The organism is Myxococcales bacterium (assembly GCA_016706225.1).
GTDB lineage: Bacteria > Myxococcota_A > Polyangia > Polyangiales > Polyangiaceae > JADJKB01.
The window spans coordinates 1,265,144-1,355,419 of the sequence record JADJKB010000003.1; the positions used below are offsets into that span (position 1 = coordinate 1,265,144).

Here is a 90,276-nt window from a genome sequence, read left to right on the forward strand (position 1 = left end):
ACATCGAGTTCATGTCGCGGATCTGGCGCAGGTTGATGCGATCGCTTTCGGCCGGGTCACTCACCGGCTCTCGGAGCCCGCCGTCGACGCCCGCCTCGGAGGCCGCAAAACCGACGTGCGTGTCGGACGCGACGATGAACGTGAGATCGAGCCCGCCAAGGCGCTGGCGTCGGGTCGGTGGAGTGCGTTCCGCGGTGCCTGAGGCCGCGACGGAGGTCGCATGGGGGGGCAGCAACCGTGGGCGCATCACGGTCGTCACGCCGACGACGGCGAGAAGAACACCGGCTACCCCGGCCACGAACGGCATGCGGCGGCTCACTCCAGGGACAGGATGCGGCGAGCCCGGAGTCGCGGCAAGCGAGGCCCGGCGGGCGGCCGATCGCCTCAGTTCAGCTTGAACTTGGCGACGACGCGCCCTTCGATTTCACTGCAGCGCGTCGCCTGCTGCTTGCCGGCGGCGACGTCACGCTCGGCTTCGAGCAAGAGCTCCCCGGCGCGTTCGGCCGCTTTGCTGCCGGCGTCCGAGCTCAGGGATTTTTTCACCGCGCGCACCGCGTCGAGACCCTTGGTGTAAAGCTCGTAGGCGGATACACAGGTGCGCTTGAGCTCGGATGAGTCCACACCCGTGCTCTCGATGGCACGGAGCGCCGCCAGGCGGGCGAGCTTGTCTTCGTTGTCGGCCTCGCGCAGCGCTCGCACGGCCACCACCACACGCTCCGCGTCCGCGCGCTCGTTCGCGTTGGGACCGCCCTGACACTCGAGCGCCAAGAGCCCCAACACGAACGCGAGTGTGCGACCGCCGAGCACCCGTCGCAGCGACGTCAGTCGGCCGTCCTGGGCGCGGGTCCCATCTGCACTCGCTCGCCAACATACGAGCCGATCAACGTGAAGAAGACACCCAGTGCGCTCATGAGCACGTACATCCACCACGGCATCGTCTTGACGGTTTGGCTACGGAGCAAGAGGAACGCCGTCGGAATGGCGACCAAGAACGCCGCCACGACCGGCTCGACGAAGGTGCGGCCGGGCGAGATCAACCCGATCAGGAGCCCGCCGATGAACCAAACGGGGATCGCGATCAGCATGCCTGCCGAACCTTCGAAGTCGAAGGCAGGCACCACCATGGGCAGTCCCATCACGATGGCAGCCGTCAGCACACCCTGGATCACCAGCGCGATGGCGAACCACATCAGGCTGAAGCCCTCTTGCTGATAACGGCGCTCGAGCTCCTCTTGCCGCGACATGACGCGCTTGAGGTCCTCGACCTTCGCGCCGCACGACACACACCGGCTGTTGGGCAGCGGCGAGTTGTTCTTGAAGCCACACGAGGGGCAGATGATCTTCTTCGGAACGGCCATGGCGTCGGTGCGGCCCCATACCCTGGGGCTCGGGCGACCAGCCTAGCCGCAAATCCCAGGGGCGGAAAACAGCTGCGGCAGCGCCTCTGTGCGGCCGGCCGCGCGCCTGGGGCAAATCCGCGGTATATCGAAGGGGTCGGCCCGAGCTGGGGCCGACCCTGGAACCAAAGCCCGAACCGGGCTGTCCCACCCCCCAATGGCCAACCGTCCCGCCGCCGAGCTGGCGCAGATCGCGCTCCCGGTCGAGCCCGATCCCGAGCTCGAAGCGTTGCCGGCCCCGCGACGCCCGGGTCGCACGCTGACCTTGGTCACGATGGCAGTCACGGCGGCGCTGGCGCTCGTCATGACGTACGAGCTGCGCGGAGAAGCCAGTTATTCGCTGCGCGAGGGGACCCCGACGGCCCTCGGGAATCTCACCGAGCTCACACCGCGACCCGAGCTCGCCAACACGTGGGTTCAGGGCGAAGGGCTCATGGGCTCGACCCACGCCGTCCGCTACAGCCGCCCGCTCGAGTCCGGTTCGTACCGGCTTGCTCCCATCGCCGGGAACGATCGCCTCTGGGTGCAGGTTCGAGTGCCCGAAAACATGGAAGGCCCGCACTTCGTGCCGCCGACCTCGTTCGTGGGTCGGATGGTGCCGCTGTCAGCCGCTGGCATCCGTCACTCGGGGCTCAAAGACGCCGCAGAGCGTGCGGTCCAGGGGGGCAAGTTGCCGGCGGACGCGTGGCTCCTGATCGAAGGAGAGGCGCCATCGACCACGCGCTGGGCACTGGGCCTCGTGCTGCTGTTCGTGGCGTTCGCGGCGTTCAACGTGTGGGGGCTCACGCGGTTGCTGCGACCTGTCGAAGACGGATAGGGCGTCGAATCCGTGGAATCGGCGGGCGCGGGCCCGCGCCCACGGGCGCGGCACGGGCACGGGGAAGGCACACCAAGACCCCCGGAAAGATCCCGTGTATGAGCCGTTCATGGCCGTCACCTACCGCGACGCCGGCGTGGACATCGACGCGGGCGACGAGCTCGTCGAGCGCATCAAACCCCTGGCGCGGAGCACCCGCATCTCCGAGGTCGTGGACGGCGTCGGCGGTTTTGCCGGCCTGTGTGCCCTGCCTGCCGACATCGAAGATCCGTTGCTCGTCAGCGGGACCGACGGCGTCGGCACGAAGCTGAAGGTGGCGTTCGCCACGGGGAAACACGACACCATCGGCATCGACCTGGTGGCGATGTGCGCCAACGACGTGCTGACGACCGGCGCGCGCCCGCTGTTCTTCCTGGACTACTTCGCCTGCGGCAAGCTCGACGTGGACGTCGCCGAGCGGGTCATCTCGGGCATCGCCGAGGGATGTCGCCAGGCCGGCTGCGCGCTGATCGGCGGTGAGACGGCGGAGCTGCCCGGCATGTACGCCGCAGGTGAGTACGACCTCGCAGGCTTCTGCGTCGGGGTCGTGTCGCGCAAGGCGCTGCTCGGACCGGCGCGGGTTCGGGTCGGCGACGCGGTGATCGCCGTGGCTGCGACCGGCTTGCACTCGAACGGTTATTCACTCGCGCGACGCGTGCTCGAGGTCGAAATGAAACTCGGGCTCGACGCTCAGCTCCCGGGCCTCGAGCAGAGTGTCGGCGATGCGCTGCTCACACCCACCAAGATCTACGCGAAGGCTTGCCTGGGATTGGCGAAGGCGGTGGGCGCGGGGCTGCACGCGCTCTGCCACGTGACCGGCGGCGGCATCGAAGGGAATCTGCCGCGCGTGCTGCCCGACGGCACTGGGGCACGGATCAAGCTCGACCACGTGCGGCCGGCGCTGTTCGACGTGATCGCACGGGGTGGGCCGGTGAGCGAGACCGAGATGCGGAAGACCTTCAACCTCGGCGTCGGGCTGATCGCCGTGGTCGAGCGCGAGTGCCTCGATGCAAGCCTCGCCGCGCTGACCGCCGCCGGAGATACCGCCTGGTGCATGGGGAAAATCGTGGCAACCCAGGCCGGCGCCGAGGCCAGCGTGGAGATCGTCACGGAGGTCTGAGGTGCTCGAGCTGGGTGTGCTGGTCTCGGGCAGCGGGACGAACCTGCAGGCCATCCTGGATGCCATCGGGCATGGGCGGCTGGACGCGCGCGTGCGGCTAGTCCTGTCCAACAAACCCGGTGTCGCTGCCCTCGAGCGCGCGGAGCGAGCCGGTGTTCCCACGAGGCTGCTCTCACACACCGAGTTCGCGACGCGGCAGGACTACGATCAGGCGATGGTCGAGGCACTGCGAACGGCTGGCGTCGAACTGGTGGTGCTCGCCGGATTCATGCGCCTGCTCACGCCGGAGTTCCTGCGCGCGTTCCCGAATCGAGTCATCAACGTTCACCCGGCCTTGCTGCCGGCGTTCCCGGGCATGCACGCCCAGGCGGCGGCGCTGGCCTACGGCGTGAGAGTGAGCGGCTGCAGCGTGCACTTCGTCGACGAAGGCGTGGACACGGGTCCAATCATCGCGCAGCGTGCCGTGTTGGTGCTCGACGACGACGACGAAGCCAGCTTGAGCGCGCGGATCCTGGAGCAGGAACATGCCTTGCTGGTCGAGACGCTCGCTTGGTTCGCCGCGGGCCGCGTCGAGGTCCTGCCGGCCAGCGCCCAGAGCCGCGCCCGGGTGCGCGTGAGGTCGGCATGACCGGGCGCCACTTCGACGTCGTGGTGCTCGGGCGCTCGCTGGGTGCACTCGCCTCCGCTGCGCTGCTCGCGCGGCGTGACTTCCGCGTGCTGCTGCTGGGACAGGGTCAGCGCCCCCCGAGCTACGACTACGAGCGCTTTCGCCTCAAGCGCCGCGCGTTCACGCTGCTCGTCGGGGCTTCGCCGGTGTGGTCTCGCTTTTTGCACGAGCTGGCCCAGAGCCAGCGCTTCAAGCGCATGGTGAAACCCCTCGACCCGATGTTCGTCGTGTCGAGTGAGGGACGCCACATTGAGGTTGCGCCGGACATGGAGCTCTACGCGCGGGAGATTGATCGCGAATTTCCCGAGGTCCGGCAGCTCGTGGACGAGCTGTACGCGACGTTTGCTCAGGTCAACGCCGCGGTGGACGCCGTGTTCGAGCGCGACGCCGTCTGGCCTCCCGGCACACTCTGGGAGCGCATCGAGACGCGACGGACCGCAGCACAGCTGCCCCTCGTGCGCGGCGCCGAGACCGACCTCCTGGGGAAGTTTCCAGTCGGCCACGCGTACCGCGACATCGTCACGTTGCCATCGCTGTTCGCCACCAACTTGTTCTCCGCGGGCGACTACCTTCCCCCGCTCGCACTCGCGCGCCTGCATGGCTCGTGGACCCGCGGCGTCCAGTCGCTCGAGCGTGACGAAGACGAGCTCGAGGAGTTCCTGCTCGAACGTATCGAGGCACACGGCGGCGAGTGTCGTCTGGGGCAACGAGCAACCTCACTGGTGGTGCGCTCCGGCAAGCTCGTCGGCGTCGTGGAGGACGGCGAAGAGGAGATGACCGGAGCTGACTTCGTGATCACGGACCTGTCCGGCGAGGCGGTAGCCGAGCTGTCGGGCGGTGATGGGGTCAGCGCCGGAGCGCGCCGCGACTGGCCGCGCCTCACCGCCAGTGCCGGGCGCTTCGTCGTGAGCCTGGTCGTGCACCGAGACCTTCTGCCCGAACCCCTCGGCGCGGAGGCCTTCCTCGTCCCGCGCTCCGGGGCCCGCCCAGACCCGCGACGCCCGGCGGTCCACTTGCAGCGCTTGGACGGGCCCGAGCGAGAGTCGACCCTCGTCGCCGAGACCATCTTGCCAGTTCGCGGCCCGCTCACCCTGCTCGAAGCGCGCGAGGCAGTTCTTTCCACGCTGCGGGCACACCTGCCTTTTCTGGACCGACATCTGCTGGTCATCGACTCGCCGCACGACGGCCTGCCACTCATCGACCACAGCCAGGGCAGCCCGCGTGAGATGGATCGCATCCACCTGACGAGCGGAACTCCGGGCTCCGAGCCCATGCAGTGGCTGTGGAGTGTCGAGCCAAGCGGATACCTGGACTTGGGCGGGGAGCCGATTCGTGGCCCCATCCCGGGCACTTATTTGGTCGGGACCACCGTGCTGCCGGCGCTTGGGCAAGAGGGCCAGCTGCTTGCTGCCTGGGGAGCCTGTCGGATCATCACCCGCCGGGACAAGGGCCGCCAGAAGATGCGCCGCCAGATGTGGACCAAGATAGAAACGTAGTATCCTCTCACTCGATGCGACGATCGGTCTCCGTTTTGCTGCTCGCCCTCGGGCTCTGTCTCATGGCTCGCCCGGCGGCGGCGCAGGGCAAGTCGACCGTCCAGGTGCTGGCGATTGGCAGCGAGGACGCCTTCGAACAAGCCCAGGCGCTGACGATCGCGCTCAAGCGCGGGATCACGCGCACCGAGGGCTGGGCACTCCACAAGGGGGACTACTCCCTCGAGGTGATGACGGCCGCCCTCGGCTGCCCCCTCCCGCCCGACGCCAACTGCCAGAAGAAGATCTCCGACAAGGTCGGCGCCACCCGCTACATCTGGGGCACGCTGGCCAAGAGTGGCAAGAAGCAAGTCGTGGCCGTGCTGCGGCTCTGGGAGAACGGCTCCCAGAAGAAGGACGTTGAGATCAAGTACGCCTCCAATCTCACGGATCCTTCCGATGACACACTGATGAGCATCGCGACGGACGCCTTCGCAAAGCTCACCGGTGAAGCCACCGGCATCGTCGTCGTCACCGCGGGCGGTGTGAACGGCAAGGTGTTCGTCGACGGCGAAGAGGTCGGCACCGTCACGGACGGGCGGACGGAGCTCACCCTTCCGAGCGGCGAGCACAAGATCATGGTCAAGGCCGACGGCTTCAACGACGCGCTCGGCACGGTGACCGTACGCGCGGGGTCCAGCGCCGAGGTCACCCTGAACCCCACGCCCGTTGGCAGCGGCCAACCGGCGAATGGGGATCCGACCGGCGACCACGGCAAAAGCGGCGGAAACAACAAGCTGCTGGGCTACATCGGCGTCGGTGTCGGGGGCGCGCTGGTGCTCACGGGCACGTACTTCGGCATCAAGACGCTCAGCCAGAAGAACGACGCGGCGTACGAGGACTTCCGCAAGGGCTCCGTGCCGGACGGCGAGGATGCGTGCAAATACGCCGAGTCGAAGGGGCGCGACGACATCGTCGAGTTCTGCGACAAGAACAAGCGCGACAAGACGCTGTTCTGGGTGCTCACTCCGGTGGGCGCGGTCATCACTGGCGTCGGCGTCTATTTCCTGGCGACGAGCGGCGACAAGAGCGAGGGCTCCAAGGCCAAGCTGCGTCATCCCCGGGTCCAGCCCCTGGTGGGTCTCGGTCCCGGCGGCGGTGAGCTGCGCGTGAACGTCGCGTTCTGAGTCTCGATGCGGGTGACCGGCGGGCGGCTCGGCGGGCGTACCCTCCGCGCGCCGAAGGGTGACCGCACGCGTCCAACGACCGACCGGGTACGGGAGAGCCTGTTCCAGATCTTGGGCGACCTGTCGGGGCTGGCCGTGCTGGACCTCTACGCCGGAACGGGCGCCCTCGGCATCGAGGCGCTATCGCGTGGGGCAGCACGCGCAACCTTCGTCGAGGTCGACCGCTCGGCACTCAAGGCGCTGCGCCAGAACCTGGAGGCGTTGGGGCTCGAGGAGGCGAGCCGAGTGCTCGGCTCACCCATCGAGCGCGCGCTGTCATCGCTGCGCAGCTCGGGACCCTACGATCTCGTCCTGGCGGACCCTCCGTGGGCGGACCTCGATGTGCTCGTCCGAGCGCTGCCAACGCTCCTCGCGACGCTGAATTTACCGACCTCCGCGCAGCTGATCATTGAGCACTCGGCGCGCGATTCCGTACATCTGCCCACTGGTGCGCCACTGGTCCTTTTGGACCGCAGAGACTGGGGCGACACGGCGGTTTCCATGTTCAGTCCCTCAAAGCCGGGAAAAGGCTGAGATTTTTTGTCGCCCGGGGGGAGCTGGCTGGACTATATTCCGCTGACCGCTCGAAGGATCGCTGGATGGCCCAATCGGTTGCGCCCCCGCCCAAAGGGGGAAGTGCTGGCTTCATCGCCGCGGCAGTAGTGATGCTGCTGTTGATGGGCGGGCTCATCTTCTGGAAGACGCGCGGTGGCGACGAAAAGCCTGCGCCGACCCCGCCGCCGCCGCCGCCGACGGCCACCGAGCAAGTCTTCGAAGCCCCTCCGCCTCCCCCTCCACCTCCCCCTCCACCGGAAGAAGACGCCGGCAAAAAGCCCGTGGGTAAGCTCGTTGGGGTTGGCGGTGGCGGCTGTAGCGGCGAGTGCAAGGGCACCGCGTCGGCCGCCCTTCGGTCCGCTCTGGCTTCAAAAGCCGGCGCGGCTCGAGGCTGTTACGAGCGCGGATTGCGGCAGAACGCCACGATGCAGGGGCGGCTCGTCATCAGTGTGCGGGTGGGACCCAACGGCCAGGTCTGCAGCGCCGGTGTGGCCAGCAACGCCCTCGGCGACCCCGGCGTTGCGTCGTGTGTGGTCGGCCTGTTCCGCTCGGCGGCCTTCCCCAAGCCCGAGGGGGGTTGCGTCGACACCCAAGTTCCGATGAACTTCGTGCCGAAGGGCGGAGGCAAGTGATGCGCGCTCGGAGTTACCACGGTCCAATGGCACTCGCGGCAAGCGTCGTGGTGGGTTTGTGTGTGGCGTGGGGTTGCGGCGACGACGACAACAAGACGCCGAAGGGCTGCGGCGACCTCCCTCTCTACGACGTGCACGATGCGTCGCCGAACGACATCGCGGCGCGCGAGCAGGCAGCAGCCGCAGGCTGTGTCACCAAAGCAGGAACCGCTACCACCTCGGACAATCCTCCGGCAGGAGGAGCAGGCGGCGGCGGCGGTGCGGCGGGTAGCGCCGGCGCGGGCGGCACGACGGATTCCGGCGCGGACTGATCCGGTCGCCGGTGACCTCTCGAGAGCCCTGTTTCGGCGTGCTCCTCAGCGTGGCCTACGAAGGTGGGCCGTTCTCTGGTTTTGCGCGCCAGCCTGAAGCACGCACGATCGCCGGCGAGCTCGACGGTGCAGTGCGCGCGATCGATCCGAGCGCGTCGCTCGTGCGCGGAGTGAGCAGGACGGACGCGGGCGTACACGCGCGCGCGCAGTGCGTCGCGTTCGATAGCGAGAGAGACATCCCAGCGCGGGGCTGGGCGCTCGCGTTGGCGCAGCATCTGCCTGACGAGATCTCCGTCGTGCGCGCGGCGCGCGTGCCCGCCGGCTACGATCCGCGCTCACACGCGCTCCGCAAGACGTACCGTTATTCGCTGCTCGAGAGTGTGGTTCGAGATCCGTTCCTCGCGCGACACGCCTGGCGCGTCGCCGAGAGGTTGAACCAGCCAGCCATGGAGAACGAAGCCCGGGCGCTCCTGGGTGAGCACGACTTCCGTGGATTTCGCGCGGCGGGCGACGCCCGCGATGACACCGTTCGGCACATCTTGCGCGCCGAGGTCGAGCGCTCCTCCGTGGACCCTCGCCGTCTCGACATCGTGGTGACCGGAAATCGCTTCCTGTACAAGATGATGCGCATCATCAGCGGGGCGCTGGTGGACGTCGGGCGGGGCCGGCTCGCGCCCGGCGCGGTCGACCGCGCACTGAAGAGCCTGTCCCGAGACGACCTCGGCATCACGGCTCCCCCCGAGGGTCTGTGCCTGGAGTCTGTGGTGCTCGATGCCGCGGGGACGGACGCGTGGCCTGACCAATTTCCGCGTGATTGACGAATCGAGGGTCGTAACGTAGTCACATGCCGCCCCTGGCGACCCGGTTTGGGCGGGCCGTACGGGTGAGGAGCATCCTGGATGGGACTGAAAGACAAGATCTCGGAACGCGGCAAGCGCATCCTCCTGAGCCCGACGGTCATGCGTTGGGTCTCGGACGACCGCGTGATGCGGGCCGCCGAAGGCCTGATGGATGCTCCCTCCCGCGTGAAGGCGGCGTGGAGCGTGTTGAAGAGTGGCCACGAGCTCCCCGCCATCGACCCAGCGGTCGATGACTCGATGGGTGAGGTGGACGCGCGTTCGACGCCGACGAAAGCGCGGACCAACGGTGCTTCGCATGCGACCGCCGCCACCGCCCGCTCCCTCGGCTCCGAGGACATGAAGGAGTCGCTCAAGGAGCGCAGCTCCCTGTCCGGCATCGGCGGCCGCGATGTGTTCGAGAAGTGTTTCCAGTTCAGCGCTGCGGACAACGCGCGCAAGATGGGGATCTACCCATACTTCCGGCCGCTGGATCTGAACGACGGACCCGAAGCCGTGATCGACGGCAAGCGCGTCGTGATGTTCGGTTCGAACAACTACCTCGGCTTGACCACTCACCCCAAGGTGCGCGAAGCCTCCAAGGCGGCCATCGACCGCTTCGGTACGAGCATGACCGGCTCTCGCCTCGTCAACGGCTCGATGAAGCTGCACGAGGAGTTCGAAGAGAAGCTGGCCGCCTGGTTCGGCAAAGAGAGCGCCCTCGTCTTCACGACCGGCTACCAGGTGAACATCGCCACCTGCTCCGCCCTGCTCAGCAACAAGAAGAGCGTCGGGGTCATCGACCGCAACGTACACGCTTCGCTCTACGACGGCGTGCGGCTGGGGCAGGCGGCGGGCGCGCGGCTGGTGCGTTACCGCCACAACGACGCCGAATCCCTGGACAAGGCCCTGGAGAAGATCGACGCCGGCGAGGGCGCCCTGGTCGTCACCGACGGGGTGTTCAGCGCAGAGGGCGAGATCGCAAAACTCGACGAGCTCGTGCCCGTGGTGAAAAAGCACGGCGCCCGGGTGTTTGTCGACGATGCCCACGCCCTCGGCGTGATCGGCCCGGGCGGACGGGGAACCGCTCACCTATTCGGCCTCGAGAACCAGGTCGACCTGATGGGCGGCACCTTCAGCAAATCGCTGGCCAGCATCGGCGGCTGGCTCGTCGGGGAGCGCAAGGTGCTGGACTACATCCGCCACTTTGCACCGAGCTTCCTGTTCGCCGCCGCCGCCGCCCCGCCCAACGTCGCGGCCGCCATGGCCGCCTTCGAGCTCTTGCAGGAAGAGGGTTGGCGGATCACGAAGCTGCGCGAGAACTTCTCCTACATGCGCGACGGTCTGAAGAACCTCGGCTTCGATCTTGGCCACACCCAGACCGCCGTGATCCCGATCTACATTCGGGAAGACCTGCGCACGATCATGATGTGGCGCGACCTCTTGGAAGAGTACGGCATCTACACCAACCCGTTCATCTCGCCCGGAGTCCCGCCGAAACACGCCATGCTGCGCACCAGCTACATGGCAACCCACGAGCGCGAGCACCTGGATCGCGGACTGGAAGCCTTCGAGAAGGTCGGCAAGAAGTACGGTGTAATCTAGGCGCTCATGCGTTCCGCACCCGCTGCCCTGGTCCTCGGCCTGCTGCTCTCCGCCGCGCCTGGGGCGCATGCAGCCTGCCCTGTGGGGCTGAAGCTCAGCGTCGACAACGACACGGCAGGCTCGGGTTATTCGGAGGTCAAACCCCAGAACTGGGTCAGTCACAACGTCGACGCCTGCAAGGGCACTTATCGTTACCTGAGCGCCTACGTCGGGGACGGCACCCGCAAGGGCAAGGCGATCTGGCAGCCCAAGATCACGACGGCGGGCATGTACGAGGTCACCGCGGGGTATCGGGCGTCGACGAACCGCACGAACGACGCCGACTACACCCTGTTCGATGACCTGGGCGGCAGCCAGAAAATGAGCGTCGATCAGACCAAAGGCAGCGGCTGCACCAAGGCGGTGATCGGGACGGCTTACTGCAGCGTCGGAGGCTCGTGCCGACTCGTTCTGGACGGCGACGACGGCAAGAGCGACGCCGCCGACGAGACAACCTTCGTGCTGAAGAGCTGCGACGCGAGTGATGCCGGCTCGGGCGGTCCTTGTGACGGGATCAAGGCCATCGCGAGCTACGAGCTCTGCACCGAGACGCCGACGACCTGCGCGGGGCTCTTCAACGACGCGTCGGGTTGCACCGCCTACTGCGCGGCGGCGGGCATGATCTGCACGGCTCGCTTCGGCGCCGCCCCGGGTTGTGTGAAGGAGGCCAACGCGCCCATCCCGTGTGGGGCCAACAACGCACATGGCTCCGACTGGTGTGAGTGCACCCTCCCGGCCGGCAGCGGCGGCGCGACCGGCAGCGGCGGCACCAGCACCGGCGGCACGACCGCAGCCGGCGGCGAAGCGGGTTTCCCGGCGACCGCGGGCAGCGGTGGCGCGAGCGCAGGTGCGGGTGGCAGCGGCGGCGGCTGGACGGGAACCGGAAGCACCGTCGCCAAGGTCGACGCGGGACCCAACACCAAGGGCGGCACGACTGCGGACGATGGCGGAGGTTGCGGCTGTCGCATGCGGCCTAGCTCGCCGGAGCGCTGGGGGATCGCGCTTCTGGCGCTGATCGCCGGGCTCACGCGGACACGCCGCCGATGTCCCCGCCCCTCACATTGACGCGCCAGCCGCAAGGGCATTAGCTCTCGCGCGACATGTCGGTAGAAGTTCGTGAGACCCCAATTGGTGGCGACCTCGGCGATTTCCTCAACGTCGTCGACTACGTGTACCGCGATGATCCCAAGTACGTTCGGCCGCTCGACTTCGACCTGAAACAGCGGCTGAGCAAGAAGAACCCGTTCTTCGAGCACGCCGAGGGCACCACCTTCACGGCCCACAAGAACGGTTGGTGCGTCGGCCGCGCCACGGCGCAGATCGATCGAGGTCACCTCGAACGTTACAAGGACGACGCCGGATTCTTCGGATTCCTCGACACCATCGACGATCCGGAGGTCGTGAAGGCGCTGCTCGACGCCGCGGCCAAATGGCTCTCGCGCCGGGGCATGAAGAGCATGCGCGGGCCTTTCTCCCTCAGCATCAACGAGGAAATGGGCTGCCTGATCGAAGGCTTCGACACACCGCCGATGATCTTGATGCCGCACCACCAAGCCTATCAGGGCGGGTTGATCGAGGCGGCGGGGCTCGAAAAGCTCAAGGACGTGTTCGCCTGGCGCTACACCGTGGGCAACGTACCCAAGCGCGCCGAAAAGGCCATGAAGGACGTCGAGGCGATGCCCGAGGTCACGCTCCGCCACGTGGACAAGTCCAACGTCGAGCGCGACGTGCGCATCATCATGGACGTCTTCAACGACGCCTGGAGCGATAACTGGGGCTTCGTCGCGCTGACCGAGGCCGAGCTCGCCAAGATGGCCAGCGAGCTCAAGCCGATCTTGATGCCGGAGCTCACCTACATCGCGGACATCGACGGCGAACCCGCGGCGGTGGCGCTGGCCCTCCCGAACATCAACGAGCTGATCCCAGATCTGAACGGCAAGCTGTTCCCGCTCGGCGCGCTCAAGCTCCTGTATCGCTTGAAGGTGAAGGGACCGACGTCGGCGCGCCTGATCATCCTCGGTATTCGCAGGAAGTATCGCGGCGTGAAGAAGTACGGCGGGCTGAGCGCCTGCCTCTACGCGAAAATGCACCGCTCCGCCGAGTCGATCGGCGTCAAGTGGGGTGAGCTGTCGTGGACGCTCGAGGACAACCACCCAGTGAACGTCGGCATCAAGTTCATGGGTGGCGAGATTTACAAGAAGTACCGGGTTTACCAGCGCGACCTCGAGTGAGGGAAACCTCGGCGACTTCCGAGTGCAATTGGGCTTCGGCGGGCAAGGCGCGCTATCCTCTCGAGCCGTGCGCCCCTGGTTACGCCCCGCTTCGGTCGTCGCGACCGCGCTCTCGTTCGTAGCCTGTAACGGCGGGGACGAAGATGGCGGGCCGAAGGTCCCCGGCGACGGTGGTGGCACCGGCAGCAAACCCGGCAGCGGTGGCACGACCCAGAGCGGCGGCAGCGGCGGTCTGATCGCGACGGGCGGCCAGGCCGGCAGCACGAGCGGCGGCGCGGCAGGCAGCGCCGGCTCAGGTGGCGCGGGCGGCACTCTCCCCGCGGGTCCGACGCGTTACCCGGCAACCGCGGTGACCTCGCCGATCACCGAGTACGTCGCGACGCGACTGCGGGCGATTGCAGACCAGAACACCACCCGCAAGGGTGACGTGTTCATGAAGGTGGGCGACTCCCATACCGTCAGCAAGAACCTGATGTACTGCTTCGCCGGCCCCGCCCAGGCGAGTTATCAGCTGAACCTCGCGGGCCACGACGCACTCTTGCCAAGCATCCAGCATTTTCGAGGAGGAATGGCCGCCGGCACCACTCCCTTCGATCGTGCGTCGCTCGCGGCCGTCATCGGTAAGTCCGCCAGCTGGGCAACGAACGGCAGCCCTTCGCCCATTGCCCAGGAGCTCGGCGCGCTCAACGCGCGGTTTGCGCTGGTCAGCTACGGCACCAACGACATGCAGATGGGCGTCTCGTTCTCCAGCGCCCTCTGGCCGTTTCACGAGAACATGTCGAAGCTGCTCGAGCAGCTCGAGGGCGACGGCGTCATCCCGATCGTCGCGGGCCTCTTGCCGCGTGGCGATGGCGCGCTGGCCGCGATCTGGGCCAACGTCTACGACATCGTGACGCGCGGTCTCGCCGAGGGTCGGCAGCTTCCGTACCTGAGCGTCTACCTGGCAACCAAGGACCTGCCCAAACAGGGCCTGGCCGGTGACGGTCTGCACGGCAACGCTTACGTCGCGGGCACTACCCAGCCGTGTGTGTTCACGGGCGCAGGGCTCGCGTACAACTACAACGTTCGCAACCTGCACAGCATGGAGCAGCTCGACGTGGTGAAACGCGTCGTGCTCGACTCCGCCGCCGCACCCGACCCCACGCTGCCGGCCACGCAAGGTGATGGCAGCCCGACGACCCCATTCGTGATCGACGCGCTGCCGTTCACCCACCACGCCAGCACCACGGACTCCCCCAACAGCGCCATCGGCGTGTATTCGGGCTGCGGCTCCAGCGCAGACGAATCGGGCCCCGAGCTCTACTACACGCTGGTCGTGACGCAGCCGACGCCGATCCGAGCGATGCTCTTCGACCGGAGCGGAGTCGACGTGGATCTCCACCTGCTGTCGGGTGGCATGACCGGGGCCGCGTGCAAGGCGCGGCACGACCGGCTGATTGAACGCACACTCCAGCCCGGCACCCACACCTTCGTGGTCGACAGCTTCGTCTCCGCGGGCAAGCCGCTGTCGGGGCAGTTCATGCTCGCGATCATGCGCTGCGACCCGAGCGATACCGCGTGCCAGTGAGGGCCTTCTGCCCCGGGACGTTCTGCCGTAGAGTCGTGGTCATGCTGCGCTCGCTCCTTCGAGGCGTCACGTTCGGCACCCTCGCCGTGTGGTTCTTTTCGGCCTGTTCCAGCGACGGCAACAACGGACCACCCACGACGCCCTGCAATGACCAGACGAAGGGCGCCGCCCCCATTTGTGGCAAGACCTGCGCGAACAAATGCGGGTGTGGGACCTGCCAACCGGGCGCGCAGACCTTCATCGGGAGCGTGGCCTACGTCTGCACGGGAAATTGTTTCAGCCTCGCGAGCGGCACTGGCGGAACGAGCGCCGGGGGAGGCGGCACCACCAGCACCGGCGGCAGCGGCGGCAGCGGCGGGCTCGACTGCAAGACCGTGGACTGCAACGCCGATCCACCGGTGTGCGGCGCATGCACCACCTGCCCGTGCTGCAGCTGCAACGAAAACGCCACGAAAGACATCGGCGGCGTGACCCACCTGTGCACGAGCGGCTGTTTCCAACCGTTGAGCGCCGACGGCGGCTGACCGTTCAGGCCCCGACGCGGAAGTAGGTCGCGCCCGCAACGGCCAGCGGAGTCGGCGCGTTCTTGAGACTGCGCCCCAGGGCCTCGATGGCCTCGGTGTCGACGTAGAGTCCCGCGCCCCAGCCGTCGGGTGCGTCCGCCTCGTCGCGGTGCGCCGCGGTGTCCGCATACAAAGCTCGGCGCAAGGGTTCACTCGGGCACGAAGCCACGGCGACGAACACGCCGTTTTGCTCCGGCAGCTCCGTCCCGGCTTCGTCACTCAACCAGCGCCCGCCGTGGGTGACCACACCCACGGTGGCAAAACCCTGCTCGGTCAGGCGCGCGCGCACCAGCTTGATCCAGGCGATTGGATCCTCGGTTTGATCACCCTCGGCGACCTCCAGGTAGAGCGCGTGCCCCAGGTCGAGCGCTCGGACGTCGCTACCCAGCGCGAAGATCCCGAGCGCCTCGCGCCAGGTCGCCCGGAACTTCTGCCAGCGCTCCACGAACTCCGCGCGCTCCAGCGCGTACTCCTCGGTCTCGAGGTCGACCCACGAAATCAACAGCCCAAACGCGTTCTCGTCATCCATGCTGCGCCCGAGCCGGAAAATCAGTCGGCCCGGACGAGCTTGTCAATCACGAGCGCGTCAATCGACCACCAGGGGCTCGCGCTTGGCCCGTCGCCTGAGGGCGTTCAGCGCGCCGAGCACGCGAGGCTTGCGAACCACGCGCCGCACGAGCCGATGTTTTCCGGGGAACTCCAGCAGAACGAGGGCCATCAGCATCGTCAGGACGCCTTGGCCCGGCAGAAACAGCATCGCGACTCCGGCCAAGAGCAGCGTGAGCCCCGCCAGGTTCTTGAGCACACGCGCCACCAGACCGAGCACCGGCCCCTGAACGATGCGGGGTTCGGGCGAGTCGGCGTGGGGCGCGAAATAATCGACGGGCAACCGCGCCACCAGATAGGGCAGCGCCAGCAGGCTGCCGACGAACATCACGATCGAGAGCAGCGTGAGCGCGACCTCGACCCGCGGGTCGAGCAACAGCTCGAGCACGGGTTGTGCCCAGGGCGGCAGGGTCGAGCGAAGCCAGGGTGACACGCGCGGAACCTAAGTCTCCGCACGAGCCCGTCGAGCAGCCTCCACCGCGGCCAGCCCGGCTCGCGCCTTGTTGCGGGTCTCTTTCGCCTCCAGCGCGGGCACACTGTCGGCCACGATGCCAGCGCCCGCGCTCACTTCGAAGCGCCCGTCCCGGAGCACCACCGTGCGAATCGCGATCGCAAAGTCGAGATCCAGACCCGCGCTCACGTACCCGACGGCGCCCCCGTAGACACCGCGCGGGCGTGACTCCAGCTCCCGCACGATTTGCATGGCGCGGACCTTGGGTGCCCCCGTCAGTGTCCCGGCGGGGAAGGTCGCCCTGAGCACGTCCCACGGACCCACCTCGGGGCCGAGCTCCCCCGCGACCTCACTGACGATGTGCATCACGTGACTGAAGCGCTCGACGAGCATGCGTTGGTCGAGCCGCACGCTGCCGGCGCGGCTGACGCGCCCGACGTCGTTCCGCGCGAGGTCGATCAACATCACGTGCTCCGCGACCTCTTTTGGATCCGCCAGCATCTCCGCCGCGAGCTCGGCATCTTCGTCCGGTGTGCGGCCGCGTCGCCGTGTGCCGGCGATGGGCCGAACGGTGACGGTGGAGCCTTCGACGCGGACGAGCGTCTCCGGACTGGCGCCGGCCAGAGCCAGCGCCGGCGCATCCGCTCGCGCGGGCATCTCGAACAGGTACATGTACGGCGCGGGCGACAGCACTCGCAGCGCGCGGTACACGTCGAAGGCATCCGCGCGCCCTGCCGGGACGGAGAACGTGCGCGCGACCACGACCTGGAACGCATCCCCGCTGACGATCAGCTCCTTGACCCGCTCGACCCGCCGACCGTATTCCTCGTCGCTCGTGTCGACCTCCACGTCCGCCGGAAGCTGCGCCGTGTCCGGCGCCGGGAACGGAGACAGGGCCGGCACGCGAGCGAGCAGCGCTTCGACCCGATCGACCTCACTCGAATCGGTCCCCGCCACGGTCGCGGTGTGAGTCAGATTGTCGAAGACGATCAGCGTCGGCTCGCCGAGCAGCCGCACGATGGGTGTCGGCGGTCCGGGCCAGTCGTCGACCTTGAAGGCCGAGTGGACCGCGTCGTAGGTGACGACGCCGAAGTGGGCCGTGGCGAGCCGCCGGGCAATGTCGGGCTCAGCGCCCGCTCGGGTCGGCAAGCGCGACTGCAAGGTCGCAAACGGATCGACCCCGGACTGCGCGGGCAGAACAATCTCGCTCCGCGGTCGCACGCCCAAGATCGAATATCTGCCCCAGCGCTCGCCGGGCACCACGCTCTCGAGCAAGAAGCTCCCGCGCCCGGCGTCGGTCCGGAGCGCGGCGTAGGCGCCGACCGGGGTGATCCCGTCGACGATCAGCTTCTTTTCGAACACCTGCATGTGGCTCCCATTCTTACCAGGTTGCCCGGCAGACCGCGCCTCGGGTGTATGATCTCCGGTGCCATGTGGCCAAGGTTCGCCGTCGTGATCGTCATACTCGTCTTCGGGCCAACCGCCTGCCGACGGGTGAGCACGCGGACACTCGAAGACACGGAGGCACGTCGCGTCGAGGCCGCCTGCGACCGCGAGGGAGAGTGTGCGTTGAAGCTCGTCCGCGGTGAGCACGCGCCGGACAAGACGGGCCTGGCGATCCACACGACCGGCAACCTCATCGCGCTCTGCGACGTGGGACCGAGCAAGAAACCCGATGCAACCACCGACTGCCGCGCGCTCATCTGCGAGGGCGACGATGATTGCCCGCCCATGCACGGGCTGAAACACGGTACCTGCATCAACCACCTGTGTCGCGAACCGACGGCCCGCATCGGGGTCGACGACGCGGTGGTCCTGTGTCTCGCCGGGACTGGCCTCGGGACCACCGTGCCGGACCGCCTCGCGATGGCCTTGAGCTGCGGAAGCCCGTGCCGGGTCCCTACCGTTTGCCGGCAACCGTGAGCGTCAGCAGGAAGTTTCACGCTGTCGGGCTGGTCGGCGAGCGGACCTTCGGCTAGCTTTCCGCCCCCATGCTGGAGTCCCGCACCGTCCGCGCGAGCGTCGCTCTCGCGGCCTACGCCGAGCCCGTGCTCGAAGGTCGCCGAGTTCTCGTTTTCGGTGACTCGTCCTCGGGGCTGGCCGAGCAGCTGGTCGAGCGCGGCGCACGCCTCGTACACGTCTACGACCCGGACGCCGCGCGTGTGGCGGAGAGCGCGGTGCGCAACACCTCACGCAACATCGCCATCGCGGCTCTCTCGGACATGGGCCTGGCGCTGCGCGATGGGGCCTTCGATGTCGGCCTGGTCGAGGACCTCACCTTGACGGGCCCGGCCCACTCCGTGCTGAAGCGCCTCAAGCGCGCGTTGTCCCCGCGCGGTGTCGGGCTCGTGGCAGCACCCAACCCCGAGGTGCGCACGCGCCTGCTTCCAGGCGGCCCCAGCTTCGACTCTGCCCTCGATTATTATCAACTCTACGACGCCGTCTCCTCGGAGTTCGAGCACGTGCGCATGCTCGGGCAGACACCGTTCGTGGGTTTTGCGGTGGTCGACTTCGCAACCCAAGGTGCGCCGGAGCCGTCGTTGGATACCGCCTTCGTGCCGGGTGGCGCCGAGGAGCCGGAGTGGTTCATCGCGTTTGCGAGCTCCATCCCGCTTCGGCTCGACGAGTTTCAGATCGTTCAGCTGCCGATGAGCATTCTCGGCTCCACTCCCCGCAGCACCGCGGGCGACCTCGAGCTCGGTTCGGCCCGCGAGGCCGAGCGGCGAATGCGCGAGCGCATGGCCGATCTCGAAGCGCAGACGAGTGAGCTTCAAGGGCAGCTGCGTACTGCGCAGACGCGGGACGCCAGCGCCGACGAGGTCATCACCCTGCGAGCCGAGCTGGCCAAGCGCGAGCGCTGGGTCGCCGAGGTGGAGGCGCGCGCATCGGTGGCCGACGCCCGAGCCGATGAGGCCGAGAGCGAGCTGGAATCCATGCGCGACGCCATCGCCAAGGAGCGCGAGGCGGCCGGCGAGCCACTGCGGGCGCTCGAGGCTCAGGTGGCCGCGCTCAGAGAAGAGCTGGGCCGAGCAAGCAGCGAGAGCCACGAGCTTCGGGAGCGCATCGCCCAGCAGGACCAACGCATCTCGGTCTTGACGGCCGTGGACACCGAGAACGAGGGGGACGAGCTCGGCGCTCTCGAGACCCAGCTCGAGGCGCGGGGCGCCGAGGTGCGGCGCCTGGAGCGGGAGCTACGTCAGGTCGAGCGCCTGGGCCGCGAGCTGCTCGAGAGCCTGACCCGGCTGGCGGAGCGCAATGCCGCCAGCGAGGCAGATCTGGAGGCCGCTCGCTGGAGCTTGATGGCCGCGGCGGGCAGCGGCGGCGCCGAGGTGGAGCGCCAGCTGGAGCGTGCCCGCACGGCCCTGCAAGAGCGCCTGGTCCTCGAGGCCCAGGCCCGGAAGGCGGGCCTCTCGTGAGCGAAGGGCAAGATCAACCCGGCCGACCTGGACGCCGCGCGTTGACAGGAAGTTTCGGAACCTTACCTTCTTGCGTCATCCTCGTCCTGGCCTGGGGCCCGGTCCAATGAGCGAGAAGCGCGACTTTTACGAGGTCCTCGAGGTCCCGAAGGACGCCGCGGCGGACGACATCCGCAAGGCGTACCGGAAAGCTGCGCTCAAATACCACCCGGACCGAAACCCCGGCGACGCCGCTGCCGAGGAGAAATTCAAGGAGGCCACCGAGGCCTACAGCGTGCTCTCGGACGAGCAGAAGAAGGAGCAGTACGACCGCTTCGGCCACGCCGGATTGGGCCAGGGAGGCTTCGACTTCCAGCACGCCGGGGTCGGCGACATCCTCAGCCAGTTCCAGGATCTGTTCTCGGACTTCTTCGGAGGCTTCGGCGGTTTTTCAGGGGGTGGTCAGCGCCGGCGCCGCGGACCCGAGCGCGGTCAAGACGTGCGGGTCGAGGCCGCCATCAGCCTCAAGGACGCCTTTGCCGGCACCAAACACGAGGTCGGAATTCGGGGCAGCGCGCCTTGTGACACGTGCGGCGGAAGCGGCGCGCAGGCCGGCACTCGACCCGAGCGTTGTTCGCAGTGCAACGGCAACGGCCAGGTGACGACCCAGCGTGGGTTCATCATGTTCAGCACCACGTGCCCGCGCTGCCGCGGCACCGGCGAGCACATCGCAAAACCCTGCGAGTCTTGCTCGGGCACACGCTACGTCGAGAAGAAGCGGAAGGTGCTGGTCACCTTCCCAGCTGGCATCGATACCGGGCAGACGTTGCGTGTTCCAGGACAAGGCATGCCCGGTCCCGCCAACGGTGTGCCCGGCGACTTGTACGTCGACGTCGTGCTCGAAGAGGACGCGACGTTTCAGCGCGACGGACAGGACCTGGTAGCACGCCGACAGATCTCGTTCCCGGAAGCGGCGCTCGGCGGCGACGTCACACTGGAGCTACCCGACGGAGTCAGCGTCAGCGCCGACGTCCCGGCGGGCACTCAACCCGGTACCGTGATCAGCATTCGGGGCAAAGGCATGCCACGGCTCGACGGGCGGGGCCGGGGTGACTTGCACATCGTGGTCGAGGTTGCAGTCCCGAAGAAGCTCAGCCGGCGCGCGAAGAAGCTCTTGCAAGAGCTCGAAGAAGAGCTGGGCGAGAGCGACGACAAAGAAGCCTGCGTGGGCTGAACCGCACCTGCGGCAAGACGCTGTCAGCCGAAGCGCGCGCCCAGCTTGCCGAGCGAGTCGAGGGTGTCGCCCCAGCTGGACGGCTGGGAGTCTTGGCACAAAAAGCGCTCGATTTCCGGCAGCGCCGCGATGGCTCGATCCACACGCGGGTCACTGCCCTTGGCGTAGGCGCCCAGCGTGATCAGGTCGCGTTTGTCCTCGTAGACCCCCACCAGCGCTCGCACCTTCCTCGCAGCCTCGAGGTGCTCCCGCTCGACCACCGCGTCCATCACCCGCGATAACGACTGCACTGCATCGATCGCTGGGTAGTGGCCGCGAGCCGCGATGCGCCGATCCATGACGATGTGACCATCGAGGATGCCGCGCACTTCGTCGGCGATGGGTTCGTCCATGTCGCCCCCTTCGACGAGCACCGTGTAGATGGCTGTGATGGCACCCTTGTCACTTTGTCCGCTGCGCTCCAGCAAGCGCGGCAAGAGCGCAAACACACTCGGCGGGTACCCGCGTCGAGCCGGCGGCTCCCCCGCCGCCAAGCCCACCTCGCGCTGGGCGCGCGCGACTCGCGTCACCGAGTCGACCAGCAGCATCACACTCTTGCCTGCGTCGCGGAAACTCTCGGCCACGGCCGTTGCAACCTGCACCGCTCGCAGACGCTCGAGCGCCGGTGCGTCACTGGTCGCCACGACCACCACGGAGCGACGCCGGCCGGCTTCGCCCAAGGAGTGCTCCAGAAAATCTCCGACCTCTCGACCTCGCTCACCGACGAGGGCGACGACCACGACGTCCGCCGTGGTGCCGCGGGCGATCGCACCGAGCAACGTGCTCTTGCCGACACCCGACCCAGCAAACAAACCGACACGCTGGCCGACCCCCAGGGTCATGAGCCCGTCGATGGCGCGTACTCCCGTCGCCATCGGCTCAGTCACCGGGCGCCGCCCCAGGGCAGGCGGCGGCGCGCGGTCCACCGGAACCGAAACGAGTCCGGGCGGCAGCGGCTGACCATCCGCGGCACGACCGAGGCCGTCGAGCACACGACCGAGCAACCCGGGTCCGGTCCCGACCGAGAGCGGTGCGCCCGTCGACTCGACGGGATCGTCCACCCCGACACCGGTGAGCTCTCCGAGCGGGATGGCGACTGCCTCGCCGGCGTCGAAACCCACGATCTCGGCCGACAGCGGCGAACCCCGGCGCTTCAGCACCACCACGTCGCCAACCCGCGCACCCGGCAGCGCCAACCGCACCGAGAGCCCGGTTACCGCCCGGACTCGCCCCTCGACCAGGAGCGCCGGGGACTCCGCCAGGCGGGCCTTGAGGGCGTCGAAATCCATGCGCCGTCGAGGGTACGGCTCCCGCCCGGCCGAGCCAACACCCAAGAGTTGCCCCCACTCGGGCAGAGGTGCCACGCTTTTGCCGTGCGGACCCTGCTTTTTCTAATCGCGGCCGTCGCGCTCGGCCAGGCCGGTTGCCGGGTGTCGGCGAGCGCCAACCTCAACGCCGGTAACAAGAAGGGTGAGGAGTTCGACGACGAGCCCCCTGTTCAGGGACAGGGCCAGACGGACCCAATGCCGTCGGAGTACGCACTGCTCGGCGCGCGCCACGACGTCACCCTCGCGCCGGACAAGAAGACTCCCGTCTGTAGCTGCCTCGCCGCTGCGCTCGGCGGGCCAGGCGATCCCGCGTTCAAGTGGGCGGGACCGGTTCCTGCAATCGACGCCGAGTCGCAACTGGTGATCGCCGTCAGCTCCGAGGGCATCGCCTGCCCGGACGCGAAGGAAGACAACCTGGGCGCCTCGTACTGGGGTTACAGGCTCTCTGGTGACGACGTGATCGTCACCGTCGAAAACTCCCGCAACGGCCGGCCCATCATGGGAGGCGCGATCATTCCGAAACCCCTGGGTGATGGCCAGGTGTACGTGAAGCCTGCGAGCAAGGCCGTGCCGTACGGCAAGCCGCTCGCGACGGCCGACAAAGTCTGCAAGCTCGGCAATCCAGGTCCGGTCCGCAAGTCGGGGAAGAGGCCCGCCGGCAGCGCCGAAGAAGAAGACGACAACTGGTGACGCTTCAGCCGGTCTGAACGCCGAGCGCCTTGGCCAGCGCCGCGCGCCGCTCGTGGATCACCGTCCCGAGATTCGAAACCACGAACGCGGCAAACTGGTCCTTGGGAACGGGCGAGCAGACCTCGGCGTAGGCGTACTGGATCGCGCGCCGCATGTCCGCGGCTGAATCGAAGCGATCTTGCGGCTCACGCGACATGGCGCGATGCACGATCTCCGCCACCGCGCGCGGTGTCCCCGGGGGAAGCGGCGGCAAAGGCTCGCCGAACTTGATCTGGCGAACCACCGTCGCAATGTCACCTTCGTAGGGCAATCGGCTGGAAATCAGGCGGTAGAGCACCACCCCCGCCGCCCACACGTCGGTGCGCCGGTCAGGTGACAAGCGCAGCACCTGCTCCGGTGCCATGTAACTCACCTTGCCCTTGAGCACGCCGGTTCGGGTCACCTCGGCCAAACGCTCGGATGCCTTCGCCACGCCGAAGTCGATCAGCTTCACGTCGCCGGACGAGCTCAACATGATGTTGGCCGGCGAGACGTCGCGATGCACCAGGTTGACGAGCTCACCGTTCTTGTCGCGCAGCTCGTGGGCGTTGTGCAGTCCCAAGCACGCCTCGCCGACGATGCGCAGGGCAATCGACAGCGGGACCTCTTTGCCCTTGGCGCTCATGGTCCTGAGCAACGCGCTCAGCGAATCCCCCTCGACCCACTCGAGCGCGACGAACGGAATGTCGCCGTGCATACCCACGTCGCGGATCGAGACCACGTTCGGGTGGCGGATCTCCGACAGCAGGCGCGCCTCGTCCAGGAACATGTGAACGAAGGACAGGTCCGCCGACAGGTTCGGTAACAGAGTCTTCAGCGCGACCACCTCGCGCTCGCCGCTGCGGCGTTGCCGGGATGCCAGCCACACCACAGCCATGCCGCCCTTTGCGATCTGCGTGACCAGCTGGTAGCGGCCCACGTATCCACCCGCCGCGAGAGGTGTTGGGATCGCAGGCACCAGCGGCGGCTCCGACGCCATGCTCACGACCCGCGCCCACCGGCTTGCGAGTGGGCTCGTCTCAGTGAAAGTGTCCTCCCCCCAGTCGCTCTCAGGCGGTTTGTCGGGAGGCCCCTCTGGCGGATCGCGTTGATTCATCCGGAGTCCAGACCGTCTCAGAATACAGAGCCAGGGGCCCTGAGCAAAAAGGGCACTCGCGGCGGGCTTATCCCGCGGTGAAACCGCGGGCGGCGCTGGGGAAGACAACGGACCCGAGGCTCGGTGTCGCCAAGCCCGGTCGAACAAAGTCCGACCTCGGCCGCGGAAAAGACGACTGCACACTCGCCCAGTGATATGGATTTCCGAGCGCATGTCCGACCGTGGCTTCGAAGCTGCACCGCCGTTTCGGCTGATCTCCCCCGGAGCGCCCGCTGCGCGCCCGATGTCAGCGTCGCCCACGTTCCACGTCGCACGACAAGACGCGGTCGCTTGGCTCCAGACCCTGCCGACCGCGAGCGCGGATCTGATCATCACCGACCCTGCCTACGAGTCGCTGGAGAAACACCGCGCTGTCGGCACGACGACTCGGCTCAAGCGCAGCAAGGCCAGCAGCAACGACTGGTTTCACATCTTCCCCAACGCGCGCTTCCCGGCGCTCTTCAGCGAGCTGTACCGCGTGCTCGCGAACCATCGCCACCTCTACATGTTCTCGGATCAAGAGACGATGTTCGTGGTGAAGCCCATCGCGGAGCAGGTTGGCTTCAAGTTCTGGAAGGCCTTGATCTGGGACAAAGAGAGCTTGGGCATGGGGTACCACTACCGCTCACGCCATGAGCTCATCTTGTTCTTCGAGAAGGGCAAGCGCCGGCTCGCCGATCTGTCAATCGCCGACGTGCTCCGCTGCCCGCGCATCCGCGGCGGTTACCCCGCCGAGAAACCAACCGCGCTTTCGGAGATCCTGATCCGCCAGAGCACCGACCCGGGAGCTCTGGTGCTGGATCCGTTCACGGGCTCGGGATCGGTCGGCGTCGCCGCCGCCGCCCTGGGCCGGAATTTTCGCGGCACCGACGTGTGTGAAGAGGCGGTTCGGACGGCTGAAGCACGCCTCGCCGAAGCGGGTGCCCAGCGAGACGACAGCATGTAGAGTCTTCGCGTGGGGATGACCGGCAACCAGTATAGAAGGCTCGTCGCTCGCTACATTCTGTCTGCGTACGCGGGGCGTGGAATTCAACTCTACGAAGAGGTGAGCCTCGGCACGAGCATCATCGGCAAACAGCGGCGGGTCGATCTGCTCTTGGTGTTGCCAACGAGCGGGGACGCGCTGGCTCTCGAGTGCAAGTACCAGGACTCGTCCGGCACGACCGACGAGAAGATCCCCTACGCACTGGAAGATCTGAAGGCCCTGCGGATCCCGGCGGTCATTGCCTACGCCGGGGCGGGCTGGTCCCACGGCGTCATGCACCTGCTTCAGAGCTCGTCGCTGGCTGCCTTCTGTCTGCCCGACGACACCTTCAAACCCACGCCGCGCAAACAGGGCGACTCGATCGACAGCGGCACCTGGCAACTCGACCACGTGCTCGCCCAGACCTTTCGCTGGTGGGACGTCGTGCTCTCGGGGCGGACGCCGCTGCTGGTATGAGTGACGAGCCGGGCACGGTGATCTGGGCGCGGCGAGCGCCCGGCCTGCGCGTCGTGCTGTTCTTGATCTTCGCTGCCAGCTTGCCCTTCACCTGGACGGAAGAGACCGAGAAGGGGTGCAGCGGCGGCGCCGCTGGCGCACCCGTGCTGCGCACCGGCTGGGAACATCTGAGTCACAGCTTCGAGGCGTTTGCCTGGGTGCTCTTGTTCGCGCTCAGCCCGATTGCGCTCATCTTCCTGATTCGCCAGAGCCGCACCTGGGTTCGCCTACTCGCGCACGTCATCGCCGCGTTCTCGAGCGCGCTGCTATTCGGGCTCGCGCACTTCGCCGCGACCTTCACCCTCTTCAGCCACATTCGGCTGTTTCCGCCGGCGCTGATCGGGCTCGGGGCCGCCGCGGCGGCCGCCCTCGAGGCGGCAGCGCGTGCGCTCGGGGAGCTCGGGCAGCTGATCCGCGAACGCCGCGCGCGCAAGGCCCTCGAAAACCCGCCGGCACCCGAGTAGCGCGCGTGCGATACTGCCCGCAATGCGAAGCCTGGGCTGGGTGGTGGGCGGGGCGCTGAGTGCGACGTTGCTCGTTGCGGCGTGCGGCGGTGACGACGCCGGCGGCGGGGGTGGTTCCGGCGGCGGAACGGGAGGACTTGGCGGCGTCAGCGGCTCCGGCGGCTCCGGCCTCACGGGCGGCAGCGGCGGGGCGGGCGGCAGCGGTGCGGGTGGCAGCGGCGCCGCGGGCGGGACCGGCGGCAGTGGCGGCGTGAGCGGAGGAGGCACCGGCGGCGCTGCGGGCAGCGGCGGAACCGGGGGACCGAGCCCACTGCCCTACGACCTGCACATGCTCGACCGCCTGCAGTGCAAGTACGACAAGGGTGCGCTCACGACCGAGACGGTCGGCCCCAGCGTACCGCACGGCGACACGCTGCCGTTCGAGCACATCGTGGTGTTGATGATGGAGAACCGCAGCTTCGACCACTACTTCTCGAAGCTGCCGGCCTACGGCGTGAAGGACGTCGACGTCGCGACGGATCAGGACTTCAACATCGACCCGACGAACGGCGAGAAGATCTACCGGTTCCACGAGACCCGCTTCTGCATTCAGGACGTGGACCACGACTGGGAGCCGGTTCACGAGCAGTGGAACCAGGGCAAGATGGACGGCTTCGTGAAGACGAACAACCCGGGCGGCGCGCGGGCCATGGGTTATCACGATCAGAACGATTTCCCGTTTTATTACTGGATGGCCAAGACGTTCTCGATCAGCGATCGGTTCTTCTCGTCCACGCTCGGTCCGACCTGGCCCAACCGTTTCTTCTTCTACGCGGGGACGGCTTGGGGAAACACCAAGACCGAGACGGTCGATCCGATCGCCGACCCCATCTACAAGACGGCGCCGCGGATCACGGATCTGATGAAGGCCGCCGGCAAGTCCTTCAAGGTCTATCGCGACGGCATCACGTCGTTCGCCACGGTGTTCGGCCTCACCAGCGAGAATCTGGGTGGAAAGATGTCCGACTTCAACTCGGACGTGGCCAACGACACTCTGCCGGGCCTGGTGCTGCTCGATCCGGCGTTCAGCGGCCCGTATCAGAACGACGAACATCCGCCGAGCAACCCGCAGCTCGGGCAGAAGCTCGTGGCGGACGTGTACGCCACGCTCACCTCGAACCCGGCGGTCTGGAAGAAGACGGTGTTCTTCCTGATCTACGACGAACACGGCGGCTACTACGACCACGTGCCGCCACCACAGGCCTGTGAGCCCGACTTGATCCTGCCCTACTCCCACAGCTACAGCAGGCTCGGCGTTCGCGTCCCGATCATCGTGGCGTCGCCGTACGTGAAGGCCGGCTACGTCAGCCATTTCCAGGCGGACCTGACCAGCGTGACGCGCTTCATCGAGAACCGCTTCGATCTCCCGGCGCTCACCGCACGCGATGCGAACGCCTGGCCGATGCTGGACCTGTTCGACTTCGCGAGCCCGCCGTTCCTGACGCCACCCACCGGAGCGCCCAGCGCCATGCCCGACGCAGCGCACATCAAGTGGTGCGAGACGAATCCGCCCGGAACCGGCAAACCTTGAGCCAGTTGCGCGCCCCGCGGCCCCGCAGCTAGGCTCCACCCCGACTGGCACGAGTGGCGGAATTGGCAGACGCGCCGGATTTAGGTTCCGGTTTCCGAGAGGAAGTGAAGGTTCAAGTCCTTTCTCGTGCACTGGATTCAGTTTGGTTTTCTCGTGTTCCTGCGCGATGCGCCTCGCGACTGATCCGACCGAAAAGCGCGATGGTGGCCCACTGTTTCCCTCCGGAGGCTAGAGTTGGATCGTCACTCAACGCGGAGTTCGCGGCACGTTTGGTGGGCGCCAATCCTCTTGGTGTCCTGCGGCGGCGTGTCGTCCAAGAACAACGGTCCAGACGGATCGGCCGGAGCAGGGGGAAGCGCTGGAAGCGGTGGAGGCGGAGGGAACCTGGGATCGGAATGGGCTTGCCTGAACGAACCCATCGAACCTTCCTCAGGGCTCGTCGCCAAGGTCTCCGTACGAGTTACTCCTTTTGCGTCGTCCGGCGCTGTTGATTCAGCGCTAGTTCGAACCTGTGATCCGACGGACCAGCTGTGTGCATCTCCTCTTGCCAAGGCGACCACGGACTCTGCTGGCAAGGCCAGCTTGGAATGGCCCGTCGCTCCGGCAGGCTGGAGCGGGTACTTCCGGGTAGAACGCTCCGGCTTCGTGACCACGGATGCGTTCGTGTTCCCACCCGTGACCCAGGCAACGGACGCGGTCATGATCGAGGTTCTTAGTGAGCAAGCCGCAGATCAACTTTTCGCGTTTCTGGCAATCTCGCCCAAGAGTGACAGCGTCCAGTTGTTCAGCCGACTGTGGGATTGCACAGACACACCGGCGGAAGGGGCCGAATTCACGGCTTCCCCCGTTGGGGCCAACTCCCTTCGATGGTTTCAGTCCGGAACTGTGCCGGACACGGAGGCAAGCGCCACGGACGAGACCGGCGGCGCAGGGTACTTCAACCTCCCGGCTGGCCAGATCCATGTGAACTGGCGGGTCTCTGGAGTGCCCATTGTTGAAGCAGACGTAGGATTTCCCGCAGGACGCTTTGCGTACTTCTCTGCGATGCCGAGCAGGCTGATTCACTGACAGCGCTATGGAAACCCGCTCGCTATGCGCACTCGTTTCAGCACTCATGCTGTCGTGCGGCGGACACGATGAGGGTGAGGTGCCGCACCATGTGTACAGCCGGCTCAGCGCAGGGGGATTCACCTCGTGTGAAATCGAAGACGACCGAACCGTGAGGTGTTGGGGGGCCGGCGATCCAACACGACCTGCAGAAAATACGGCGGCCAAGTTCCTTCACTCGGTGGGTTGTGGAGCTCGCTGATGTGCTCGCGAAGATCCAGACCCGGGCGAAGGCGGCGCAGTCCCCGGCATGGGGGCGACCGGCAACCGTCAAGCTCTAGATGACCGGTGGCCCGTCCCGGTCCGGACCCAGTCCTCGGTGCGTCCATGGCCAGGCGAGCGTGACGAACGTGGCCCTGAGATCATGCGCAGTCAGGCTAGTGAAGCCGTTGCCAGGCGTAACTTGTGTGTTACACTCGGACAGGAGACGCTGCCATGCCGAGGCGACCGAAAACCGGGTTCGACAAGTTCTTCGACGCCCAGATGAAGGACGCGGGGTTTGCCGCTGAACACCAGAAAGCCAAGCGCGAGATCGACGCCGTGGACACGATCGTCCGAAGGCTCGACGCGGCACGGCTGGAACTCGGCATGAGCAAGGCCGAGCTTGCACGGCGCATCTCGGCCAAGCCGGAGATCGTCCGCCGGCTCTTCACGGACGAGGAGGCAAACCCCACGATGGCCACCGTCGTCAAGTTGGCGGCGGCGCTGCACCTGAAGGTCGAGCTTGTCCCTGCAACTCCGAAAGCATCGACGAAGGACAAGCGGACGGGCGCTGCCGGCACCGCTGCGTAGGCTACATTTCGACGCTTCTTGGTGTCCGCGAGCGGCACTCGTCTCCGAGTGCTCGGACCTCGGCGTAGTCGGCCGACGAGAGCTTCGTCTTGAATGGCTTGTCCCTGCCCACGATGATCACGATGCTCGGGCCGCCGAGCCCGAGCGTCGCGCCATTTCGTTCGAGCAAGCAGAACAGCCGGTAGTGATGCCGGTCTGGCCCATCGACGCGAACCTCGTACCAACCCTTCATCTCGTCGTGCATGGCTTCCCAGTAACCACCGCCGCTGAACGATGGTGGGGGTGCCGCAGCCACCGCTTGGAGCACGGCCACCATCTTTGCCCGCACGGCCTCGGGGCACGCCTCCAGAAAAGCTCGGCCAGGAACCGAGCGGTCGAACCGCCGGAAGAAGTGGACGAGCCACGGGCCTCTCCACGGCGCCGCTACCGTTGGTTGTGCCTTGCGCTTCGTGGCCACGACCTGAGCCTACGACGTGACCCTCGGCCTACCGAACGACATTCAATTCTGCTCGGCTGAATCGTCGGCGAATCGTCGGCACCGCCGCGAACGAGCCCCAACGACGCTGATCGCCCTCTCGCAACATCGCGGATCACCTCGGTTCGCATCCGTTCGCGACACAAGCTCCCGATTTAGGTTCCGGTTTCCGAGAGGAAGTGAAGGTTCAAGTCCTTTCTCGTGCACTAGTGAGATCGTTCAGCTAGTGGATGATCCGTTCCGGCGGCGGATCGTCGTCACCTTCGAGCGTACGACGTACCCTCCGGTCAGACACGGTAGGTTCACGTTTTCACCTACTACTCGCTGATGCAGATGAGCTGACAAATGCGCGCTGTTCCGAGCTTCATCTGCGCAGGGGTGGTTTGGTTCTCAGCGGCCGTCCATGGGTGTTCCGAAGAAGGCTCATTGCGCCCCGCGACGGGTGGCGTGGGTGCCGCAGAGGGAGGCGGCGGTAGCGCTGCCTCGGGAGTGGGCGGTTCAGGGGGAGGCGTCGTAGACGGTAGCGACGGCGCGACCGACGTGACGGGCGACGCGAGCGACGCGGAAACTGGCGTAGGCGACGGCGCGACCGACGCGACGGGCGAAACGAGTGACGCAGCGGGCGAGGCGGACGCTGCTGACGCTGGTTCGATGTGTCAGGGTCTCGACGAGTCACAGTGCGTGGCGACGGGCGTGCCCTGCGTTGCGCTAAAGGGCAAGCAAGTCCAGGATGGTGGGACTGGCTACGCCGGCTGTTGGACGGGCTATTGGCTAACCGCCGACGGTGGCTGGTACCCGAAGGACTTCGCGGCAATTCAGTCCTGTGGCATCGACGCTTCCGGTTGGTGCTGGGTCTTCAGCGGTGCATTCGTCCCCGACGGCTGGCAGCTCCTGGTCTCCTGCAACAACGTTCCAGCGTGCGCAGGCGTTTTCGGGGACGGGTAGCGCCCCGGGCACTGGGGACACAGCTGCGTAGCCTATGTCTCGACGCTTCTTGGTGCCCGCGAGCGGCACTCGTCTCCGAGTGCTCGGACCTCGGCGCAGTCGGCCGACGAAGAGCTTCGTCCTGAACCGCTACTCGGCTCGCGTCGCTCGGCGACCGTTCGTGCCGCGCCCGAGCTCCTTCACCCGCCCGAGAACATCGCGAACACCTCTGCCTCGGTGACCTTCTTGCGATCACCAGCGAGCGTGTAGGCGTCCGGCTTCTTGTCGATGAACCACTCTTTGGTGAGCGTGATGCCACTCGGGTCGTCCAGGCTGCCGAGGGAGACGGAGGTCATGCCTTGGTACTTGCCGTCGGCCGTCAAGCGGTAGAACAAACCCGAGCCGCACTTGCTGCAGAATCCGCGCTCGGCCCACTTCGAGGACTGGAGCGTGGTGAGGCTGTCGTTCTTCTGCCAGTCGATGGAATCGACGCTCACGCCCATCCACGGTCCGCCGGCCCACCTGCGACACATGCCACAGTGACAAACACTGCCCTCGGCGCTGACCCCCTTGGCCGTAAACGTGACGGCGCCACACATGCAACTCCCCGTTCGCTCCATGGCCTCGCCCTTACACGGGGGCCGGAGCGAAGCAAAGGCGGAGCGGGCTGCTTGACAAGTAACGTAACGCTGTTATGTTCCGACGTAACAACGTTATGTCCGAGGCCGAAGTCGCTGTTTCCCGGGTCTGCCGGGCCCTGGCCCGGGGGCGCCTGAGCCCCGATGCGCTCACGGCGCGGGACCTGAGCAAGTTCGTCGGCAAGACGACGTCGCTGCTCTATCACCACTGGGGTTCGCTCGACGGGTTCCTGTACGCGGTGTCCCAGGCGGGCTTCGTCGATCTGGTCGAACGACTCGGCACCGTGCTCACGACCGGCGGCGACCTGCCGCAGCTGTCGGAGGCCTTCGTGGGCTTCGGGCTGGATAGCCCAGCCCTGTACGCACTGATGTTCGAGCGCCGCTACGACTGGACCGCTCTCAGGAAGCGTGGAGCCTTCAACAACCCGAGCCCCGCCGCAGCCATGTGGCAGACGCTCGTTACCAAGCTCGATGAGGCAGGCTCCGACGATCCGGACGCCGACGCGCGGCTGCTCTACGCCGGACTGCACGGCCTGGTGTCTTTGGCTGCGAGTGGCCGCGCGAACTTCGGCGTGCTCGCCAAGACCGATCGCGAGGTCGCGCTGGCCAGCGCCCGCCGCCTGGCAACTCGACTGCTTCAGCCCAGAAAGTGAGACCCCCTACGTCATGACCACCAGCCTGAGTCACTCCCTTCGTTTGCCCAACGGCGCGGTGCTGCAAAATCGCCTGGCCAAGTCCGCCATGAGCGAACGCCTGGCAGCCGCGGACGGCGCTCCCAACGAGGCGCTCGTCCGGCTGTACCGTCGCTGGTCTGCGGGCGGCGCCGGGCTCTTGATCACGGGCAACGTGATGGTGGACAAGACCGCCATCGCCGAGACCGGCAACGTCGTCGTGGAAGACGAATCCCATTCCGCCGAGCTCCGCGCGTGGGCACACGCCGCCACGAGCGCCGGCAACCACGCCTTCGTGCAGCTCAACCATCCGGGGCGGCAGTCCCCGCGCCTGGCCAGCGCCGAGCCCGTCGCACCGTCCGCGCTGGCCATGAAGGGCATGTTCGGCGCCTTCGCTCGGCCGCGCGCCCTCGAAGACGCTGAGGTGGAAGACATCATCGACCGCTTTGCAAACACCGCCGCCATCGTTCAGTCGGCGGGCTTCAGCGGTGTGCAGATCCACGCGGCTCACGGCTACCTGGTGAATCAGTTCCTGTCCCCGCTCACCAATCTGCGCGAGGACCGCTGGGGTGGCACTCCGGACAATCGACGGCGCTTCTTGCTCGAGATCGTGCGCCGCATCCGCGCCAGCGTCGGTCGCGATTTCCCCGTGACCGTCAAGCTGAACTCGGCCGACTTTCAGCGCGGGGGCTTCGACGAAGCGGAGTCCATGCGGGTGGTCGAGGCACTCGAGGCCGAGGGCATCGACCTCCTGGAAATCTCCGGTGGCACCTACGAGTCCGCCGTGATGTTCGATGAAGCCAAGACGAAAGCCGCGTCCAGCCACGCGCGAGAAGCGTTCTTCCTCGAGTACGCGGAGAAGGTCCGCACGCGCACCCGTGTTCCGCTGATGGTGACCGGCGGCTTTCGCACCGCACGCGGCATGAGTGAGGCCCTCGCGGGCGGCGCCGTGGATGTGGTCGGGCTGGCGCGCCCGCTGGCCATCGAGCCCGATCTGCCCGCACGCCTGCTCAGTGGCTCGGCGGACTCGGCCACGCCGATCCGCATTGCGACGGGCATCAAGCGCCTCGACTCGCTGATCCAGGGCGCGTTTTATCAGGGGCAGATCCGCCGGCTCGCGCGCGGGCTGGAGCCCAAGCCGGATCTGAATCGACTCGCGGTCGTGCTGGCGTATTTGCGCGGACCGCGCCCTATTCCGGCGGCCGCTCCCGAGCTCACCAGCTCGCCTCCGTCGAGGCTGGAATTCACTCTCGCCGGCGCAAGTCGTCACCCGGTTCCAGCGGTTCGTCGGGGTCGCCGAGCCAGCCACGCACGCGGAAGTAGATGAGCATCAGCGCACCCATGCCGGCCATCGCTCCCAGCGTGATGAAATAACCGTTCTTGAAGCGGAGCTCGGGCATGTTGTCGAAGTTCATGCCGTAGACGCCGACGATGAACGTGAGCGGAATGAAGATCGTCGTCACCACCGTCAAGAGGCGCATGACGTCGTTGGTGCGGTTCGAAATCACGGACATGTACGTGTTGGTCAGCTCACTCACCAGCTCGCGGTAGCTCTCCGCCATCTCGGAGATCTGGAGGCAGTGGTCGTAGGTGTCGCGCAGGTACATCCGCGCCGAGTCCGTCACCATCGGCACCGGATCACGAATCAAACCCGAGAGCGCGTCGCGCAGCGGCCAGACCGCCCGGCGCACCAGCAAGAGGGTGCGTTTGACCTCGTGCACGCGCACGAGCAGCGCCGGCCGCGGGCGCTGCATGACCCGCTCCTCGAGCGCCTCGAGCTCATCCGCGAACGCCTCGAGCACCGGGTAATAACCATCGACGACCCGATCGATGATGGCGTAGGCCAGATGGTCCGCTCCCGACGCACGCAGAAGCCCGATGTTGTCCCGCAGGCGCGTGCGCAGTGAATCAAAGACGTCCCCGGCCCGCTCCTGAAATGTGAGCAGGTATCCCTTGCCGATGAACAGGCTCACTTGCTCAGTGGACAGATCACCGTGCTCGTCCAAGTGGAGCATGCCGCAGATGAACAGCTGCTGCCCCTCGTAGCTGTCCGTCTTCGGTCGCTGGGGCACGTTCACCACGTCCGCCAGCGCCAGCGGGTGCAGCGCGAACAGGTCACCCAGCTCGCGCAGCCGTCGCTCGTCACCAAGACCCTGCACGTCGACCCAGGTCACCGCATGCTGCTTCATCAGCTCGCGGATTTCGGAGATCTCGTCGATCTCGACCTCGTTCAGGCGCTGCTCATCGAACGCCATCACCCGGATCCGGGTCTTCGGCGAATCTTTGTGGATCGCGAGCGCGCCAGGACGCGCGCCGACGGGCGGGTTGCGCTTGAGAAACAGCGCAGCCGTTGGCGCGACCTTGCGTAGCGAAGGGGGCGCCTCGTCCGGCATGGGCGCCGAGCTTAGCGGAGGGTCCTGGTCGGCGTCACCTGCCACACGCGGCGTCCACTAGCGCCGCGATCGGTGCCAGTTCGAGGTTCCTGACACACTCGGACAGACGCGCGGCACCCTCGGGCGAGAGTCGGGGCTGAGCTTCGTGCACGAGTTTGTCGTGGGCCACCGCCGCGCGCCCTTCCAGGCCCGGCGCGCCGAGGGGCACGTCCTTGCGGGCACGATGAGAGCGCCCGTCGTTCGTCTCGAGCGTCACCTCAGCCGGGAACACCATGCGGAACCCCGTGAAGTCCCGGCTGCCCGCCACGCCCGACGACGCGCGCCGGCGAGCCGCTCGGAGCATCCTCGAGATCGCGCTCCACTCCCCCATCAGCGCCGCGGGGCGTACCCCGGTTCGTTTCGCTCCCCCGAGCTGCCGCTGGTAGCCCGCCAAGATCGCCAGCGCCTGACTCGGCCGAAGCTCGGCCATCACCCCACCACCGCCGAGCACCCCATCGAACGCACGCACGACCGCCAGGGACATGCCCCAGTCGTGCCGAAGCTCGGTCTTGGCAGCAAGCTCACGGATCAGTACAGCCCGCGCGTCGAGCTCCGTCTGCGCGAGCGCCGCGCCGTCGTGTTTCCCTGCGGCAATGGCAATGCCGACGTTGAACGGGATCGAGAAATTGATGTTCACCGGCGACAGCGGCTCATCCGCGTGCACGTGCTCACTCGATAGATTGTCCATCTCGACCGTGAGCAGGCTCGCATCGACGACAATGCGCCGCACCTCCTCCGGGGCGAGGGCACGACCCCGCTCGTGCCGGAACTCGGCGAGCGCCGCGAACAACGCATCGAGCGTCGTGTCGATGTACGCACAGCCCGGGTAACGCTTGAAGGCCAGCGTGTCGCTGACCCACGCTTCCCCGAGGCCACCCAGCATCTTGGGTAGCGGGGCATAGGTGAACGAAGCCCAGAATCCCTTGCGCCGATGCTCGAAGATCTCCCGCGCCCCGGTCATGCCCGCCCGCGCGAAGGCCGCTGCTTCGACCCCGACCACACTCGGGTGCGCCGACGTCAGGACCTTGCTCCCCGGCCCCATGAACCCGGGCCACAGGGTGAACGTCGGTTGATAGAGCGCGATGGCGAGCGCGTGGGCGGTCTCGGCGCGGCTGAGCTTCCAGAGCTTCGACGCCACGACCGCCCCGATGATCGCGTGGATGAAGCTCCAGGCCTGCCCGTTCTGGGGCCCGAGCACGGCGCTCGCGCCGACCCGCCCGCCGATCTCGTTGCCGGCCACCTGCGCGGTGAGCACGTCTCTGGCCGAATGACCTTCGGCCTCCCCCAGTGCCAGCGCCACCAGCACGGCGGAGTGGCCGGTGTGACCCATGTACAGGTAGTCGTCGTAGTCGAGCGCCATCGAGTAGGCGTTGTTGATCAAGATCGCGTCGCGCACGCCGACACGCTCACCGGTCGGGATCACCCGGGCCTCACCCGATGGTCGAAAGGTCAGTGCAGCGCTCTTCACTGCGGCCGCGTCCACGCTGTGCTGACCGGCGAAGATGGCGGCGAGCACACTCGCGGTCTGCGCTTTCGTCAGCTCCCGGACCCGCGCTGGAACATCGTCGTAACCGAGGCCGCAGACGAACTCCGCCAGCTCCTCGACGACCGACATGGGGGCGCGGCTCGTCAGTTCTTGGCGTGACCCTTGGGAGAGTCCCAGCGCCGCTTCACGTGGACCTTCAGCACGTCGCGCAAGAGTCCGATGTGCGCGCAGTGGTCCATCTTGTCGTTGCCGTTGTAGCCACGCACGTGGAAATTCCCCTTCGAAAAGCGGGAATTCAGGTCGAGACCCATGGGATCGGCGCCGCGCGGTTTGGTCTTGCGCGGTCGGCCGCCGACCTTCTCGATCAGAAACTTCGCGGTCTCCGTCGTGGATGCGTAGCCCGGCGGAATGATCGACGAATGGCTCACGAACATGAAGCCGTGTTTGCCTGCGGCTTGTTTGGCGAAGTCGACGAAGGGCTGGAGCTGGAGCTCGTTCAGCGAGTCGCCGGAGTAGCCGCTGTGGAGGCCGTCGAGCAGGATCACGGTGTCGACGAGCTTCTTTGCGTAGGGCTGGCCGAGGATCTCACCGACCGCGCCATAACCCGCACTCCACGCGGACAGGCCGACGTGTCGCACGTGAGCGTTCTTCTTGCCGGTCTTGTCCGCCATCGCCTTCTCGACGCTGTCAACCAGCTTCTTGAAGGCTTCGGGCGAGGAGAATGTCGAGGCATACGGTCCAGAGCCGATCCCGAGATCGATTCCAACCAGGACCGCGCCGTCCATCACCTGCGTCCACTCCTTGCGGACCGGTTCGTGACCGTGGAAGTGGAACACCACGTCGAACCCACCGTTCGAGGCGATGCCGCCCTTGCCCGGCGAGATCATCTGGCCCATCGACGGCGCGCGGCTCCACTTGTCGTAGACGCCCCAGCCCTTGTCGGGGGTGTTGCACGGGTTGATGCCGCGCTCCTCTGCCGACTTCTGAGTCTGGGTCGCCGCCGTCGGCTTCTGAACTACCCAGTTGGCCTCGTGGTTGTCCTTCTTGTCTGCCTTCGAGCCGTCAGCCCCGGCACCCTCGGCGGGTTTGGCCTTGGCCAGCGGCTTGTCGGCGGCGGGTTTGGCCTTGGCAGCCACCTTGGCGTCGCTGGCCGACTTCTTCTTGTCGGCTCTTGCGATGGCCTCGGCGCGTTTGTCTCTTGCCCGCTTCTTCTCGGCCTTGGGCGCCTGCTTGGCGTGTTTGCCGCGGTGCTTGGACTTGGACTTGTGTTTGCCGGCCTTGGCCGTCTTGGGTGACTCGCTCGGGGCGGCGAAGGCGGGCAGCGTGAGGCCGAGCCCCAACGCCAGGGCCAAGAAGCCGGTCGCCCGTCGCAGCATGTGAGAGGCACTTTGCATGAGTCGGGCCCCAACGTGACCTAGGGCCCCAATGTTTTCAACTAACTGGCAACGATTTTCCCGAGTCAAGCCGGCGCCCGGATGAAAGCGCCAAAATCTCGCGGTGTTCGCGCGCCTTGACCAAACGCTCAGGGGTTGTCGAAACTCCCGACGTCATGCGGAAATTATCGAACTCCGTGGCCGTGCTGAGTGGGCTCGGCTTTGCTGTTGCTTGCGGCACACCCCCGGTCGCATCGCCGCCGGCGCCACCAGCAGCACCTGCAGCGACCGCGAAACCATCCGCCCCACCGGATGAGTCGGCCGCGGTGGATGGACCGTGTCCGCGGGGCATGGTTCTGGTTGCGGGCGGAGAGCTTTGGCTCGGCTCACCCGCCGGCAGCGGCGGCGCCGATGAACACCCCGCGCGCAAGGTTGCGGTTGCCGAGTTCTGCCTCGCCACGCACGAGGTGACCGTGGCGGACTATCAGTCGTGTGCCAAGAACAAAGCCTGTGATGCGTTACCGAAGGAGGTGCGACTGCTGTCGGCATTGCCCGAGGCGGAGCACAAAGCACAGAGCGCCCTCTGCAGTGCAAACCTCTCGGACAACGCTGACCTCCCCGCGAGCTGCGTGAGCTTCGACGACGCGAGCCGTTACTGCGCGTGGAAGGGTGCGCGTCTTCCAGCCGAACCCGAGTGGGAGTGGGCGGCCTCCGGGGGCGACGACAAACTTGCGTGGCCCTGGGGCACCTCCCTGCCCTCCGACGAAAACACCTGCTGGAATCGCCGGGCGCCATGCCGCGTCGGGAGCAAGACGACCGGCGCTTTCGAGCTTCACGATCTCGCGGGCAACCTCACGGAGTGGACCAGCACGGCGTACGGGGCCTACGGAGCCGCGGCGGCGGATGCCTCGAAGAAGGTGGTCCGCGGTGGCAACTGGGAGAGTGTGAAAGAGGACGAGCTCCGCCCGAAGAAACGCGCCTCGCGTGCGTCGACCTACCGCGACGTGACGCTGGGCTTCCGTTGCGCGAAGGATCGCTGACCCCGGTGACCACCGCGGACACGAGGTCTGTCGTCACGCTCCGCATCGAACCGGATCTGTGCGGGCCGGTCAGCGTCGGCACGGTGGCGGTGATCCGCACGCTGATGTCGCACCTGGGGCTTTCCCTCGGAGAGGCGCTCGCTCACGTGAACCACGCCGTGTTCGACGGGGAACATGTGACGATCGAGTCGCCGAGCCGAGAGGCCGCCCAGGCATGTGTGAGCGCACTGTCGAAGCTGCAGACCCCGGCGGTGGTGCACGCGGAGGTTGGCCGGGCAGCGCGCGGTGCGCGCGATCACTTCCCGGCGCGGTAGTTGTACACCGCTAGCCCAGCGCTGACCTCGTACGGCAGCTCGAGGTCTTCCTCGGATTTCTTGAAGGCGTGAAAGTCTGGGCACTTGTCGTCAACGCGGGTCTTCTTCTGCTCACTGAGCACCTTGCCCGTGCTCGTCTCGCGCAGCGTGACCACGTATTCGTAGCTGTAGGTGTTCAGCGTGCCTCCGCCCTTGGTCGGGTCCATTGCTTTCATCGAGCAAGTCTTGAGCTTCTTCTTCTTGGTCACGTCCAGGCAGACCACGACCGAAGCGTCCTCGAGGTTGACGGCGAGCGTCTCCCGGTTGGCCACGAAGTCCTCGTAGGCCTTGTACTCCAGCTTGCCGCCCGGCTCCGCACGCACAAAGAGCGCCGCGCTGGCTTTGTCCCGCGGCTGCGGCTCGATGGAGGGCACGCCGGCGCCCTCGCAGACTTTCTCGAGCAGCGCTGCGCTCGGGCGAAACTGCTGTTTGACCGGCGCAGTGGTCGGCTCGGGCGGCAGGGACGAGCGCCCCTTCTTGCCGCTCTTGCAGGCGAGGAGAGAAAGCAACATCAGCGCGACCACCAACCAGCGAGTTCGACGCATGGCGAGCAGGCTAGCTCAGCGGTCGCGGTCGTGGGAAGAGCCGGGCGAGTCCCCGCTTCCACGCTCGAGCTCGGGCTCTGAAAAACGTCGAGCTGGCGTGCCTACGCCGGCTCTTGTTGTGTGCTGCAGTGCAAGGTGCCGAGGCCGAGCACGAGATCCCGGCAGTGGATGCCGACGACGTCTCGCTTGGGGAAGAGCTCGCGCATCAAGCCGAGCACGGCGCCGTCCAATCTGTCGTTGAAGGTCGGCACCAAGACCAGGCCGTTCGCGAGGTAGAAGTTGGCGTAGCTCGCGGGCAAGCGCTGCCCCGAGAAGACGACGGGTTCGGGCATCGGCAGCGGGATGACCTCGAGCTTGCGGCCACGGGCATCCGTGGCACCGCGCAGGCGTTCGGCTGCTTTGGCCAAGATGCGATGGTTCGGGTCGCGCCGATTCTTTTCCTGGGCGAGCAAGATGCGACCGGGCGCCACGAAGCGCGCGAAGTCGTCGATGTGGCCGCTGGTATCGTCGCCCTCGATGCCGTCCGGAAGCCACAACACCTTCGAGACACCCAAGCTCTCGAGCAAGATGCGCTCCGTACCATCACGCCCGAGCGCACGATTGCGCGCGCGTGGGCCGGTCAGCAGGCACTGCTCGGTCGCGAGCAGGCTGCCCTCGCCGTCGACGTCGATGGCGCCGCCTTCGAGCACCACCCGCGCCGCTTTTCCGTGACGCGGGTAGGTTGGGCACAGCATGGAATCCGCGAAGCGCTCCCCAATGGCAACGCCAGCGCTGTCGTCCCGCTCGAAGTCCGGGTAACGAGCCCAGCCGTTGAACTGCCACTTGATGGCAACCCGGCGGCGTTTGGCGGCGAGCACGAAGGTCGGCAAGAAGTCGCGCGTCCAGGAGCGATTGGTCGCTGCAAAAACGAAGTCGACCTGCGACAGGTCCACGCCCTCGGCCCGCAACTTCTCCTTGGCGCGAGCGTGGCCGACGCGATTGGTCACGATCAAACGCACGCGCTCGTGTCGTGAGAGCCAGCGTGCCATCTCCACGAACACCCACTCGAGCATCATGCCCTTGCCGGGCCAGTCCGAGGCGTTGTGCGGCCAGGCCAGCCAGGTCGCCGCGTGTTTCTCCCACTCCGCCGGCATGCGCAGCGGCGACTTTGCGACCGGCGGCGCGGCGGGACGCGGGCTCTTGCGAGTTGCTGCCATCAGGAGCCTCGGTCGAGATAACGCTGGAGCAACCCGGCGTAGGCGTCGATGCGGCGATCGCGGAGGAACGGCCAGCCCCGGCGCTGCTCCTCGATGCGTGCGAGATCGAGCTCGACCACCAGCGTCTCTTCGCCCGCGCCGGCCTCGGCCAGCACCACACCCGCTGGATCACACACGAACGAGTGTCCCCAGAACTCGAGCCCGGCGTTCGCCGCGCCTTCGTGCCCGACGCGGTTCACGGCAACGACGAACACTCCGTTGGCGATGGCGTGGCTGCGCTGCATGGTCTGCCACGCAGAGAGCTGGGCCGCGCCATGAGTCGGCTTCTCGCCGGGATGCCAGCCGATGGCTGTCGGGTAAAACAAGATCTGCGCGCCCGCGAGCGCCGTGAGGCGTGCGGCCTCGGGATACCACTGGTCCCAGCACACCAGCGGGCCGACCTTCGCGAACGGGGTGTCGACACACAGAAAGCCGAGGTCGCCGGGTGTGAAGTAGAACTTCTCGTAGAACAGCGGGTCGTCCGGGATGTGCATCTTGCGGTAGACACCGAGCTGTTCACCCTTGGGGCCGAGCACGACGGTGGTGTTGTGGTACAGGCCCGGCGCACGCCGCTCGAACATGCTCGACAGCACGACGACTCCGGTCTCCTTCGCGACCGCGGCGACGGCGTTCGTGGTGGGACCGTTGATGGGCTCCCCGAGCTCGAACAGCGCCGCGTCCTCGACCTGACAGAAGTAGGGCGAAGCAAACAGCTCCTGAAGGCAGACAATCTGCGCCCCGCGGCTCGCGGCGTGGCGCACTTGTGCGAGCGCCTTGTCGAGGTTGGTCTGTTTGTCCTCCACCGTCGACATCTGCACGATGCCGACCTTCAGCGTCTGCTTGAGCATGGCCGCCGAACGCTAACCGAACCCGAGCGGCCGGGGAACCCGCTGGCTCGCGGCGGGTCCGGCGCTCGCGTGGAGCCGCGCGCCTTTCCCAGAATGCGTCCGCTAGGGCGCGTTGGTGGGCGACGCAGGCAGGCGACGCGAGCGGGCGGAGCTCGCTCCAGCGCAAGCGCGAGCAGGCGACGCGAGCGGGCGGCGCCGGTTCCAGGCAGGCTCACGTCCGCGCCGCCGGCTCCGGCGCACGCCCACGCCGCCGGCTCCAGCTCAGGTGCAGCCGCCGCTTGGCGCACAACCGCCGTTGAAGCAGTTGCCGCTGATGCAAACGTCGTCGACGCTGCACTGGGCGCCGAGGCTCTGCAGCGGGCGGCAGTTGCCGTCTTCGCAGCGCGTGCCGGCAGCACACACGAAGTTGTCGAACTGCGGTTCACACGGCTCGCCGGCCTTCGGCTTGGGCGTGCACGTGCCGTCGATGGTGTCTTTTGGCACCTTGCAGAACTGGTCGATGGGGCACGCATCCGGGATCGCAACCTTGCAGGCCGCGCCCGCAGCAAACCCGGTACCACACGCCGTGACGAGCTTGCCCGCGGTGGCGTCGTAGCTCTCGACGATGCAGCGCAGATCCGCGGTGCAAGCAGGCGCGCCGTTGAAGAAACACGGCTCACCTTTCTTGCCAGAGAACGCCTGATCGAACGGTTTGCACGTGCCGGTCTTCTTGGCCTCGTCCTCGCTGCCGATGCAGAACAAACTCCCTCCGCACTCCGGAGCCGTGCCGCCTCCCTCGCAGGCCTGGTCGAGGGTCGCCGGAACGAAACACTTCTGCGTCGTTTCCGAGCACTTCAGATCCCCGGCGCAGTCCGACTCATTCTTGCACGGGCCGCCCGCCAGCTCTTTCGGGGCGCACTTGCCCGGGCAGCTCGCGCCGACCTTGCAGTACGCATTGCCACCCTTGCACTCGGCGTCGAGCTGGCAATCTCCGCCCTCCGCGACCGTGCCGTCGATCGCGGCCGTGCACTCCGCGGGTTCGCCGCTGGCGCCGCAGTCCCGCTTTGCGATTGCGCTCAGACAGGCATCGAGCTTCTTCCCGTCGTAGACGACACGTCCGGCTTCGATGGCCTGTTTGATCCGCGGTAGCTCTTCGCCGATGGCCGTCTCGTAGTTACCCCGGCAGCTCTCCCCGCCCGAAAATACCTCGGCCAGCCCGGCCAGACACTTCTCACTCACCTTGCAGACGGCGTCGGCGTACAGCTTCGGAACGTCGTCGATCGGTACGTCCTTGCTACCTAGCCCGCTGTCGCTGTCGCCCCCGCAGGCGCCGAGCAGGAGGGAAACGCACACAGTGGACCCGAGCAACCCAATGAGCTTTCGCATGGCCCCCAATTCATAGCAATTGACGTGCCGCCGCGAAATACGGTCGTTTCGCCGCAATTCATCCGGGGGACAAACCGCGAGTTCACGTGATGTTTGTGACCTTTCGTCAACGGGCGCTGACGCCTGGGCAGGCCCCGAGACAATGGCGTTGCCTCGGGTAGCGGGCTTCTCTACCAAGAGACCGTGCGCGTCACCGACACCGATCTGTCATCGCTCAGCCGCTTCGAGCGGACGGCGCTCCGGATCGGCAGCTTCGTCAACGAGACGCCGCGAGCCAAGGCACTGGCTCGACGTTTCAACGAGGCAGTGACCGGCCGCTGGATGACCCTGGTCTCGGAGCGTCGTATGACGTTGCTCGGGCTCGAGGCGATGACACGCCTGAAGCCCGACCGGGGCGTCCTGCTGGCGGCGAACCACCGCAGCTTCTTCGACATGTACATGGTGCTCACACACCTCCACAAACACGTGACCTGGTGTGAGCGGGCATTCTTCCCGGTGCGCTCTCAGTTTTGGTACGACCATCCGCTCGGGATCTTGACCAACGCGGTGGCCAGCGGCCTCTCCATGTATCCACCGGTGTACCGCGAGAGCGAGAAGCGCGGGGTGACGCGGGTGGGGCTGGATTTCCTGGCAGCCGAGCTGCAGAAGTGCGGAACCGTCGTGGGCATTCACCCCGAGGGCACACGCAACAAGGGCGACGACCCCTACGCACTCTTGCCCGCCGAACAGGGCTTCGAACGGGTGATACTTGCGGCGAAACCGATCGTGATTCCAGTGTTCGTCAACGGCATGAGCAACGACTTCGTCCGGGAGTGCCGCTCGACCCTGGACGGGAGCGGCCCGCCCATCATCATCGCCTTCGGGGAGCCCGTGGATTTCGGCGAGCTGCTCGACGCCGATCCTCAGCGACTGCGAGCGCAGATCTCGGTTGGACGCCGGGTGCTCGAGCTGATTGGTGAGCTCGCCGCGCTGGAGAAAGCCGAACGATCACGGCAGCTCGGTGAGCGGCCAACGAGTCAGTGATAAAAGAACGAGATGCTCGAGCGCTTCGTTTACTGTTTGGCTGTCGTCGCCCTCACCGCGTGCTCGGTAGAGGAGACCGGGACTTCCAGTAGCGGCGGCGCCGGGGGCGCACAGACTGGAGGCAGCGGCGGCGCGGGCGGCAGCAGCGGTGCGGGCGGCAGCGGTGGCGTGGGAGGCGGCGCGGGGCTTGGCGGCGGTGGCGGTGCGGGAGGCTCCGCTGGCGGCAGCGGTGGGGTCGCCGGAAGCGGTGCAAGCGGCGGGGTTGCCGGCGCGGGCGGCACGGCTGCGACCGGCGGTGCTGGTGGTGCCGGCGGCACGGGTGGCACCGCACCGATCATCGACGCAACCACCCTCACCAAGAAGCTGATGTTCGGTTACCAGGGCTGGTTCCTCTGCCCCGGAGATGGCTCGCCGCCGAACCGCTGGGTGCATTGGTTCAAATCACAAACGCCTGCCGCCTCCGAGCTAACTGTCGACATGTGGCCGGACACGAGTGAGCTGGACGCCGACGAGCTGTTCGACACTCAGCTCACCTATGCGGGTAACAAGAAGGCACAGCTCTACTCGGCGTATCCACAGAAGACCGTCGTCCGGCACTTCAAGTGGATGAAGGACGCCGGCATCGACGGTGTGTTCTTGCAACGGTTTCTGTCGGAGCTCTCGGATCCGAAGTTCTTGGCGTTCCGCGACCAGGTCGCGCAAAACGCCCGCGCCGGTGCCGAGGCCCACGGACGCACCTTCGTGATGATGTACGACATCTCCGGTGCATCGGCGTCGACCTTCGTCGATGACATCAAGAAGGACTGGGCTCATCTGGTCGATGGGCTGAAGGTCACGGCGAGCGATCGCTACCTGAAGCACAAAGGCAAACCCCTGCTCGCCATCTGGGGTCTTGGGTTCACGGATCGCCCGGGCAGCGCGGCCGAAGCAAGCGCGCTCATCTCGTGGTTCAAGTCGGGCGCCCCGGCGAACCAGCAGGTGACCCTGATGGGCGGAGTGCCGACCAACTGGCGCACGTTGAACAGCGACTCGAAGACCGATCCCGCCTGGGCCGCCGTGTACACCTCGTTCGACGTGGTGAGCCCCTGGGCCGTGGGCCGTTACGCGGACAACGCCGGGGCGGACAACTTCAAACAGAACAAGATCGCGCCGGATCTGCTGGTGACGAAGGCCAAGGGCATCGACTACCTGCCGGTGGTCTTCCCTGGTTTTTCCTGGAAGAACCTGAACGGCGGTGCGCTCAACCAGATCCCGCGCAAGGGCGGAGCGTTCTGGTGGCGCCAGGTCTACAACGCCATCGGCGCCGGCAACGACATGCTCTACGGCGCGATGTTCGACGAGGTCGACGAGGGCACGGCCATGTTCAAGCTGGCGGCGACCGCCGCCGACGCCCCCGCGCAGGGCAGCTTCGTCACCCTCGACGCCGACGGTCAGAAGCTACCGAGCGACTGGTATCTACGCGTCGCGGGCGCCGGCAGTCAGATGTTGCGGGGAGAGATCGCGCTGACGCCGACGTTGCCCATCAGCCCGTGAGCACGCGACGGCCGGCCACCATCGAGCCGTTCGGTCCAGACGCCGCGGTCAAGGTCGCCCGAAAGTGCGATACTGCGCTCGATGCCCGACCCGGGGGTGTACTGCGGCGCGTGCGGCTGGGAGAATCCGCCGCGGCTGAAGCTGTGTTTGCGGTGTGGCGCGAGCATTGGCGAACCGGAGCCCGAGCCCAAGCCCGAGCCTGAAGCTGAATCCGAGCCGCCGAGGAACCCCCTCTGGACTGCAGCGCTGGTGGGTTACCTCGTGTTGGCGCTCGTGCTCGGCATCATCATTTTTCCCCAGGTGGCGTGGAGCCTCAGCTACAAGGCATTCGGCGTGCTCGTTCTGCTCGTGCCAGCCGGCCCGCTTTGTTACCGGTGGTGGAGTCATCGTCACTGGTGAGAGCGAGGGTTCCCGCGCGACCCCGGAACGCACCGTTCGTCCGGGACCGCGCTGAGCGAAACACCCGCTACTTGTACGCGATGGCGGCGCTGGCCGGTCCGGCGAGCGGCACGAACTCGGTGCGGGAGAACCCGGCCTCTTTGCACCACCCGGCGAACTGACCTTGGGTGTAGTCGAAGCCGCCGGGGGTCTCGATCAACATGTTCAGCGAGATCAAGAGCCCGAAGGTATTCGTCCGACGTGCGTCGTCGATCACGTTTTCGACAGCGATGAACGCCCCGCCCGGCCGAAGCGCTGTGAACACCTTGGTGATGAGCGCGCGTTTTTGGTCCTCGTCCCAGTCATGGAGGATGTTGCCCATGGTCAGGACGTCGGCTTCCGGCAACGGGTCCGTGAAGAAGTCCCCTTCCACCAGCTTGACACGACCCGATGCCCCCATGGCCTCGACGTGGCGCCGCGCGACGGGAGCCACCGGCGGCAGATCGAAGGACATGCAGGCGAGGTGCGGATGGCGCATGGCGATCAGGCTGGCCAGCGTCGCGTTGGCGCCGCCGACGTCGCAGAACGTCTTGTATTTCGAGAAGTCGAACTTCTCCGCCAGCAGCATGAAGTTCCCCATCTGAATGCCCTGCATCGCCCGAAGGAACTGCTCCAGCCGCTCCTCGTTGGCGTAGAGCTCCGCGAACAGGTTGCCTTTGCCGTGCTTGATTTCGTTCTGCGGTTCGCCGGTCTTGAGAGCGGGAGTCAGATCTCCCCAAAACGGGTACAGGCGCGCGTTCGCCATCTCGAGCAATCCGCCAAGGTAGGCTGGGCTGCTCTTGACCAGGAACATCCCGGTCTCCGCGGTGTTCGTGTAGACGCCGGCGGCTCCGTTCCCCTCGCGGGCCAGGAGCCCGAGGGAGACCAGCGCGTCGAGGAAGTCGTGGAGCGCGCGTGGGTGGAGCGCAAGTCGGTCGCCGATCTGAGCCGCGCGTAGGGGCTCGGTCGCGAGCACCGTGAACAGGTCGAGCTCGACCGCCGAGAGCAGGACCTTCGATGCCATGAAGCCCATCCCAACTTGCATGATCTTTTCGGGTGTGACGTGTGAATCCATGTAGCCTCCGATGGTCTCGGGTGGCTGAACAGCTCCCCCAACCAAGACCGAAACGACGAAGCTAGACTTGGCCCCGGTGCGGTTGCAAGGGGGGGAGTCGGCCTCTCCTCGGTCGCGCGCTGCGCCGCCCAGCGCGACCGGGCCGCGTGCGCTTGCGCCAGCGCGAGCTCGTCGCTCACCTCATCGCGCCGCCAGCGCCGCCGCCACGAAGCGGCCGTCGTGCGACAAGCTTACGTCAGCTCCGGTGGGCGCGCCGCGGCCGAACAACCGCGGGGGCTCGAAGCCGTCGAAGCTCACGCTGGAGGGTCGGCGTTCGATGCTGAGCTCTGCGAGAGCAAACCCGAGAGCTTGGCAGGCCATGCGACACAGCAGGGCGCGGCCGGCCGCGCTCGCGTGGGCATGAGGTGACAGCGTCGAGACCTCGACGCGGGGTGAGCGCGGCCCGGAATGCGCGAGCGCGTGGACCCAGGTCTCGCCGTGCGTCAAATCGATGCGGACGACCAGTTCCCGATGACGAACCTCGCGCAGCTCGGGCGAGACCTCCAGCCTTCGATGCGAGAGGCCCGGCGTCTCGCCGAGTTTGACCAGCAGCTTGTACGCGGCCTCCTTGGCAGCGAACAAACTCCAGAAGAAACGCTCGGGCTCCGCAGACTCGTGCAGCGCGCGCCGTTCGCCTGCCGTCAGCACCCGCTCGACGTAGCCCGGCCGCGCAAACGACGCGCGATTGTCGGGGTCCGCGAGATCGACGATGTCGTTGCCGACGAGCCCCAGCAGCATCGCGCCGCGGCTCGGGCTCGGCTCGGCCAACCGAGCCCCCGGCCCTTCAAGCAGCACCGCGCCGGGCCCGGGTGTCACCCGGCGCCCGCGAGGATCAACCGCACGGCGTCCCCGATGGTCTTCACCTTGTCGGCGTCCTCGTCCTTCACCTCGATCTCGAAGGCGTCTTCGATCTCGAGCACCACGTCCACCAGGCGCGCGGAGTTCACCTTCAGATCCTTCAAGATGGAAGTGTCCATGTTCGCGCTTGCCAGGGCCTCGGGCGCCTTGGCAAAGGGCTTGATGATGGCCACGACCTTCTCGAACACTTGCTCTTCCGACATCGACATGACTTCAGGCTCCTCACTCGGAATACTTCTTGAAAATCACACAGCCGTTCACGTCACCAAAACCGAAGCTGGCCTTGGCGACCACCGAGAGCTCTGGCATCTCTCGCGTCTGGTGCACGACTCGACTGGCAAACGGCTCTAGCCCCGGGTGCAGATCTTCGCAATTGATCGAGCCGTGGGCAAATCCTCGGGCGACCTGCAGCACCGACGCGACACACTCGATGCCACCGGCCGCGCCCAGAGCGTGGCCAATCAGGGACTTGGTCGACTGAATCAGCGGCAGCTCCCCGGCCTTCACCCCGAGGGCGGCGCGCCAGTTCTCGACCTCGTGGGGATCGGCGAAGGTCGCCGTCAGGTGCCCGTTGATCAGCTCGATGTCCCGAGCCTGAACGCCGGCCATGGCCACGGCGCCACGGATACAGCGCTGCACACTCTCGGGGTTCGGCGCAGTCATGCTGCCGCCCATCCGGTGTCCGCCGCAGTTCACGTGACCGCCGAGCAGCTCCGCCCAGATGCGCGCGCCTCGCGCTCGCGCGCTCTCCAGGCTCTCCAGCATCAAGACACCCGCGCCGGAGCCGGGAATGAACCCGGCCGCGCTCGCCGACATCGGCCGTGAGGCCTCGGCGGGCGCGTCGTTCTTGCTGCGGTTCAGCACCTTCATCGCGTCGAACCCGGCCCAGATGTACTTCGAGTGACCCTCGGAGCCACCCGCCAGCATGCGCTCGGCGCGACCCTCGCGGATGCGCAGGAACGCATCGACCACGGCTTCGGTGCCGGTGTTGCACGCGCTGGAGTTGGTCGTCACCTGGTTCCCCAGGCCGAGCAGCCCCGCCACGCGCGCGCTGTTCCCACTCGACATGATCTGCTCGACCATGGTGCTGCCGAGGCGCGCGACCTTGCCGGCGTCGGTCTTGGGCGCGAGCTTCTCGGCGATGGTGTCGATGCCGCCGATGCCCGTCCCGAGCACGGCGCCGGTGTTCCAGTCCGGCTCGGCGTCCGTCGCGATCCGCGCCAGACCCGCGTCGACCCAGGCGTCGATGGCGGCGATGGCCGCGTAGATCATGTTCGGGTTCATCGCGTAGAGCTCTTCGTCCGACAGGTACTTGGACTGCAGTTGTTCGACGCCCTGTGGGACTCCCCCGACCTGACACCCGAACTTGAGCTCCGCGAGCTCCGGCACGAGACGGATGCCACTCTCGCCATGGCGCAGCGCGCGCTCGAAGGCGTCGAGACCATGCCCGTTGGGCGCGAGCACACCCAAGCCCGTGACCACGACTCGTCGCTCAGCCATCGCGCATCACTCCCATGCCCGACACCGTGCCCTTGGCCACCGCCTCGCCGCTCGCGAGCGTGAGCACCACGTTCGATTTGAGCTTTCTGCGCCGCCAGAACACCTTCTCGGCCTCCACCCGCACCGTCTCGCCGGGTCGCACAATGCGCTCGAAGTCCACCTGGCAATCGGTGAACAGCGTGACCGTCTTTGCGACTTCGTCCCGCGGGACCTCGAGCCCGAGCAGGTAGATGCCGAGCGCCACGAGCCCGGTCTGACACATCGTCTCGATCAGGATCACCCCCGGCGTCACCGGATCTCCGGGGAAGTGTCCGGCGTAGAAGCTCTCATCAGGCCGAAAGGTGTACTCCCCCACGGCACGGCTCTCGGTGAGCTCGACCAGCCGATCGATGAAACGAAACGGCCGGGCTTGCGGGATGAGCGCGAGCACGTCTTCCGCGCTCAGGGTCATGCCTCACTCCGGTCCATGATCCCGCCGACGCTGTTGGCCGAGCGCGCAGGGTAGTCGGGGTAAGCTATGCCGAGGAACATGCCGACCTTCGCGTCCTTCACGGTGTAGATGAGCTCGCCGTCCACGAGCACCTTGGCCGAACCGATGGCCACCGCGGAGCCCGACTCCTTGAGCTGCGAGAATCGGCGGATGTCGATCTCGTAGCGCACGACCTTGTTGAAAGGCCGGATCTGCCCCGCGAACTCGACCTCCTTGCAACCGAGTGCGCGACCCGAGCCCGGCGCGCCGGCCGCGGCGATGTACAGGCCAACCAGCTGCCAGACGGCGTCGACCCCGAGGCAGCCGGGCTGCACCGGGTCACCGCGGAAGTGACAGTGGAAGAACCAGTCGTCGTGGCGGATGTCCTGCTCCCCCACGATGCGGCCGCGGGGACCGGTGCGGGTGATCTCGAGCACCCGGTCCACCATCAGCATGGGCGGCGTGGGCAGGCGGATGAACTCGGCGGGCGGGTCGTCCACCAGGTTGCCCTGGGAGATCGCCAGGAGCTCCTCTTGGGTGAAGCTCGTGCGCTGCAAGAACTCGGCGTAAGTGATCATGGCTCTTGTCCGATGTCGATGCGCAGGCTCGACCAGGTGAGCCCCGAGCCGACGACGGCGACCAGCACAGTATCGCCCGGCTCGAGCTCTTCCCAGCGCTGAGATAACACGCTGGGCGCGCCCGCCGCGCCGGTGTTGCCGAAATCGACGACGTTGTGCCACTGCTCGTCTTGCCCGAGCGCGGCGCGGCGCGCCACGGCCTCGAGCACCAGGAGGTTCGCCTGGTGGCCAATGAAATGCACCCGACCGCCCGTCTGTGTCTGGCGCGCGCGGGCATCGGGCAAGAGCGCCTCGAGACAGCTCTGGGTGGTCTTGATGGCAAAACGCTGCACGGCGCTGCCGTCTTGAGCAAAGTGTCCAAAACGGGGGATCGTGACCGTACCTGCTCCTGCAGGGGACGACGCGAGGGAGGTCTGCACGATGCGCGCGCGGGCGGGTTCGTCGGCAGAGACGATGGCGGCGCTGGTGGCGTCACCCCACAGGACCGCCGTCGCGCGATCCGCGTAGCTGACGCTGCGGGTGGTGTTCTCCGGATTCACGACCAAAACGAAGCGCGGCAGCCCGCTCATGGAAGCGAGCACGTGCAGATCGGCGCCGAAGCTCGAGCACGCAGAGTTGAGATCGAAGGCCGGGACCTCGATGCCCAGAGCCTGAGCGATCCGACAGGCCTCGGCCGGGATCTGCATTTCGGGACAACACCCACCGGCCACGACCATGCCGATGTCGCTGGCGTTCAGGCCGGCCCGTTCGAGCGCGTGGAGCGCCGCCCGGCGACCGGTCTCGACGTTGGAGTAGAGCGCTGCTTCCTGGCCGGCCCGCACGTCGCTGTTCTTGGTCGCGCGCAAATAGTCGAGCGGCAGCACGGTGCGGCGAGCGCGGATGCCCACGCGTTCGAGGATCCACTCGTTCGTGGTGCCGATGTCGAGCTCCTCGAGGAAGCGGTTGTCGAGCACGTTCTCCGGGTGAAAATGGCCGAGCGCGTGGAGGAAGAGCTCTGCCACCTTCACCCCGCGATGTGCTCGCCGCCGTCGACGCGGATCAGCGCCCCGTTCACCCAGCGCGCTTCGTCGGTGCAGAGCAGAGCGATGAAATCCGCGACGTCTGCCGGCGTGGTCAGCCGCCCCATGGGATTTTTCAGTCGCGCGTGAGCCTTCATCCGAGCGCTCCCGGGGATCAGCCGCAGCGCAGGCGTGTCCGTCACCCCCGCTTGCACCACGTTGGAGCGCACGCCGAACGGTCCCAGCTCGAGCGCGAGCGAACGCGAGACCGACTCGAGCGCGACCTTCGCGGCGGACACGGCGGCATAACCGCGCCAGGCGACCTCGTTCCCTTCGCTGGTCATGCCAATGACCCGGGCGTCGGCAGCAAAGAGCCCGCGCGCGAACACAGCCTGTGCCCAGGTCGCGAGGCTCGTGCCCATGCTGTGGACGGTGCGGGCGAAGTCCTCGTCTTCGAGCCGTGCGTCCGGGTCGTACGGCGGTGGCGACGCCAGGTGGAGCAGTGCGTCGCCCGCTTCCCCTTCGGCAACGAGCGCATCCACGGCTTCACCGAGGGCAGCCTCGGCGACTCCCAGCCGCTCGGCCAGACGCGCGCGCGCTTTGCCAGCAGCCTGACCGTGCGCCGGTGCAAGGGGCCCCACGAGCTTGAGGTTGCCGTAGGCGATCGAGTGCATCAGCAAACGGACTCGCCGCTCTGGGCCCATGCGCGCGGTCAGCTCGTCGAGCACTTTCGCGCGGCCGTCGTCCGCGAGTGCGTCCAGGTTGTGCGCCACGAAGTCGACGCCGGTCGCGCGGAGCTTCTCGAATTCGGGCTCGATGCCCGCCATCGCGCCGCGCCGATCTCGGTGCACGATCGCGATGTTCATGCCGTGGCGCGCGAGTTTGTGCGCCGTCGCCAGGCCGAAACCGCTCGAGCCGCCGAGGATCAGCGCAAAGTGCGCGCGGTCGAAGGCGAGGCTCACGAGGCCAGGCCCTTCCGGGCGGTCTTCACGCTGATGATCGAGGTGATCTCCACGCCCAGCGTGCCGAAGAAGCGCTTGAGTGGGCGGTTGGGACCGATCTCGACGATGCGATCGGCATTGGCGGAGAGGACACGCATGTTGGCCAACCAGTCGACCGTACCTGAAATCTGTCCCGTCAGTGCCGCCAGCAGATCATCGAGGGTTCCCGCGTGAAAGCCCCCCCGCAAGTTCGAGCTGACCCGGGTTGCGAAGCTCACCTTCATGTGCGGCGCGGCGGCCTCGAGCTCGGCCCGAAACTCGGCCTCGATGCCGCGCATCAAACGCGAGTGGAACGGCGCGCTGACGTTCAGCCGAATGACCTCGTGTGCACCGGGGGAGAGCTTGCCCACGATGCGCGCCTCGGCGGCTTCCACCCCGGACGTGGGCCCGGAGATCACCAGCTGATCGAGGGAGTTCAGGTTGGCGACATCGACCCCGAGATCGGCGATCAGCTCGTCGATGCCCGCCTCGACGACGCGCGCAGCAACGATCGCACTCATCGCCCCCGCGCCCACCGGGACCGCAGCCTGCATCAGCGCACCACGCCGGTGCACCAGGCGCACCGCCTGTGCGAGGGGGAGCACCCCGGCGCCGCACAACGCGCTGTACTCACCCAGGCTGTGACCGCCAAAAGCCGTCGGCGCGAGACCCCACTCGCTCTGGATGACGCGCAGCATGGCCAGCTCTGCCGTGACGATCGCGGGCTGGGTGAACTCCGTCAGATCGAGCCGCGGGTCGTCGTCGAAACACAGCTTCGCGACGTCGAACCCGAGTGCATCGCTGGCCTCCGTGAACACCTCACGGGCGAGCGGGAACTCGTCATGGAAGTCCCGCGCCATGCCCGCGCGTTGTGACCCCTGGCCTGGAAAGACGACCGTGATTTCGCCCATCGGCCCCCCGGCCGTAGCACGACCCGGGCGCGGGCTGACGACCTAGTTTTCCCGGCAGGCGGCCGAAGCGCGGGCGGGACCAGGATTTTTCCGGGGCGCGACCCGCTCCCCGCCCGGGCTGGCGCTTCGCACGGATCACCAAGCGCCGTCCGGAGTAGCATGCCCCCGCCTTGTCCTCGCCCGCGGTCATCGCCATCTCGTTCGTCATTCCGTTCTTGAACGAGGAAAAGACCCTGCGCGAGCTGTTCGAGCGCATCCGCGACGCGACGCTGCCAGTGCTGCCCGAGGGCGAGACGTTCGAGCTCGTGTTCGTCGACGATGGCAGCACCGATGGCTCGGTGGCCGAGATCCTGAAACTGGTCGAAGAGCAGCCGAACGTGCGCCTGATCGAGCTGATGGGGAACTTCGGCAAGAGCGCCGCGCTGGCCGCCGGTTTCGGACAGGCGCGGGGCCGCATCGTCTTCACGCTCGACGCGGATCTGCAGGACGATCCCAAGGAGATCCCCCGCTTCCTCGCGAGGCTCGACGAGGGTTTCGACGTCGTCAGCGGCTACAAACAGAAACGCAACGACCCGTTCACCAAGGTGATCCCGTCGCGGGTGTTCAACTGGATGGTGCGCCGCACGACCGGTGTCCACTTGCACGACGTGAACTGCGGCTTCAAGGCCTACAAGAAGGCCGTGCTCGAGAACGTCCGGCTGTACGGCGACCTGCATCGCTTCGTGCCGGTGCTGGCGCACTGGAAACGCTTCCGCGTCGGTGAGATCGTGGTGGAACACCACGCTCGGAAACACGGCGAGACGAAATTCGGCGGCAGCCGCTTCTTCCGGGGGCTGATGGACCTGATGACGGTCGTCTTCTTGATGAAATACGAGCGCAGACCGGCGCACTTCTTCGGGGCCATCGGCACCGCCACCCTGTTTGCTGGGTTCGCCGTGTGTGCGTACCTGGTCGGCGTGAAGCTGATGGGCGAGGCCATCGGGCATCGCCCGCTGCTCAGCCTGGGTGTGCTGTTGATCTTGGTCGGCGTGCAGATCTTGGCGACCGGCTTGATCGCGGAGCTGATGGTCCACTCACGACCGGACGTGCCCTTCGTGGTCAAACGCAGCTCGGGGTTCGAGCGCGGAGCGAGCGAAGAGTGATCCCCGACAGCTACTTCGACCGCTTCGAGACACCGAAGTATCGCGCCAAGAACCCGGTTCAGCGTGAGCTCATCCGGCGTTTCGTGACCCGGGTCCACGCGCTGTTCTTGGAGGCCGGCCCGCTTCAGTCGGTGCTCGAGATTGGTGTCGGCGAGGGCTTCCTCTCCGGGTACCTGAGCGAGAAGCTGCCGGAAAAGAGCTTCACCGGCGTCGATGTGCACGAAGAGGATCTGGCGCGCCTGCGCGCGAAGTTCCCGCGCATCAAGACCCACGCGGCGAGCATCTACGACGTCGGACAGCTCCCGGGCCGCTACGACCTGGTGCTCTGCGCCGAGGTGCTGGAGCACGTCGACGACCCGGACCGCGCCCTCGCGGCCATCATGCGCCTGGCGCCGAAGCGCGTGCTCTTGACGGTGCCCCACGAGCCTTGGTTCTTGCTCTCCAACCTGCTGCGAGGAAAGAACCTGACGCGACTCGGGAACGATCCGGAGCACCTTCAGCTCTTCACCGGTCGGCGCTTCGAGAGGTTGATCTCACGGCACGTGGACGTGATGCGCATGACTCGAAGTTATCCTTGGCTGCTCGCCCTCGGGAGCCCCAGAGCGTGAGCGGGGCGAACTGATGCGAGCCACCTGATGCCGCCGGTCCTCGTGCTCCTGCTCCTGGCCGCCGCCGCGGCCGCAGCGTATCGCTTCACGCGCAGGGTCGAGGGCAGCTTCTTCGACCACGACGGCGTGCGTCTGCACTTCACGGACGAGGGCGACGGGACGCCCGTGATCTTGCTCCACGGGTTCGCGGTGAACGCCGATCTCAACTGGCGCCTCGTCGGGTTGACCCAGTCGCTGGCCAAGTACCGACGGGTCGTCGCTCTCGACTTGCGTGGCCACGGGCTGAGCGACAAACCCCACGACCCGGCGGAGTATGGCGCGTTGATGGCGGAGGACGTGGTGGCCTTGCTGGATCACCTGAAGATCCAGCGGGCGCACGTGGTCGGCTACTCCCTCGGGGGCATCATCGCGCTGAAGCTCGCGGTCGCTCATCCGGAGCGCTTGCTCTCGGTGTCGCCGCTCGGGGCGGGCTGGGAGGATCCGGACGACAGCGATTTTGTCCGAGCCATGGGCGGCATCGCCGACGCGCTGGAGTCGGGCCGGGGTGTGCCGCCGCTGTCGGGATCCCTCGGGGGAGCGCGAAAACGGCCGGGATTGCTGCATACGACCTGGGTCCGAGTCATGACCCGTCATCTGAACGACGGCCCTGCGCTCGGCGCCATGGTGCGCGGTCTCGGGGGGCTGATCCTGGGGCGCAACGAGCTCGAGACGATCGCCGTGCCCGTGTGCAGCATCGTGGGCAGCGCGGATCCCATGCTGCTCGGCGTCGAGCGGATGCGAGGCGCCGTGCCCGATCACACGATCCACGTCATCGAAGGTGCGGATCACATCCAGGCGGTTCGACGGCCCGAGCTGCGACGTGCGCTGCTGGCGTTTCTCGCGGACCACGCGCCTGGAGAGTGAGGCGTGGCCCGAGCGGGAGCTCAGGTCGCGTCGAAGTGGTCGATGATGGCGTCGAGCGGCTCGAGATGACTCGCGTCGACACCCACGAATCCTTCTGCTTCGAATAGCTCGCGCGCGGCGGCAGTGAGCTCCTCGTCCTTCGACTCGATCAACGCGCTCTTGATCGCCAGCGCGACGGCCGGCTCGAGCTCCGTGCTGGCGGCGAGCACGTCGGCGGGGATGGGGCCATGCGCAAACACGATCCGGGCCGGGGTCTCGCCCCAGCCGGCGCTGAGCATGACTCCGGCAGCATCGCGGTGGACGTAGGTGGCGCCCACGTCGGCGGTGCCTTCGACCACCGCCTGCACGACGGCCTGGTGGGAACCCTCGAAGGACTCCGACGCGAACAGCTTGGTCAGCTCGTGGCCGCGTGCGCGCAGCGCTGCGCGAACCACGGCGTAACCGGCCGCGCTGGCGCGGTCCACCCAGGCCACGCGGGCTCCCCCGAGCTCGGACTCCACTGTGAGCTTGGATGAGGAGAGCGCAAACAGCGCGGTGTGGATCGAGGCCGACCCGCCCCGGAGCGGTGCCACCAGCGGCGCGGCGCGACCTGCGCGCGCGGCCCGCAGCGCTGCGATGGGAGGAAGCCACGCGAGCTCGATTTCACCGGCGTCGAGGCTGTGAGCGAGGCGCTCGTAGCTGCGAGTCTGAACCGGCTCGACGGGCAAACCGAGCACTCGACCGAGCGCGCGCGACAATCGTTCGAGGCGCGCGAGGGACACGGCGGCGTCGACCATGTGCATCGGCAAGCGGGTCACCCCGACACTGCGCGCGACGCCGATCCTGACCTGGTCGCTCATCTTCCCCAGCCGAGGTTAAACCACCGGGGGGGAGTTGGCGACCCCGGACGCTGACACGCGAGCCAACGGTTTCCGGCTCGAGCGCCTCAGTAGGCGACGCCGGAGTACGGGCACTTCTTCACGAGGTCGGTGCAGTCCGATGGGGGCATGCAGTCGATGAACTGAGGGCAGCTCGGATCTTGCTCACATCCGCAACCGCATTGGTTTTCGAAGCCCTTGGTGCTCGGCGGACACGCGAAGTCGATGACCATGCACGTCTTTGGGTCCGTCGCGACGTACTTCTTCCACCACTCTTTGGCGGGGTCGCACTGGCACGCCTTGGTCGTACACGAGACCACCTTCGGGCTCTCACACACGCAGGTGTTGCAGCCATCGAGGGCCGGGAACTTGTCGCCGACCGGGTAGGCTTTGCCCCCGTAGACACACGGTGCGGCGCAGCCGATCTCGGTACACGACACGGCACCGCCGCCTTCACACGTGCACTTGTTGCAGCCGTCGTTCGCGGGAAAGCTGTCCCCGGGGTTGTAGTGCACGCCGTCGTAGTCACAACCGGACACACAATCCACGAGGGTGCAGCCCACCGAGCCGTCATCCAGGCACCCGCAAGTGTTGCAGCCGTCGCCAGCCGGGAACGAGGCGCCGAACGGGTACTTCTTGCCCTGGTAGTCGCATCCTCCACCGGAGCCTCCACCGCCCGTGGCGCCCGAACCCCCGGCTCCCGCCGCGCCCCCGGTTCCGGACCCGTCGCTGGAAGTGGACCCGCCACACGCGGCGAGCGCGAGCAGGGCTGCGGGGACCAGGAACAAGGCTCGGTATGACAGGACAGTCGGCATTGGCTCACCTTTGTGCCGCGATGCGGCCATAAAACGTGGTTTCCCCGGCTACTTGAAAGATCCATGCCGGTCTCGGCTGGGCAGAGGGCGGCGCTGGTGTCACCATTCGCCCGCCATGCTGCTCTCTCCCGTCGCTTTTGCCGCCGGCGCCGCCACCTGGAGCTTCGCCGAATATGCACTCCACCGTTTCGCCGGGCACGCGCCACGGCAGCGCAAGAGTGATCAGAAGCCCGGCCTCTTCGATGGTGACTTTGGCTCGGAGCACCAGGCCCACCACACCGACACACGCTACTTCACTCCCACCGCCCGCAAGGCCAAGACGGCAGCCGTCGCCCTCGCTGCGGTAGGCACCGTTGGCTCGTTCGCGTTCGGGCCGCGCCGCGCGCTGTCGTTCGTGCTGGGCTTCGGCGTCACGTACGCGGGGTACGAGCTCCTGCATCGGCGCACCCACACTCACGCGCCACCGCACGCCTACGGCCGCTGGGCGCGCAGACACCACCTGTCGCACCACTTCGCAAACCCGGCAACGAATCACGGCGTGACCAGCCCGATCTGGGATCTGGTGTTCGGCACCTACGCGGAACACGGCAAGCTGCGCGTGCCCCGGCGTCACGTGCCACCGTGGCTCGTCGATGACCACGGCAGCGTGCGCCCCGAGTATGCAGCCGAGTACGAGGTCGCGAGCGTGCCCCAGGCGACGGCTTCGGCGAACTGAGCCGCAGAAAGCGTTTCGCGGGCGGCGGGGAAACAATTCGCGCAATCGCGCGGTCTGCGCGTCAAGGGCTCGCAGCGCGTGCGCGCAGCGGTCTCGAGAGCAGCCACACCAGCACATCCGCGAGCAGCGTCGCCCCGCGCGAGATGAGCAGCGCAGCGAGCGCCGGAGCGGCACCCAGTGCCGGCACCAACCCGACCGAGAGCACCGCCTCGCGCACTCCTGCGCCCGCGGGCGCAGCCAGCGCGAGGAAACCCACGATCGGAGCGATCACGAACAGCCCCGTCATCGACAAGGCTGCGGAGGCGTCCGCACCGGCCGCCCGGGTGATCAGGTAACCGTGCGCGAGCCAGGTACCCCAGTAGACGATGTGCAAGAGCGGCAAGCGCCAAGGCACGAGCGGCCCCTCACCGTCGAGGCGCATGAATCGCATGACTCGCGCGGGGTAACGCCTGCGATCGATGACCACCAGCAGAACCACACCCACGGAGAGCAGGCCGACGATGACCGGCGCGAAACGGCCGAGCAACGCCGTGATGCTGGACTGTCCGTGGGCAAACAAGGTCAGGAACGCAAAACCGACGGCGCTGCCGACGGCAACGAACGACATCAGCTCGACGATCACCGACGAGCCAGCGACCGCAGCAGGCACACCGAGAGACTTTGCCCCCGCCATACGCACGACCGGGATGCCGACCTTGCCCGGGATGTAGCGCGCCATCTGGCTCTCGGCGTGGAGCGCGACACTCGGACCGAACGCCACGCTGCGCCCCGTCATGCGCTCGAGCAGGACCTTCCACGCGACCGCCAGGATGACTCCGCCCACGATCAGGGGCAGCACGGACGAGAGCACGAGCCCCCACGCGAGCTCGACCTTTCCCCCTTCCCAGCGGCGGGCCAGATCCCAGGAGGCCCAGGCGATGAAGGCGATCGTGAGCACGAGCATCACCGGGCGCAGCGCGCGCTTCCAGCGCGTCAGTCCGGTGTCGGGAGCTACGACGGGCGGAGGCTCACCCTCTTCCGTCACAACGACCAGTCCTGGATCAACTTGGCGTTGTCCTTCGCGTCGTGCCCCTTCCGGAGCAACACGAAGTCATTCTCTCGGCCGACGACCCCATACTTCCCGGTCTTGACGGCGTCGGTGAAGAGCTGGCGAGTCTGCTCGAAATCGAGCTCGTTCCTCGCGGCCAGCATGTACTCGCAGTCGTAGATGCCGCGCCGCATCGCGTACATGTAGCGGCGGCTCGAGACGTGCGGGCCGATGTTCTCCGTCGCGACCACGCTGGCGTCCGCGGGAATGGCAGCGATGACCCGCAAGAGGGCCGCGTAGCGAGCCCGCTCGTCATCCGAATAACCAAAGTCGATGGCGAAGTACCCCCCTTTGACGCTGTCGGCGCGGCGGGCGAAGGCGCCGTAGTTGTAAGACAGCGTCGCCGACGCCAGCGCGAGCGCGCCGATCACCGCGCGCGCCCGCAAGCGCCCCTGCTCACCCTCCGCCAGCATGCTGCCGAGGGCGAGGGTCGCTGCCAGAAACACATACGGCACCCAGTGCATCGCGTACTGGAACGAGAAACCGATCAGCGGCTTGTAGTCTGTCGCGAGCAGCGTCAGCACCGTGCCCGGGATCAGCGCGGCCCACAGGTACCAGCGTCGGAGCGGCAGCAGCGCCACCGGCACGAGCAGGTGCAACACGTAGAGCAGCTTGTCCTTCTCGAGCACTTCGTTCAGCACGAAGAGGGGATTGGTGAGCAGCGTCTTGATCACGCTGCCAAAACCCGTCTGGCCCGGTGAGTACAGTCCCTTGTACATGTCCGGAAACCACCAGGAGCCGGCGTTATCCATGATCACGAAGCGCAAGATCACGAACCAGATGCTGGACACCACCGCCATCAGAGCGCCGATCTTCGGCCGGTAGCCAGAGAGCAGCAGAAACGCACCGCCGACAGCCAGACCGATCGGCACGTCCTCACGCATCAACGAGGCACACAGGTAGGCGGGTGCGAACAGCCACCACTTCTTGCGCTCGACGGCCCAGTAGGTCGAGAGCACGAAGAACCCGGACAACGACAGGTACTTCGACTCGGTGAAGTTCGCGGAGTGCAGCGGGTAGTAGGCCAGGTACGCCAGGGCGAGGGCCACGGCCATCCAGGGGCTGACGCGCCGGCGGGCAATGCCGAAGAGTGGCAGCGCGCCCATGCCCAGGAGCGCGCTCTGAATCACGATCAGCGTCTCGGGTTTCGGGTAGAGCGCGTAGACCGGCATGATCACGTACTGGCCGAGCTTCGCGTGAGCGGCCAGGTACTGGCTTGCCTTGTCCCCGAACGAGACCGTGCTCTGCATGTGCGCGCCGCGCATGGCCGAGAAGATCAGGTTGTTGTCGATGGCCAGATCGAAGTTGTGGGTGCGCAGCTTGTGGTGCCAGCGGATGTTGTAGAAGCTCATGAACGCCACGTAGGCGACCACCGCCGCGCCCACGATCAGGAGCGGCCCGTGCTGTTTCAGGAATGCGGGAACCCGCTGCCTCACCCACTCCAGCGCTCGAGTGACCCGAACGGGGATCGAGCGGAGCGACTGCACCGCGAGCACTTCCGCCACGAGCGCGAGCGCGAGCACCAACACGACCAGTACGTCCTGGCGATTCACCCAAGGTTTGGCCCGGAACACCTGGGGGAAGAGCGGCAAGAGCAGGAGCGGTGACAAGAACCACAGCACTCGCTCGACCGCGTTGATGCCCCACTTCTTTCGCCAAGCCGCCACGAGCAGCGCACCTCCGATGGCGGTGCCGACGCCGAGCGCGATCAGCGTGGTCTTGATCATCAACATGCGCTCGGGCATGCCGAGCAGATTCTTTTCGAGGAACGGCGGCACCCACGCCTTGCCGAACGCAAACACCACCCACAGCGCAACGGCCGCTGCGAGCAGTGCACTCAGCGACAAGCTGCGCGCGATGACCGCGAGCCGGTGGCCCGGTCCGGCGTAACCCTTCTCCGGCTCGGGGATCGGTGCGGAGCTCGACCCATCGGGTGGCGACGCGGCCTTGCTCTCGTCATCGGGCGAGGGGGTCGCGGCGAGCGATGCGGCCCCTCCTTCCGCCGAAGCCACTGCTTCGGTCGAGGTCGTGGCCGCTGAAGACACCGGCGAAACCCCGTCGGATTCGGCGTCCACGGCTTCGCGCTCGGCAGGTCCCTCTGCCGGGGGAGCGGGCTCGCGGTCGTCCGCCGAGGTCATTGTCGGGCGTTTACCACGCCTGGGGGTGAATGTAGGACAAGGCTGCGGGCGAGACGATCCCGCCGCTCGGACGTTGTGGTAGACCAAGCCATCTTTCGGGAGCGGACGCGCCGCGGGCGTCCGGAGTCTCCCCGAAACAAAAGGGAGCAGCCATGCGCTCACGGTCGCGAACTCGTTTCGGCCTCTTCGCTTCACTCACCCTCGGTTTCGTTGCGTGCGGCGGACGCAGCACGATCGATTTCGGGCTCGATCCGGGACCCGCTGGCGGCGGAGGGAGCGGCGGATTCGGCGGCACGGGAGTGGTCGGTGGCTCAGGCGGGATCTCGGGCGATGGCGGCGCGCCGGGTGGCGGTGCCGGTGGCGTCGCGGGGGAGGCCGGAGCGCCCGGCGGTGGAGCGAGCGGCGCGGGCGGCGGCGGGTTCTGCGAAGACCCGGGCTCACCGTGTGAGATCTGCACGTGCGACAATTGTCCCGACGAGCTCAAGGCGTGCGCGGACAACGGCGGCTGCATGCCGATCCTCGCCTGCGCGCAGAACGCTGGCTGCAGCGGAGCGCAGTGTCTCGGGCCCTGCGGCCCGGTGATCAACCAGAACGGCGGGCCCCTCGGCAAGTCGGCGAACCTGGCGCAACAGGTGGGTCAGTGCCGCGCCCAAGCGAAATGCGATTGCGGCGCCGGCGGAAGCGGCGGCACCGGCGGCGGCGGCGGAACTGGCACCGGTGGCGGCGGCGGGACCGGACCCCTGGCGTGCATCGGCTGTGTGGCTCAGAAGTGCCCGTCGGTTCAGCAGTGTGTGCTGGATCAGAAGTGCCGCGACGGCGCAATCTGCGCGATGCAGAAGTGTCTGTCGGGCGGCGGCGGCGGGCCGAATCTGCAGTGCATGATCCAGTGTTTCAACGGTGACTTTGGCGCTGCGTTCCAGGCGTTCCAGGGCATCCAGTGTTTCCTCACCTCGTGCGGTCAGACCTGCGGCGGTGTCATTCCGGGTCTGCCCGGAGGCGGAACACCCCCCGGCGGTTGAACACGGCAGCTCCCTGAACGAGGTCCGCCGTCGCGCGGACTCCGGGCTCATCCCTGCAGCGCGCAGGGGACACACCAGGCGTGGAATCGAGGTACCCTCGAGCCATGATTCATCCGCCTTCGCTCGGTCGCACGGCTCTGCTCTTTGCGCTCGCGCTGACCGCTTCGGCAGAAGCGAAGACGCTGAAGCTCCGCGCCCCTTCGAAGACGCTGAGCATCGAGTGCAGCACCAGCACCAACTGGAGCTTTCACGACGGCCCCTGGTACCAGCGCGGACGCGACCTGGTGCAGGACGCGACCAAGTTCGGAGCCAGCGGCACAGTGAAGGACGACTTCGTCTTCAACCCGCCCTTCGACAACTTCGACCCGGCACAGCTGGACGGAGCGGACGTGTTCTTGTTGAACCCGGTCAACATCAAGGTCGACCGCCAGCAGTTCATGCCATTTCGCACCTACGCCCTGGGCGGTGTCGGTTTCATCTCGTTCCAGAACGAGGGCCTCACCTTCATGGCCGACAAGAGCACCTGCGCGCCGGACAACATCGCCAACGTGACGAGCGCCGGCAGCAACACGCCGGTGATGAACGGTCCCTTCGGCCAGGTCGGTGCGACGTTCGGCACGGGCTGGAACTGTTCGTTCAAGAACTTCGAGGCCGGCGTGATTCAGCTCGCGACGAACTCCGTGGGACCGAACTCGTTGCTGCTGGATCTGGGGCTGACGTCACCGGGCTCGGCGCGGGCCGTATCGTTCGGAGACGAAGAGCACTTTGCCGGGCCTTTCTCCCAGAGCGGCTGCGGGTCACAGTTCGTGACTCAAGCCGCGAACGAGAAGCTGTTCCTCAACACCTTGGCCTGGGTGGCTGAGACCGCGCACGACCCGATCCCGGACGCGGTGGAGGGAACCGGGGACAAGGACAACGACGGCATCCCCGACTACCTGGACGGGGACAACGATAACGACAACATCCTCGACCTGTTCGAGGCGGGCGACAAAGACCCGACCACGCCGCCGATCGACACCGACAAGGACGGCACGCCCGACTACAACGACGACGACTCGGACGCTGACGGAATCAAGGACGCCATCGAGAGCCCGGGTGACATCCTCGACCCGCCAATCGACACCGACAAGGACGGCACGCCGGACTTTCAAGATACCGACAGCGACAACGACACGGTCTTGGATGGGGTCGACAACTGTCGCCTGGTCGCGAACACCGATCAAACGGACACGGACAAGGACGGCACCGGCGACGCCTGCGACGGCACGCCGGGTGATCCAGATGCGGGCAGCGGTGGCGCTGGCGCAAGTGGTGGCGCGGCCGGCGCGGGGGGAGGCGGTTTCCCGGACGCGAGCCCGATCGATGGATCCAGCTCGGGAGGCAGCGGCGGAGGCAGCGGCGGCAGCAGCGGCAAGGGTTCGACCTCGGCGGCGAACGACGACGGCGGCTGCGGCTGTCGCGTCGCGGAGAACCGAAGCGCGGGACTCGCGTGGCTCGGGCTGGCTGCGTTCGGAGTGTGGATTGGGCGGCGGCGGCGGGGCTGAGGCGTCAGGGGCCACAGAAGATCGGCGCCTTGCACGTCGCATCGCAGAAGCCGCTGTAACAGACCTCGGGACTGCCGCAGTTGACCCCGAGGGGGAGCAGCGCCTTGCAGAAACCGGCCACGCAGCGCGTCCCCGCCGCGCACTTGTCGTTGTAGAGCGCGTCGTCGGCGCAGGGTTGATCGACGTCTGGCAACAGAGTGCACGAACCCGCCAGGGAGACATTCGGGGGATTGAAGAAGTTCGGCTTGCAGTACTCACCCGCGGGGCACATGTCCGGGATCGCGAGTCCACAAAGTGAACCGCCGGCGGGCGCAGGCTCGACACACTTGCCCTTCAGATCTGCAGCCTCGAGCTTGCAGTGCAACCCGGGCTGACAGAGGTCACCGACCCCCCAGTCACACTGGTCGGCCGACGCGAACACGTTGGAGGCCGCCTTGCACTTGCCAGGAGACGCCCCCGCGTCCGCACCGGCATCCGCGTCGAAGCCGATGCCGACACACAACATCCCGACCGCGCAGCGCGCGAGGACCGGCCCGCCGCAAGGCGCGCCCGGTTTTGCCACGGGAGTCTTGCAAAATGATCCTTGTCCCTCGAACTCCTGGCAGGTGAGACCCGCCTTGCAGCTGCCATCAAAACACGGAGAGTTCTCACCGAGCTTGGAAACACACTTTCCCGGACACTTGCTCTTCAGATCACAAAACAGACCAGGCTTGCACTGCGCGGGATGAACACACGCGCCGTCCTTGTCGACCTTGCCTTCGACCGCGGCCTCGCAGGCCGCTGGCCAGTCGAGCGCTGCGGCACACTCGACGACCCCTGCGTCGACGCCCTGCGAGCGCAGTGCCTCCACGCAGGCCTGGGCTAGCTCGGGGTGATACTCCGCCGTGTCCTTCGGAAGATCGTTCAGGCCCGCGAGCACCCCATCGCTGAATCGGTAGGTCGTGTACTCCACACACGAAACGTCGCCGTAGAACAGGGAAGCCGCGCCCGGCATACACTCATCGAAGCGCGCACACAGGGCCTCGGCGAACTTCTTCGCCGCTTGCTCGATGGGGATCTCGGCAACGGCATCACCGGTGTCCAAACTCGCATCCCCGGCCGCTCCCCCCGTCCCCGCCCCCTGCTCCTTCTGCAGCTCCTCGAAGTCGAGCAGGAATGCACACGACGCCGTCGCCGTTCCGACGAAGAGGCCGAGGAGGGCGGTGTGCCAGCGCATCTTGGGGTCCCCACTAGGATCTACAACGCCCGAGACCCCCAGAGAAGCCCACGGGATCGGGGCCTCGTGCGTCCAATGTTCTCCAGTGTGGCCGCGCCGCGGCTCTGCACGTAGGATTTGAACCGTGAAGCTTCGCCCCGCCCTGTATGCGCTCCTGGGCGCCCTCACGCTCTCGGCGACGTTTCTGCCCAGTGCGGACGCACAATTCAATCCTGGTGGGCGCAAGAAGGGGAAGAAACCCGGAACGTTTCAGCCCGGCGGGCGGCCTGGCGGCAAGCCTGGTGGCAAGCCTGGTGGCAAGCCCGGTGGCAAGCCAGGGACGAAGCCTGGAGGCGAGCCCGGCGCTGAGCCCACGACGAAACCCGGCAAGGGTGAGGACAGCAAAGGCCCTGCCAAGTCGGCAGCGCTGATCAAACGTTACACCGGCATCGTGCTCGCGCAGCCGGCAGCACAGTTCCCGCTCCAGCGCCTGGCGGAGCTCTACCGTGAGCGCGACGGCAACATCGAGAAGCTGATCGAAGACTTCGAAAAACGCGCGGCGGAGCCGGATCAGTGGAACGCCCTCGTTGCCCTCGCCGGCATCTACAAACAAGACGCGCAGCAGGCCCGCGCGATCACGACCTACGAAAAAGCCATCGCGCAGAAACCGAGCGAGCCGACGGCCATCATGGCGCTCGCCAACCTGCTCTCCGACCGCGGGGACAAGGCAGCCGCCGTCACGCGCTACGAAGCGGCGCTACCCCTGCTCAAGAACGACGCCGACAAGGAGCAGGTGCTGCGCACGTTGATGCAGCTCGCGCTCGATCTGAAGCGCTTCGACGACGCCAAGAAACACCACAAGGCGCTGGTCGCCCGGGCCAAGGGCTCGTTCTACGTACGCGCCGAGCTCGGTCGAGAGCTGATGCTGCGCGGCGACTACGAACGCGCATCGGCCGAGTATCAGGACGTCGTGAAGGCGGCGGCGGGTGACAACCGTGTGCTCGGCCCGGCGCAGCGAGATCTCGGCCGAGCGCTGGCGAAACAGGGCAAGCGCAAAGAAGCGATGGAGATGCTGCGGAAGGCCCTGCGCACGGCGGGCTCCCAGGCCGGCATCCGCCGGGAGATCTACGAGATCACCGTCGAGATCTACCGCGCCGAAGATCGACTGCGCGATCTCATCACCGAGATCGAAGGGCAGAATGTCTCTGATCCCGAGCAGCTGAAGATGCTCGGCGGTTTGTACGAGGAGACGGGCCAGGTCGACAAGGCCCTGAAGACCTACAAACAGGCGCTCGCCAAGAAGAAGGACGACGTCGGCACCCGTTTGAAGGTCGTGCAGCTCTTGCAGATCCAGGGTGAGCTCGACGAGGCCATCAAACAATACGAAGAGCTGATCCGCGCCGCGCCGCGCAACCCCGACTACGTGTTTCAGCTGGCCGAAGCGCTCATTCAACGCGGCGACCGCGCCAAGGCCCTGGACCAGCTGAAGAAGCTCGAGGCCCGCTCGGGCAACGACGAGGAGACCCTGGCTGCGCTCGTGGATTTCTACGAGCGCGTCGAGGAGAAGGCTCGCGCCCTCGACGTATTGCAGCGCTTGTCGAAGACCGGCCGGGGTGATCCGCGCCACCTGGTCGAGCTCGGGGATCGATACTGGCAAGAGGGCGACAAGGCCAAGGCTCAGCAGACCTGGGCTCGCATCAAGGTCATCGTGCCCGACAAGGCCCGCGCCAACGAGGTGTTGAGCGAGGTCTACCTCGAGCACGAGATGCCGCAGCAGGCCATCGATGCCCTGCGCGAGGCGATGAAACTTCAGCCGAAGCTGCTGAAGTACAAGAAGGCCTACGCGCTGGCGCTGGAGCGCACCGGTGCGAGCGCCGGCAGCGTCGAGCAGCGCAACCGTCAGTACGACGAGGCCCGCAAGATCTGGGAGGCCCTCGCCAAAGAGGCCGGCGACGGCAACGAGCATGTCGCGCGGGAGGCGCGCCAGCACATCGTGACGCTCTGGGGTCTGTCGGGCCAGCTCGAGCAGCGAGCCGTGCCCCTCGACCGCAAGCTCAAACAAACGCCGCCCGATCTCGAGGCCGGGCGCCTGCTCGCCGAGGTGCAAGTTCGCCTGCGGCGTTACGCCGATGCCGAGCGCACGCTGAAGCTGGTGGTCGACAAGGCCCCCGGCGACATCAGCAGCCTGACACAGCTCGAGCGTGTGCTGGTGCTGCGGCGCAAGCTCAAGGACGCGATCGGGATCTTGAAGAAGCTGACGAGCGCCGATCCCAAGCGCGCGCGGGAGTACTACCAGCGCATGGCGGGCTACGCCGCGGAGCTCTACCAGGACGACGACGCCATCCAGTACGCCGCGAAGGCCGTCGAGCTCTCGCCCGACGACGCCGAAGGTCACAAGAAACTCGGTGAGATGTACCGGCGCCGCCAGGACACGCCGCGGGCCATCAACGCCTTCCGCCAGGCGATCGCCAAGAACGATCGGCTGTTCACCGTGTACTTCCAGCTCGCCGAGCTGCTCATGGGTCAGGGTGAGCTGGACGAGGCCGATCGCCTGCTGCGGCGGGTCGTGCGTGCATCTCCCGACGAAGAGCTGGTGGCTCAGGCCGCCCGCCTCAGCCTGCAGGTCAACCTCGGCAAGGGCAGCCTCGAGTCGCTGGAGAAAGAGCTGCTCCCGGTCGCGCTCGGTAATCCGCAGAAGCCACTGTACCGCCGCCTCTTGGTCGAGCTGTACGGCGCGATGGCGTTCCCCCTCGCGCACCTGACCAAGAGCCCCGACGCTGCCGTCGCCGACAAGGCTCGCAGCGACCTCAAGAAGATCGGTGAGCGGGCGGTGAAACCCCTGCTCGATGCCCTGGCCGACGAGAAGGATCAACAACAGCGCACGGCCATCGAGCTGCTCGGGTACATCGAGAACAAGAGCGCCGGCTCGGCCTTGTTTGCGTTCGCCATGAGCAACGCCGATGCAGAGCTGCGCGCCCGCGCCATGCTCGCGGTCGGATCACTGAAAGATCCCGCGCTGCTCGGCAAGCTGGGTGATGTGCTGGCGCCAGGCGGCCAGATGCGGGCCGACGAGTCCGATCCCGTGGTGGTCGCGGCGGCGTGGTCGGTGGCGCGCATGCAGTCGCCCCAGGCGCGGGCGTTGCTCGGCAAGATGCTGAAGAGCGAGGCACCCAACCTGCGCGCGCTCGGTGCGCTCGGCATCGGTCTGCTCAAGGACAAGAAGGCGGGCGCAGAGCTGGCCGAGCTCGTGCGTTCGGTGGACGCCGGCCCCCTGCCGCGCTCCGCTGCGGCGTTCGCGCTGGGTGAGATCGGCGACAAGACCCAGGCAGAAGCCCTGTCTCAGCTGGCCGAGTCGAGTGACTCCGGAGCGCGGGCCACGGCCGTGATGGCGCTGGCGCGGACCGGGGCGGCGGCGGCACCGCGCGCCATCTCCGAGGCGCTGGTGAGCGGTGACCCTGCCCTCACCGCGGTCGCCACGGCGGCGGCGCTGGTCAGCGCAACCGGGCAGTACCGCGCTCCGCGCGACGCATTGTTGATTCCGGAAGGGCGCGTCGACGTGCGCACGGTGCTCGATCGCCTGGTGCCCAAGGGTTACTCCGCTGAAGAACACGCCAAGGCGCTGATCAAACTCGGACCGAGCTTGGGACAAGCGAGCCTCTCGGCGGCGCAGAGCTCTCCGGAGCGCGCTCGAGCCGTCGGCGACGCATTGCTCGCCCGGGCGGGCAAACCCGCGTTCGGCCCCCTCACCGAGGACATCGATCGGGTGAGCGCGGCCACGCGCGCCGAGGCCGAGAAGGCTGCGGAGAGTGTGGCCCAGAGTGTATTGCCCGCGTTCGTTGCGCTGGCGCGTCACCCTTCGGCGGACGTGCGCGTGCGCGCTATTCAGTTCCTCGCGACCCGCACTGAGCCGACGGCGCAGACGGCCGTGCTCGACGCCGTCGACGACCCGGACTCGACGGTGCAGCGGGCGGCCATCGGCGCCGTCGAGCGCACCCGGCCCACGGGAGCAACCCCCGCCGTGACGGCGTTGCTCGTGCGTACGAAAGAGTGGCCACTCCGCGTTCGCGCAGCGGAGGCGCTCGCGGTGCTGGCCGCGGGCAGCCGCGACAAGAAGGCGACGGAGGCGCTCACCCATGCCGCCCTCAGCGACGGCACTGCGCTGGTGCGACAAGCGGCGCTGCTGGCGCTCGCCAAGGTCGACGCCGAAGCGGGCCGCAGCGTTGCGCAGCAGATCGCCACCAAGGACGCAGAGCCACGCGTGCGGGACACGGCACGCACGCTGGGAGGCTCCAGGTGAACAGCCTGCTCCGCCCTGCAATCGCCCTCGGCATCGTCAGCCTCGGCTCGGGCTGCAACACCATCGATCGCTTCGACACCAAGGACGGCGAGGCCTACTGCGGCAACATCGTGAGCGCGGCCTTCGTGCGCGACGGTTTCCCTCCGGATTTGCGCCTGCGCCTGACGCTCGATACCGACAAACTCTCGACTGTGCCGGGCACCATCACCACGGACGATGGGCAGAGCGGGCCGTGCACGCCGCAGCCGCGGCTACAAGCTGCCGAGCTGCACGTGACCGAGGCCATGCTGCACGATCAGCTGTCGACCTTCGATTTCGGAACGGGCCGTGACTACAACTTCATGGCCTGGGTCGACTCCAGCTGCGAGGGCCCGATGCTCGCGGTCGTCTCGCTGCTCAAGAACGACGACGTCGAGGTGCGGCTGATGAAACCACCCCAGGTGCCCACCACCGTGACCACCGAGCCGCCCGCCCCAGGCTTTGCGCTGTTCCAGCTGACGCGGAAGAAGGGCGACTGCGGGTTCTGACGGCGGCCGCAGGCCGCCGAGAGCCCGTTGGTTCCGTGCTAGATCGCCAGCCATGCGGGTCTTGGGTCTCGAAACCTCCTGCGACGAGACGGGCGCGGCCGTCGTCGACGAACGAGGTCACGTGCTCTCCGACGTGGTGCAGAGTCAGGTAGCGCTGCATGCGCCGTTTGGCGGCGTGGTGCCGGAGCTGGCGTCGCGCGATCATCTGAAGAACGCCGAGCCGGTGCTGACCGAGGCGCTCGCTCGCGCAAAGCTCGGGCTCGCGGACATCGACGGCATCGCGGTGACGTGCCGCCCGGGATTGTCCGGCGCGCTCCTGGTCGGAGTGCAGCTTGCGCGGGGGCTGGCGTGGGCAACGGGCAAACCCGTGGTGGGTGTCGATCACCTGGTCGGGCACCTGCTGGCGGTGTATCTCTCGTACCCCGATCTCACCCCGACGGCGCCGCCGGAGCTGCCGTTCGTCGGGCTGCTCGCGTCGGGAGGGCACACGGCTTTGTATCGAGTCGACGGCATGGAGCTGTCGAACGTGCGCGAGCTTGGCGCAACACGCGACGACGCGGCGGGCGAAGCGTTCGACAAGGTCGGTAAGCTGCTCGGCCTGGGTTACCCGGGCGGCCCCATCGTCGATCGCCTGGCAAAAGAGGGGGATCCCGAGCGCATCCCCCTCGCGCGACCCATGCCCAACAAACACAGCCTGGAGTTCAGCTTCAGCGGCCTGAAGACCAACGTCGCCCGCTGGGTGGAGGAACACGGCCGCCCGGGTGACGACCAGACGCTGCGTGATCTGTGCGCGGCCTTCCAGCGTCGTGTGGTCGAATCGCTGGTGAAGAAGGCCGTGCGCGCCGCGCAACAAGAGGACGTGAAGACGCTCGTGCTCGCCGGCGGCGTCGCTGCCAACCGCGAGCTGCGCGAGACCGCGCACGCGGCTGGCGAGAAGGCCGGCCTGCGCGTGGTGGTGCCGCCGTTCCGCGCGTGCACGGACAACGCGGCCATGATCGCCTTCGCAGGTGTCACGCGGCTTGCCCGCGGCGAGAACGATGCGGACACCCTCACGACCAGCCCGCACACCGCGCTCCTGACGGTGACGAAGAAGGGGAGTGGCTTGCGGAGGGGGTAGCAGAGTGGCTCGCCGACCCAGCGTTCCTCACGGCGCTCCCAGGCAATCTCGCGGGCGACCCGGCCAGCCAGGCGCGCCGTCCAATCATTCTGGGACGCATGCAGCAGATCTCGGCGTCGTCCAAGGCAAACGCACGGGCAGCCCGAACAAGAAGGCCTCCGCTCGGCCCCAGCGTGCGCGGAGCCCCCGTGGCTCCGCTGCCCAGTCGCGTGACGTTGACGTCCAGCAATCTGCGCGCTGCAGAGTACGACGTCGGGACACAGACGCTCATCATCGATTTCCAAGGCGGACGCCGCTACGAATACAACGGGGTGCCGCAAAACATCTACGCCGGCCTGCTCCGCGCCCCATCACACGGACAGTACTTCCACCAGTGGATACGAAACCGTACCCTCACCGCGACTTGCATGACTGAGTGGCAACTGCCCAACCCGCACTCCACGCGCCCCATTCGTTATCCACCCGCGCCACCAGTCCCAGAACCACGCGCCCCCTCCGTCCGCGCAAGCGCCGGCGGCGCCGGCACGAAGAAGATCTACGAGCCGCCGATCCGGAAGTGAGGGTCGCGAGGGTCGACCTGGGCAGTCCTGCGATCATCAGATCGCGATCGTCACGAGCGGCGAGGACTCACTTGAACTAGCTATTGGTCGCACCAATGATACGGGCGCGCCGTGCGGCGAGGTGCAGCAGAGCGCCCGCGCGGGGCGCCGAGGAGCGGCGCGCGGCCGCGCATGCGCGGGAAACCACGAGGGCACGCGCGTCTCGGCCCCGCACGCTCGACCTCGTGGTCGCTGCGCCCCGAGTGGCGAACGGCAGGCGAAGGGTGGCGATCGCCACCCCGCCGTCGGGTGGAACCGCGAGTTTTCGGCGACTTCTTGCGCGGCACAGCCCTCGCTCTTCTTCGGGGCGTGCGCCGCGCAAAGCCCGCCGCGATCTCCGATGTCAGCGCGCCGCGCCACCAGCGTCGGACCCCCGAGCGCACGGTCTTGTACGGCATCCTCGCGCGTCACCTCGAGACCTTCCTGTCAGAGTCGCGCTCCCACGACCGGCGCGGCCTGCCTCGCTACGTCGAGCGCGAGCTCCGCGCCTACCTGAAGTGCGGTATCCCGGCGCATGGATTCCTGCATGCCAGATGCAAGACATGTCGTGCGGAGATTGTGGTCGCGTTTTCGTGCAAGCGACGCGGCGTGTGCCCATCGTGCAACGCTCGTAGAATGTGCAGCACGGCCGCGCACCTCGTCGATTCGGTGTTCCCCGACGTGCCGGTCGCCAGTGGGTGCTCAGCGTTCCTTACGAGCTCAGGCTCACTCTTGCTCGCCGCGCCGACGCGTTCGGCGCGCTAATCCGGATCTTCGCCGGAGAAGTCCTTCGCTTCCTGGAGCGGGCCTCGGGCGTCCGAGCCGCGAAGGCCGGGGGAGTGTCGTTCCCCCAGCGCTTCGGCGGCAGCCTGAACCTCAACACCCACGTGCACGCCGTCTTCCCCGATGGCGTCTTCGTGCGCGATCAGGCTGGCCGGGCCGACTTCATCCGAGGTCGGGCGCCGGACTCGGGGGACCTCGTTGCGATTTGCAGCCGAGTTCACGAGCGCTTCGTGCGTTGGCTGCGCAAGCGAGGGCTGCTGCGATCCGATGCCCACGACGCCCACGCATCGAACGACCTCCCAGCTCGGTCCTGCATCGACTCTTGCACGGAAGCGGCACTGGGCATCGGCACGCTGGCGAGAGTGAAGGACGCCAACGCTGAACGCTCCGACCGAGAGGCCGCGTCTCCAAACGTCGAGCGGCCCCGTGGCAAGAAAGGCAAGCACGTCGGGGAGGCCCTCGGCTTCGGCATCCATGCCGGGGTCACGGTTCCGGCCGGCAACACGCTCGGTCGCGAGCTACTTCTCCGTTACTGCGCGCGCGCGCCGCTGTCGCGCGAGCGGCTCTCGGTGCTTCCCGACGGGCGGGTCGCGTACCGTTTGAAGGCTCCATGGCGCAAGGACCAGACCCACCGGGTGATGACGCCGGTCGAGCTCATCGCGCGTCTCGCCGCGCTGGTTCCTCCGCCGCGCCACCCGCTCATTCACTTTCACGGCGTGTTCGCGCCTCACTGCGCGTGGCGAGCGAGCGTGGTCCCGGAGTCGGGCAAGCCGTCGCGCCTGTGCGACGCCCAAGGCACGAAACCCGCGCCGGTAGCCAAAGCCAGTCCCGCTCCCGCCACGAACGGCGCACGGGCATCAGACCCCGCGGCGTTGTCCGCCGCTGGGACTACCGGAGAGCAGGCCGGGATTGCGGGATCGACCGAACCGTCCGCTGAACGTCGGGCGCGAAAGAGTTGGTGGATCGACTGGGCGACGCTGCTCCGTCGGGTCTACGACGTCGACGCGCTGCAGTGTCCCTGCGGCGGGCGTCTCAGTTTCGTCGCGGTCGTCACCGATCGCGCGGCGGGTGCGACCATACTTCGCGAGCTCGGTCTCCCGGCTGACCCTCCCACGATTTCCCGCTCCCGCGACCCGACGCCGGACTTCGACCCGCCACCGCCCGACGCGCACGTCGACGAGGCACCCACCGACGACTTCGACCAGGCCCCGCCCCCGAGCTGGTGACGCCCCGAGTGGCGCAGGTATGCTTTGGAATCGCTCACAGAGCCCCTCGTTCCGTTCGCAACGGAACCCAAAGATCGCATAAGCGACGTTCATTCGTGTTCGGTTAAGGGCGCGCCGATGACCGAGCAACGCGCGCGGGACCACGTCACGTTGCCGACGTGATGTGGTTGGCGGGACCGATTAGCTAGATCATTTCGATCGGTTACGCATGCACACCTGCGCGAGCTGGTAGCGAGCCACCGCCTCTGATCCCCTCAGGGTGTTCTACGTCCAAAGGAGGAAGCGATGGCTCGTGCCCGAGCAAGCCAGATTGTCGCGACAATTGCCAGCGTTTTGCCGCCCGCGCGAGTCATCGAGCTCGCTCGCGAGCTCGGCGTCGTCAAGCGTCAGCGCAAAGTCGACATCGTGCACTTTGTGCAAGCACTGGTGCTCGGCTTCAGCCTGGATCGAGTGCGCAGCCTGAGTGGGTTGCGTAGAGCCTATCAGCTCCTCGCCGGTGCGACGCTGGCTCGCTCGTCTTTTCACGGCAGATTCACTGCCGAGCTCGTGCAGTTGATGAGGCAGCTCGCTGACGAGGCGCTCGGCAAGACCACTGGCGCCAAGGAGAAGCTGCGCAAGGCTTTCAAACCGTTCGCCGATGTCCTGGCGATCGACTCGTGCATCATTCGCCTCCACGCTGGTCTCGCGAAGCACTACCCGTCCGTCTGGACCCACCACACGCCGGCATCGGCCAAGCTCACGATGGTGTGCAATGTGGTGGGTCGCGGCCCGCGGACCCTTCAGATCAGTCCGGGAAGCACCCACGACGTGCACTTGCTGAAGCCCGGAGGCTGGGTGCGAGGGAAGCTGTTGATCTTCGACCTGGGCTTCTACCGAGCAATGTTGTTCAAGAGCATCGCTGAGCACGACGGCTACTTTCTTTGCCGATTGAAGAAACAAGGCAACCCCACCATCGTCAAGAGTCACCGTCCGGACCACGCTCATCTAGTGAACAAGAAGCTCCGCGACTGCCAGCACGCCATCGCCGACGACGTGATCGATGTCGAGGGCGAAGTCTCGTACGTCTTGCGGCGCAAGAAGATCACGCACCACACGGCTCAATTCCGAATCGTCGCGATTTACAATCACGAGCTCGGGCTCTGGCATCGCTACATCACGAACGCTCCGCCCGAGATGATGCCGGCCGAGAGCATCACGGCGATCTACGCGGGGCGCTGGGAGATCGAACTCCTGTTTCGAGAGCTGAAGAGCGCCTACCGCATCCACGAAATGCCCAGTGGCAACCGCTACGCGTCAGAAACCCTGCTCTACTCCGCGATCCTAACGCTCCTGGTCAGCCGCAGACTGCATCGGCTCGTGAGGACGATCGCGGAGCTCGACTTGGCTCGACTCCCGTTTGATCGGTGGGCGCGGATCCTGGCCAGCGTGACTCCCGAACTCCTGTCGCTGTTGTCCGTACGGCGCGTCACAAAGCAACGGCACCTGGCCCTGCTCGGCCTGCTCTGCCACGAAGCGCCGGACCCCAATCGCTCCCGTCGCTTGCTCCAAGAAAGGGCGCAGGACGGCGTGCTGGCGTTCGCCTAACCGATCACGAATGAAGCGACGTTCCGTTAACTTCCGCGAGGCCATCCGCTCCGCTAGTTTCGCACGTTGCCTTTGGTTGGGCTAGACGCCAAAAGTGTGCTCGAGGAGCTCAAGCCCGGCGCCGATCGCCGGATTTTCAGGCAGCTGATTGCCGCGAGGGGAGAGCCGGTGAGGCGCGACGCGCTGAAAGCCTTCGGGCTCGAGAACCCGGGCGCGACTGACAAGGCGCTGGAGAAGCACATTGAGCGCATGCGCGACGTACTCACGCCGCTGGGCGTGCGCATCGAGACGGTCGTCGGCACCGGGTACAGCTGCTCCACCCAGCTCGACTGAGCCACGGTCGCTCCGCGTGGCGCCGACGCAGATCCGCGCACACTGTCGGATGGATGTCGGATCTTGTCGGTTGACGCCCGGTCACCGCGAGCGACCCTAGGGCCCGAGCGGGAGAGCACGAGTTTGAGGGCGAAGCTGACGTTGCTCGGGGCGATACCGGTACTACTCGCTTCCTGTAGTGGCGCCGACGATATTTCGTCGGACGGCAGGACTCGGGGCACAGAGCGAGCCTTTATAGAGGAAACGGAATCGGCGTGCGAAAGGGTGTCGGAGCTACGGCGCATCTTCGAAGTGCGACGGTCGGTATCTGGGCTTGCCGGTTCGCGAATGCAGGGTGAGCCGGTCCTTGGCCGCAGCGCGGTGTTGCGGGCGCACGTTGTCGGTGAGCGGCTGGTCGTTGCCAACGATGATGCAACAACGAGTGATCTTCGGGTCGAGCTCGCCGCTCGGGCGGATGGCTGGTCCCGCGTTGAGGATCGCGGGACCGGGATTGCGGTCGAATTTCGGCTGCCTGGCGCGGCGGCTTCTCCTCCGGCGCTTGGTGGCGGCCTAGTCGTTTACGAACGCAGCGCACCCGGCGGCGGGTCGCTACTCATGCGGGTGACGCCGAATGCGGTCGAAGATTTCGTGGTGCTCGAGCGCGCACCGAAGGCGCTTGAGGTCCGCTACTTGCTCAGCCTCCACCGCGTGGCCGGCTTGCGATTGTTCGCGAACACGCTCGAGGTTCTGGATTCGAGTGGGACGCCCAGGCTGCGCGCATCGCCGCCTTACATCGTGGACTCCGCGGGCGCCAATCACAGTGCGATTCTCGAGGTGGAAGGATGCTTCGTCGATGCGAGTCCGGTAGCGCCCTGGGGCCGGGCACCAATCCCGCCTGGTTCGGAGATCTGCGAGCTTCGCGTCTCCTGGCCCGGGAGAGCAGTCCGCTATCCAGCTGTGCTGGATCCGAAGTGGAGCACGACGGGGCAGATGGAAACGCCCCGGCACTACCACACGGCCACTCGGATGAAGGACGGTCGTGTGCTCGTCGCAGGTCGACCCTTCGCCGGGGTGCCGGCCGAGATATTCGATCCGTCCACCAACACGTGGGCCGTGACCAGCCCGCTTCTGATTGCCCGTTACGCAGCAGCAGCAGCGCTACTCGACGATGGTCGCGTGCTGGTTGCTGGGGGCTCCTGCGACAATGGTGCGACTCCGGCATCCTGCATCCCCCTCGGCGACTTCGGCGCTCTTGAAGGAACGGCCGAGCTGTACGACCCGGAGACCGGGAAGTGGGCGGCGGACCCCCACGGGCCGCCCCGCAGCGGCATGAGTGTGACGCGCCTGGAAAGCGGATCAATCCTCTTCGCAGGCGGCTGCCCACCCGTGAACTACCCCGTGAATTGCGGGACCCTGTCCGCCGCAACGCTGTACGACCAGGCAACCGGGACGTGGACAGAGCTGCCGCAGATGCCGGCCGGGCATTCGTTACACACCGCGTCCCCACTCCCAGATGGCCGCGTCATGCTGGTCGGGTCGGTCAGCACAAACCTGACAGCGCAGAACACGGTCACGTTCTTCAATCCTGCATCCAAGTCTTGGGCCGCGGGACCGCCGCTCGCGCAGGCCCGCGGAGGACACGCCGCAGTCGCGCTTCCCGACGGGCGAATCCTCGTCTCTGGTGGGCTGACGGAGTTGACGAGCCAGAGCCCGGTTGCACTGGCAGAGGCGTTCGACCCGGTTGTTGGTGCGTGGTCGACGATTGACGCTACGCCACGGGCCTTTCACCAAATGGTAGTTCGCGACGACCAAGCCGTGCTGATCGTTGGTGGAGGAGCACCCCTGTCGGAGCTCTTCACCCCGACCACGGGCGCGGCCCTCGCGCTCGACACGCCGGGTACTGACCGGATCTTCTTCGCGGCGAACAAGCTCGAGGATGGTCGAGTTCTCGTTTCAGGGGGCTGGCAGTCCGGGGACCCTGCAGAACCGAGCAGCATGGTCCTGAGCAATGAGGCGGCCGAGACGGATGCAGGCGCTGTTGTTGACGCCGGGTCTGGGGGCACAGCGGGGTCTCCTGGTCAGGAAACGAAGTGCGGACCCGGGACCGTGCGACGAGGTTCTACATGTGTCGCGGAGGACTCGGGATGCGGCTGTCGCACGCCGCCTCCGGCGACGTCCCGGCAGTGGTCGGTCCTGGCTGCCCTGTGTGCAGGGCTTCCGCTGATTAGGAGAGCGCGTTCGCGACGAAAGGTGAAGTCATGAAGTGGATGAACAAGGAGGCATGGCGTCTGACGCGACGACGGGCCTTGGCTGTGTTGGTTGCGGGCGCCGCTATCGCATCGGGTTGCGCCAAGGACTCGAGCAGCGCGCGCTCTCTCGCCCCGCCGGATGCCGTGCCAGAAGTGGCACAGGTTGGCGGGGCGAACCTGGAAGTTGGTGTTCGTCTGGGGAGCCTTCGCGGGCAGCGGCTCGTCGGAAGTTTTTCGATTTCGAAGTATCCAACGTCCGTCGCTGAATACGAGCGGTGCGTCCTCGCTGGCGCGTGCGAAGCCACAGAGCCCCTCGTTCCGTTCGCAACGGAACCCAAAGATCGCATAAGCGACGTTCCGTTAACTTCCGCGAGGCCATCCGCTCCGCTAGTTTCGCACGTTGCCTTTGGTTGGGCTAGACGCCCGTCGGCCTGACTACGGAACGATGCACTCGCCGGGTCGTCGGTCGCTACGCGCCGGATCTCACCATGGTCCTCGTCGACGGGCTCCGGCGCTTCGCCCAAGCGATTCAGACCGGCGCGGTGTGGGAGCACGCGGGAGGACCGTGCTCAGCAACGGGCAGGTGGCTTGCCGAATTCTTCCGACGGAATGAGGTACAGTCCCGCCATGCCGCTTCCCCACCGCACTGTCGCGCACCAGCTCACGCTCCCCGCCTTGATCGTCTGCTCGGCCGCGTCGGCGCGCAGGTGGCAACGCCGACTCTCGGAGCTAGGTGTCGCGTCGGCCGCGTGGACCCGCAAGAAGACCTGGCGCGACGACAGAGGCTTCCACATCCGCACGCGCGGGCCCGAGGATATCGCGCGCTGCCCGCACGACGTAGCGATCGTGCCTCCGCGTCTCGCGGCCGACGAGCGCGGGTGCCTGACCGAGCGGCGCTGGGGCACGCTGGTGCTCGAGGGTGGGGCAAGGAGCGAGTGTAGGGCGCGGCGGGTCGTGAGGTACGAAGAGGGCCGCGAGCTCACGTCGCGGTGAGCCCCGCCGTCTCGGTTGCAGTCTCAATCAGAGTCCCGTCCCGGGTTTCCCTCCTGGGAGCGCTCAGCGCGGGACCGTCGGGGATACCCGGAAGGTTTCACTTCCGATTTCGAGCCAGCCTGACGATGGAGCCCCAATCGGCTTGGCTCAGGGGTCGAGACCGATGCCATTGCTTTCCCTCCCCGAGCACTCCTGCGTCGACCCAATCACGACGGAGTGCCGCGTTCATCGAAAGCTCGGCGCAGCCCCGGAGCGGCTCGTACGGGATGGCTACCTGCCGCCCGCCATACGGAACGGGTTGCCTGGCCTCTGCGAGCGCGTACTTCGTCTTGGACCTGGCAACGACGATCTTGTCACCCGGCCGCACGGCCATCCCATTGCGGCCCCAGAGGAGCCACGATCCGGTCCAGTCGCGTCGGACGGGTCCCAGAGCCTCCTCAACCTGTTTGACGACACGGTCGCTCATGTCGCGCGGGACCCACATGACGCGCGCCTTGTGCGGTTGTTCCATCCGGCGCCGACCAGGTCGCCGACGCGCGCCTTTCAGCTCCGGGGGGACGCGCGGCGCCTCGTGGTATCCCTGCAAAAAACGCTCGTTGAGCGGCTTGTTGCCGGGCTGTGACCATTCGACTTCAAAGGCCGACCGAAGCGCCCGGATTTCAGGGGCGTTCCACGCGCCGCGTAGTTCCGCCACCAACTCACCGTGTTCACGCAGGCCTGTTTGGGTGAAGTTCGCTGATCCTATCCAAGCGACCGCCCGTTCCCGCTGGCGCCAGATGTAGAGTTTCGCGTGTAGTTGCCCGTGCGCTCCACAGTCCCAGATACGTGCCGAGAAGGAGTCCGCCTTCGCCAAGCGCGCCAAGGCGCGAAAGGTCCGGATGCGCGTAGCGCGCCCGTAAGTCCCAGTGAGGAAGCGAACGGAGCACCGATCTGGTCGCACCGCCGCGAGCACGTTGACTGACGGACTGTCGACGAACGCGGAGGCAACCCACAGCTCATCGGCCTGCTCGGTGTTCCGTGTGAATCGATCGACGAAGGCATCGAGCGGGTGACCGTGAAGAACGCGCAGTCTTGTCATGGGTGAGCCTTCAGGCGCCAGAGTGCCACGCGTGCGGCCAATGTGGCGCTGCCAAACTCGGATCGGTGGGGTGGGTAGCGTATCCCCCATTGCCACCGCACGGCGCGCACGATGAAGCTGCTCACCAGCGTACGGTGATCGGGAGACTGGGCAGGAACACCCGGGAGTTCGCTGCGCGCCCGTGGTCCCACTCCAAGTCGAGAAGGAATTCCGAGCCGACCCCGAGCGAGAACAGGCCTCTATCCACGAACCACTGGACACTCGCGGATACTGGCGGAGTCTCGGCGCGCAGCACGTTCACTCGCGTCAGCATTCGGGGTGCACCGCAGTGCGATGGGCTCGCGTTCGCGCGGACATTGGCTGGCGGCGACTTGGGCCGATTCAAGACGAACACCAGCGGCTCCTTGAGGGACCACCGCGGAGTCACGATCGGAATGCTCGTGCCTGGTGGGACGTACGCTGCTTCGTACCTCCACGTCTCGAAGGGCCAGTCCCCTGGACGGCTGAGCGCGTCGATCGGCCGAAAGCACAGCCCGAAAGGGCAGGCGCCGGTCTCCCGCCAGCGAATGCGCTCGCCCAAGCCGAGTGGTCGGACGATGTCCGAACCAAGCTCCGCCAGGTCATGTGCGCGTAGCAGCTCGAAATAAGCGTTGTCGAACATCGCGCATGCGTTCGCCGTGCCCTGACCGCGGTGAACCCGGCGCTCGGTGAAGGTCAAGCCAAACTCTGTCAGCGCGGCCTCCGCTGAGTCGGCATCTGAGGTAGCGACGAAGACGTGATCGAGTTCCCAGTTCATTGCTCAACCAGCGTGAAACGGTAGCGCAGCTCGCGGAGCACGAAATCTCCCCAGCGGTCGTCTTGTTTCTCGCCGCCATCGAGGGCAAACCCCAACGCCTCGTAAAAGCACCGGGCTCGGCTGTTCGAGATGAGGACCCAGAGTGTGAGCTCCCGGTATGTGCGGCGGGCTTGGTCGAGGACCGCAAGCATCAGCGCTCGCCCGTGGCCGCAATGCCACTTGGTTGGATCAACGTAGATCGCCGCGATCTCGCCAATGCCCGCCCCGGCGTCCGCATCGCGCGACGGCACGAGCGAACAGAAGCCACACAACGCACCGTCATGCTGGGCGACGAGCGTGACGTCGTCCGACTGCGATAGGGTCGCCCGCCACACGGGCAGGCGGTCTGCGGGATTCAGGTTGTCGAGGTATTGGTCTGGCATGTCGTCTCGATAGGCCGCTTGCCAGGCGCGGACGTGGATCTGTGCGATCGCTCCAGCATCTTCGACAGTGGCTCGACGGACGGCTCGTCCCACAGAGCCCCTCGTTCCGTTCGCAACGGAACCCAAAGATCGCATAAGTAGGAGGCGATTGGGAAACTGCGCCCGAGGGGCTCGAGTTTAGCGGGGCGGCGCCGCGCAGTTTCGACAATCGGCCAGTTGGACGAAGCCGGTGCGCGGCAGCAGCGGGGCGCGTGGGTCGGCTATGCGGAAAGAAGGGACGTGCGAGCGGGGCGCGGCTGACCGTGGAGCGACGCATGGCGAGATCTCCGCGGGCACCGACTCGAGCGACGCACGTCTCGGTGATGGAGCACGACGTGCGCGTCGCATGAGCAGCAATCCGCACGAAGCGTGGAGGGTCGGTCACGGCAGGCGGGCAGACGACCGCGCCGCCACCACCGCGGGCAACGAAGAATCGTCAGGGGAGCACAGCTCGGTTTCATGCGGCCTCGGCAGGTGGTGCACGAGCCAGGTGCAGCGGTCGGCGCTCGACGGCACGAGCGCCGCAGGCGCGACAGACGCCGACGTCGATCCCCGTGAGCTCGAGGAGCAGCGACTGCCAGTCGTCCCGCTGCCGGGGCTTCCGAAGGTCGACGGGCGCCGCGCTGCGCAAAGACGGCGTCGTCTCGCACTTCGGGCGCGAGAGTGCGCACCTCGCCGCGGCGAGCGAGATCGCGACGTGAGCGGGGGCGAGCAAGCCGTAGTGGCGGATCTTGACGAAGCGCGGTGGCAGAACGTGCTCGACGAAGCGCGAGAGGAACTCCACGGGCTCGACCGTGACGCTCTTTCCGCTTTTGGTGCGGAAGGTGACGCCACTCTGGTCGAGCGAAACGAGACGGCGGTTGGAGATGCCGACGCGGTGCGTGTAGCGACCGAGGTAGCGCACGACTTGCTCGGCGCCGCCGAAGGGGCGCTTGGCGTAGACGACCCACGACTTTGCGCGGAGGGTGACGAGAAGCCTGTCGAACGCCTGGGGATCTCTCGGGCCGGGCTCGTCGGGCAAGCGCAACTCGCCCGCACGGTGCGCGCGCCGAAGCGCGGCGAGGAACTTCCCGCGGAACAGGGCACCGAGCACCTTGACCGGCAGCAGATAGCGAGCGCGTCCGGAGAGCCAACGCGATTCGGAGACCGACCAGCCTCCGCCGGTGACGATGCAATGCAGGTGCGGGTGCCACCGGAGATCTCGCGTCCAGGTGTGCAGCACCGCCGTTACGCCGAGTAGAGCGCCGAGGCGCTTCGGGTCGAGACCGAGCTCGAGCAGGGTGGCGCTTGCGGTCTCGAAGAGCAGCTCCAAGACGAGGCGGCGATTGAGCTTCGCGATCGCGCGCAGCTCTGCCGGGAGCGTGAAGACAACGTGGAAGTACGGGACGGGCAGGAGGCGCTCGGAGCGAGCCCGGACCCATTTGGCCTGGGCGAGAGCTTGGCATTTGGGGCAATGGCGATCCCTGCACGAGTTGTACGCGGGCTCCTTGTCACCGCATCGCAAGCACACGTCGAGGTGCCCCCCGAGCGCTGCGGTCCTGCATCGCTCGATGGCGAACAGGGTCCGGTGCTGCTCGGGGGTCAGGGCGCGAGCGCGGCGAAGCGCCGTGCCGTGGAGTCGGACGATGTCCGCGAGCTCCAGAGCGGGACGCTTGCCGCGTGCGCCGTCGGAGGCGCACGCCGCGTGCATTGATTGCTACTTGGCGGGCGACGCCTGCGAAACTTGCAGTCGGTCGAGCGGGCTCATGACGCCTTTGAGACGCGCGGTGCTCACGTGCACGTAGCGCGCGGTGCTCGAGAGTGAAGCGTGGCCGAGAAGCACCTGGACTGTCCTGAGGTCGGTGCCTTGCTCGAGCAGATGCGTCGCGAACGAGTGTCGCATCGTGTGCGGGGTAACGCGGCGACCCGCGATGCCGGCGCGCGACAAGGCGCACCGAAGCGCCTTTGCGACCGAGGCGCGAGTGAGCGTCGTACCGGCTCCTGCCCGGCCCGGGAACAGCTCGGGACCCGGTGGGCGGCGCCGGCGCCAGTAGCCACGCAGCTCTTCGAGCAGCCGCGTGCTCAGCATCACATCGCGGTCACGATTGCGCTTGGCACCGCGCACGTGAATGACGCCCGCACTGCTGTCGATGTCTTCCACTCGCAACCGCAGGACCTCGTGGATGCGAAGGCCCGCCGCATACGCCAGCATCAGCACCGCCCGGTGTGTTGGCGACGGCACGGCCTCGAGGACTCGCTCCACCTCCCTGGGCGTGAGCACGCTCGGAAGCGTCCGTGTCAGTTTGCGCCGCGGGAGCCTCTCGACGACTCGTGGCCGGTCGAGCGCGTGCGTGTACAGAAAGCGAAGCGCGGCGGCGTGGACGTTGTGGGTGACCGGGCTGAGCTTCTCCCGCTCGATCAGGTGGAGCAGAAACTCGCGCACGTGCTGGCGACCGAGCGCGGCAGCGCTCTTCGCGAAGTGCCGCTCGAATCGCTCCATGCAGTAGAGGTAGGTCTTCCGCGTGTTGAGCGGCGTGCCGCGCAATTCGAACTCTTCGGCGAGCTTCTTCAGTAGCTGCTGCTTCATGGCGTCATCTCCGGTCCTGGATGCCCAAAGCGGGCACCGAACCGGAAAGGTCGCGGCGAACGTCGCCGGGTGCGACCGAGCGTCAAAACGCGCGCACAAGCGGAACGTCCCGGAGATCCCGGGCACTCGGACCTCGCCTCCGCGCCTCAGCTCGGTCAGGCGCTCGCGCTCACGCGCGCGACGGCCTCATCCGCCCGGAACAGCTGCCGCGCAGCGGCTTCGTCCAAGCGACGTTCCGTTAACTTCCGCGAGGCCATCCGCTCCGCTAGTTTCGCACGTTGCCTTTGGTTGGGCTAGACGCCGGCGCGTCGTCATCGCCGGTTGACCGCCGGTTGACCGCTGGCGCGGGGCTGGCGCGGGCGGATCCCGGCCATCTCGAGCGCGCGTCAATGCGTGTCGAACAGCTCCGCCTGCACCGGCTCACCGAGCTTGCGGCGGATGACGACGCTCTTGAAGAACGGCGGGCCCCTGGCGGGGGCGAGCGTCGGCGGATCGGTCGGCTCGCCGAGCCAGCGGAGGTATCGGTCGATGCCAGCGCTGGTCATGACGAGCGCCTTGATCTTCATGCGGCCGCCGCATTCACAGAGCTCGACGTCGATTTTGAAACTGCGCCGGAGCAAGGCTTTCCACGGCCGATATCCGCAGCGATGCGTGGGCGGCTTGTCTTTCTTCGCGGTGCATGTCGCGCAGTCGTCGTCCGCCTTCTCGTCGATCGGTGGTGGCGGCGGAACGACGCGCGATCTCCATTTGCTGGCGGCCGCAAGAACTCCACCGTACCTGACGGTATTGAAACGCGGAGGATGCACGGCCGTCGCGAGCCGCGCCAGAAAGGACAGAGGGTCTAGATCGATTGCAAAAGTTCCATCGCTGAACGGTTTCTTCAGGGTCAGCCTCACCAGGTCGTCGGCGACGAGCTGGATGCGATCGTGGGCGATCGGCGGGCGCAGGATGTACTTGCAGAGGGCCTCTCTTCCCGCGGTGTCGCCTGCGCTCGCGGTAGTCGCGGCGTGCAACGTGAAGCCGTGCTCGGCGGCGACGCGCTTCGTGATCCCCGACGGGGGGCACAGGGCTTTGGTGTGCATGAGCTCGCTATCGGCTCGTAGCTTGATGGGATCTCGTCGGTGCAACGCGGGACCGGCGGGAACGGCGCCCAGGGTGGACGCCACTGCGAGCTCGGCAAGCGCGGGCTCCGTGTCTGCGAGCGTCGCGTCCGCGGTGACGACGCTCGCGCCGCTCTCGTCGTCGTCCGAGATCACACCCTTGCGTCGCAGGAGCGCAATGATGCGCGTGCGTGCGATCTGGAGCACGTCGGCGACGTCGTCGTTGGTGAGGAAGGGGAGCGCTCTTCCGCTTCGTCGACGACCCGTTGGTCCCCATCGACAACTCTCCCACCGAGCGCGAGTTCCAGAACGTCGCCAAGCTGCGCCTCAACATGCTTTTCGCGGGCAGCACAGAAGGCGCCCACCGCGCTTGCGTGCTCCTCGGCATCATCGCCACCTGTCGGGCTCAAGGTGTCCCCGCGCAGGCCTATCTCGCCTGGGCCTTCGAGCGCCTCGGGACCCACCGCGATGTCTTCGCGCTTCCGCTCGAGGCGGTGACCCCGGCCGCGTTCAAGAAGACTCTCGCCTGAGCCCCACGCACGATTCCACGCGCCGCGCATCCCGGCGTCGCTGATCGGTCACTCAGCAGAGCACGCGCGGGCGCGGAAGTATGGGCGCGCGGGAAGAAGGTGAAAAGCGAATGGTTTCGCGGTGTGCAACTGCACCACGCTGGCTCTAGAATGTTCGGCGCCGCAGCTGGGGTAATCCGTCAGCCTGACACCTGGACGCCGGCTCGGCTGAAGCAAGAGCTGCAGAAGGGCGGCGTGCGCTTCACCAGCGACACCGACACCGAGATCGTCGCGCATCTGATCAATCGTGCGCTCGACGCCGGCGCGGCGAGCCTGTTTCTGGCGATGCGTCAGGCGCTCGGGCAAGTGCGCGGCGCCTACGGCGTGCGGTCTGCGAGTGCGAATGCGGCCGAGTGGCTGCTGCAGAGGGAGCCTCATTGCCACAAAAGCGGCGGCGATTTCGTGGGCTGGGCTTTCGAACACTACGGCCTCTGGAGCGCGGCGTACTCCGGACGCGTCGCTCCGCGCCCGAGACGGTATGGCTACCGCCCCGGCGATCGCTCATTCGGGCGCTCCGAGCGCTGCAGGATAAACGCAGCCTTCAGCCAGTTTGAGTACCCGGAGAATCTGCACGTAGCCTTGGTGCTTCTCGGAGAAAAACACCCAGCGCTCATCCTGCGCTTCGACAATCTCAAAGTCGCGCGCGTCGAGCTCTGGCGCGCCATTGCCATCGAGCACCACCACGGCGTCCTTCGGGATGCCGTTGGTGATCTGCTTCGAATATATGCCTTCATGCGTCGCGGCCACGACCAGAGCGTCTGTCCCCCCTTGCGATGAAATCGCCCACTCCCAAACCCCGCTGGGGTCCCCGAGCGGTTTCGCGATCTCGGTTGAAAAGAGCACGGCGTCGCCGGAGGGCTTTCCGCCGCTGTCGACTCTCTGGACAATTGCATCGCGTTTCCCAGATTCTGTCTCACTCCACTGGGTCCATCCCAGCCACGCACCGCTTGAATCTGCGGAAACAACTGCCATGTTGGCGGACGAAGTGGGAGGAAGCCCCACCGCCTGGATCTTCTGAGGCCCACTCGTGAAGGACTCTCCCGTGCGCAGGTGACCGTTGAGGATACTTTCGCTGAAGGAGTCGAACACGTAGGTTCGGCCGCTCTCGGCATTGGTGCTGGTCACGTGCCCGTCGAGAATGTAGTTGACGTTGACGGTCTGTCCAAACTGCTTGAAGGGAAGGAGGACCGCCCCGCTTTCGCTGACCCTGGCGACGTGTAGCGTGAACTGCGGCGGCGCACCGTAAGCGTGCATGGCGAAAGCCTCGCCATCCCACGCCGCAGCGGTCTGGTCTGCAAGCTGAGTCGGGTCGCCGTCGCTGGGAATTTCGACGGTCACAGCTAGTTTCTCCACTCCGACACGCCCGAGCGATGCGAACTGTTTCCGAACCGTGCCTTCCGGATAGTCGTATCCGATTGAGAACAGCCCATCAGACCTACCCGCCACGGACTCGATGACGGCTTCGTTCGTCGTGATCCCCGGCGGAAAAACAGAATGGAGATCCTGGCCGACCGCAATCCCTGTGTCCTCGGCGAACGTGCTCACGACGAGCCACGCAAAGGTCTGTCCGCCCGGTTTGCCGTCCCACTCGTACGCCATCCACGCGACGTGTACGGCGGTTCCAGACGTCCACAAGCCGCCGGGCAACGGTTGAGGCTGCTGAGCCCAACTGAGTGGGCTCGGCAGCAGATCCCCAGTGATCCGAAGGTCAACGCAAAGCGGACTCCCGGAATCCCCTCCTGCTCCACCGGTACCGCCGGATCCGGCGCCTCCGGCTCCACCAGCGCCGTGCCCATTGGACTCCTCCGCGGAGCAACCGGCCGCCGTGCAAACCAGGGCAAGCACGCGAAGTACCGGCGAACCCCAGCGGCTCACGCTCCGGCACCAAGCAAGGCCAGGGCTTCGAGCTCGAGTTCGAGAGCCTCTCGCAACGCCTCGAGTGACTCTGCGACCTTGCTCACAGAGCCCCTCGTTCCGTTCGCAACGGAACCCAAAGATCGCATAAGCGACGTTCCGTTAACTTCCGCGAGGCCATCCGCTCCGCTAGTTTCGCACGTTGCCTTTGGTTGGGCTAGACGCCTGAGTGCTACGCTTCCGGCATGGTCCAGCGCATCCGAGCAGGGCTCGTTGCCGTTTGCGCCGCGGTCTCCGGAAGCTGCGGCGGGTCGGACGAGCCCGCCGCCGAGCCCAGCGTCGAAGCGCTCATCACGCTGCTCTGCGAGAAGCAGGCCGCCGTGGACTGCGCAAAGCCGGACACCGAGCAACGCTGTCTGGACGACCTGCATGAGCGCGTCGGCTTCGCCGAGCAGGAGGGCTGCCAGCCAGAGCTCCACGCTTACCTGAAGTGCGCGAGTCCCGCTGCGGTCGGCTGTGGCACTCTGACCAATGGTAGCGAGCCATCCCCCTACATCGACGCGGACTGCACCGACCTGAACGACGCGTTCTTCTCCTGCTACACGAAGCTATCGCCCTTGTGTGCGGTGGGCCTCGGCGTGCCGGGCTACACAGACATCGCTTGTACGATCAAGTGCGCGGAGCTGAGCTCGCTCTGCCACGGTCCCGAGGGTGGCCCGTACACCTGTACTTGCGACAGCGGGCCGCGCGCGGGGACGCCCTTCCAGTCTACCGACTGTGGTGGCATGGGCCTCATCTGGGGGACCGGGCACCACTGCACCCAGTGAGCAAGGCATCAGTCCGCCCGGTGGTGCTAAGCTGGCTGCGTGTCGAGCGCAGCTCCACGGCTTTTGACCTTCGTCGATCTCGAGGCGCTGGGCGACGTCTCCGCCGAGATCGTGGGCGGCACGCTGGTCTACAAGGCGGACCCGAGTGGGGAGCACGCGGACGCGCAGGCCGCGCTCGCCGCGTTCCTGCGCCCCGAGTTCCATCGCAAGAGCGGCCAAGGCGGACCGGGGGGTTGGTGGATCCTCACCGAGGTGGACATCGAGCTCGCCGCGCATGACGTGTATCGCCCGGACGTGTGTGGCTGGAGGCGCGAGCGGCTGCCGGAGCGCCCTAGCGGACGCCCGGTGCGCGTGCGCCCCGACTGGGTGTGCGAGATTTTGTCGAGCAGCAACGCGGCCACCGATCAGGTGGACAAGTTCCGCGTCTACGCGACCAGCGGAGTGCCGTTCTACTGGATCGGCGATCCGGAACGGAAGATCCTGACCGTGTACCGACTCGAAGGTGCACAATACGCGGTGGCGCTCCAGGCCAAGCAGGGCGAGGTCGTGAGCGCGCCGCCATTCGATGCGGTGGCGCTCAGGGTGGGGCTGCTGTTCGGCGAAGATCCCGACTGACTCAGGGCGCGCGTATGATTTGCCCGACCCGATGCCCGAGCGCTACCAACGCCCCCAGCCCTACGAGGAGCTCGATCACACCGCCGACGCCGGCGTGGTCGTGACCGGCCGCTCCAAGGAAGAAACGCTGGCGAGGTTGATCCTGGCGTTCACCGATCTGGTCACCGGCGGCGGCCCGGTCGAAGCCACGAGCTCGCGCACCGTTCGGGTGCAGGCCGACAGCCTCGTCGACAGCGCCATCGACGTACTCCGAATGGTGCTCTTCGTGTTCGACACCGAGGGCAGCCCGGCGGGAAGCGGCGGGTCGCCGCCCGGGGCCGGGCGCGGCCCCGAGGGCGGGTGGTCCGGGGGGCGGCCACCGAGTTGCGCGGCGGGGCTGTGCTGAGGCGGTGACGCTCACGCCGCCCGCTTCCGAGCCTCACGCCGACGGCTACGTGGCGTCGGTGGTGCTTCGACGTGTGATGGAGAGGCATGAGCATCGACCTCCGCCAGCTGGAGTCCGTTCCTGTAGGAGATCCCAAAGCGCGGTGGCGCCATGAAGGTGTCGGGCCGCGTCTACCTGGCAGGGACCCAGCTCGAGCGCGTGCGAGCCGACCAGGCTCTCGAGCAGGTGGCCAACGTCGCCTACCTGCCCGGCATCGTCGGCCACAGCCTCACGATGCCCGACATCCACTGGGGTTACGGTTTCCCGATCGGCGGTGTCGCGGCGGTCGACGCCGAGAGTGGCGCCGTCAGCCCCGGCGGCGTCGGCTACGACATCAACTGCGGCTGCCGAGTCATCACGACCAGGCTGCACGTCGCTGACGTGCGACCGCGCATGGGAGAGATCGTGAAGCAGCTGATCGCGGCCATCCCCACCGGCGTCGGCGCCAACCACGCCATCGAAGCTGCCGAAGCAGGAGCTGGAGAAGGTGATGACCAGAAAGGGCGGTCGGGCCATTGCGCGGGGATATCGCGCTGGGGCGGACGACGCCGAGCAGTGTGAGGAAGGCGGCCGTCTCGCCGGCGCAGACCCCGACGCCGTGAGCGAGCGCGCCCGCGAGCGGGGCGCGGACCAAGTCGGGACGCTGGGCAGCGGGAATCACTTCCTCCGAAGTGCGGCGGGTCGCCGAGATCTCTACGACGCGGAGGCGGCCGCGGCGTTCGGTTTGCGGGTCGGCGAGCTGGCTTTGATGGTGCACTCCGGCTCCCGCGGACTCGGACACCAGGTTTGCGACGGGCGCTGCACGACCTGTCGCGTTCCAACACGCAGTACGGTCCCGACTACCGCGGCGCTGCCCGATCGGCAGCTGGCCGGCGCCGATCTCGTCCGACGTCCGGACGAAAATGTCTCGGCGCGATACAAGCGGCGGCCAACTTCGCCTGGGCCAACCGCCAGGTGATGACCGGCCTCGCCATCGGCGCGTTGGACGCGCGCTGGGTGTGCCGGTGGACGACGTCGACGCGCGGCTGCTGTACGACGTCTGTCACAACATCGCAAAATCGAGGACCACCTCGTCGACGGCGAGTCGCGCCGCGTGCTCTTGCACCGCAAGGGCGCCACGCGCG

Annotated in this window: 90 protein-coding genes, 1 tRNA gene and 1 pseudogene (1 of these 92 running past the window's edge); 54 read left to right on the forward strand and 38 right to left on the reverse strand. The window is 67.0% G+C overall.

The genetic code is table 11. The features are described 5' to 3' along the window. The 3 genes from IPI67_07225 to IPI67_07235 form a co-directional block, all read right to left on the reverse strand. Nucleotides 1–307 carry the beginning of a hypothetical protein gene (locus tag IPI67_07225; protein ID MBK7579984.1) on the reverse strand. It extends 725 nt beyond the left edge of the window, so 307 of the gene's 1,032 nt are visible here — the first part of the coding sequence; the start codon lies at nt 305–307; the stop codon falls past the left edge of the window. A gap of 77 nt (nt 308–384) precedes the next feature. After that, nucleotides 385–807: a hypothetical protein gene (locus IPI67_07230; protein ID MBK7579985.1), complete on the reverse strand. Its 423-nt coding sequence runs from the start codon at nt 805–807 to the stop codon at nt 385–387. A gap of 14 nt (nt 808–821) precedes the next feature. Beyond that, entirely contained in the window at nt 822–1,358 is a 537-nt protein-coding gene (locus IPI67_07235; protein ID MBK7579986.1) for a hypothetical protein, read from the reverse strand. A 196-nt stretch (nt 1,359–1,554) separates the two neighbouring features. Here IPI67_07235 and IPI67_07240 point away from each other — a divergent pair, with 196 nt between their 5' ends. From IPI67_07240 to IPI67_07305, 14 genes are all read left to right on the forward strand, one after another. Further along, a complete protein-coding gene (locus IPI67_07240; GenBank protein MBK7579987.1) occupies nt 1,555–2,214 on the forward strand; it encodes a hypothetical protein in 660 nt (219 codons plus the stop codon). A gap of 109 nt (nt 2,215–2,323) precedes the next feature. Continuing rightward, the gene (locus tag IPI67_07245) at nt 2,324–3,373 is read left to right on the forward strand and encodes a phosphoribosylformylglycinamidine cyclo-ligase (protein ID MBK7579988.1); all 1,050 of its coding nucleotides are present in this window, start codon (nt 2,324–2,326) and stop codon (nt 3,371–3,373) included. Nucleotide 3,374: 1 nt separating this feature from the next. Then, complete coding sequence (locus IPI67_07250) at nt 3,375–4,001, forward strand: phosphoribosylglycinamide formyltransferase (GenBank protein ID MBK7579989.1); 627 nt, start codon at nt 3,375–3,377, stop codon at nt 3,999–4,001. Then, nucleotides 3,998–5,536, forward strand: a complete 1,539-nt coding sequence (locus IPI67_07255; GenBank protein ID MBK7579990.1) for a phytoene dehydrogenase — start codon at nt 3,998–4,000, stop codon at nt 5,534–5,536. The genes IPI67_07250 and IPI67_07255 overlap by 4 nt, the downstream gene beginning before the upstream one ends. A gap of 14 nt (nt 5,537–5,550) precedes the next feature. Next, nucleotides 5,551–6,699, forward strand: a complete 1,149-nt coding sequence (locus IPI67_07260; protein ID MBK7579991.1) for a PEGA domain-containing protein — start codon at nt 5,551–5,553, stop codon at nt 6,697–6,699. Between the two features lie 6 nt (nt 6,700–6,705). Then, nucleotides 6,706–7,272 (forward strand): 16S rRNA (guanine(966)-N(2))-methyltransferase RsmD, encoded by a 567-nt coding sequence (gene rsmD, locus IPI67_07265; GenBank protein ID MBK7579992.1) that lies wholly within the window; start codon nt 6,706–6,708, stop codon nt 7,270–7,272. A 65-nt stretch (nt 7,273–7,337) separates the two neighbouring features. Next, nucleotides 7,338–7,925 carry an AgmX/PglI C-terminal domain-containing protein gene (locus tag IPI67_07270; protein MBK7579993.1) on the forward strand — a complete coding sequence of 196 codons (588 nt, stop codon included), beginning with the start codon at nt 7,338–7,340 and terminating at the stop codon, nt 7,923–7,925. A 26-nt stretch (nt 7,926–7,951) separates the two neighbouring features. Beyond that, nucleotides 7,952–8,236, forward strand: coding sequence for a hypothetical protein (locus IPI67_07275; protein ID MBK7579994.1), 285 nt, complete (start codon nt 7,952–7,954; stop codon nt 8,234–8,236). 11 nt (nt 8,237–8,247) lie between these two features. After that, entirely contained in the window at nt 8,248–9,054 is an 807-nt protein-coding gene (gene truA, locus IPI67_07280; protein ID MBK7579995.1) for a tRNA pseudouridine(38-40) synthase TruA, read from the forward strand. 81 nt (nt 9,055–9,135) lie between these two features. Further along, on the forward strand, nt 9,136–10,677 hold the full coding sequence (locus IPI67_07285) for an aminotransferase class I/II-fold pyridoxal phosphate-dependent enzyme (protein ID MBK7579996.1): 1,542 nt from the start codon (nt 9,136–9,138) through the stop codon (nt 10,675–10,677). Between the two features lie 6 nt (nt 10,678–10,683). Next, complete coding sequence (locus tag IPI67_07290; protein MBK7579997.1) at nt 10,684–11,781, forward strand: hypothetical protein; 1,098 nt, start codon at nt 10,684–10,686, stop codon at nt 11,779–11,781. Between the two features lie 35 nt (nt 11,782–11,816). After that, entirely contained in the window at nt 11,817–12,947 is a 1,131-nt protein-coding gene (locus IPI67_07295; GenBank protein ID MBK7579998.1) for a hypothetical protein, read from the forward strand. A 67-nt stretch (nt 12,948–13,014) separates the two neighbouring features. Continuing rightward, nucleotides 13,015–14,514, forward strand: coding sequence for an SGNH/GDSL hydrolase family protein (locus IPI67_07300; protein ID MBK7579999.1), 1,500 nt, complete (start codon nt 13,015–13,017; stop codon nt 14,512–14,514). Between the two features lie 41 nt (nt 14,515–14,555). Then, nucleotides 14,556–15,038, forward strand: coding sequence for a hypothetical protein (locus tag IPI67_07305; protein MBK7580000.1), 483 nt, complete (start codon nt 14,556–14,558; stop codon nt 15,036–15,038). 4 nt (nt 15,039–15,042) lie between these two features. Here the strand turns inward: IPI67_07305 and IPI67_07310 are convergent, their stop codons facing one another. The 3 genes from IPI67_07310 to IPI67_07320 form a co-directional block, all read right to left on the reverse strand. Next, nucleotides 15,043–15,606 (reverse strand): hypothetical protein, encoded by a 564-nt coding sequence (locus IPI67_07310; GenBank protein ID MBK7580001.1) that lies wholly within the window; start codon nt 15,604–15,606, stop codon nt 15,043–15,045. Nucleotides 15,607–15,663: 57 nt separating this feature from the next. After that, nucleotides 15,664–16,011, reverse strand: a complete 348-nt coding sequence (locus IPI67_07315; protein ID MBK7580002.1) for a hypothetical protein — start codon at nt 16,009–16,011, stop codon at nt 15,664–15,666. Nucleotides 16,012–16,125: 114 nt separating this feature from the next. Then, nucleotides 16,126–17,502: an anthranilate synthase component I family protein gene (locus tag IPI67_07320; protein MBK7580003.1), complete on the reverse strand. Its 1,377-nt coding sequence runs from the start codon at nt 17,500–17,502 to the stop codon at nt 16,126–16,128. 63 nt (nt 17,503–17,565) lie between these two features. On the opposite strand from IPI67_07320, the gene IPI67_07325 reads away from it, so the two are divergent. From IPI67_07325 to dnaJ, 3 genes are all read left to right on the forward strand, one after another. Beyond that, nucleotides 17,566–18,057, forward strand: a complete 492-nt coding sequence (locus IPI67_07325; protein MBK7580004.1) for a hypothetical protein — start codon at nt 17,566–17,568, stop codon at nt 18,055–18,057. Nucleotides 18,058–18,125: 68 nt separating this feature from the next. Further along, nucleotides 18,126–19,550 carry a hypothetical protein gene (locus IPI67_07330; GenBank protein ID MBK7580005.1) on the forward strand — a complete coding sequence of 475 codons (1,425 nt, stop codon included), beginning with the start codon at nt 18,126–18,128 and terminating at the stop codon, nt 19,548–19,550. Nucleotides 19,551–19,656: 106 nt separating this feature from the next. Next, complete coding sequence (gene dnaJ / locus IPI67_07335; GenBank protein ID MBK7580006.1) at nt 19,657–20,763, forward strand: molecular chaperone DnaJ; 1,107 nt, start codon at nt 19,657–19,659, stop codon at nt 20,761–20,763. A gap of 23 nt (nt 20,764–20,786) precedes the next feature. On the opposite strand, the gene IPI67_07340 is transcribed toward dnaJ, so the two are convergent. Next, complete coding sequence (locus IPI67_07340) at nt 20,787–22,091, reverse strand: FliI/YscN family ATPase (GenBank protein MBK7580007.1); 1,305 nt, start codon at nt 22,089–22,091, stop codon at nt 20,787–20,789. 84 nt (nt 22,092–22,175) lie between these two features. On the opposite strand from IPI67_07340, the gene IPI67_07345 reads away from it, so the two are divergent. Beyond that, nucleotides 22,176–22,820: a hypothetical protein gene (locus IPI67_07345; protein MBK7580008.1), complete on the forward strand. Its 645-nt coding sequence runs from the start codon at nt 22,176–22,178 to the stop codon at nt 22,818–22,820. Nucleotides 22,821–22,824: 4 nt separating this feature from the next. Here the strand turns inward: IPI67_07345 and IPI67_07350 are convergent, their stop codons facing one another. Then, nucleotides 22,825–23,838, reverse strand: coding sequence for a serine/threonine protein kinase (locus tag IPI67_07350; GenBank protein MBK7580009.1), 1,014 nt, complete (start codon nt 23,836–23,838; stop codon nt 22,825–22,827). A 400-nt stretch (nt 23,839–24,238) separates the two neighbouring features. On the opposite strand from IPI67_07350, the gene IPI67_07355 reads away from it, so the two are divergent. The 7 genes from IPI67_07355 (at nt 24,239) to IPI67_07385 (ending at nt 29,407) form a co-directional block, all read left to right on the forward strand. Next, complete coding sequence (locus IPI67_07355) at nt 24,239–24,940, forward strand: site-specific DNA-methyltransferase (GenBank protein ID MBK7580010.1); 702 nt, start codon at nt 24,239–24,241, stop codon at nt 24,938–24,940. 9 nt (nt 24,941–24,949) lie between these two features. Then, nucleotides 24,950–25,435, forward strand: a complete 486-nt coding sequence (locus IPI67_07360; protein ID MBK7580011.1) for a hypothetical protein — start codon at nt 24,950–24,952, stop codon at nt 25,433–25,435. Continuing rightward, nucleotides 25,432–25,938: a hypothetical protein gene (locus IPI67_07365; GenBank protein MBK7580012.1), complete on the forward strand. Its 507-nt coding sequence runs from the start codon at nt 25,432–25,434 to the stop codon at nt 25,936–25,938. The genes IPI67_07360 and IPI67_07365 overlap by 4 nt, the downstream gene beginning before the upstream one ends. 22 nt (nt 25,939–25,960) lie before the next feature. Then, on the forward strand, nt 25,961–27,508 hold the full coding sequence (locus IPI67_07370) for a hypothetical protein (GenBank protein MBK7580013.1): 1,548 nt from the start codon (nt 25,961–25,963) through the stop codon (nt 27,506–27,508). A gap of 47 nt (nt 27,509–27,555) precedes the next feature. After that, nucleotides 27,556–27,639, forward strand: a tRNA-Leu gene (locus IPI67_07375). Between the two features lie 451 nt (nt 27,640–28,090). Then, entirely contained in the window at nt 28,091–28,576 is a 486-nt protein-coding gene (locus IPI67_07380; GenBank protein ID MBK7580014.1) for a hypothetical protein, read from the forward strand. A 474-nt stretch (nt 28,577–29,050) separates the two neighbouring features. Further along, entirely contained in the window at nt 29,051–29,407 is a 357-nt protein-coding gene (locus IPI67_07385; GenBank protein ID MBK7580015.1) for a helix-turn-helix transcriptional regulator, read from the forward strand. A gap of 1 nt (nt 29,408) precedes the next feature. Here the strand turns inward: IPI67_07385 and IPI67_07390 are convergent, their stop codons facing one another. Further along, a complete protein-coding gene (locus IPI67_07390) occupies nt 29,409–29,864 on the reverse strand; it encodes a hypothetical protein (protein ID MBK7580016.1) in 456 nt (151 codons plus the stop codon). A 363-nt stretch (nt 29,865–30,227) separates the two neighbouring features. Between IPI67_07390 and IPI67_07395 the strand changes: the two genes are divergently transcribed. Further along, nucleotides 30,228–30,827 carry a hypothetical protein gene (locus IPI67_07395; protein MBK7580017.1) on the forward strand — a complete coding sequence of 200 codons (600 nt, stop codon included), beginning with the start codon at nt 30,228–30,230 and terminating at the stop codon, nt 30,825–30,827. 179 nt (nt 30,828–31,006) lie between these two features. On the opposite strand, the gene IPI67_07400 is transcribed toward IPI67_07395, so the two are convergent. Continuing rightward, nucleotides 31,007–31,426, reverse strand: a complete 420-nt coding sequence (locus tag IPI67_07400; protein MBK7580018.1) for a GFA family protein — start codon at nt 31,424–31,426, stop codon at nt 31,007–31,009. A gap of 95 nt (nt 31,427–31,521) precedes the next feature. On the opposite strand from IPI67_07400, the gene IPI67_07405 reads away from it, so the two are divergent. Continuing rightward, the gene (locus tag IPI67_07405; GenBank protein ID MBK7580019.1) at nt 31,522–32,097 is read left to right on the forward strand and encodes a WHG domain-containing protein; all 576 of its coding nucleotides are present in this window, start codon (nt 31,522–31,524) and stop codon (nt 32,095–32,097) included. A gap of 13 nt (nt 32,098–32,110) precedes the next feature. After that, nucleotides 32,111–33,442 (forward strand): NADH:flavin oxidoreductase/NADH oxidase family protein, encoded by a 1,332-nt coding sequence (locus tag IPI67_07410; protein MBK7580020.1) that lies wholly within the window; start codon nt 32,111–32,113, stop codon nt 33,440–33,442. Here IPI67_07410 and corA read toward each other — a convergent pair. From corA to IPI67_07425, 3 genes are read right to left on the reverse strand one after another with little or no spacing between them, the layout of a single operon-like run. Continuing rightward, a complete protein-coding gene (corA, locus tag IPI67_07415; protein MBK7580021.1) occupies nt 33,360–34,508 on the reverse strand; it encodes a magnesium/cobalt transporter CorA in 1,149 nt (382 codons plus the stop codon). The genes IPI67_07410 and corA overlap by 83 nt on opposite strands. A gap of 34 nt (nt 34,509–34,542) precedes the next feature. Continuing rightward, nucleotides 34,543–36,162, reverse strand: a complete 1,620-nt coding sequence (locus IPI67_07420) for an MmgE/PrpD family protein (protein ID MBK7580022.1) — start codon at nt 36,160–36,162, stop codon at nt 34,543–34,545. Nucleotides 36,163–36,176: 14 nt separating this feature from the next. After that, on the reverse strand, nt 36,177–37,409 hold the full coding sequence (locus IPI67_07425; protein MBK7580023.1) for a hypothetical protein: 1,233 nt from the start codon (nt 37,407–37,409) through the stop codon (nt 36,177–36,179). Nucleotides 37,410–37,582: 173 nt separating this feature from the next. Between IPI67_07425 and IPI67_07430 the strand changes: the two genes are divergently transcribed. Both IPI67_07430 and IPI67_07435 read left to right on the forward strand, forming a co-directional pair. Beyond that, nucleotides 37,583–38,446, forward strand: a complete 864-nt coding sequence (locus tag IPI67_07430; GenBank protein MBK7580024.1) for an SUMF1/EgtB/PvdO family nonheme iron enzyme — start codon at nt 37,583–37,585, stop codon at nt 38,444–38,446. A 5-nt stretch (nt 38,447–38,451) separates the two neighbouring features. Beyond that, entirely contained in the window at nt 38,452–38,760 is a 309-nt protein-coding gene (locus IPI67_07435) for a hypothetical protein (GenBank protein MBK7580025.1), read from the forward strand. Here the strand turns inward: IPI67_07435 and IPI67_07440 are convergent. From IPI67_07440 to IPI67_07455, 4 genes are all read right to left on the reverse strand, one after another. Then, complete coding sequence (locus IPI67_07440) at nt 38,742–39,344, reverse strand: hypothetical protein (GenBank protein MBK7580026.1); 603 nt, start codon at nt 39,342–39,344, stop codon at nt 38,742–38,744. The two genes, IPI67_07435 and IPI67_07440, sit on opposite strands and share 19 nt — an antisense overlap. 101 nt (nt 39,345–39,445) lie before the next feature. Further along, complete coding sequence (locus tag IPI67_07445; GenBank protein ID MBK7580027.1) at nt 39,446–40,540, reverse strand: agmatine deiminase family protein; 1,095 nt, start codon at nt 40,538–40,540, stop codon at nt 39,446–39,448. Further along, the gene (locus tag IPI67_07450; protein MBK7580028.1) at nt 40,540–41,427 is read right to left on the reverse strand and encodes a carbon-nitrogen hydrolase; all 888 of its coding nucleotides are present in this window, start codon (nt 41,425–41,427) and stop codon (nt 40,540–40,542) included. The genes IPI67_07445 and IPI67_07450 overlap by 1 nt, the downstream gene beginning before the upstream one ends. A gap of 261 nt (nt 41,428–41,688) precedes the next feature. Next, on the reverse strand, nt 41,689–42,792 hold the full coding sequence (locus IPI67_07455; GenBank protein ID MBK7580029.1) for a hypothetical protein: 1,104 nt from the start codon (nt 42,790–42,792) through the stop codon (nt 41,689–41,691). Nucleotides 42,793–42,975: 183 nt separating this feature from the next. Between IPI67_07455 and IPI67_07460 the strand changes: the two genes are divergently transcribed. From IPI67_07460 to IPI67_07470, 3 genes are all read left to right on the forward strand, one after another. Further along, complete coding sequence (locus IPI67_07460) at nt 42,976–43,815, forward strand: 1-acyl-sn-glycerol-3-phosphate acyltransferase (GenBank protein MBK7580030.1); 840 nt, start codon at nt 42,976–42,978, stop codon at nt 43,813–43,815. A 12-nt stretch (nt 43,816–43,827) separates the two neighbouring features. Beyond that, nucleotides 43,828–45,348 carry a xylosidase/arabinosidase gene (locus IPI67_07465; GenBank protein MBK7580031.1) on the forward strand — a complete coding sequence of 507 codons (1,521 nt, stop codon included), beginning with the start codon at nt 43,828–43,830 and terminating at the stop codon, nt 45,346–45,348. Between the two features lie 81 nt (nt 45,349–45,429). Then, complete coding sequence (locus IPI67_07470) at nt 45,430–45,747, forward strand: hypothetical protein (protein MBK7580032.1); 318 nt, start codon at nt 45,430–45,432, stop codon at nt 45,745–45,747. A gap of 67 nt (nt 45,748–45,814) precedes the next feature. On the opposite strand, the gene IPI67_07475 is transcribed toward IPI67_07470, so the two are convergent. From IPI67_07475 to IPI67_07515, 9 genes are all read right to left on the reverse strand, one after another. After that, nucleotides 45,815–46,840 (reverse strand): methyltransferase, encoded by a 1,026-nt coding sequence (locus tag IPI67_07475; protein ID MBK7580033.1) that lies wholly within the window; start codon nt 46,838–46,840, stop codon nt 45,815–45,817. A 180-nt stretch (nt 46,841–47,020) separates the two neighbouring features. Beyond that, a complete protein-coding gene (locus tag IPI67_07480) occupies nt 47,021–47,617 on the reverse strand; it encodes a 4'-phosphopantetheinyl transferase superfamily protein (protein MBK7580034.1) in 597 nt (198 codons plus the stop codon). Nucleotides 47,618–47,691: 74 nt separating this feature from the next. Beyond that, the gene (locus tag IPI67_07485; GenBank protein ID MBK7580035.1) at nt 47,692–47,940 is read right to left on the reverse strand and encodes an acyl carrier protein; all 249 of its coding nucleotides are present in this window, start codon (nt 47,938–47,940) and stop codon (nt 47,692–47,694) included. 19 nt (nt 47,941–47,959) lie between these two features. Further along, nucleotides 47,960–49,237 carry a beta-ketoacyl-[acyl-carrier-protein] synthase family protein gene (locus IPI67_07490; GenBank protein MBK7580036.1) on the reverse strand — a complete coding sequence of 426 codons (1,278 nt, stop codon included), beginning with the start codon at nt 49,235–49,237 and terminating at the stop codon, nt 47,960–47,962. After that, nucleotides 49,230–49,688 (reverse strand): beta-hydroxyacyl-ACP dehydratase, encoded by a 459-nt coding sequence (locus IPI67_07495; GenBank protein MBK7580037.1) that lies wholly within the window; start codon nt 49,686–49,688, stop codon nt 49,230–49,232. Before IPI67_07495 ends, IPI67_07490 begins: the two co-directional genes overlap by 8 nt. Continuing rightward, a complete protein-coding gene (gene fabA / locus IPI67_07500; protein ID MBK7580038.1) occupies nt 49,685–50,284 on the reverse strand; it encodes a bifunctional 3-hydroxydecanoyl-ACP dehydratase/trans-2-decenoyl-ACP isomerase in 600 nt (199 codons plus the stop codon). The genes IPI67_07495 and fabA overlap by 4 nt, the downstream gene beginning before the upstream one ends. Further along, complete coding sequence (locus IPI67_07505; GenBank protein MBK7580039.1) at nt 50,281–51,285, reverse strand: ketoacyl-ACP synthase III; 1,005 nt, start codon at nt 51,283–51,285, stop codon at nt 50,281–50,283. The genes fabA and IPI67_07505 overlap by 4 nt, the downstream gene beginning before the upstream one ends. 2 nt (nt 51,286–51,287) lie before the next feature. Next, a complete protein-coding gene (locus IPI67_07510; protein ID MBK7580040.1) occupies nt 51,288–52,148 on the reverse strand; it encodes an SDR family oxidoreductase in 861 nt (286 codons plus the stop codon). Between the two features lie 92 nt (nt 52,149–52,240). Then, nucleotides 52,241–53,173: an ACP S-malonyltransferase gene (locus IPI67_07515; GenBank protein MBK7580041.1), complete on the reverse strand. Its 933-nt coding sequence runs from the start codon at nt 53,171–53,173 to the stop codon at nt 52,241–52,243. A 188-nt stretch (nt 53,174–53,361) separates the two neighbouring features. Between IPI67_07515 and IPI67_07520 the strand changes: the two genes are divergently transcribed. Genes IPI67_07520 through IPI67_07530 form a run of 3 tightly spaced genes read left to right on the forward strand, consistent with a single transcriptional unit; the run spans nt 53,362 to nt 55,826 of the window. Further along, nucleotides 53,362–54,315, forward strand: coding sequence for a glycosyltransferase family 2 protein (locus IPI67_07520; GenBank protein MBK7580042.1), 954 nt, complete (start codon nt 53,362–53,364; stop codon nt 54,313–54,315). Further along, complete coding sequence (locus tag IPI67_07525; protein MBK7580043.1) at nt 54,312–54,923, forward strand: class I SAM-dependent methyltransferase; 612 nt, start codon at nt 54,312–54,314, stop codon at nt 54,921–54,923. Before IPI67_07520 ends, IPI67_07525 begins: the two co-directional genes overlap by 4 nt. A 27-nt stretch (nt 54,924–54,950) precedes the next feature. Beyond that, the gene (locus IPI67_07530; GenBank protein ID MBK7580044.1) at nt 54,951–55,826 is read left to right on the forward strand and encodes an alpha/beta fold hydrolase; all 876 of its coding nucleotides are present in this window, start codon (nt 54,951–54,953) and stop codon (nt 55,824–55,826) included. A 20-nt stretch (nt 55,827–55,846) separates the two neighbouring features. Here IPI67_07530 and IPI67_07535 read toward each other — a convergent pair whose 3' ends face one another. Next, nucleotides 55,847–56,665 (reverse strand): PhnD/SsuA/transferrin family substrate-binding protein, encoded by an 819-nt coding sequence (locus tag IPI67_07535; GenBank protein ID MBK7580045.1) that lies wholly within the window; start codon nt 56,663–56,665, stop codon nt 55,847–55,849. Between the two features lie 86 nt (nt 56,666–56,751). Continuing rightward, nucleotides 56,752–57,498 carry a hypothetical protein gene (locus IPI67_07540; GenBank protein ID MBK7580046.1) on the reverse strand — a complete coding sequence of 249 codons (747 nt, stop codon included), beginning with the start codon at nt 57,496–57,498 and terminating at the stop codon, nt 56,752–56,754. A gap of 115 nt (nt 57,499–57,613) precedes the next feature. On the opposite strand from IPI67_07540, the gene IPI67_07545 reads away from it, so the two are divergent. Continuing rightward, nucleotides 57,614–58,213 (forward strand): sterol desaturase family protein, encoded by a 600-nt coding sequence (locus IPI67_07545; protein ID MBK7580047.1) that lies wholly within the window; start codon nt 57,614–57,616, stop codon nt 58,211–58,213. Between the two features lie 61 nt (nt 58,214–58,274). On the opposite strand, the gene IPI67_07550 is transcribed toward IPI67_07545, so the two are convergent. Then, complete coding sequence (locus IPI67_07550; protein ID MBK7580048.1) at nt 58,275–59,237, reverse strand: flippase-like domain-containing protein; 963 nt, start codon at nt 59,235–59,237, stop codon at nt 58,275–58,277. Beyond that, complete coding sequence (locus tag IPI67_07555) at nt 59,234–61,438, reverse strand: DUF2079 domain-containing protein (GenBank protein ID MBK7580049.1); 2,205 nt, start codon at nt 61,436–61,438, stop codon at nt 59,234–59,236. Before IPI67_07555 ends, IPI67_07550 begins: the two co-directional genes overlap by 4 nt. A gap of 152 nt (nt 61,439–61,590) precedes the next feature. Here IPI67_07555 and IPI67_07560 point away from each other — a divergent pair, with 152 nt between their 5' ends. Both IPI67_07560 and IPI67_07565 read left to right on the forward strand, forming a co-directional pair. Then, nucleotides 61,591–62,457 (forward strand): hypothetical protein, encoded by an 867-nt coding sequence (locus IPI67_07560; protein ID MBK7580050.1) that lies wholly within the window; start codon nt 61,591–61,593, stop codon nt 62,455–62,457. A 104-nt stretch (nt 62,458–62,561) separates the two neighbouring features. Then, nucleotides 62,562–64,001 (forward strand): hypothetical protein, encoded by a 1,440-nt coding sequence (locus IPI67_07565; GenBank protein MBK7580051.1) that lies wholly within the window; start codon nt 62,562–62,564, stop codon nt 63,999–64,001. A 4-nt stretch (nt 64,002–64,005) separates the two neighbouring features. Here IPI67_07565 and IPI67_07570 read toward each other — a convergent pair whose 3' ends face one another. Then, nucleotides 64,006–65,217 carry a hypothetical protein gene (locus IPI67_07570; GenBank protein ID MBK7580052.1) on the reverse strand — a complete coding sequence of 404 codons (1,212 nt, stop codon included), beginning with the start codon at nt 65,215–65,217 and terminating at the stop codon, nt 64,006–64,008. Between the two features lie 124 nt (nt 65,218–65,341). On the opposite strand from IPI67_07570, the gene IPI67_07575 reads away from it, so the two are divergent. From IPI67_07575 to IPI67_07620, 10 genes are all read left to right on the forward strand, one after another. Continuing rightward, nucleotides 65,342–69,493: a HEAT repeat domain-containing protein gene (locus IPI67_07575; protein ID MBK7580053.1), complete on the forward strand. Its 4,152-nt coding sequence runs from the start codon at nt 65,342–65,344 to the stop codon at nt 69,491–69,493. Continuing rightward, entirely contained in the window at nt 69,490–70,020 is a 531-nt protein-coding gene (locus IPI67_07580; GenBank protein MBK7580054.1) for a hypothetical protein, read from the forward strand. Before IPI67_07575 ends, IPI67_07580 begins: the two co-directional genes overlap by 4 nt. Before the next feature lie 52 nt (nt 70,021–70,072). Next, nucleotides 70,073–71,137: a tRNA (adenosine(37)-N6)-threonylcarbamoyltransferase complex transferase subunit TsaD gene (gene tsaD, locus IPI67_07585; GenBank protein ID MBK7580055.1), complete on the forward strand. Its 1,065-nt coding sequence runs from the start codon at nt 70,073–70,075 to the stop codon at nt 71,135–71,137. Between the two features lie 98 nt (nt 71,138–71,235). Beyond that, nucleotides 71,236–71,697, forward strand: a complete 462-nt coding sequence (locus tag IPI67_07590; protein MBK7580056.1) for a KTSC domain-containing protein — start codon at nt 71,236–71,238, stop codon at nt 71,695–71,697. A 348-nt stretch (nt 71,698–72,045) separates the two neighbouring features. Next, on the forward strand, nt 72,046–72,480 hold the full coding sequence (locus IPI67_07595; protein MBK7580057.1) for a transposase zinc-binding domain-containing protein: 435 nt from the start codon (nt 72,046–72,048) through the stop codon (nt 72,478–72,480). Further along, complete coding sequence (locus tag IPI67_07600; GenBank protein ID MBK7580058.1) at nt 72,414–73,724, forward strand: transposase; 1,311 nt, start codon at nt 72,414–72,416, stop codon at nt 73,722–73,724. The genes IPI67_07595 and IPI67_07600 overlap by 67 nt, the downstream gene beginning before the upstream one ends. 285 nt (nt 73,725–74,009) lie before the next feature. Further along, the gene (locus tag IPI67_07605) at nt 74,010–75,308 is read left to right on the forward strand and encodes an IS4 family transposase (protein MBK7580059.1); all 1,299 of its coding nucleotides are present in this window, start codon (nt 74,010–74,012) and stop codon (nt 75,306–75,308) included. Nucleotides 75,309–75,404: 96 nt separating this feature from the next. After that, entirely contained in the window at nt 75,405–75,641 is a 237-nt protein-coding gene (locus IPI67_07610) for a helix-turn-helix domain-containing protein (GenBank protein MBK7580060.1), read from the forward strand. Nucleotides 75,642–75,968: 327 nt separating this feature from the next. After that, on the forward strand, nt 75,969–77,882 hold the full coding sequence (locus tag IPI67_07615) for a hypothetical protein (protein MBK7580061.1): 1,914 nt from the start codon (nt 75,969–75,971) through the stop codon (nt 77,880–77,882). A 614-nt stretch (nt 77,883–78,496) separates the two neighbouring features. After that, nucleotides 78,497–78,862, forward strand: coding sequence for a hypothetical protein (locus tag IPI67_07620; protein ID MBK7580062.1), 366 nt, complete (start codon nt 78,497–78,499; stop codon nt 78,860–78,862). Nucleotides 78,863–78,959: 97 nt separating this feature from the next. Here IPI67_07620 and IPI67_07625 read toward each other — a convergent pair whose 3' ends face one another. The 6 genes from IPI67_07625 to IPI67_07650 all read right to left on the reverse strand — a co-directional run bounded on the left by IPI67_07625 (nt 78,960) and on the right by IPI67_07650 (nt 85,070). After that, nucleotides 78,960–79,940 (reverse strand): phospholipase D family protein, encoded by a 981-nt coding sequence (locus IPI67_07625; GenBank protein ID MBK7580063.1) that lies wholly within the window; start codon nt 79,938–79,940, stop codon nt 78,960–78,962. 121 nt (nt 79,941–80,061) lie between these two features. Further along, nucleotides 80,062–80,736 (reverse strand): VOC family protein, encoded by a 675-nt coding sequence (locus tag IPI67_07630; GenBank protein MBK7580064.1) that lies wholly within the window; start codon nt 80,734–80,736, stop codon nt 80,062–80,064. Continuing rightward, nucleotides 80,733–81,158 carry a GNAT family N-acetyltransferase gene (locus IPI67_07635; GenBank protein ID MBK7580065.1) on the reverse strand — a complete coding sequence of 142 codons (426 nt, stop codon included), beginning with the start codon at nt 81,156–81,158 and terminating at the stop codon, nt 80,733–80,735. The genes IPI67_07630 and IPI67_07635 overlap by 4 nt, the downstream gene beginning before the upstream one ends. A 496-nt stretch (nt 81,159–81,654) precedes the next feature. Further along, nucleotides 81,655–82,887 (reverse strand): IS91 family transposase, encoded by a 1,233-nt coding sequence (locus tag IPI67_07640; protein MBK7580066.1) that lies wholly within the window; start codon nt 82,885–82,887, stop codon nt 81,655–81,657. A 6-nt stretch (nt 82,888–82,893) separates the two neighbouring features. Further along, the gene (locus tag IPI67_07645; protein MBK7580067.1) at nt 82,894–83,763 is read right to left on the reverse strand and encodes a site-specific integrase; all 870 of its coding nucleotides are present in this window, start codon (nt 83,761–83,763) and stop codon (nt 82,894–82,896) included. Between the two features lie 386 nt (nt 83,764–84,149). Beyond that, nucleotides 84,150–85,070, reverse strand: coding sequence for a transposase (locus IPI67_07650; GenBank protein ID MBK7580068.1), 921 nt, complete (start codon nt 85,068–85,070; stop codon nt 84,150–84,152). 59 nt (nt 85,071–85,129) lie between these two features. Here IPI67_07650 and IPI67_07655 point away from each other — a divergent pair, with 59 nt between their 5' ends. After that, nucleotides 85,130–85,393: a hypothetical protein gene (locus IPI67_07655; GenBank protein ID MBK7580069.1), complete on the forward strand. Its 264-nt coding sequence runs from the start codon at nt 85,130–85,132 to the stop codon at nt 85,391–85,393. Nucleotides 85,394–85,933: 540 nt separating this feature from the next. Here IPI67_07655 and IPI67_07660 read toward each other — a convergent pair. Further along, the gene (locus IPI67_07660; protein MBK7580070.1) at nt 85,934–87,031 is read right to left on the reverse strand and encodes a hypothetical protein; all 1,098 of its coding nucleotides are present in this window, start codon (nt 87,029–87,031) and stop codon (nt 85,934–85,936) included. A gap of 500 nt (nt 87,032–87,531) precedes the next feature. Between IPI67_07660 and IPI67_07665 the strand changes: the two genes are divergently transcribed. The 4 genes and pseudogenes from IPI67_07665 to IPI67_07680 all read left to right on the forward strand — a co-directional run bounded on the left by IPI67_07665 (nt 87,532) and on the right by IPI67_07680 (nt 90,276). Beyond that, a complete protein-coding gene (locus IPI67_07665; GenBank protein MBK7580071.1) occupies nt 87,532–88,113 on the forward strand; it encodes a hypothetical protein in 582 nt (193 codons plus the stop codon). 39 nt (nt 88,114–88,152) lie between these two features. Then, nucleotides 88,153–88,728 carry a Uma2 family endonuclease gene (locus IPI67_07670; GenBank protein ID MBK7580072.1) on the forward strand — a complete coding sequence of 192 codons (576 nt, stop codon included), beginning with the start codon at nt 88,153–88,155 and terminating at the stop codon, nt 88,726–88,728. A 31-nt stretch (nt 88,729–88,759) separates the two neighbouring features. Further along, entirely contained in the window at nt 88,760–89,113 is a 354-nt protein-coding gene (locus IPI67_07675; protein ID MBK7580073.1) for an archease, read from the forward strand. A 150-nt stretch (nt 89,114–89,263) separates the two neighbouring features. After that, nucleotides 89,264–90,276 (forward strand): annotated as a pseudogene (locus tag IPI67_07680) (RtcB family protein).

Excerpts from the sequence above, each read along its gene's own strand:
- IPI67_07340 (MBK7580007.1), bottom strand. The coding sequence starts at position 22,091 with ATGGATTTCGACGCCCTCAAGGCCCGCCTGGCGGAGTCCCCGGCGCTC.
- IPI67_07405 (MBK7580019.1), top strand. The coding sequence starts at position 31,522 with ATGTCCGAGGCCGAAGTCGCTGTTTCCCGGGTCTGCCGGGCCCTGGCC.
- rsmD (MBK7579992.1), top strand. The coding sequence starts at position 6,706 with ATGCGGGTGACCGGCGGGCGGCTCGGCGGGCGTACCCTCCGCGCGCCG.
- IPI67_07545 (MBK7580047.1), top strand. The coding sequence starts at position 57,614 with ATGCTGCTCTCTCCCGTCGCTTTTGCCGCCGGCGCCGCCACCTGGAGC.
- IPI67_07330 (MBK7580005.1), top strand. The coding sequence starts at position 18,126 with ATGCTGGAGTCCCGCACCGTCCGCGCGAGCGTCGCTCTCGCGGCCTAC.
- IPI67_07385 (MBK7580015.1), top strand. The coding sequence starts at position 29,051 with ATGCCGAGGCGACCGAAAACCGGGTTCGACAAGTTCTTCGACGCCCAG.
- IPI67_07535 (MBK7580045.1), bottom strand. The coding sequence starts at position 56,665 with ATGAGCGACCAGGTCAGGATCGGCGTCGCGCGCAGTGTCGGGGTGACC.
- corA (MBK7580021.1), bottom strand. The coding sequence starts at position 34,508 with ATGCCGGACGAGGCGCCCCCTTCGCTACGCAAGGTCGCGCCAACGGCT.
- IPI67_07455 (MBK7580029.1), bottom strand. The coding sequence starts at position 42,792 with ATGCGAAAGCTCATTGGGTTGCTCGGGTCCACTGTGTGCGTTTCCCTC.
- IPI67_07255 (MBK7579990.1), top strand. The coding sequence starts at position 3,998 with ATGACCGGGCGCCACTTCGACGTCGTGGTGCTCGGGCGCTCGCTGGGT.
- IPI67_07450 (MBK7580028.1), bottom strand. The coding sequence starts at position 41,427 with ATGCTCAAGCAGACGCTGAAGGTCGGCATCGTGCAGATGTCGACGGTG.
- IPI67_07590 (MBK7580056.1), top strand. The coding sequence starts at position 71,236 with ATGCAGCAGATCTCGGCGTCGTCCAAGGCAAACGCACGGGCAGCCCGA.
- IPI67_07645 (MBK7580067.1), bottom strand. The coding sequence starts at position 83,763 with ATGAAGCAGCAGCTACTGAAGAAGCTCGCCGAAGAGTTCGAATTGCGC.
- IPI67_07240 (MBK7579987.1), top strand. The coding sequence starts at position 1,555 with ATGGCCAACCGTCCCGCCGCCGAGCTGGCGCAGATCGCGCTCCCGGTC.
- IPI67_07470 (MBK7580032.1), top strand. The coding sequence starts at position 45,430 with ATGCCCGACCCGGGGGTGTACTGCGGCGCGTGCGGCTGGGAGAATCCG.
- IPI67_07395 (MBK7580017.1), top strand. The coding sequence starts at position 30,228 with ATGCGCGCTGTTCCGAGCTTCATCTGCGCAGGGGTGGTTTGGTTCTCA.
- IPI67_07350 (MBK7580009.1), bottom strand. The coding sequence starts at position 23,838 with ATGGCGTCGGAGCCGCCGCTGGTGCCTGCGATCCCAACACCTCTCGCG.
- IPI67_07270 (MBK7579993.1), top strand. The coding sequence starts at position 7,338 with ATGGCCCAATCGGTTGCGCCCCCGCCCAAAGGGGGAAGTGCTGGCTTC.
- tsaD (MBK7580055.1), top strand. The coding sequence starts at position 70,073 with ATGCGGGTCTTGGGTCTCGAAACCTCCTGCGACGAGACGGGCGCGGCC.
- IPI67_07260 (MBK7579991.1), top strand. The coding sequence starts at position 5,551 with ATGCGACGATCGGTCTCCGTTTTGCTGCTCGCCCTCGGGCTCTGTCTC.
- IPI67_07315 (MBK7580002.1), bottom strand. The coding sequence starts at position 16,011 with ATGTTCGTCGGCAGCCTGCTGGCGCTGCCCTATCTGGTGGCGCGGTTG.
- IPI67_07275 (MBK7579994.1), top strand. The coding sequence starts at position 7,952 with ATGGCACTCGCGGCAAGCGTCGTGGTGGGTTTGTGTGTGGCGTGGGGT.
- IPI67_07565 (MBK7580051.1), top strand. The coding sequence starts at position 62,562 with ATGATTCATCCGCCTTCGCTCGGTCGCACGGCTCTGCTCTTTGCGCTC.
- IPI67_07640 (MBK7580066.1), bottom strand. The coding sequence starts at position 82,887 with ATGCACGCGGCGTGCGCCTCCGACGGCGCACGCGGCAAGCGTCCCGCT.
- IPI67_07625 (MBK7580063.1), bottom strand. The coding sequence starts at position 79,940 with ATGACAAGACTGCGCGTTCTTCACGGTCACCCGCTCGATGCCTTCGTC.
- IPI67_07425 (MBK7580023.1), bottom strand. The coding sequence starts at position 37,409 with ATGCTGCGACGGGCGACCGGCTTCTTGGCCCTGGCGTTGGGGCTCGGC.
- IPI67_07370 (MBK7580013.1), top strand. The coding sequence starts at position 25,961 with ATGCGAAGCCTGGGCTGGGTGGTGGGCGGGGCGCTGAGTGCGACGTTG.
- IPI67_07515 (MBK7580041.1), bottom strand. The coding sequence starts at position 53,173 with ATGGGCGAAATCACGGTCGTCTTTCCAGGCCAGGGGTCACAACGCGCG.
- IPI67_07400 (MBK7580018.1), bottom strand. The coding sequence starts at position 31,426 with ATGGAGCGAACGGGGAGTTGCATGTGTGGCGCCGTCACGTTTACGGCC.
- IPI67_07660 (MBK7580070.1), bottom strand. The coding sequence starts at position 87,031 with ATGGCGTACGAGTGGGACGGCAAACCGGGCGGACAGACCTTTGCGTGG.
- IPI67_07485 (MBK7580035.1), bottom strand. The coding sequence starts at position 47,940 with ATGTCGGAAGAGCAAGTGTTCGAGAAGGTCGTGGCCATCATCAAGCCC.
- IPI67_07480 (MBK7580034.1), bottom strand. The coding sequence starts at position 47,617 with ATGCTGCTGGGGCTCGTCGGCAACGACATCGTCGATCTCGCGGACCCC.
- IPI67_07355 (MBK7580010.1), top strand. The coding sequence starts at position 24,239 with ATGTCAGCGTCGCCCACGTTCCACGTCGCACGACAAGACGCGGTCGCT.
- IPI67_07630 (MBK7580064.1), bottom strand. The coding sequence starts at position 80,736 with ATGAACTGGGAACTCGATCACGTCTTCGTCGCTACCTCAGATGCCGAC.
- IPI67_07290 (MBK7579997.1), top strand. The coding sequence starts at position 10,684 with ATGCGTTCCGCACCCGCTGCCCTGGTCCTCGGCCTGCTGCTCTCCGCC.
- IPI67_07540 (MBK7580046.1), bottom strand. The coding sequence starts at position 57,498 with ATGCCGACTGTCCTGTCATACCGAGCCTTGTTCCTGGTCCCCGCAGCC.
- IPI67_07430 (MBK7580024.1), top strand. The coding sequence starts at position 37,583 with ATGCGGAAATTATCGAACTCCGTGGCCGTGCTGAGTGGGCTCGGCTTT.
- IPI67_07665 (MBK7580071.1), top strand. The coding sequence starts at position 87,532 with ATGGTCCAGCGCATCCGAGCAGGGCTCGTTGCCGTTTGCGCCGCGGTC.
- IPI67_07615 (MBK7580061.1), top strand. The coding sequence starts at position 75,969 with ATGCAGGGTGAGCCGGTCCTTGGCCGCAGCGCGGTGTTGCGGGCGCAC.
- IPI67_07235 (MBK7579986.1), bottom strand. The coding sequence starts at position 1,358 with ATGGCCGTTCCGAAGAAGATCATCTGCCCCTCGTGTGGCTTCAAGAAC.
- dnaJ (MBK7580006.1), top strand. The coding sequence starts at position 19,657 with ATGAGCGAGAAGCGCGACTTTTACGAGGTCCTCGAGGTCCCGAAGGAC.
- IPI67_07475 (MBK7580033.1), bottom strand. The coding sequence starts at position 46,840 with ATGGATTCACACGTCACACCCGAAAAGATCATGCAAGTTGGGATGGGC.
- IPI67_07465 (MBK7580031.1), top strand. The coding sequence starts at position 43,828 with ATGCTCGAGCGCTTCGTTTACTGTTTGGCTGTCGTCGCCCTCACCGCG.
- IPI67_07490 (MBK7580036.1), bottom strand. The coding sequence starts at position 49,237 with ATGGCTGAGCGACGAGTCGTGGTCACGGGCTTGGGTGTGCTCGCGCCC.
- IPI67_07310 (MBK7580001.1), bottom strand. The coding sequence starts at position 15,606 with ATGGATGACGAGAACGCGTTTGGGCTGTTGATTTCGTGGGTCGACCTC.
- IPI67_07420 (MBK7580022.1), bottom strand. The coding sequence starts at position 36,162 with ATGTCGGTCGTCGAGGAGCTGGCGGAGTTCGTCTGCGGCCTCGGTTAC.
- IPI67_07530 (MBK7580044.1), top strand. The coding sequence starts at position 54,951 with ATGCCGCCGGTCCTCGTGCTCCTGCTCCTGGCCGCCGCCGCGGCCGCA.
- IPI67_07635 (MBK7580065.1), bottom strand. The coding sequence starts at position 81,158 with ATGCCAGACCAATACCTCGACAACCTGAATCCCGCAGACCGCCTGCCC.
- IPI67_07305 (MBK7580000.1), top strand. The coding sequence starts at position 14,556 with ATGCTGCGCTCGCTCCTTCGAGGCGTCACGTTCGGCACCCTCGCCGTG.
- IPI67_07295 (MBK7579998.1), top strand. The coding sequence starts at position 11,817 with ATGTCGGTAGAAGTTCGTGAGACCCCAATTGGTGGCGACCTCGGCGAT.
- IPI67_07440 (MBK7580026.1), bottom strand. The coding sequence starts at position 39,344 with ATGCGTCGAACTCGCTGGTTGGTGGTCGCGCTGATGTTGCTTTCTCTC.
- IPI67_07320 (MBK7580003.1), bottom strand. The coding sequence starts at position 17,502 with ATGCAGGTGTTCGAAAAGAAGCTGATCGTCGACGGGATCACCCCGGTC.
- IPI67_07620 (MBK7580062.1), top strand. The coding sequence starts at position 78,497 with ATGCCGCTTCCCCACCGCACTGTCGCGCACCAGCTCACGCTCCCCGCC.
- fabA (MBK7580038.1), bottom strand. The coding sequence starts at position 50,284 with ATGATCACTTACGCCGAGTTCTTGCAGCGCACGAGCTTCACCCAAGAG.
- IPI67_07245 (MBK7579988.1), top strand. The coding sequence starts at position 2,324 with ATGGCCGTCACCTACCGCGACGCCGGCGTGGACATCGACGCGGGCGAC.
- IPI67_07325 (MBK7580004.1), top strand. The coding sequence starts at position 17,566 with ATGTGGCCAAGGTTCGCCGTCGTGATCGTCATACTCGTCTTCGGGCCA.
- IPI67_07510 (MBK7580040.1), bottom strand. The coding sequence starts at position 52,148 with ATGAACATCGCGATCGTGCACCGAGATCGGCGCGGCGCGATGGCGGGC.
- IPI67_07495 (MBK7580037.1), bottom strand. The coding sequence starts at position 49,688 with ATGACCCTGAGCGCGGAAGACGTGCTCGCGCTCATCCCGCAAGCCCGG.
- IPI67_07285 (MBK7579996.1), top strand. The coding sequence starts at position 9,136 with ATGGGACTGAAAGACAAGATCTCGGAACGCGGCAAGCGCATCCTCCTG.
- IPI67_07560 (MBK7580050.1), top strand. The coding sequence starts at position 61,591 with ATGCGCTCACGGTCGCGAACTCGTTTCGGCCTCTTCGCTTCACTCACC.
- IPI67_07410 (MBK7580020.1), top strand. The coding sequence starts at position 32,111 with ATGACCACCAGCCTGAGTCACTCCCTTCGTTTGCCCAACGGCGCGGTG.
- IPI67_07365 (MBK7580012.1), top strand. The coding sequence starts at position 25,432 with ATGAGTGACGAGCCGGGCACGGTGATCTGGGCGCGGCGAGCGCCCGGC.
- IPI67_07675 (MBK7580073.1), top strand. The coding sequence starts at position 88,760 with ATGCCCGAGCGCTACCAACGCCCCCAGCCCTACGAGGAGCTCGATCAC.
- IPI67_07605 (MBK7580059.1), top strand. The coding sequence starts at position 74,010 with ATGGCTCGTGCCCGAGCAAGCCAGATTGTCGCGACAATTGCCAGCGTT.
- IPI67_07445 (MBK7580027.1), bottom strand. The coding sequence starts at position 40,540 with ATGGCAGCAACTCGCAAGAGCCCGCGTCCCGCCGCGCCGCCGGTCGCA.
- IPI67_07570 (MBK7580052.1), bottom strand. The coding sequence starts at position 65,217 with ATGCGCTGGCACACCGCCCTCCTCGGCCTCTTCGTCGGAACGGCGACG.
- IPI67_07555 (MBK7580049.1), bottom strand. The coding sequence starts at position 61,438 with ATGACCTCGGCGGACGACCGCGAGCCCGCTCCCCCGGCAGAGGGACCT.